Origin of the sequence: Microcoleus sp. POL10_C6 (genome assembly GCF_036701585.1) — a bacterium.
Lineage (GTDB): Bacteria > Cyanobacteriota > Cyanobacteriia > Cyanobacteriales > Microcoleaceae > Microcoleus.
The window spans coordinates 1-101,488 of record NZ_JAUBRB010000024.1 but is presented as its reverse complement, the minus strand read 5'-3'; the positions used below and the strand labels follow the sequence as shown (position 1 = coordinate 101,488).

Here is a 101,488-nt window from a genome sequence, read left to right as displayed (position 1 = left end):
ATTTTAAATCACCCTAACCTTCCTTCAGTCTTGTCTTATGGTACTCTGGCTGCTTAAAAACTGTCCGGAGTATTGATGTATTTGCTGTTATACGCAATTCCTTTCTCTCGGATCTCTTCCTCTGCGCCCTGTGCGCCTCTGCAATTCATAAAAAAAAGCCCGTTTACAAAGGAAATAGCCTTGCTATATCTTTTTAACTTCTTGATAAATCTGTAAATTATAAAAATTGCTCACCCTTTTACCCCGATATTAAACGAACCTCAAAAACTTTAAAACAAAACGAGTCATACCATTTTAGATTTGAGATTTTACAATTGGGAATGACTGAGGACATAAAGCTTTGGATATGGCCTAAATTTGCATTTTTTTTGATAAGCGATATCAGCCATCTGCCGACACAAACTAAAATCAACTTCCGGTATCAATCATTATGACTTCTACCTTGAGAAGTATCTTTTTGGGAACTTGCACAACACATCCTACCACTCGCAGCACATACGCATCAGGTGCACAGTTCACACTCTACGAAAACTCTTGTGTAAATCCTATTTTATATTGCTTAATTCCTTGATCCCCGGAAATTTCCACCTTTATTCACTCGAAATTGTGCGATGTTTAGCCATAAATTAACATTGATTTAAACTTTGATGGAGACATAAACGAGCTAGAATTCAATAGTTGGTGTGGAAGACATGGAGTTTAAATACAAAATGTCACAGATAACCAATTAATATCGATCGCACTTCACGATCGCACTTTAGAAAACAACCACAACTTAGGAGTCAATAGCTGATGATGCTAGGAACAACCGAGATCCCGCAATTAAAGCCGCTTTCCGACTCAGAACTACACAAAATGAACGCCTACTGGCGGGCGGCAAACTACCTATCCGTCGGACAAATCTATCTCCTCGACAACCCCCTACTCAAAGAACCCCTCAAAATCGAACACGTCAAACCGAGACTCCTCGGACATTGGGGCACTACTCCAGGGCTAAACTTCATCTACGTTCACCTCAACCGCATCATCAAAGCCCAAGACATCAACGCCATCTACATCGCAGGCCCTGGACACGGCGGGCCGGGCTTGGTCGCCAACACCTATCTCGAAGGCACTTACAGCGAATATTACTCGAACATTTCCGAAGATGAAGAGGGTATCAAACGGCTGTTCAAACAGTTCTCCTTTCCCGGCGGTATCCCCAGCCACGTCGCCCCGGAAACCCCCGGTTCGATTCACGAAGGCGGCGAACTCGGCTACGCCCTAGTCCACGCTTACGGGGCCGTCTTCGACAATCCCGATTTGATTGTGGCGGCCGTTGTCGGTGACGGGGAAGCCGAAAGCGGCCCGCTAGCTGCTAGCTGGCACTCTAACAAGTTTCTCAACCCGGTTCGCGACGGGGCTGTGTTGCCGATTTTGCACTTGAATGGCTACAAAATTGCCAATCCAACGCTGTTGGCCCGCATTCCGCAGGAGGAATTGGAAAGTTTGATGGTCGGTTATGGCTACAAACCTTATTGGGTGGAAGGTTCAGACCCGGAAACCATGCACCAGTTGATGGCTGCAACTCTCGATACCGCGATCGGCGAAATTAAGGCGATTCAGGAAAAAGCCCGGACGGAGGGCTATTCCGGCCGTCCCCAGTGGCCGATGATTGTAATGAAAACTCCCAAAGGCTGGACGGGGCCGAAGGAAGTAGACGGTAAGAAAACAGAGGATTATTGGCGATCACACCAAGTCCCACTTTCGGAAATGGCTTCTAACCCCGGACACGTCCAACTCCTCGAAGATTGGATGAAAAGCTATAAGCCGGAAGAACTCTTCGACGAAAAGGGCAAGTTAATTCCCGAATTAGCAGAACTCGCACCCAAGGGAGCTCGACGCATGGGGGCAAATCCCCACGCTAACGGCGGCCTGCTGCTGCGAGACTTAAAAATGCCGAAATTTGAAGACTACGCCGTTGATGTGCAAAAACCGGGCACTGTAATGGCAGAAGCAACCCGCGTTTCTGGCCGCTTCCTGCGAGACGTGATGAGACTGAATCAGGAAAACGCCAATTTCCGCATTGTCGGGCCTGACGAGACGGCCTCAAACCGCCTCGATCCGGTGTTTGAAGTGACGAACCGGGTGTGGGCGGGGGAAATTTTGCCCGAAGACGACCACATCTCCCCCGAAGGCCGGGTGATGGAAGTTCTCAGCGAACATTTATGTCAGGGATGGCTGGAAGGCTATTTGCTGACGGGACGCCACGGCTTTTTCTCCTGCTACGAGGCGTTTATTCACATCATCGATTCGATGTTCAATCAACACGCCAAGTGGTTGAAAACTACTCGTCACATTCCTTGGCGCAGACCGATCGCCTCTCTGAATTACTTACTAACTTCTCACGTTTGGCGACAAGATCACAACGGTTTTTCTCACCAAGATCCGGGTTTTATCGACCACGTAATTAACAAGAAAGCCGAGGTTGTGCGGATTTATTTGCCGCCGGATGCGAACACTTTGCTGTCAGTAACGGATCACTGTCTCCGCAGTCGCAACTATGTCAACGTGATTATTGCAGGGAAGCAGCCGGCATTGCAGTATTTGGATATGGATTCTGCGATTAAACACTGTACCGCCGGCATCGGCATTTGGGAGTGGGCTAGCAATGATAAAGGTGGGGAACCAGATGTGGTGATGGCTTGCGCGGGTGATGTCCCGACGCTGGAAACTTTGGCTGCTGTTGACATTCTCCGCCGAGATTATCCCGATTTAAAAGTGCGGGTGGTGAATGTGGTGGATTTGATGACGCTGCAACCTGCTAGCGAACATCCCCACGGTTTGTCTGACAAGGATTTTGATACTTTGTTCACGAAAGATAAGCCGGTGATTTTTGCTTTTCACGGCTATCCTTGGCTGATTCACCGCTTGACTTATCGCCGGACAAATCACCCGAATATTCACGTTCGGGGTTACAAGGAAGAGGGGACGACTACGACGCCGTTTGATATGGTGGTGATTAATGACCTCGATCGATTCCATTTAGTTGGAGATGTACTCGATCGCGTTCCGAAACTGAGTTCTGTAGCAGCTTACGGCAAACAAGCTATCCGTGACAAGCTGATCGAACACAGGCAGTATATCAACGAACACGGCGATGATATGCCGGAAATCCGCGACTGGCAGTGGCCGCACGCGGGCGCTGTTGCGTCGGAAGCGCCGAAGGAAACGAAAGATCCGACAACGACAGGAGATCAAGCCGTGCGATCGGGTGCTCCTGGGTAGGTGCGATCGCTTCTCGACCTCTGCGTGAATCGGCGTTAATCTATTGTCATCTGCGGTTAACAAATTCTCTTTTTTTAACCGCAGATACAGGCAGATTAACACAGATTAACGCAGATGAGTTAGATTAATTCAACAGGATCGGTAATGCTGAAAGAAATAGAAATTCAAAATTTTAGATGCTTTGAGCAAATCAAAATTTCGGGGTTTGAAAGAGTCAATTTAATCGGCGGTAAAAATAATGCTGGCAAGACAGCCTTGCTAGAAGCACTTTTTCTCAATGTTGCTCCACAACCTAGCAGTCTAGTAATCCTAAGAGAACTTAGAAGAGAGCCAGCAAAAGCTATAGAAGCTATGCCCTATCGAACTTGGGATAACTTGTTTTATTCACAAAGAAAGGAGCGATTGATAGTAATTATTGGAACAGATGACAAAAATAAAACTGACCGATTAGAAATTCAAGTACAAGTCAGGAGATATAATATAACTTTTAAGGTTGGGACAAACGAGGGTGAATCTAATTGGTCATCAACAAAAGTTAATACTGGCAATTTATTTAATTCTCGCATTTCCATTGACGAAGTACCAATTATTCCATCCTTTGTCAGGATTTCGGGAAAAGAACTCACAGCAGCCTACGACCGCGCCCGTTTGGATGACAAAGATACCGAAGTTTTGAAAGCTTTTCAAGTTATCGATCCGGCGATCGAATCAGTAGAAAGTTTTTCGATCGGGGAACCCACGCTTTACTTGAGAAGAAAAGGCGAAAAGCGTTTGCCTCTTTCATTATTCGGAGATGCAATTAACCGCGTTGCAGACATTATTCTAAAACTGGTAAATAGCGAACCCAAAATACTGTTAGTCGATGAAATAGAAAATGGCATTCACTATACAAATCAGCGAGATTTTTGGAGAATTTTATTTCGCTTGGCGGTGGAACTGGATACGCAGATTTTTGCGACAACTCACAGTTTAGAGATGCTTCAAGCATTTGCTGATGTCGGCTTAGAACCAAATCAGGAATGCAGCAGCGCATATTTTGAACTAGCAAAGAAACCGAAAACAAATCAAATCATCGGCATCAGACGCGACTTGGAAACTTTGAATTACGCAATAGAGCATCAAAAAGGAGTGAGAGGTGAGTAATCTCGTAATAGTAGAAAGTAAAAATGATGCGATTTTTATGAAAGCAATGGTTGAATTTCTCAACTGCAACATCAAGATAGAACAACCTATTTATATAGAGGAGTATAAAGCTTTGTCAGGCTTGGATGAAAAAAAATTAACTAATGCTTTAAAAGCTTTAAAAGCCGACCTTCAAAAAACAGATATAGAAAAGATTGGAATTATTATTGATATTGATAACTATTCAGATCGAGAACGGCTGGAATTTGTAGATAGATGTATAAAACAGGTGTTTGAAGCTGAAAGCTTGTCAAGCACTAAACAATTTATCGATATTTGTACAGATCATGGAACAAATGCAAAATTGGCTTGTTACTTTACAAATGTTGGAGGTAAAGGCGAACTGGAAACGCTTTTAAAGACAATAAAGGCTAGAGAATCTCCTCATGCTGATTGTTTAGATAGCTGGAGAAGTTGCATAAAAGAAAAGGAGGGAAAGGAAATTAAGCAGAAAGATTTTGATAAATTTTGGATTAACAACTATATTAGGTATGATACTTGCTCAAAGCAGGATCAGAAACAAGCTGGCAGAAAATGCAGTATGTCTGAGTTTGAGTATGTTATGGAACACAAAAAAGATATTTGGAATTGGGCTCATCCTGCACTCGATGATTTGAAGGAGTTTTTTACACTCTTTTGCTAACATAGTAAAATTCACACACAATTAACTAACTCATGAGCTTAAAAATCTACTTTGTACGACACGGTGAAACGACTTACAGCCAAACAGGTGGCTTCTGCGGCGCTATCGATCCAGAATTAACAGCAGAAGGTGTTAAAATGGCAGAACAGTTTGCCGCCAGTTACGCAAAATTGCCTTGGAATGCTATTTATGTCAGTCCCATGAAACGCACAATTGCTACTGCAAAACCTTTGTGCGATGCTGTGGGAATTGAAATGCAGCTTCGCGACGGACTGAGGGAAATTAAGTACGGTGAGTGGGAAGGCAAAACAGTAGAAGAGGTCAAAAAAGAATACGAAGAAGATTATATTAATTGGCTGACTGAACCTGCTTGGAATGCACCAAACGGCGGCGAAACTTCGGTGCAAATTGCCAGTAGAGCTTCCTTAGTTATTGCAGAAATTGAGGAAAAATATAAGAATGGAAATGTGTTGGTTGTCTCGCACAAAGCAACTATTAGAATTATTCTGTGCAGTCTGTTGGGGATTGATTTGGGACGTTATCGCGATCGCATTGCCGCTTTAGCAGCTTCTGTCAGTATTGTTAAGTTTGAGGTGCACGGGCCACTGCTGGAGGTTTTGGGCGATCGATCGTACATGGATGAAACTCTCCAGAATTTACCCGGTACTTGAAATTGCGGGTAGGGTGCGCGCACTGCCTACCCGGAGCGTCTGAAACTAAATCGCGCCTATGTAAGACAATCCTAAAATAGTACCTGCTCCCAAAATATGACCAAAGGCAGTAGTTCCTAAAACTGCACCCAAACTCAAACCGCCGAACATACTCGATGAGGGCATTGCTGGGCCTGTGCTAGGATTCTGGATGGTTGATTTGCCGATCGCAATAGCTAAAATATTGCAAAGAATCATAATCAAACCGATCGTGGGGCTCCACTCTACGGTTCTGGGGGCAACGGCAAGTAAAATTGGTGTAAACATCGATCGGCTCCTTAAACTTTAGTAAATGAAAATCTGCCTAGAAGATATATCAAAAAAATGCAACTGTTCGCTACACATTGCATTAACAGTTAATTTTTCGACATATTTCTTAATATTTTTGCCAGAATCTCAAGATTTCTTAGTCTGTGCAGGCGGGCGAAAGTTTGACAAGATGCGATTGCAATCGCCTAGCGATCGAAAGAACGAATCAACAGGACATAATCAAGCATGAAAATACTGGTGTTAAATGCGGGTTCGAGCAGTCAAAAGAGCTGTCTTTACGAGTTAAACGATGTCCTGCCCGATCGACCTTTGCAACCTCTGTGGGAGGCTCAAATTGATTGGACTCACCAGCAGGGTATAGCAGAGTTGAAAGTCAAAACAGCAAAAGGCGATCGGCTTGAGGAGGAATTTGCATCCGAGTCTCGCCAAGATGCTATTTCTCGAATGCTGGAGACTCTTTGGAGGGGAAAAACTCAAACCATTAATGATTTAAAGGAGATTGATATTGTCGGCCACCGCGTCGTACACGGCGGGGAAGATTATCAGCAAAGTACGTTAATTTCGCCGGATGTTAAACAGGCGATCGCCCGTTTATCTGTTTTCGCCCCTGTCCACAATCCAGTTAACCTCGAAGGTATCGAAGCGATTGAAAAAATCCTCGGAAAAGTGCCGCAAGTAGCAGTATTTGATACAGCTTTTCACGCACAATTGCCGCCCGCAGCCTTTGTTTATCCCGGCCCCTATGAATGGCTGGAAAATGGGATTCGGCGCTACGGCTTTCACGGGATTAGCCATCAATATTGCGCGCGTCGGGCCGCCGACATTCTGGGTCGAGATTTGGCAGATTTGCGGTTGATTAGCTGTCATTTGGGCAACGGATGTTCTCTGGCGGCCATTCGCGGTGGCTGGAGTGTTGACACGACGATGGGATTTACGCCTTTGGAAGGTTTGATGATGGGAAGTCGATCGGGTTCGATCGATCCAGGCATTATCATTCATCTGTTAAAACAATCCGAGTTTACTGCTGAGAAACTTGATGGTATTCTCAATCGAAATTCGGGTTTAAAAGGGATTTCAGGGGTGTCTAGCGATCTGCGGCAGATTGGAGATGCGATCGCCCAAGGTAATCAGAGAGCTCAACTGGCTTTGGAGATTTACATCCACCGTTTGCGTGCCGGAATTGGTGCCATGCTGGCGAGTTTAGGAGGGTTGGATGCTTTAATTTTTACGGCGGGAGTTGGGGAAAATTCTGCTATTGTACGGGCTGCCGCTTGCGAAGCTTTTGGATTTATCGGGTTAAAATTGGATGAGGATAAAAATCAACAGTCACCGATCGATCAAGATATTGCGGCAGTGGATTCAGCAGTGAGAATTTTGGTAATTCACACGCAGGAGGATTGGGAAATTGCGCGAGAATGCTGGAAACTTTATCACTAATTTATTTTAGGAATTCCTTCAACAGCGATGGCCGATCAGCTTCGCCCAAGGTCAACAATCACCAACAGCGCCACCGAAATATATCTAATTCATCTGCGTTAATCTGTGTTTATCTGCCCTCATCTGCGGTAAAAAAAAGAGAATGTATTAACCGCCCCGGACAATGGATTGACGCTGATTCACCCAGATAAAGAGAGGTAGAGACGTTTATTCTTTCATTTTCCCTGAAACATCATTACTCTTTCAGCAATGCTGTTGGTTGATCGCCGGTTACAAAACTTGCCTGGGGGCGATCGGAATTTCAATAATAAACTCGCTGCCCTCTCCTGGTGCAGAAACGCACGTCAATTTTCCGCCGTGAGAACTGACAACAATCGAGTGAGAAATAGACAATCCCAAACCTGTTCCCGAACCCACGGGCTTAGTTGTAAAAAATGGATCGAATATCTTGTGCAGCACCTCAGTGCTCATCCCTGGCCCGCTGTCAGCAATTCTAATTATGGCAGAATTCCTGTCAGTCACCTCTGTAGAAATTGTAATCGTAGGCTGTTGATGAGAGTTTTCCGGGCAATCTCTTGCTACGAGGAGAGCATCGATCGCATTTGTCAAAATATTCATAAATACCTGATTCAACTGAGACGCATAACAAGTAATTAGTGGTAGCGTGCTGTAATTTTTAATCACCTCAATTCCCAAACGCCCGCCCTCTTTTCTCAGGCGCGGTTGCAGCAACATCACCGTACTGTCGATGCCTTGATGGATATCTACCGACTTCATTTGCGCTTCGTCGAGGCGCGAGAAATTCCGCAAGCTTAGCACAATATCCCGGATTCTTTCCGCTCCTACTTTCATGGAATCCAGCAGCTTTTGCAAATCCTCGCTCAAGAATTCCAGCTCAATTGTTTCTATTTCTTCTAGAATTTCATCCGCAGGTTCTGGATAGTGCTGCTGATAAAGCTCAATCAATTTTAGCAAGTCTTTAACGTATTCGCTAGCCGGATTAAGATTGCCATAGATGAAACTTACAGGATTATTAATTTCGTGAGCTACACCAGCGACCATTTGCCCCAAACTAGACATTTTTTCCGTTTGGATTAATTGAGCTTGAGTTAGTTTAAGTTCCCGCAAAGTGTGTTCTAAACGCTCGTTTTTTTCATTTAACTCCTGCGTCCGTTCTTGCACTTTCTGTTCCACCGAATTGTAAAGTAGAGCATTTTCCAAAGAAATAGCAACTTGGGAAGAAAGCAACCTTAAAACTTCCAATCTGTGGGGAGTAAATGCTCCGACAGTCAAATTGTTTTCTAAATAAAGAATGCCGATCAGTTTGCCTTGATTGATGATGGGAGTACACAAAATAGATTGCAGTTGGTGTTTAGCGATGTAAGGATCGGCTGTGAATAGTCCCTCAGCCGCCGCATTGCTCAACACCAAATCCGAGCGAGTCCTTTCCACATAATTAATCACCGTCACAGGTAAATCATGATAGTCTCCAACAGGCGTAAATTGCAGCACAGCTACATCTTCAGCAAATACTGACGCCTTAGCTGAAATCAACAGTTTACCATCTCTAACTAAAATCAGAAAACCTAATTGAGCACCCGCATTTTCCAAAGATATTCTCATCAAAGAAGCCAGCAACTTATCGAGGACAATTTCGCTAGAAATCGCCAGAGATGCTTTCATTACCGTTGCCAAATCCAGCACTCTAGCATCGCTGCCAGTAGAAGTATGAATAGTTGTGGTAGTTTGATTGTTGTTAAAACTGCCGTTGATTGGCGTCATTTCCCGCAACTGCGGATACTTCTGTTCTAAATCTTCTACTTTGCGAACTGCACCCCAGCGCAAGTAGCACGAGTGAGCTTCACGCAAGTGGATTTTGGCATATTGATACTTGCCTTTACTCAACCAAAACTTAGCTGCTAGTTCATTAGCTAGCGCTTCATTTTGGACAAACTCATTGTCTTGGGCTAAATTTATAGAGAAATCGTACAGTTCTACAGCTTCGGAATCTTTCTTGGAAATTCGGGCTATTTCTGCTTGTACTAAAAGGTACTTGTGCAGAAAATTTTCGGCACAGTTGTCTGCCCAAATTTTCATCTGTTTTTGGTTTTCCTCTAATTTTTCCAAGTATTCCTTTTGCTTGTCTTCGGAAACATTTGGGAAAACGGCGGCTAAAGTTAGAGAAAAGAAAAAATTCCATTCAGTAGCGGGTATCGCTCCGGTAATAAAAGATAGCTGTTTTTCTACTTCAAAAGCTAGTTGTAGCGCTTCGTTGAAGTTGCCGTACCAGTACATTACCTGGCATTTGCGAATCTGATAAAGGCAGAGCGAGTACAAATTTTGATGAACTTGACAGTTGTGTACGTATTCAGCTTCGCTGATATCTTCGCTTTCAAATACAAACTTTTCAGGAGTTAGTTTGCTCAAGTTACGCAGGATTAACTCTACTCCTAATAAGATATCGGTTACGAGCTGATTTTTGGTTTTTTGGCTGAACTGCAAATACCTGCTTGTGTCGGCCAGAATTTGCGAGATTTCTTTACCTTGAAAAAATGAGTTAGCTATGCGGTTGGACAGGATATAACCCGCATACTCTAAATCTCCTGATTCTAAAGCTGCTTGATATCCTTCATTGCTAATCGCGTGGGAATCTTTGATGTGATTGAACCAGTAATAAAAAATACTGACCAAGGATGAACAAGCTCTGCACTTCAAGCCGATATTGCCAGATTTTTCGCTGAGATTCAGCGAGAGCAAGCCGAATTGATACGCAGCTTTGTAATCTCCCGAAACTGCGTTTAAGAACATACCGTAGCCAGCATAGCAAAGAGAGGCTTCGGGTACTAAACCGTATTGTAGAGAAAGATTGACTCCTTTTAAAACGCTGACTTTCCACAAGTCGGGATTTTTGAGGTACGCCGATGTCAGCAAGTTGGTAATTAATTTGACTGCAACTTTTTTGTCGGGTACAGTCATTTCGGGGGCATCAATTAGGGAAGCTATTTCTCTACCTGCTAAAATATTTGTGGCTGCTGCAAATTCTTCGGATATGACTTTTTGTAGCCCGTCTAGCGGTAAGTCAATGCCTAGCAAGTCCAAAGCTGTGATTCCGGCTTTAACGGCTTCTTCGTACTTCGCCCGCAGGGTGTACTGCACGATCAGCAGGTTGTAAATTTCTACCTTTTCTAAGGCCGATCGCGCTTTTTCCAGAGTTATATTAATAAATTCTTCAGACTTATCGAAATAACCGTTTAAATACTCAACATTTGCCCGCTCCATGTGCAAGGCAAAAGCTAAATCATAGTGGGCATCCCAAATATCGGCGCTCAAACCGTCCATGCCTGCGGTCAAATACTGCAAGGCAGCAACATAAGCAGTGGCATCTTTGGCTCTGCGGGCCGCGTCTAAATTCAGCGTTGCCAGTTCAATTAATTCTCGATCGTCTTTAATTAGCGATCGAGCTACATTCAAGTGATCGACTAATTCAAAGATTCTGTCAGCGCGATATTCAGCCGGAGTGTTTTCTAGGATTTGCCTGCCTATTTTCAGGTGAACTGCCTTTTTTTGTGAGTCGTCGATCAGAGCGTAAGCTGCTTGTTGTACGCGATCGTGCAAAAATTTATAATTCAGAATTAATAGCGGAAACAGCACGTAATCTAATGACTTGCTTTCCAATTCCGAAGTTGGCAGAATCAGTCCCGACTTAATCGCGGGCAACAGGTGAGAAAAAGTTTCCGAGGCTTCTTTTTCATTAATTAAAGAAAGAGTATTCAAGTCAAATTCGTTACCCAAACAAGCCACTAAGCGCAAAACTTGCTGCGTTGAACTTGGCAGTTTTCTCAACTTTTGTACCATCAAGTCTACTACATTGTCAGTGATAGCGCACTGCTCAATTTGAGTCATATCCCAATGCCAGCCGCCCTTGCTACCCGACTGCGGCGGGTGAAAAACTAGCAGGTTTTCCTGATACAATGTTTGCAGGAATTGATTAACAAAAAAAGGATTTCCGTCGGTTTTACTGATTACTAATTCAGCTAAGGGTTTGACAGATTCTCGATCGCTGTGCAAAGTCTCCGCAATCAAATGAGTTATGTTTTCCACCCCCAGCGGCGACAAAGCAATCTGATTAATGATAGCTTCCTGATTTCGCAGCGTCTCCACAGTCATCATTAAAGGATGAGTAGGACTAACTTCATTATCCCGATAAGCACCAATTAAAAACAGATATTGCGTAGCTTCATCTGTCATCATCAATTCGATCAATTTGAGAGTAGCAGAATCAGCCCACTGCAAATCGTCGAGAAAAATGACCAGCGGATGTTCTGGCTGGCAAAATACACGAATGAAATTTTGAAAGACTAAATTAAAGCGGTTCAGAGATTCCGTCGGCCCCAATTCAGATACAGGAGACTGAGCTCCGACAATTAGTTCAACTTCGGGGATGACATCAATAATAATTTGCCCGTTTTGACCGAAGGAAGTGCGGAGTTTTTCGCGCCAAACTGCTAATTGAGCCTCGCTTTCAGTTAACAGTTGCCGCACCAATTCCGAAAAAGCGCTGACAACGGCAGAGTAAGGAATAGTTCGCTTGTACTGGTCAAACTTTCCCCAAATAAAATATCCACGTCTGCGGGTAATAGGTTTGTCTAAAATCTTCACCATTGCAGATTTGCCAATGCCGGAATAACCGGCAATCAGCATCATCTCGCTGCGGGATTTATGCTGTCCTCTTCCCAGGACTGACAAGGGAATTTCTTTTTTCGATTTGCTCTCTTTTTTGATGACAGAAATTTGAGAATTGTCGGTGCGGTAGCCTCGATTATTTGTTGCTGCCACCCGCTCAAATGCCGCTAAAAGAGTTTCAACTTCTCGCTGTCTGCCGTAAAGTTTTTGAGGTATTTGAAATTTGTCGGAAATATCTTGGCTGCCGAGAGGAAAATCGGAAACAAACCCAGATGTTTGCCACTGAAACAGGCAGGATTCCAAATCTGCTTTTAGTCCCCAAGCACTTTGATAGCGCTCCTCAGCGGTTTTTGCTAACAATTTCATCACAATATCTGAAACAGCTTTAGGAATTTCTGGGGCTATTTCAGCGAGAGGTACTGGCTGTTTGGCTATGTGACAGTGAACTAACTCCATGGGATCTGTAGTGGGAAAAGGAAGTTGTCCTGCCAGGATTTCATAGAAGGTCACGCCGAGGGAATAAAAGTCGGTTCGGTAATCGACTACCCGGTTCATTCTGCCAGTTTGTTCGGGCGACATATAGGCTAAAGTGCCTTCTAAAAAATTGGGATTTTTATTGGGAATATTTTCTAGGTTGGATGCAGTTGAGATGCTGAAATCTATTAGTTTTACTTGTCCTGTAGCAGGATTAAAAACTATATTAGAGGGATTTATATCTTTATGAATTACATTTTTTCCGTGAATTTCGCCCAAAGTTTCAGCAACTTTGATAGCCGTAGTCAGAAATCCTAAAATAGTAAATTTTTGGGAACCCATAAATATTTTTAAAGATTCCCCGCCAAAATCTTCTAAGATCATTGCCAGACTATTTCTAACCTGTTGCAACTTATACACTTTCACAACTCCGTCCAACAGGCTTAAGTTGGCAGTGATCTCATATTCGCGCTTGTATCTATTCAGTTCTTCAGGAGTCGGATAGTCTTCTTTGATAAGTTTGATAATAACAGGTTGGTTGTTCTGCTCGTTGTGGCCGCGGTAAACCAGGGAAGTGCTGCTTTCATAAATGAGAGCGAGAACTGCAACGCCGGGAATTGCCATCATAGTTGGGTTCTCTCAAATTAGGTGTGCTTGGTCAATGTTACAGGAGTTACGCGCGGCGGGCTAGAAACCGGGTTCCTTCGTTGCTAGTCGTTGACAAACCCAAGATTTTTTCGTATAAACCGGGTTTCTTTTCGTAAATCCTCTGTTATTCTTCATTATCGCTCAAGAGCTATCTTTTGGGATGTGTGGGAAAGCAGGCCTTGACAACAAAGAGCTACTGCTGACAAAAGCGCCCTGGGGCTTTCGTCACCTCAGCAGTTAGGTAAACAAAATCACAAATACAGGATTTGTGCAAGGATTTACTCTAATGCTCGATCGCCATTCTGACAACCAAATCATCTCCGATTCTAAGCAATCGCTTGACTTTAGTGGAGCGTCACCACATCTCGTGAAAATACGCAAGTGCTTAAAGATTTATTTTTTCCGGTGATCGGGCCCGAATTTGCGGTGCTTCAAAAAAACCGGGCGGTGCAAATCTTAACTATAATTGGCGACCGAGGCGCTGAGGGAAGTAAGTGTTGCTTCGGAATCTGAAATTTTCTTCAGTTCTATCTATTTTGACCGATCGATTAACAATACTAACTGACAATCAAGCATCCAGGATACAAGCCCCCGGATTCATTCCTTCGCAGACTCAGGACCCAGAAATAAAAAACCTGTATCCGATAAAGAAACCCCCGAATTTATCCGTGGAGTCAATGCTTCCATTCTTTAATCTAAAATCTAAAATCTAAAATCGATTGACCGTTTGAACAGAGTAAATTTGACAAAAAATGCCGAATTATTGCACCTTGTCTGGTGCGCAGCAGCGAACTCTAGGGCGATAGGATTTGCCTAGCTCTGAAGAAAATTGGAGAAAAGATTAAGAATTATTGCCATAAAAGCAAGGTCAATTTGTTGGAATTACGGGCCAAATCCTAAGCAGCCAAGGCTTTTGAGCATTTACCACATCTGGAAATCATCAGAAAGTTACTATTTCTAAAGGATTCATCCGGTGAGAAAATCAGAAACAACCTTAAAATTTAGCAGTAATCGCCCGATCGGGCAATTCTCAACCAGCACCAGGAAAAATACCTATGAAATTGGCTTATTGGATGTACGCAGGCCCAGCCCACATCGGCACTTTGCGTGTGGCCACTTCCTTCAAAAACGTCCATGCGATCATGCACGCACCCATAGGAGACGACTATTTTAACGTCATGCGTTCCATGCTGGAGAGGGAACGGGATTTCACCCCGGTGACTACCAGCGTCGTTGACAGACACGTACTGGCGCGGGGTTCGCAGGAACGGGTGGTGGACAACATCACCCGCAAAGACAGAGAAGAGCACCCAGATTTAATCGTGCTCACCCCGACTTGCACCTCCAGCATTCTGCAAGAAGACTTGGAAAACTTCGTGGAGAGAGCTCAATTGGATGCCAAAGGCGATGTATTGCTGGCGGATGTTAACCATTATCGGGTAAACGAACTGCAAGCTGCCGATCGCACTTTGGATCAAATCGTCCAATTTTACATTAACAAAGCCCGCAAAAAAGGCGATTTAGTAGAAGCCAAAAGCGAAAAACCATCTGTCAACATTATCGGTATGTCTACCCTGGGTTTCCACAACCAGCACGACTGCACTGAGTTGAAGCGTTTGATGGCAGATTTGGGCATTGAAGTCAACGAAGTTATTCCCGAAGGTGCTTCGGTTCATAACTTAAAAAGACTGCCCCGCGCTTGGTTTAACTTGGTTCCTTATCGGGAATTGGGGATGATGGCCGGGGAGTATTTGCAAAAAGAATTCGGCACGCCGATGGTGGATATTACGCCGATGGGCGTGGTGGAAACTGCGCGCTGTATCCGCAAGATTCAGCAAGTTTTGAATGCTCAAGGTGCGGATGTTGATTACGAAAATTTTATTGACCAACAAACGCGGTTTGTGTCGCAGGCTGCTTGGTTTTCGCGATCGATCGACTGCCAAAACTTAACAGGCAAAAAAGCCGTCGTATTTGGCGATAATACGCACGCTGCGGCGATGACGAAGATTTTGGCTCGCGAGATGGGAATCCACGTTGTGTGGGCAGGAACCTACTGCAAACACGACGCTGACTGGTTCCGGGAACAGGTTAGCGAGTATTGCGATGAAGTGCTGGTGACGGACGATCACGGGGCGATCGGAGATGCGATCGCCAAAGCGGAACCTTCGGCAATTTTCGGCACCCAAATGGAACGCCACGTAGGTAAGCGGTTGGATATTCCCTGCGGCGTAATTGCTGCACCGATTCACGTCCAAAATTTCCCGATCGGCTACAAGCCATTTTTGGGTTATGAAGGCACGAATCAGTGCGTAGATTTGGTGTACAATTCCTTCACTTTGGGAATGGAAGACCACTTGCTGGAAATCTTCGGCGGCCACGATACCAAGGAAGTGATTACGAAGGGAATTTCGGCTGACTCTGATATGGGTTGGACGAAGGATGGACAGGCTGAGTTGAATAAAATCCCTGGTTTTGTGCGGGGTAAGGTGAAGCGGAATACTGAGAAGTTCGCGCGCGATCGGGGGATTGATAAGATTACCGTTGAGGTGTTGTACGCAGCGAAGGAATCTGTCGGCGCGTAGTTTGGATTGCGGTAAGGGCATCTCTTGTGGATGCCCTTGCCGATCTATAAAATCTTGGACAGATATCTTTCAACCCTTAATTTTGGAATTACTTCAGTGATGTTGAGAAGGAAGATTATTTCAGCATTAATTGGAACTGGTCTTATTACCGGAACCGTTTATCTTGGCATTCAGTCGGGAAAAGATAATCGTTTTCTGGCGTTGTTGATTCACGGTATGAATCAACTTTTCTCGGAAGTTACAAAACTCACTATACTTGGTTTATAGCCCTTCGGGAATCTTGAATTCATACCTGTATTCAGCAATGCCAAGGTTTGGCGTTGCTGAATACAGGTATGAATCACCTTTTCTCGGAAGTTACAAAACTCACTATACTTCGTTTATAGCCCTTCCGACATCTTGAATTCATACTTGTATGCAGCAACGCCTTAAACTTGATGGCTTGCATGAAAGTTGTTTTTATTTCTTGGTTCTACCTGAACTATAGCGTTTCCTAGAAAAGTGCCTGAAAATTGCTTTTATCTGTGTGCATGGATGTAGTCCACAAAGTAAAATCTAGGACTAAGCCAGAATCTCAGCCAAGCGTAAGCTCCTAGACCTAGCAGTGCTATCACAATTAAGGGTAAACCCAGATTAAGTTGCAATTCATCGGGAAGGAGAGCTACAGCGCCAACAGTAATCACAAAGTAGACTAAAAGCAATGCTTGTAAGCGTTGCACGACCAAAAGTGCTTTTCGACAGCTACTACAATGTTGGGTGTGTTGTTTGTAGCGATCGAGCGTTTGTTGGCGATCGTTATTGATGTTCCGTGTCGGTGGAACATTGATTCCAACTTCGCTCCAGGGTAGTTGTCCGTGACAATAGCGGTCAAACCAATTCCTAAACTCAATTACTAAACGGTCTGCACTTGTAGGTAACTTATAGGCAGTTTTCCAGCTTTGGGTAGATTTTACTTGTTGGAGAAAATACTCTTGCTGCTGTAGAAGAACCATATCTCCATCAAGAAGAACATTGCGATTGCTGATGTGATCCCACCAACGGGGTTTGAGATGATAGAGTGTTTGACCAAAGTTACGGGCAAATTGAGCGACAATTCTAGACTTCCCAGGAGACACAGGTATACAGTAGGTGATTAATCCCAACTGTTTGCTGCCATCGCCAAAACTGACCGCATATTCCAAGCGACAAGGTGGTTCAAAAGTGATTTTTCTTTGAAAAGATCCACCTATTACCGCTTCAATCAAATTGGGTGTTGATTGCACAATTTTGAACGCAATCGAGCTTGCTTGTTTGCGATCGCCCTGCACGCCGTGATGAGCAAAAGGAACATGACTCGGATCTGCCAAATTTTCCACAAGGGTTTCCCAGTCATATTCTAAATCTCGTACAAAAGAAGACCAAACAAAGCCTTTAGTTGCATCTATTTGCGGTGATAAAGGTAAGGGTGTATTTGCAGCTTGTTCGCTTGATTTTGCATCTGGCCAAATCCAGAGTAAATCCTGTTGCTGACGAACTGGTAGTGCTACAGCACACAGATTTTCTTTATTCTTGCTCACAACTTCTGGATTTTCCGCTTGGGGAATATGAGTACAAATTCCCTGTTCATCAAATTGCCAACCGTGATAGCTACACATTAAATTCCCTGTTTCGTCATCAATGCGCCCCTCACTTAGGGGCGCAAGGCGGTGGGGACATCGATCTAAAAACACTTGGAAAGTTTCAGATGATTTGGGTTTCCAGATAACTAAACGCAGTCCCAAAAGTGTTACTGAAGTTGGTTGCTTGGGATCTAAGTCTTCGACTGGTATCATAGGATACCAATGCTCAAAAAAATTGAATTCTGGTTTCATTTGACAAAAAATTAGGGTATCGGGGGTAGGGAAAGAAAAAGACCTCTAAGTTCCCTTCGGGCACGCTGCGCGATCGCACAAGAAATGCAGGTGTCCTTATATTTTACCCGAGACCACCAGGAAATTCATAGCGACTTGCACTCTATTTTGGTGTAGGGTGTGGGGTTCCCACCCCCTCTAGATCAACCTGCTGGGGATTTTGGGGTTCTGCTAAATTAAGCTAAAACCTCAGTCTGTAGTAGCGCTTTGCGTAATGCAGTTACTGCTTCTTCGGTCTCTACCAATCTGTTGAGAGGAAGTGCAATATCATCTTCAACCTTCAGCAGTTTAGCTGCTTTTTTTACAGCTTTTTGCTCTTCAGTTGAGTAATCCTCAGCGGCATCCAATCCGCAAATTAATATTTATACGGCCGCTGACAAATCTTGCGGTTTCGATTGAGAAGGCAGACGCGGTAACACAATCCCAGAATAATCAGAAGGATTGTAGCGGAGGCGATTGCCAAACCCCCTATCCAAAGTCACCAAACATCTATCTTCCCTCCGACATATATCAATTAATAATTCATCCGGTGTGGAAATCAAATTTTTTTCCCGTACAGTCGCAACATCATGGCCACCCAAACGTAACATCGAAACAACGCGGATGCTGCCCAAATTTTCATCAAGTTTTAACTTCACTTTAAAACTACCTTTTTTTTACCCACAGGAATTTCCACATAATAATCTCTTGCCAACTCAGCCCCATAAGCAATACAAGCCAAAACGTCTTCTCGTTCAATTCCCGGATATTCCTCAAGCAATTCTTCCAAAGTCATGCCGCTAGCGAGAAAGTCAAGAATCAGAGAAACCCAGATGCGATGGCCGCGAATACATGGTTTGCCAAAGCAGATATTCGAGTCGATTGAGAGCCGAGACAGTAAATTATTTTGAGTCATGTCTTTTCAATTAGATATTTTCCATCTTCGCGCATATCGGGAATAATTGTATCCCAATTAATCATTTCTTCATTTTTTCTTAATGCTGCTTTGACGACTAAAACTCCACCAACATAATGAACTTCGCACTCTTCATCCATATTTGCTGGTTGGCTGTTGCCAGTTTCATCAGGCGGCGAAGCTACTTCCTGCTTTCTCCGCTGCCATAACAGGAAATCAGCCAAGTTGAGGATTTCTTGCAGTTCGATTTCAGAGAAATTTTTCAGTTTGTCAACAATTTGTTCTTGGATAGGTATCACGGCTATTTTTTCCTTGCTTAAGACGACCGCTAGATTCAGTTTAACACGAGGAAGGAGCGATCGCGCTGCTCAAATCACGCGCGATCGCCCACCTGAAAAATTGCTATAATATCAAATGAGCCAACCTTGCTCTCAGTGAAAAAATATGTCAACCCCTACACAAACTCCCCAAACAAGCACCCTTGAGATAACTATCAATCAGGAACAAAAAGAACTGTTAGAAAAAGCAGCTACCCTGTGGGGTCTTAGTCTGAGCGAATATCTGCTCGAAGTTGCTCTAAATCTAGCCCAAGAACTGCCACTTAAACCAGAAAAGATCGTTCTTTCCGAACCCAATTGGGAAATTGTTACCTCAGCGATTGAAAACCCACCAGAACTTAACTCTAAGCTGAAAGCAGCGATCGAGAGGTATCGGCAAAAATACGATCGCAAATAAATAATGGAATGGATTTTTTGCTCTATAGATGATAGCAGGGTGATTCGGGAGAATTTTGATTGCGGTGTGCCGGAGTTAAATCAGTATCTCAAAAAATACGCCCGACAAAATCAAAGAAAAGGCATTGCTAAAACTTGGGTGGCAATTCCTCAAGACGGTGACGGTCAAGTAGCAGGCTATTATTCAATAAGTATGGCTGAATTACAACTAGAGTTACTGCCTGAAAATTACAGAAAAGGGTTGCCGCGTTACCCCCTTCCAGTTATGCGAATCGGCAAACTGGCGGTAACTCAATCAATGCAGGGTAAAAAACTAGGTGAGACACTGCTAGTCGATGCTTTTAACAGAGTGATTCGTTTGTCGGAAGATATAGCGGTTCTCAAAAAAGTGAGGTATGCCCACGGAGGCCACGGAGGCCTATGCCCACGGAGGCCTATGCCCTATGCCCAGTCGTACCTCATCTTTCTGAGAAAGGCTATATAGGAGTATTGGGAGTGATAGTTGACGCATTGAACGAACAAGCTAAGGGATTTTATTTGCAATACGAGTTCATTGCCTTAGAAGGCGATGAACTTTCACTTTTTATTCCCATGACTAGGATATTAGAAGCTTTTACATAGGTAAAAGACAAAAGTTTGTCTTAGCTTAGAAAAGGCGATCGCCCTTCTCAAACCAAGGGCGATCGCACGCTTATCAACTCACAACCAAAATTAATCGATCGGATCGAAAACTAGAGTCAATAGAGCACCGGGAAGCAGTTGTTTGAGAACTCGCAAATGACCCTCTGCATCAGACCAACTGCGAAAGCGACCGACAACGACCCTTTGTAGATTCGGAAGCAAACGAACCACAATCCAGGGTCTGAGACGTTTCTCATACGGCATAATAGGTGTATCTCCTTTGTTAATTGGAGCCATAGCCAGTCCTGAGCCCTCGGAAAGCATCGGACTGGCTTTTGACTGAGCCTTGATGGGATTAGACGAATTGTAACATAATAAGCCCAAATATGTGTCAGTAGATTTTTAACAATAGGGTAACAACACGATCGGGAGCGTAAGCTTGTACCATTAAGAGCGTTGGCAAACAAACAAACATTTACATTGAGCAAGCGCGTTCACGTTACCTTTCCTGATTACGTATATGAAGCTTTGGATCGATGGGCTGACAAGCAAGGCAGATCCACGGCTAACCTGATAGCCTTTCTCGTGGAAACGGCTTTATTGGAAGCCCAACAAAGGGGAGAAGTACCCTCAGGGCCTGAAGATCCCAAAAGCGACACGTAAAGACTTCCCTCGTGGGTTACGGGGGCGTGTCGCCCGATCGCACTTATCGAAATTGATGAAAACTAGCATCAGCGCCCGCAGTTGGCGCCCAATATTTAAAATAATTCTCTGCTTTGTCCTCGCGATCGCGTATTAGTACATAAGTCCTCTCAGCAATCGAAAGTGCCAGTTTTTTAATTGTCCGTCGGCTAGTCAGGTGCAGGGAAACTCACAGAAAAATATCATTCTCAGTAACGATATTTCGACTATACATTCAATCCTATTGTGGGGCGGGCTTCTAGCCTGCCCCTAAAAGCTTATTGAGAATAGTACCCCATCTCAGGGGAAACGGAAATTGCATCCAAGGATTTCCTCCTTGAGGCCAATTGTGAAAACTGTACTGTTCGATCGCCCTCATCAATCCAACTTACCTAGATTAGACGCATCAACATATTTTAAACGAATGACTTATGAACTTCACAGCAAGACTCACACAAACCAGCTTACTCGGTTTAATGCTATTTGCCAGCAATCCAGCAGCAACCTTGGCTATAGGACAATCGAACACAAGCACTGCACCAACAGCGTCTCGCACTCAGTCTCCGATTGAAACCATACAAATAGCTAATGTATCCACTCCCCAAAAACTGGTGAGGGATTTTTGTGCTCGCAAAAGACAGAAAGTGGAAAACTATTTCGAGACTAGCAACTTTCGGATTTATCTGTGCTACAACCACGCCAATCAACTATATTACTACGGCGTTAAAAAGAGTAACGGCAGCACAATTGCCCTGCGTGCTCGAACTGAAGAGGGGACTGGTTATGTGGCAAAAAATGGCACCTACGATTACATCGTTACAGGAGCCAGCCTTAGTATTTATAACAAAGGCAAACGCATTCTCGAACAACGAGTGATTCGCTCCCTTTAGTATTTAAATGCGATCGCTCTTTCAAGCCCCGACTTCTTCAAAAAGCCGGGGATCTAAGAGAATATCTGGCTTTTCTGCTGAGGCAGACAAAAGTTTGTGTAATTTAACCTCGAACTCAAATGACCGGCGCTTCGCCACATTTGAGTTTGAGGTTAATATCGTTTCCGGTTGCATCGGAATAATAAAATCGACTCAACAGTTAACACTCAACCATTCAGTTTTTCTACTCACAGTCAACAGTCAACAGTCAACAGTCAACAGTCAACGATAATTCCGGTGCAACCGGAATTGATATAACAGGTTTCAAGCGCCGAATAATCTCAAAATAAAAAAACCCTCCCCAACAAGGAGAAGGGAGGGTGAAAAGACAGTGAGAAATTTAATTTTTTGCAGAATTAACAATAAGGAGTTACATCTTCGCCACACTCGTCAGCCAAATAACATAAAGCACGAAAGCGCAGCCCTACCACTTGCTCGTAAAGCGGATTTAACTTGCACAGCGGCGGAATGGATAATAAAGTGCGATCGCCAATTTTGACTTCTCGCTCAAACGGACACTGGCTGGGAATAAACTTACACAGCAACCGAGCCAACTTTTGACTTTTAATTGCAGTGTTATCAAGCCATTGTTTTAGCGGATGCAAGGGGTCAAAGTGTGGCTTTTGACCGTAAGGTTGAGAATTTGTAGCGACATTAACGGCTGTTTCTTGTTTGCCAAATCCTACCCAATTTGGCAGAGTTCGGTAGGAGACTGTATGCTCAAATACGTTCATTTTGCTCTCTTCCTCTTTTATAACGAGGTGCCAATAACTCTTTGTAGAGCTTGTGCCATATTATCTACAATCAGTATCTACAGCATCTCGTTTGGCTTTACCGGATTGAACTTCTTAAATTAATGACTTAGGGCGAGAAAAGTAGTTCCTGATTTTTTTTAAAGACGGTGTTCGCTCTAAAAACTGTCCTCATTTCAAGCCCAACAATTGATTGATAGGGTAAAAATTCTGTCTTCTACGTTCTAGCTTCAACCTTCGGTTGACTCTCCTTTTGTAGTTCAATTACAATTGTGACGCATTCAGGTGAATTATCCTATACGTGAAAATGCGGAACTTTTAATAAAACTTATAATATTTCTAAATAAGCTCTGCTGCAAAAAACCGTGAAACCTCGACCCCACAATCTTTGCTCGCGATCGCCCAGAAACTTCTACAATGAGAAAAAATCGGTATCACCGCCCTCACCACCCATGAGTAACCCAGAAACCAAAGCTATCACCCGCGAATTGCAAAGCCACGCCGCCATTCTCGGTGGCTTCGTCTCCCTCCTCTGGATTATCGAAATTGTCGATGTATTCCTATTCCAAGGCAGGCTGAATGCCTACGGAGTCCGCCCCCGCAGCCTCGACGGACTTGAAGGCATCCTGTTCATGCCTTTTCTGCATGGCAGTTTTGCTCACTTAGCCGCCAATACCCTCCCTTTTGTGACATTGGGTTGGTTGATTATGCTGCGAGAAATTAGCGACTTTTTTATCGTGAGTGCCGTCACTGTGCTAGTCAGTGGATTAGGAGTTTGGCTGACTGGCGCGCCTAACTCCGTTCACATTGGTGCCAGCGGATTAATCTTTGGTTACTTCGGCTTCTTGCTGCTGCGGGGCTATTTTGAACGCAGCTTTACATCTATTTTGTTATCTTTAATTGTCGGTTTCTTCTACGGCAGTTTAATTTGGGGAGTTTTGCCCTCGCAGCCGGGAGTTTCCTGGCAAGCGCATTTCTTTGGCTTTGTCGGTGGCGTATTAACAGCCCAACTTTTGGGGCGGCAAAAACGGGAAATTAGCTAGGATTAGGACTTATGGTGTATCCTATGATCACCTTGGTTTATTGCTCATAAATTATCTAAAAGCGCAGGTTTTTTGTCAATAAACCTGGTTTCTTGTCTAACAATTGCGTCCCGGATAGCAAGACTAACTGCTGACCAATAATTCAACGCAGGCCGGCAAGCACACAGTAAAAACTGAACCGCAACCTAACTCGCTTTCAACGTGCATATCGCCCCCCATCATCACGCAAAAGTGACGACTAATAGTCAATCCCAAACCCGTGCCGCCATACTTGCGCGTAGTTGATGCGTCGCCCTGCATAAATGCTTGAAATAAATGCTGCAATTGTTCGGGGGGAATCCCAATGCCCGTATCAGCTACGCGAAAAATTATTGAGTCGGAAGGTTCGGCTATTTCTTGAGTGGTTAAGCTGTCATGTTTAACTCTTTCAATACAGAGGCTAATAGTGCCATGTTCCGTAAATTTGGCTGCATTGCTCAGCAGGTTGAGCAATATTTGACGAGTTTTGGTAATGTCAGCATACATCATGCCCAAATCGTCAGCACAATCAACTTCAAACTTATTAGAATTTTTATCTACCAAGGGTTTGACAGTAGAAACTACCTCGTCAATTAAATTGACCGGGTTGAAAGTTTCTAGGTAAAGTTCCATCCGCCCCGCTTCAATCTTAGAAATATCTAGAATGTCGCTAATTAAAGATAGCAAGTGTTTGCCCGCTGTTTGAATTTTTTCCAAGTCGGGGATAAAATCTTCGCAGCCTAAATCCTCAGCGTCTTCTTTGAGCATATCGCTGTAACCAATAATCGCGTTGAGGGGAGTTCGCAATTCGTGGCTCATGTTAGCTAAAAAGGCGCTTTTGGCTTGGTTTGCAGCTTGAGCGGTTTGGGCTACTTTTTGGAATTCTTCTGCTAATTTGCGCTGGGTAATATCTTCGGCAATACCCACGATGCGGTAAATTTCTCCGGTTTGGCTGCGGACTGGAAAAGCCCGATCGCGCACCCAGCAAACTGAACCGTCGGATCGCACTACCCGATACTCCTCATCATAATCGCCCCGCACCTGTTTCGCAAAAGCAGCCTTGACGCGATCGAGATCCTCCGGGTGAATAGCATCCCAAAAAGCCTCCGGTTCTGACTGCAAACTCTGACAGCTCAAATTCCATATTTTTTCGCAAGCAGGGCTCACATAAACTAGCTGCTTTTGATTGGGTTCTCTAATCCAAAATACCTCATGAATATTTTCTGCCAACTGGCGAAACCGCTCCTCACTAGCCCGTAACTTCTCCACAGCACTGTGAAATTCAGTCACATCCTGAATCAGCGATGCCACCCCAATGATGCTGCCGTCAGCATCAACCAAAGTCGTATTGTACCACTCGCAAAGAATAATTTTGCCGTCTTTTCTGAGGTTCTCGTTAAGACTGGTAACTCCTCCTTTATTAGTGAGCAAAGTTATAGATAGTTGCCTGACATACTCCTTAGCACTTTCAGGAACTATGAGATCGACTCCGTGGCGTCCCATAGCTTCCAAGCGGTTGTATCCAAAAATTCTTTCCGCTGACAAATTCCATTCCGCTACTTCAAAGTTGAGATCCCATTCAATCGCTCCCAAAGGAGTTTGGTGAAGATGGAGAGCCAGTTTTTGCTGCGAGTTTTTCAGAGAAATAATTAATTGATTTTTGTCGGCGATCGCAGATTCTACCCGATCTTCGAGAGTAGTAAACGACTCTTCCAATTGATCTGCCATCATATTAAAGGAGCGAGCCAGGACACCCACCTCATCCTCCCGCTCTACAGACGCCATCAAGCGGGAATCTACCGCCATCCCGTCCCATTCTCCCCGTGACAAAGCCTCCGCAGCCTTGCTCAAACGCCGAATCGGTACAACAATCCACCTAGAAGTTAGAGCGCCAATCGCCGTTGCCAGCACCAAAGCACCCAGACACATCACCACAGTATACCGAGTGTTGGCATTAATCCTTTCCATAAAATCGGCTTCAGGAACCGTCACCACAATCAACCAGTCGAGACCCCTGCTGTCTGAGAGTGGCGTCACTTGTAGAAATTGCCGTTGACCGTCGATCGTAAAATCTAACTGGCGAGATCTGTCAATTTTGTGCAAATCCCCGAAGCGTTCTGTCAAATAGCGGGCACTCGATCGAATTAGAACATTCTTGCTGCTGGTTGCCACAATCCGTTTCGCAACACCATTGCTAACAATAAATGGCGGTTCCAGAGTAGAATTTGCCACCAATTGCCCAGACCTTTCTACAATAAAAGTCTGTCCTGATTTGCCAATTTTTAGAGTTTCCAAGAATTGATTGAGCTTGGAAAGTGCCAAGTCAGAACCCAGGATGCCAATCAGTTTACCATCCTCGCCATAAACTGGTTGAGCAGCCGTAATCGCTAGTTTGGGAGCGTCAAAATAATTATAGATTTTACTCCAAGTCGGTTGGCCTGCGCGCACCGGAGCTATGTACCAAGGTCGGACACGGGGGTCGTAGTTGAGAGTAGTTTTTAACAGCTTGGTTGGTTCCTCCAACTCTGACAGCCCGTAGCCCTGCAAATTATAGCCAGTAGATTGATTAGAAATCTGAATTTGCAACTTGCCGTCGTCGAGGCGTTCAACTCCAATAAAATCTTTTTCTTCGGATGCGAATTGAATGTAGCTAATTTTATCAAAAATTTGGATTTGTTTGTAGAAGTAGCGTTGCAAACTATCACTATCCCGCACGTTCACAATGCCGAGACGGATGGCATCGAGATTGAGCTGATTGATTTGGTGTGGCGTTTCAATATAACTATTAATATGTTGCTGGATACGCGATGTGACTTCTGTTCGCAGTTGTGCGGCAACATCGTTGACGGCTATGCGCCCGTTCCGCAGCGACAGCCACCCCGTCAACCCTACCGCAGCGAAAGTCTGAAGGGCAAAAGGCACAACAAGGACGATGCGAATTGGCACTTTGCCCGACATTTTTAAAATCGGGTCGGTTAGATATTTGATTGGCATGGTAAAGCAGAACTATTATTAACCCACAACATTCGGGTCAAGTACAAATTGATGAGCGCAGGTTTTGAAGTTGAGATGGTTTTAGTAGGCAAAGTGCTGTTAATAACTCGGAATCTGCCGCTGGCAACTGAATTTTTAACGACTGCCACCGCCATCTTAGCGCGATCGCGAGCTTTGGGAACATTGGCATCGAGATGAATGCAGTATCAATCTTGGACGTACTCTACACGCTCATATTATTATAGATTTTGAGATTAAAGAATTAAATAATTGGGAAAAAGAGATTCTGTAAGGGTTTAGAACTTGCCTGCTGTTCCATTCTTTTTTTAGACTGGTATCTAAAACCTGGTGTTTTTAGCGTGGCGGCGGGCTGCAACGAACTATTTTCGTGAAAAACAACCGATGGATAGCCGCCCGTGCGTCCAGCACTAACTATTTTTCCCATCCTGACGGGGGCTAATCAAACCAATCGAGTTTTTGGTTGACTCATGCCTGAAATGAGGTATTTTGGCGTTTCAACCTGGTTGCTGCGTCAGTTCTATTTGACCGATAGCGCGATCGAAAATTATAAGTTTTCACAGCAACTGCAATTGATATCTCCACAAGCAGCTACTTTTGATAGAGTGCAACTTAATTGCGACTAGGTAAAATAAGCATAGTAGGATGCAACTAGCGGAGGCATGGATGATGAACGCAGTTATTGCTACTCTTGGCACTGCTCTCGGACTGAGCTCAATTTTTATCGGTTTGACCCCGGCGGTTCTCGCCCAACAAAGACTGCAACCAACGCCCCAATATTCGGAAACGACTTTATCTGGGGACTCGTTGAGGACTGTGGAGGACAGAACCTTAGACTCGGACTACCAAAACTTGATTGGTGAACCAGAAACGGCGGCTAATTCTGCTAGAAGGGAAAGAAGCTTGGGCGACAGATTTCGCCTCAAAATCGAGGGCCCATTGGAATTTATTACTACTCCTTCTGACGCCCAGCGTCAAGGAAATCCTTTACCTCCAAAACAAACCGACAGCGGTACAGAAGCGGGAGTTCAGCTTCAACTAGGACTTTAGCAATTTTAAATGAATTCATTTAAAGGAAGCGAGCGATCGCGGAACCGAATTTTTGATTCTCGGAGTTATTGTGACTGCGATCGCTTTTTTATCAGAGTTTTATCACAAGTTTTGTGCGGTTTCGATCACACAAGGTTCTCTATTGTGAACCTAGAATTAGACCAATTAAACTTCCGATACAGACCCATTAGATACATATCTTTACAATAGCGCATAAAACTGGCGGTGAAGGTGATGAGAAAGGCTCAACTGATCGATTATTTGCGGGGAGAGTTGGCAATATCGAATTCTGCGATCGCCGTTGCTCTCCGACACGGTGAACAAGATGCCAGCGAACTGCCGATGGTTCTGTGGCAGTACGGGTTAGTTACACTGGAACAGTTAAACCTAATTTTTGATTGGTTGCAAGCTCAGCCGGCTTAGAAATTTAAAATCCTGAGTTAAAAAATATGGATATCGGATTGCAATTTTTTGACACATAAAGCTTGCACAAACGGTCGTCGAAAAGTATAGGGTTGAGTGTTTAGGTTGAGGGAGTGTCAATTTGTCCCAATTAGAAAAATACAAATATACAGTAGGGACACAGCAGTGCTGTGTCCTCATTTTTGTTGCCGCCTAAAATAAACTGCTTTCAATCTGTCGAAGAGGCGATCGCACTCGGCATCAAATAGAAGCTATAAAACAAACCCCAGCAACTTTTAGGCTGCCGGGGCTTGTCTTGTTTAATTTGGTGGCGGGAAGTGGATTTGAACCACTGACCTTCGGGTTATGAGCCCGACGAGCTACCAGGCTGCTCTATCCCGCGTCGTTTTTTGTCTCTTTACTAATATAAACATATCTTTCTGAAAATTGCAACCCCTAAATCAAAAAAACTTTTTAGATTATGGGAGGGGTTGCTGAAATCGGCGAGCGAGTCTCGATCGCCCTAAAGCATCGAAACTTCCCCAATTACCTCCAAGCGCTTGAACTCGCTGAGAGTTAGGTAAGTCTCCGCCAGAGTTTCGGCGATCGTCGGAGTAATCCACCCCAACTGCTTGAGCAAGTGAATCGCCACAGCAAATTGAGCGCGCTTTCCTCCATCCGTCACCTTAATTGCCAAGCCCATGCCTTCGCCAACGCGGCCAATGCACTGCACCCCTTCGGCGCCGGACTTGCTCACCAATTCCCCTTGAGTCAAGCGCATCAGTTCCGTGTCAAATTTGCCCTCACCGGCAACCATCATCGGGTGATGAGTCATAGCGCGGACAATCCGCTCCATCTCCACATTGTCGCCGGAAGCCAACTTAGCGTACAAAGAGGCCATTTGCCCCAACTGCAACAAATAGGTAGGAGCGCCGCAGTCGTCACGAGCGCTGATAAACTCTTCGGCAGGCATTGCCAGCAACTCAGCCACTTTGCCCAAAATAAGCTGCTGGACAGGATGTTTGCGGCGTAAATAAGTGTCCAAGGGCCAGTGCAGTTGCTGGCAGACAGCCAGCATTCCGGCGTGTTTCCCGGAGCAGTTGTATTGCAGGGCGCTCTTTTTGCCTTCGGGAATGGGGCATTGAAGTTTAGAGGGGTCAATGTCGCAGCGCCACAGGACGTTAAATACCTGGCGCGATTGCTCGATCGTACCTTGATGGGAACTGCAAATAATCGCTAAATCTCGATCGGTCAATTCGTAGCGTTCTAAAGTGCCAGTCGCCGTCACCGCCAAAGCTTGAAAAGGCTTGAGTGAAGAACGGACAAATGTGGCCGTTTCCGAGTTACCGGCAACAGACAGAACGCGCCCGCGCTTGTCGCAGACAGCGGCCTGGGCGCGGTGCCTCGATTCCACAATACCTTCGCGCAGCAGTGTGACTTCCAGTTCGGGAGCTTGGGTTCGTTTTCCCCTTGTCATATCAATTTTAGATTTTAGATTTTAGATTTTAGATTGGGGCCGATGGAAGTTATGAGTTGCGAGCTGCCAGTTAAGAGTTATAAAGTTAATCTTTCTGCGATCGTTTCTCACTCATGCACTCCGTGTGCGTTGTTGGCTGTGGGCGGCAATCTCAAAACTCAAAACTCCCTTCCATTCCCGATTACAAACAACTCCAAGTTAGTCCCCCGGCAACCAGCAACACTGTCAAACCATAAAATGTTTGCCGCAGACGCCTGAGAATTGGTTCTAGTTGGTAGTTGACAATCAACTGATCTTGAAGCAAAACTTCGGGAGTTTTAGGCCAAGATTGACAATCGTACCAGCCAGACTCTTCGTAGACGACCGTGGGATTTGAAAGGCGCGATCGCACGTAGAACCAACCCAAGTAGAGTCGCAGCAAAGCTAATCCTAGAATAAAACCGGCACCTGCGGCACCGCACAGGACAAACTGAGCTGGATACTTGAGGGGAGCAAAGCTAGAAGCAGCTATCGGCCCCGATACCAAGCAACTCCAAGCCCACACCCAAGCTAGTTTGGCCAGGTATCCGGGCCAATTGAGTGTTACCCAGCTAAAAAACCAGGATTCTTTAAGTTCTTGGTATTCATTGATCGGTCGCTGTTCTTGCGGAACGGGACAAATAGAAGCAGAAACGTTTTTCACATTAGCAATCCTCACGGCGTGGGGGAAAAGTCAATGCGTTCGGCGTGTCCCCAGAACGCTTCTAAATTGTAGAACTCCCGCTCTTGAGGCTTCAAAATATGAATGATCGCGTCGCCGTAGTCCATGACGACCCAACTAGCGTCTGATAGGCCTTGTGTACGTAGTGGCAAGCGTTGCCACTCTTCTTCAACTTGGTCTGCTATCGCTTGGGAGATGGCTCGTACCTGCACGTTGGAAAATCCGGTGATGATCGCAAAGTAGTCTGCCAAATAGCATACTTCTGCCACCCGGAGCAATACAATATCTACTGCTTTGCGGTCATCGGCTGCTTGGGCAACGGTCATGATCATGCCACGGGCTTCGTCTGAGGAGGTGCCGCCCGTTGCTGTAGACTGGGCCCTGGAATATTCGAGTTGAGTTAGATCTGACATTCAGTGTTTAATTTCCTAATTGATAGGGTAAGGGGGAATCGGTGAGCTATTCGCTTTCGATTGTTGGCAGTTTGAGACGGGAAATAGGAGTTAGGTTGAAGCCAAAAGTAAGGACAGAATTTCTGGTAAATTTTACTTTTAACTTGTGATTTGTTCGATCGACTGCTTCGTCGAATTTCCTGTTTCCGGCGATCGAGCCATTTGCAGCGCCCAATTGCGGGTAAGTACGGTGCGGGGGTGGATGTAGCAGCGAGTTTCTAGCAAATATTTAACAGAATAATCGCTAGTTTGCCACACGGCTGCATAAAGATTTTGCCAGCTTGCCTCGCGCAGTGCTTCTAGTTGGGCTGTGTTGCCGCGGCTTGGCTCTATGGTATCTGCTATGAATACGGTACAACTGAGCTGGCTCATGTTTGGTCTGCCGAGGGTGTGATGGGCGATGGCGTCCAAAATTTCTCGATCGACCACCCCGAATTCGTCTCTGGCGACGATCGCGCTGGCGTCTGCGTGCAGCAAATGCGGGTGTGCTTCCAACACTGAGTCTAACTCTAAACCTTCCTTCTGGGCCATGTGCAGCAGCAGTTGAGGTTTGAAGTATTTTGCCAAATCGTGCAACAAACCGGCAGTTCGGGCTTTTGCTTCGTCGAGGCCGTAATGGCGAGCCAAGTCACCTGCTGTCTGTTCGACTCCCAGAATATGTTTGATACGGGCAGCAGGAACTCTGTCTGACAGCCAAGCTAGGACGTTTTCGCGCGCGGGTACAAGTGTCAAATATTAACTCCTCCATTGTAGGATCTACTATTTTAGCGTTTTGTTTTGATCGGCTGCTGTGTCGGGCACACAGCGGTGTGGTGATATCTGGGATGGGGAGGAGTGAAGGGGGCGAAGGGGGTGAAGGGGGCGATCGGCTGTTTGGCAGATACGTTATCTTTTCTGGTAACTCCTGGAATCTTCAAAACAGTCCCTACCTGAACAATTAGTCTAATGGGCTTGCTATTTTTGGTAATTATCTCATTTTTTCTATTTTTAGTCCGTGCCATCCAAGGTTATTTTGTCGTTTAGCCGCTGCTTGCTTCTCTGGGAATTTTTATGATTATTTTGTTAATTCAACATAAAAAATTCCCTAAAAACTTTAATCAACATGGTTGTAACGGGAAGTCAAAAGTCTTTTTCAGTAATCTGTATTTTACTTTTAATCGGGGTAGTCAGGGCTTTCTGGATGGCGGAGGAGACAGTTCTCATTCTCGTAGATAGGGGACTTAAATCGCTCAAACATCAGTCTTTAATTTTTTTGGTATTTACGTTAAAGAACGTTATTTTTGTACTGCTAGGAACATTTTGTGAGACTCTAACTAGGCACGGTTCCAATCGCTTATATTATTTGGGCAAAGGCGCCAATATTTTCTCAGCATGACTCGCTGCCACCGCCGCAAATAAAGCTTCATAATGATTCAAAGCTTCCTCAAATCCATAATTCTCCACAGCATAATTTCTGCCTTGCTCGCCCAACGCATCCACCTTAGCAGGGTGCAGGTACAAATCCTCAACCGCCTCAGCCAAAGCCTGCGGATCTTCCGGCGCTACCACCACCCCGCCACCGCTCTGCTGCACTGCTTTCTGGGCCGTACCAGTTTCAGGAACCGAAGCCAAAATTGCCCGACCGCTGGCGAGAATTACTTGAATTTTTGAAGGCATATTGAAGTTAGTAACGCGGCGCTTTTGTACGACTAAACTAACATCAGCAGCAGCTAACAATTCGGGCAATTTTTCTCGCGGTTCAAATGGTAGCAGCATTACATTATTAGCTTTGTAAGTTTCGCAATCTTGTTGCAAGCGCGCCAAGGCTGTTGATTCCCCCACAATTACAAAAGCGATTTCGGTTAGGTGTTTCAAACGAGCGGCTGCTTGGACAACTGTTTGCAAGCCTTGAGTGAGGGCAATATTGCCCGCGTAGAGAACGACAAATTTGCCCTTGAGTTTGTGAGTTTCTCGAAATGAGTTACTTTCCTTGGGTAAGGGGCGAATAAAATTGACATCAACCCAATTGGGCACGCACACTATTTTTTCCGGGGGTACTCCCTGAGAGTGCAATTTGGTGATAAAACCGCTGTCGATGACGCTGACTTGGCTGGCTGTGCTGTAGGCCAATTTTTCCAAAGCGTCAGCAATGCGAACTAGCAGTCCGTTTTTTTTGACCAAGCCGACGCGCACGGCTGCTTCTGAGACGATATCCTGAACGTTGAGGACGATCGGGCAAGCGCGAATCCAGCCGTAAAAGGCGACTGGGACGCAAATCGGTAAAGGGGGCATTGTCGAGAAAATCACGTCGGGACGCCAGCCTCTGAAAGCTTGGACGGCGCTGGAGACAACAAAACTGCCGTCTAGCACAAGTCGGTCTAGGAGGCTGGGGTGGGGGCCGTTGACGCGCAGATAGCTGCGCTGAATTGTGACACCGTTGTGTTCTTCTGTAAGGTAAAATTTGCCCTCATATTGCGGATAAATCCGGCGCTGCGGATAGTTGGGCATTCCTGTGACGACTCGGACTTGGTGGCCGCGCTTGACTAAGCCTTGCGCTAGTTCTGTCATCAGGGGGGCAATGCCGATCGGCTCTGGATAGTAGTTATATGAATAAATTAGAATACGCATAATATTTATTTTGAAGCAAATTGTCCTCCAGCCGCGTGCATCGAGCCTGTACCCGCAGAATTGCCGAGGATGTGGTTGGGTTCCGGGTAGGACAATAGGGGAGCGAGGGGATCTTCCACTCCTTGCGAAAGAAGCCGCCCTGACCGGGCGGGTATCACGCCCTCAGGTAATGTTTTTTCGCATTACCAGGCAGTTTCGGCGATCGTCGGTACGGATATACCGAAGGTCGTCTGTGAGCTTGTACATGAACACCAGTCCCCTTTCTCCCTCTCTGTCCAAAGGATCGCGCTGCTCTTGCATGATTGAGTGCAGCTTTGCTTCTAAGTTGAAGGGTTGACCCCTGTCCCAAATCCTAATTTCTAAGTAATCGGCAAACACTTTTACCTCAATGTCGATGGGTGTCGTGGGGGGCAAGTTCTGGTGAGCGTGTCGGACAGCGTTTGTAAAGCCTTCGTTGATTATCAGCCGGCACTGCCACCAGAAATCCGCTGGTATCATGGGCAAAACGATATTCTCCAACCATTCCAAAACGGATGTTAAAGCATTCAGGTCTGTTTCAACCTGCAGGTGCCACTCGGCCTTTGGTTGCTTGTCTTTCATCTTTCTTCCCCCTGGTCGGCCCCCACCACCGCTGTACTCAGCGCCGGAGGGAGAGAAAAAGGAGGGCAAGGTCTTGGCAACATATTAGTTAAGTCAAGCTTGAGTTGAAGAAGCCCGTTTTGCCTCAAGGTGAGCATTCCTTTCGCACCATTTACTCGCACAGCAAATGAGAGACTTCCGATACTGTAATCCGCCTCGGTAGGGCGTTTAAATAGGGAAAATTCCCGAGTCAGCTTGCGAGGAAGTGATTTAAGCTTCGACCGTGTTAGCAGTCGCTACTTTTCTAAACACAGGTGAGTTCTTCTCGTCCTCGAAAATCATGCTGGGATCATTTGAGTATGACCTCGAACTCGCCAATTGCTAATTATTAATGCTCTGATTGCAGAGCTGGCAACTAGCTGTGCATTTTCTGGGCGTGTGAATTTTAACACTTAATGCTAACGTAGGTACCGCTAGCGATCGTCTGCTTGACTAAGTATCGAGTTCGAGTTCCCGCCCCCCTCGTTGGCAACAGCACCTCAAAGTTCAGTGGTGGGTTGTTGAGGGTTCCTAAACAGCGCCACTATTTTTGTTAAACAGGACTGTTACAGTTTTGACAATTAGTTTGAGGTCATACACCAGGCTCCAGTTTTGTTGGTATTTTAAATCTAAACGGATGACATCTTCAAAATCGCGGACTTGAGAGCGACCGTTGACTTGCCATTCCCCTGTCATCCCGGGTTTGACATCCAAACGCTGCCACTGAGGGACTTCGTAACGCTCAACTTCGTCTGGGGTAGGCGGTCTAGTGCCGACTAGACTCATTTCGCCTTTGAGCACGTTCCAAAACTGCGGCAGTTCGTCGAGGCTGGTTTTGCGTAAGATGCGCCCGACCTTGGTAATCCGCGGGTCGTTGTCATTTTTGAAAAATGCGCCAGAAGCCTGATTTTTGATTTGGGCTTTCATGGCTTCGGCGTTGGTACACATCGATCGAAATTTCCAAATCCGAAATTGTCTGCCCATCCAGCCACAGCGGGTTTGACCGAAAAATATCGGGCCTGGATCGTTGATAGTGATGGCTGCAGCTATGGGTACGAGCAAAATTCCTGTAATTATCAAACCGACTATTGCCCCAACAATGTCTATCAGCCGCTTCACCCACGATTGCACTGAGGGGTGGGTCATCGGTAGCTGATTGTCCGAGGGCTTGGTCTCTGTGGGAGTTGAGGTTGCAGAGGGCTGCTCGATCGTTAGCACTTGATCTAGGCTGGTGAGAGCAAATACTGCCATCACCTGCGGCTTGAGGCTTCGGAGCACCAAGTCGCTACCACGCTGTTTGGCAAATTTCAGATTGCTGACTAAAGCACCGATCCCGCTACTGTCGATGAATGTCGTCTGACTGAAGTCTAGGACAATCTTGCTGGGAACGGTGGTGCTTTCCGAAAAAAGTTGCTGGCAGGTTGTCTTGAAGTTTACAGCTTCAAGTACGCTCAAGCGCACGGGTATGTGAACTGAGGGAATCTCGTCCGAGTACGTTACCCGAAAATCTGCCTCTGGGGTTTGACTGACCATGAAGTCCTGGTTTCAAATTTCAAGCTTATGTCTTTAGCCTATTCTGTCCTAGCAGCTCCACCTTTACCAAATATTATGGTTAACAAAAGGCTAGCTTTATACAAACTTTACAAAAACGCCTGCAAACTCGCCCGCCGAGAATGATATCAAAGGCAAAAATAGACTTAAGTCTACCAGTGCCAGTTTTGGCCCAAAGATTTTTGAACGCAGTCGCGGCCAAACTTTAACATCGGAATCAAGATTTTTGTGGATTCAGGCCGATTAATCTTGTCGTTAATCATTTTGGTGCCTGTCTTGCACCGGATAGCCATCGCAGTTAACAGTTAACAGCTAACCCACAAGTCAACAGTTAACGGTTAACTGGAAAACCCCCGTAACCAGCGTCGGGGGATGAGGTTAAGAATTGTAGACGTTTTCTGACTGGGAGGTTTCGCGGGTGATGGGTTTGACTTTGGCTTTGGCTTTGGCTGCGTTGCGTTTGAGGGCCTGGAGACGAGCTTCGTATTTAGCCCGCTGCTGTTTTTTGGAGGTTTGCTCAATTAAGGTTTTTAAGGCGCTGCCGAGGCTTTTGTAGGCGTTTGGGAGAGTGTAGCCGAAGCGGGTGGCCAGGGCCAGGGCTTTTTCGTCGGCGTCTATTGCTTCTTTTAAACTTTTCTCTCCGTTGTTTTTTTGGAAAAGTCTCCAGCCGGAGACGCCACACAGGGATAGGGCCAGTAGCAGCAGCAAGCCGTCTTGCACCCAAAGTTCGCCGACGGCGCCGCCTAAACCAATGGCGAGGGCTGCCATTTCCCAACCGTCTCTGGGGATGGTGTCGTTTTGGATTCTGGCGACTTCGTGCCAAAATAGGAGGTTGCGCTGATCCATTGCTAGCTGTTCCCAGCGGATCAGGTCTATTTGGATTTCTACCTGGTCTTTGCCTATTTCTTCGCTGCGGATCAGGGTAGGATTAACTTCTATTGTTTTTTCTACTGTTACCCAACTTTGGAGTTCTGGGGGCAGTATGTTTTTCAAGCGCCGGATCTCACTCATCTCGGCTCTTGCTGTAGAGGTTGCATAGGATGTCATAGCTCCGGCCTATTGATTTTCCAAAGGTTAATATGTGTCTGTTTCTGGAGTATAGCAAACCTTGAATCCAAATATAGTCGAGTAACGGGGGTCGATCGACCAATACTTGCACTTTTACTTGATTTTAGTCTCAGGGGGCGATCGCAACAGCCGACTCGATCCCTGACTTTCGACTATTTCATCAACGGTTCGATTCCTTGCCCCAATTTCGACCAAGCCGACCAAGCTTCCTGCTTAGAAGTTAGGCCTTTTTGAACTAAAACAACTCCGTCAAATAATTCAGCAATTCCGTACAAGACTCGCCGTAGATCTTCATCGCTAAAACGCACTCCCGCCCGAAATCTACCCTGTCAATCGGAGCTTTTAAATTCTTCTGCTGTAAATGCCACAAGTCATAATCGACCGCTAATTTTTTAAAAATGGCGACAACTAAATCCCTGTAATATGAGTCTAAAGCCTTGTTTTATCGTCGCTTACGGGATATCTTTTTAGGGTAAATAAAGTTGTGCAATTCTTCTTTTTGTCCCAACATCCTCTCTTTTTTTCCCTTGCTTAAAATTCATTTTTCTCTATTTTTTTGCTACATGAGTGCGATCGCCCACAGTCGGGTGTTCGATCGCGCACAGTAGCGATTTGGAGTACCCGCTGCTAGCCCTAACTACTTGTCTACCCCCTTTTATTCTTGCAGTAAAATTACCACATTTCGGGGATTTACACACATCATTCAGACGAGATTTTAATGATTAAAGTGACTTGAGAAGACCACTTTCTAACTGATAAATTGCTGCCATGATTCCGCTTTCAGGATTTGTGAGCAGGGACTTTTTGACATCTTTCAAGTATTCTACAATGTGTTCCCGCAAAATCGGTCTTTCTACTTTGACTGTGTGATTGTAATCCCACAAATCCCAAATGATAATCCCGATGCCGACAATCGGGTCGATTAAACTCACTCCCAACTGACTAGCAACTGTACCGCCTGTTTTTGTGGCTACCTTGGCGGCGGCTTTGCTAGCAACTTTTGCGGTAACTTTACTACCAACTTTAGCTGCTACTCCCAAAATTAAGGGTTTAGCAACTAAGTAGCCGCTGCCGCCAACTAATACTTTTAATGATAAATTCGAGACGTTTCCTTTGTCGCTAATTGTGGTGGCAATATCGTTCAGATATTTGTCCCACTGTACTTGCGGTATATTATAATTATTTTGAACTACTTTCACATTCTTGCTAACTTCTGATATGTACAAATTAGCAGTATCTTGAGTTATTAATTGAAATCGCAGTTGAGCGTTTTTGGGAACCAGCACGCGGTTAGCAAATTCTCTTTGAAAGTCTTCGGTTAATTTTTCGGAAACAGCACGAGATGCTGCTGTCATATCAAATCTGTTGAGTACGGCAGATTTCACGAAGTTAAAAGGTACGGTAAACTCCATCTTTTTTTGAGTAAAGTAATCAAAGTACCAATCGAGGAAACTATTGTCAACCCGCGCGATTACTTCGGTTTCCCATTTGTCCAATTCTTTGGATGCGAAAGTTTCGGCTGTTATATGGGATTGTTGGATGGCGTTTTTAACGTCTTGGTTGACTTTGCTAAAATCGTGTGGTGGCGAGACTACAACTGCTGTGGTTCCGGTATTTGTTAGTGACTGGGAAATTAGAAAGTTACCTAATAGGGGAATGATGACTACTAAAATTACGATCGTCCAAATCATCGGTGTCACAGTTTTGATAAACTGACCGATAACTCTGAGACGTTCTGTTTTCTCTGAATAGCTAATTTCTTCCTTCTCTTGACTCATGGCGGTTTCTCAACTGATGAGAGTTGGGCTAGTTTCGATTATAGGCGATGGTACCTGCGATCGTGTTACAGGGGTGTAGCCTGGGATTTTGGAGGGGTTGGGGAAAAAGTGCGATCGACCCACTCTCTTATCATAGCAAGCAGTTTTTATGAGCGTACTCAAATACCAAGTCCTGTATTATTTTGTTAATTCTCCTTTGTGAAAGGAGGCTGTTAAGTTTCATTTCTGAAGTGGTGTGGTTTTGTAATTTTATGTTATATTACAAAAATTACGAGTAATACACACTCCTCACAATTAAACTAAAAATCCCTATGAAACAAACCATTCAAGAAATTTACTGCGATGAATCAGGTTGCAATGGTAATAATCTTATGGACCGAGATTCACCGATTTTTGCTTATGCAAGTGTAGCAATTAACCATGAAGAAGCTACAGAATATGTAAATAATATAATTCAAAATTATAAGCTACAAGGTGGCGAATTAAAAGGTCGAAACCTTCTTAAATCTTCCAAGGGTCAAAAGGTAATAGCTGAGATATTGATAAATTTTAAGGATCGCATAAAAGTAGCTGTATATCATAAAAAATTCAACTTAGCTTGCAAATTGTATGAATATATATTTGAGCCAGTTTTATCAGAAAAAAACTCTCTATTTTACCAGATAAAATTTCACCGATTTATCAGCAACATTTTATATGTAGAGTTTGTATCTCAGAGCGCGGATGCTGAAAAAATATTTAGCGATTTTCAGAAGCTTATGAGAAGTTTGGAGGACACAGAACTTAACTATCTTTTTAGTTCTTCAAAAACACCTGATATTTCGCCTATACTCGACGGCATAAAGACTTTCTGTATTCATCATAGAGATACTATTAATCAAGAATTAAACTCTTTACAAGGAACTGATATAGGCAAGTGGATTTTAGAGCTTTCGTACCCGGCTTTGTTGTCTATTCTCTGTGACTGGGGAAAAGAGTTTAACCAACTTAAAGTTTTTTGTGATGTTAGTAAACCACTAAAAGAAAACAAGGGACTGTTGGATACTATGATTGGGAGAGAGGATAAGATTTATACTGACTTTTTTCAAGGAGTAGAAGAACCCATTACATTTAATCTATCCCAAGAAGTTCAATTTGTGGAATCCGATAAATTTCCTGGCATACAAATAGCTGATGTTGCTGCGGCTGCTTGTGCCTATGCTGCTAGAGAAGGTGTCAACCAAAATACAGAGAGCTGGATAGAGCATATACCCGGTATTATAGGTGGCCACTCAGTGATTCCTGATTTGAGTTACACCGACCCACATACATTTGATGCGACCAGAAATTATATGTTGTTAATATATTTGGTGGAGAAAAGTATAAACGAACAGCCATTGCTTGATGGAATAGAAGAGTTTTTATCGGCGGTTACTCATGATTTAAATCTCAATCCGAGCAATCGGATAGCTACTATTGCCGAGAATTGTCGAAGCGACGCACCCTACTTTAACTTTTAGCAGGTAAAGGAATCTCATCGCCGCACTCATAAGCAGTCTCTATCCACAATTCCCTAGCTTCCTGAATATTCTCCATCGCTTCCCACAAAGTTTCCCCCACAGACATACAACCCGGAAGGTCTTTTATTATGGCTGTATAACCTTCAGATTCTGGATAAAAATTGATAGGATATTTCAGACTCAAGTAATAATCTAGAGATTTAAGGTTGACTTTCATCTTCTAACTAAAAGTACGATCGCACTCTTCATCCGCGTTCATCTGCGTCAATCTGCCTTCATCAGCGGTTCCAAAAAAAATAAGGTGAGCAAAGCCCACCCTACTATCTTACTAAAAATGATTAAACCTTCGCTTCATTCTTCACCAGATTACCCCAACCCAAATCCTTCAGCGAATTATTCCGGCGCAGCGGACGAGTCACCAACTCCAAAATATCCCGCGCATTACCAAAGCCGTGAATTTGAGCAAAAGTAAACTCAACAGACCACTTAGTATTAATTCCCCGCGCTTCCAAAGGATTAGCGTGAGCCATACCAGTAATCACCAAATCAATATTCTGCTCGTAAATCCGCTGAAGCTGATTGTAATTGTCTGGTTTTTCCACAATCCGAGGAGTAGGAACTCCCATCTCGTGACAAGTCTTTTCTAACAAAGCCAATTCGGCTGCTTGATAGCGCTTGTCCATGTAAGGAATGCCGATTTCCGGGCAAGTCATGCCGCAGCGAATCAAGAAACGTGCTAAAGAAATCTCTAGCAAATTGTCGCCCATAAAGAAGACAGATTTACCGCGAATTATTTGCAGGTAATCTTCCAAACCTGCCCAGATTTGCGCTTCTCTTTCGTCCAAACCTTTTGGTTCAATTCCCAACACTGAGCAAATCTTTTCAATCCAAGCGCGAGTTCCGTCAGGGCCGATCGGGAATGGCGCACCAATTAGCTTACACTTGCGGCGGCGCATCAACGTAGAAGCAGTACGCGACAAGAACGGATTCATGCCCGATACATAATAACCTTCTTCCAAGACTGGCAATTCAGTGTAGCGCTTGGAAGGAAGCCAACCGGAAACTTTGATTCCTTGCTTCTTCAATTCTAGAGTTAGCTGAGTAACAACCGGATCGGGCAAAGAACCGAAAAGTACCAGCGGTGTGTGCTTGACATATTCCGATTCATCTGCTGCAACTTCCTCTTTTTTCTTACCGAAATTCAGCAGTTGAGAGATAGCATTGCGTTCTTGTTTCTGAGATTCCATCACGGGCGCTTTCTCAGGGCATTTAGCAGCCATCGCTGCTAAAACGGTATCTTCCCCTTGAGTAAAAGCGTAATCCAAGCCGTTAGCGCGGGCTGTGACGATGGGAATGCCAATTTCTGCTTCGAGTTTCGGCGCTAACCCTTCCAAATCCATTTTGATGATTTCGGTGGTGCAAGTGCCGATCCAGACAATTACGCTGGGGTTACGATCGCGCTTAATTTGCAAGCACAGCCGCTTCAACTCATCATAATCGTTTAATTGAGCGGAAATATCGCCCTCTTCCAACTCAGCCATCGCATAGCGAGGCTCAGCAAAAATCATCACGCCCATTGCATTTTGCAAGAAATAGCCGCAAGTCTTGGTACCGATGACCAAGAAAAAACTATCTTCAATTTTTTGATAAAGCCAAGCTACGCAGCTAATCGGACAAAAAGTGTGATAATTGCCTGTTTCGCATTCAAAGTTTAAAGCTTCCGGTTCATTAGTAGTAATAGCAGTCATATCTCAAATCTTCTCCCTTTAAATTGTTTTTAGTCTGAAACAGGACAGGCTCGCTAAGCGAGGAAATACCTGATTTTTTGCGATCGCCTCGTTGCTCTCGCGGACGAGAGAAATAGGTTTTTTTCCTCTCGAACGCGAACAGGCGCAGCGGCGAGAAAACACCTGTGAAAGTGCGATCGCGACGCACAGCGAACAATAAATAGAAATACCTATTTTTGGGCTAATTCCTGTGAAAAATAGATGCAACCACTCAATATTTCCGCAGCAGCCGCAGCATCCCAAATTCTGGCTAAAAAATTCTGCGCGAGGGCATACAATCCCTCACAGCAGGGATTTAGTTTACTTCACATCGCTAAGGCAAAAAGCCTTTTGGCAGTTGTGAGTTTGAGCTAATTAAAAATTAACAACTCGCAACTCACAACTCACAAATAGAGCGGGAAACTTCAAGACTAGAAGAGATGCGGGCGATCGCAACAACCTCACTTAAAATCAGATAAAAAGCCGGAAATTTCTTCATCCTCATCGTCGGAATCCAAATCGCCGAGACCTAGAGCATCTAAATCATCTTCGTCAGGATCTCCGGTAGTTGCTTCCCCCAGATCGTCAAGTCCGAGATCGTCGAGGTCATCGTCATCAGATACAGAGAAATCGTCAATACCGTCATCGTCCAAGTCGCCCAGATCCATATCTAGGTCATCTGAGGTCGCTGTCCCAAAAGGATCGGGTATTTCTTCGGCGACAAACTCTGCATCTTCTTCCCCAAACGGATCGGAAATCCCCGCTTCGAGATCTCCAGAGGTCAAAGTCCCAAATTGTGAGGCTTCATCTTCCTCGTCATCGCCGAGGTCGAGACCGCCCAAAGCCAAGGCTTCATCTTCCTCGTCATCGCCGAGGTCGAGGCCGCCCAAAGCCGAGGCTTCATCTTCCTCGTCATCGCCGAGGTCGAGACCGCCCAAAGCCAAAGCTTCTTCTTCCTCATCGTCGCCCATATCAAAGTCAGATACGGCGTCTTCCTCATCGTCGCCCATATCAAAGTCAGATACGGCGTCTTCCTCATCGTCGCCCATATCAAAGTCAGATACGGCGTCTTCCTCATCGTCTTCGAGACCGAGACCGTCCAAAGCCGAGGCTTCTTCCTCGTCATCGCCCATGTCGAAGTCGGAGACCGCTTCTTCCTCGTCATCGTCCATGTCGAAGTCGGAGACCGCTTCTTCCTCGTCATCGCCCATGTCGAAGTCGGAGACCGCTTCTTCCTCGTCATCGCCCATGTCGAAGTCGGAGACCGCTTCTTCCTCAAACTCATCGAAGGATTCCTCCTCTGAGCTCAGTGCTGACGCTGCTGCTGCCAGACCTGCTGCTCCGGCGACTCCGGCGACTACTCCGGCTGTTGCCAAGGCAGCACCGCCCAATTTATTAGATTTGGCTGCGGCGGGTGCTGCAGTTGCAGTTTGAGCTGCGGCGGGTGCTGCAGTGGCAGTTCGAGCTGCGGCGGGTGCTGCAGTTGCAGTTTGAGCTGCTGTGGGTGTTGGAGATTTACCGGCCGTCTGCGGCGCGATATTTGAGGGCATACCCAGCGCGATGTCCGGGTCAAAATTGAGTCCCAACACTTCGATCAGGCTGTCTGCATCCGGCTTGAGTTTTGAGAAGGGCAGCATTAATTGCTGGAGTTCCGGCTCCAGGGCAGCCGCAATTCCCAGGATGAGGTAAGAAACAGGCCTTTTCCCGCCGTCGGGTGTGGCGACCGTGTTCTCAGCCGTCATGTGCAGGAGCAGCCAAGCCCGATTTACCTGGTAGTAGTCCAACCACTTCTGTTTGAGAGCAACTGAAAAAGTATCAAAAAAAGCCATAACCTCTTTATCCTCATCCTGATCGCTAGACCTATTAAACCATCATCAGGTCTAGCTCATCTTCCTCCTTCTTGACCACCGGTTGCACTGGATTTAGATAAAAATCTGAAAGTAAGGCAAATAATTCGCGATCTGGCGTGTCGTTGGGTACTACTCCTTCGGGCATTGCCAAAATCTGGTCAGCGATGTTGAGGTAGTAATCGCAGACGTAGTTGAGGGAAGGATCGCTTTCGGCCATCTCAAACAATGTTTTGCCTTTGACGCGAGAAACGCGAATATCTTCAATCAGGGGCAGCACTTCCAGCACCGGCATCGGTACAGAGTCAATGTACTTGTCGATCAAGTCGCGCTTTGAGGTGCGGTTGCCAATTAAACCGGCGAGCCGCAACGGGTGAGTGCGGGCTTTTTCGCGGACTGAGGCGGCGATGCGGTTGGCTGCAAATAAAGCGTCGAACCCGTTGTCGGTAACAATCATGCAGTAGTCGGCGTAGTTCAAGGGGGCTGCAAAACCGCCACACACTACGTCACCGAGCACGTCGAACAGGATGATGTCGTATTCGTCGAAGGCATTGAGTTCTTTGAGCAGTTTGACGGTTTCGCCGACTACATAGCCGCCGCAGCCAGCTCCTGCGGGAGGGCCGCCTGCTTCTACGCAGTCAACGCCGCCGTAGCCTTTGTAGATGACATCTTCGGGCCAAACGTCTTCGTAGTGATAGTCCTTTTGCTGAAGGGTGTCAATAATTGTGGGGATCAAGAAGCCAGTGAGGGTAAATGTGCTGTCGTGCTTTGGATCGCAACCGATTTGCAAAACTTTTTTGCCGCGCTTGGCTAGGGCAACGGAGATGTTGCAGCTTGTTGTCGATTTACCAATTCCACCTTTTCCGTAAACTGCGAGTTTCACTCTTTGTTCTCCTATAGGTTTCTATCAAAACGATGAGGGCTGGGTTCTCATGCTTTTTTTCGATCGCCCAATTGCCATAGCCCAATTGCAATAGCCCAATTGCAATTCCCTTACTGTCAGTCGATTTGAGATTTCAAATTTGAGATTAAAGAATGGACTCCACAGATGAATCTGGGGCTTCTCTCTAACTAAAATTTTCTCTCTCGACTACTTTTGTTTGGGGCTTGTATCCGTCTTTGGGTTAGACCAATTTTGGACTCAGCCCTTAGTCACCTCGTTGAAAGCATTATTAGCTAACTTGCGATGAAAAGAAAGGGGGCGTCTAAATGAAAATGCTAGTAAATTTGTTTATTTTGCATCTTTAGCAATCTTAACTGGTTTTTTGATATAAAAATCTATTTTTAGATTATTTTTAGATTTTAAATTGATTTTAGAATACTTTCTTAATATAAAGAGGTACAAAAACAAAACAAAAATTAACTTCTCAAACAATCTGGGCTTTTGGCTTTGGGGCTAGGATGCAGGCAGTTGATGGCTTGTGTGGGTAAGTGGAACGGTCATAAAGGCGCTAGTGGATGAGGCAAACTCGAAGTGAGTTCGGATCAGTTGGGTCACGGGAGAGCAAAGTGATGGGATTTTAGATTTTAGATTTTAGATTTTAGATTGGCAAACATTCACTTTGCTGGGGTTTCGGGTGTTTTGTAAAAAATTGTGAATTTTTAGGAAATGGTGGGGAGTCGGAGAGTGGGGGAGTGAGTGGGGAAGAGGGAGAAAGTTATGGGATTTTAGATTCTAGATTGGGAAATATTGACTTTGCTGGGGTTTCGGGTGTTTTGTAAAAAATTGTGAATTTTTAGGAAATGGTGGGGAGTTGGAGAGTGGGGGAGTGAGTCGGGAAGAGGGAGAGTGGATGGGGAGAGTGGGGGATTGGGAGAATATCATGTCTTCCCCATGACTACTGATACCAGTTGAAAAAAAGAATGCAACTGTAGGCCCGTGATCCAAACCACGAGCTTCCTCAGTCATTTCCAATTCTTCAATTCTTCAATTCTTCAATTTTTAAATCTAAAATCTAAAATCCTATGACTGCTGACTAATGACCACTGACGATCGGAATCTCGATCGCAAATTCAGTGCCCCGTCCAGCTTCCGAAACGCAATCGAGTCGCCCCCCGTGCTGTTCGACAACTAAATGGTAAGAAATCGACAGTCCCAACCCAGTGCCCTTGCCGACTGGTTTGGTAGTAAAAAACGGGTCAAATAATTGGTGGCGAATCTCATCCGGTATGCCCCGCCCGTTGTCGGAAATGCGGATCGCGACAAAATCGCCGCCAACAACTTCAGTACGAATTTTAATTGTGGGAACAGTCAATGGAGAATTAGGATTTGACGGGGGTGAATTTTTCGCATTTCTCGCCGCCCATTCCCCTTTCTGGATTTCTTCATCCAAAGCATCAATAGCATTGCCGATAATATTCATGAACACCTGATTGATCTGACCGGCACAGCACTCGATGTTGGGCAAATTACCGTATTCTTTAATAATGTGAATAGTTGGATGTGCGCCGTGGGCTTTGAGCCGGTGCTGCAAAATCAACAAAGTGGTTTCAAGTCCCTCGTGAATGTCAACGAGCTTGATGTTAGATTGATCGGATCGCGAAAAATTACGCATCGACACAACTATTTGGCGGATGCGCTCGGTTCCTACTTGCATAGAAGACAGGATCTTAGATAAGTCTTCTACCAAAAAATCGACTTCCATATCTGCTGCTGCTTTCCGAATTTCCGAGACTGGTTCGGGATAGTGCTGCTGGTAAAGTTGCAACAGTTGGAGCAATTCTTTGATGTAGTGGCTGGCGTGGGAAAGGTTGCCGTAGATAAAATTAACAGGGTTGTTAATTTCGTGAGCGATACCGGCAATCATTTGTCCCAAAGAAGACATTTTTTCGGTTTGCACCAATTGAGTTTGAGTTTGCTGCAACTTTCGCACAGTTTCCTCTAATTGCTGCGCTTGATTTTTCAAGCAAGTTTGCTTTCGCCGCAGGACTTCTTCAACTCGCTGGCGCTTGATAATATCCCGTCTCAACAATTCATTTGATTCTAAAAGTTGAGCGGTGCGTTCTTCAACTTGTTGTTTTAAGTCGTCGTGAGCTTGGCGCAGGGCTTCTTGGGCCCGCTGCCGCTCTAAAATTTCTTGCTGCAAAAGTTCGTTGGCTTTCTGCAATTGGGTGGCTCGATCGTCCACTGCTTGTTGCAACAGTTCGATCGTCCCATACATTTCAGATTGGTTAAAAACTTGGGGCAAATTTGTCTGAGACACAACGCCCAAAAGTTCTCCCTGGTTGCCAACTACTACCAAACGGCGGACGCAGTGGCGCTGCATGGACTGGTGGACACTCCAGAGGGAATCGGCGGGAGATATGCAAAATAAAGGCGCACTCATGGCCCTGGCTGCTGGGATTTCGGAGAGGTTGAGTTCGAGGGCGTGAAACTGCACGATGTCGCGCTCGGTGACAATGCCGATCGGAATTTGATAATTTTGTGTTGGTGCGATCGCCCGATCAGGATGCTGAGTTTGCTCTTGGACAATGACGACGGAACTAACTCGATGCTTGACCATGAGCTGGGCTAAATCGAGGGCTGAGGCAGTTGTTGGGGCAGAAATGACTTCTTTAGTCATGACATCTGCTGCACAGCGCAAATTGGTTAGCAAGTTAATCGGTTGCAGGGCTTCGTGAATGGCTTCGCGGGTGATGATGCCGATAAGTCGCGAGTCCTCGTCCACTACGGGCAAATGCCGGATGGAGTGCTGGCGCAACGTGAACATAGCTGTGAAAATATCTTGAGACTCGGATTTTTTGAGGGTAATGGGCGATCGAGTCATTACGTCAGCAATTGTCAGTCCGACTGTACAAGCAGCGACGGTAGTTAGCTTGACGATATCCCGTTCTGTAAAAATGCCGATCGGCCGATTATCTTCGACGACTAACACGCAACTGCGCTTGGCTGCGCTAGCAACAGCGTTTTGTTTTTCGCCACAAAGGTGACAGGAGACGCGCATCGGGTTCATGAGAGCCAACACCTGGGCGATCGGGGTTTCTGGAGCCACGGTGAGGGGGTGGCGGTCGATCGCCCGATCTAAAGGTGACGAGTAGAGCTGCCTGCTGTTGGGGCGTCCAGCGGGTTCTGATGATTTAATTACCGACAACTGCGGGGCTGAATCTCGGAAATGGTGTAATTGTTCTTCTTGTAGCATGATTATTAATTTTAGTTAATGAATTGTTACAATTTTGGAGACTTGGGTTGGCAGACTTAGCATTAATTAACCGGGTCACAGATGCTCGATCGCCTAAAATCTGATTGCTAGAACACTCTTATTTAATTTTTATTTTTTAAATCCTATGTCGTGGACTCCCTTAAGTCATCGAATTCATCACTTGCCGCTGATCCTTGCGGGCCCGATTTTGCGCCGGACTGAAAGTCGGGCCGTGACAGTTTGGCTGGCTCTGAAAGCACCCCGCCAAGTCGAACTCAAGGTTTATTCGACAGAGGGCGGAACCGGCGAAATTGTCGATCGGCCATTGCTGCAAGGTGCGAACTCTACCGTAAAGCTCGGCAAATACTTGCACGTAGTCGCGGTGACTGCTAAACCAATTAATAGCAATGTCTTGACATCTGGGGAAATTTATGCTTATGACATCAAGTTTGCGGGGAGTAGCGAGTCGAACGTCGGGGGTGCAGTCCCAGAAAATGAGAAAGAAAATCTCATTTCTTGCCTGTGGCCTGCCACCCCTGATTTATCGGCTTTGGGGCCGGAGACGATTAGTTATTTCGCTCACCAGTTGCCCACTTTTGCCCTGCCGCCACAGGATTTAAACTATTTGCGTATCGTTCACGGTTCTTGTCGCAAGCCCCACGGAGACGGCAGAGATGCGCTGCCAATCTTGGATAATTCGATCGAACAGTTTGCAGGTACGGCAAATAGCAGGCCCCACCAACTGTTTTTAACCGGCGACCAAATTTACGGCGACGACGTGGCCGATGCGATGCTGTGGGCTTTGACGGATGCTGGCGATACCCTGTTGGGCTGGGAAGAGAGTCTACCCCTGATGGATGATGCCCAAATTAAAAAGAATTTGTGTATCAGTATACCTAAAAATTCGGCAAACGAAAATGCAGGTGGCCAAGAGAGGGAAATTTTTAGAGAGTCCCCTATTCAGAAACCGTCTGATGCTGAATATGAGTCCAAAAAACCAATTGAGTTAAAACCGGGGACTCGCAGCGATATTGCCAGAGATTTTGGCGGCTTTACGGCGATGTTGGTAAATAAACCCGCCAATGCTAAAAGTCACTTATTTAGCTTGGGGGAATATTGTGCGATGTATTTGTTCGTTTGGTCGCCGGTACTTTGGTGCACGGGTTTTCCGAAGGGTAAGGATATTTGTCCAAATTCTAAGCAGGCAAAAGTCTGGGATAGAGAAGTTGTTGAACTTAACGGTTTTGCTCGCAATTTGTGGAGGGTGAGGAGGGCGCTAGCGAATATTTCTACTTATATGATTTGCGATGATCATGATGTTAGCGACGATTTGTATTTGAATCGAGAGTGGTGTTACCGGGTGCTGGGGAAGCCGCTGGGACGACGGGTGGTGCAGAATGCTTTGCTGGCTTACGCTGTGTTTCAGGCTTGGGGAAATACGCCTGCACAGTTTGAGCGCGAAAAACCGGGAGATAAATTATTAAAGGCTGCTGAAAAATGGTCGGATTCGGCGGGGACTGATGTTTCTGTTTGGGAGGAGGTGGCTTCGTATTTGGGAATTCCAGGACTCGATCCGAAAACTCATTTGCCTAAGTTGAAATTAGATGAAGATGTTTTTATTTTGGATCGGGATGGCGAGGGTGTAAGTGAGGTTTTGAATTGGCATTTTACTGTGAGAAGTTTTAAGCATGAGGTGATTGTGCTGGATACGCGGAGTTGGCGGGGGTATCCGGTGAAAAGCGCGATCGATCCGCCGATGCTTTTGACTCACAAAGGTTTTGAGGAGCAAATTCAGCAGCCTTTGCATGAAACTAATTTGCTGAATAAAACTGGGGAGTTTGAGATTGAGGCGACGCTAGTAGTTGTGCCGACAAATTTAGTGGGTTTGTGGATTATTGATGCGGTGCAAAAGCGGGATGTGGAACAGGGGAAGGTTTTTAATAGCGATGCGGGGGATGCTTGGAATTTTCACGAGTTGGCTTTTGTGAAGCTGTTGTCGGAGTTTTTTAAGCAGCGCGATCGGGTGATTGTGTTGAGCGGGGATATTCACTATGCTGCTGCTGTGCGGCTGAGTTATTGGTCTGATTGTCATTTTGGCGATTCTCGATCGAATATTGAGCCTTTGAATATGGCGAATTATCAATCAAATTGTCACTATTCTGTGTTGGCGCAGTTGACTGCTAGTGCTTTTATCAATGAGGAGTGGAAAACGCATTTAATTCATACTAAGATTAAGTCGCTGCTTCCTGAGCGATCGCACGAATGTTTGGGATGGAATGAGCCGCTGGAATTAATGAAAATTCCCAGGAGTAGCAGAAAGAAAGCTATGGCTGCTGCTTTCAGGAATAGACAATCTCTGCCTGATTGGGGTTATCGGATTGACTGGATTAAACGGCAAAGAGCTCGGGTGTTTTTGCTGCTAGAAAAGGGAACTCCGTCAGATAGAACACATAAAAATAAACAATTGTCATTCCTGCGTAGGTTGTGGAATTTTATATCGCTGTTGTGGCGCAATCGCTGGCTGCAAGAGGGTGATGAGATTGTGGGATATAGCAATATTGCGATCGTCAGTTTTCAGTGGCCTGCGGATAGTGATGGGGAGAAAGCGGTGATCCAAAATGTTTATTGGCGGCCGCTTTGGGAGCCGAATAGTGTGGTTTACAGTCAATATTTTGTGCCGCTGGGATTGGATGAGGATGATTAGATTCCCGATTTCTTGAACAAGTCGGGGATTTCGATACGGGTACAATATTCTGATGAGTTTGTGGCACTGTCCGCCGGGAGCATCTCAAGGAAAGCAGCCAAGCTAGAAACTGGAGTTGGGAGCCAGGAGCCAGGAGCCAGGAGGACAGAGGAAGAAGGAAGGAGTGTTCTTACAAATATGATATGCTCCCGTGTCCGCCGGGGGTTGAAATCCTGACTATGCAGGACTACGGGGATTTTCTTCTGATTTATAGCGTTTCCTTAGCTGATCAGGTACAACCAATCCTTATCCATTAAGGATTTTAGCTCTAAAAATGTACCTCATTTGACTGAGAAACGCTATATTGAAGCTGAAGCCCTTGGTGGATATACTATAAATTAGGAAGCCCGTGACGAGATTTGAACTCGTGACTTCCTCCTTACCAAGGAGGTACTCTACCACTGAGTTACACGGGCATAAAAAATTAAGAACCTCCAATTAAAAAATTAATTTTTAATTCTTAAATTTTAACTTTTTATTAAATTGAGGTGGGCCGAGCTAGATTTGAACTAGCGTAGGCGTAGCCAGCGGATTTACAGTCCGCCCCCATTAACCGCTCGGGCATCGACCCATTTCCATCACAGTTATATATCCTAGCACCACAATCTTTATTTGCAACATTATATTTGAAACTCTAATCATTCAGTGGAGAAACCATAAGTGAGTTAGCGGTAGACGGGAAAATTGAACACTGTTTAAGGTGTGCATTGCTACGTCTAGGCTGGGTGCCCGCCCGGAGCACCCTAAGTCTAGACTAAGAGGAAATTCCTAATTCACTAATTCCCCGGTTTCTTGCAGGGAGTGCAGGCGACGGTAAATACCTTGTTGGCTTAAGAGTTCTTCGTGGCTGCCAACTTCGACGATTCTACCGCCGTCGAGTACGACGATCGTATCGGCTTCGCGAATTGTACTCAGTCTGTGGGCAATAATTATGGTGGTGCGCGTACCGAGGATATTCTGCATGGCTATCTGGATCGATCGCTCGCTTTCATAGTCCAAACTAGAAGTAGCCTCATCAAAAATTAACACATCCGGCTCCACCAAAAGCGCCCTCGCAATCCCCAACCGCTGCCGCTGACCGCCGGACAACCGCATTCCTCTCTCCCCGACCACGGTATAGTAACCTTGGGGCAACAGCCGCACAAAATCGTCTACTTTGGCAATGCGACAAGCATCCTCAACTTGCTCGAAAGTTGCATTTCTGTTTCCGTAAGTCAAATTTTCCAGCAAAGTACCGTTAAAAACGTCTACTTCTTGGTGAACAATGGCTAAACGCTGGCGGTAGCGAGTCACGTCTAAGCTGCAAATGTCTTCGCCGTCGATCAGAATGCGGCCGGAGTTGGGTTCAAAGTAGCGAAACAGAAGTTTAACTAAAGTCGATTTCCCAGAACCTGATCGCCCGACTAACGCTACTGTCTGACGGGGATGAATCAATAAATTCACATCTTGCAAAACGGGTTTTTGACTGTCGTACCCGAAGGTCAAACCGCTGATCTCAACTTTGCCGGTAAATTTATAAGGCGACGCCGATCGAGCATTTTCTGCTAAATTAACCGCATCAACACCGTCTGGTAACTGCATAAACTCGTGGAACCGGATCATTGAAGAATAACGCCGTGCCAATAATTCGGCGATAACGCTAATCGGACGCAGTTGGGAATATGCCATGCTTGCCAGGGTGTAGACGGTAACAAAATATCCGAGGGAAATTTTGCCTGCAACCGTGGCTGCTAGGCTAAAACCGAGGACTGAAAACAAACACAACTGGACGATCGTCTGCTGGTATGTCCCCAGGATGACGTATCCTTTGTGAATGCGGTGGATCACGACTTTTGATTCGCGATCGAGTCTGGTTGTTTGCCTTTTGAGTTCATGGCTTTCTGTCGCAAAAGCTTTGACTGTTTTGATGTTGGTGATAATTTCCGAGTTGCGGCTTTCGGTATCTTCGATGTATTCATCCAGACTTTCTTCCTGCGCCGTCACCTGTTGCAGGCCTTTTAAGGTGAAACTGAGGATAAATAGAAATGAAACCAAAATTAATAAGCCAATCCGCCACTCAATTAAGCAGATAACGGCAAAAATGCCGATTAAGCGAACGACTTCGGGGATGAATTCGCCGGCAATTTCTGGGTAAGTCCAAGTATGGTTGGCGATGCCTTTGGCGATGCGGCTGGCAATCCGTCCGGCGTTGTTTTCGTCGTAGAATTCTAGGGGTAAGGTAAGGATTTTGCCGATCGCACTTCTCATTTGATCGCGCCTTGCCCTCAATGGTATCGCCCAGTGGAACCAATTTGCCACCCAAGGCTGTACCGGTGCTTTGGCGACTGTTACCAGAAAAATTAGGCCCAGCAAGACTGATAGCGATAATATTTTGTTGGGTGAGTGCTGGGTAACAGAGGCGATGGCTGTTATCAGTTTTTGGGTTACTGTATCTGTAGGTTGACCCGACAATACGTTTAATATTTGACCGATCGCGTAAGGAACAAGCAAATCGGCTAGTGCCAAAACGCTGGAGCTAGCTATGCTGTAAAGTGATATTTTCCAGTAGCGACTGTAGTATTTGAAGATGTCCTGAAAGCTTGCCATAAATTTGTGTTGAGATACAACCCTTGCAAACACTTGCATTTAGAACTGCGCTCTCGGCGCGCCGTGTTGACAAGTGTACTACAAAAGTATTCGATCCGGGAGTCATCTCGGCTCATGCTAGCGACTCGCCCGATCGGGTGATTTATGGCAATTATTCGATCGTCAGCGATCGATCCGCATTCCTGGGCAATAAATTCAAGACTAAGGGCAAAAAAATGCAAAAGACAGAATTTTTCTTAAATTCTGCCTTCTGAGCAAGACCTTATAAGTTTTACGTTTGAGTAGTCTGTTAGCTGAAGGTGTAGGCTGATTGCAACGCCCACCAGATCAAGAAGCCGATTCCGCCGGCAATGACAATCGCCGAAATGGCGATCGCTATAGGACTGTCAGCTCCCTTGAACTTCATGATTCCGCGATTTAAATCTGACATGACAGTGTTCTCCCACAATTCCAGCTTGATTGTAGCTTTGCCGTCGGCCGATGGCGGTCAATTTTCACGGCAATTACTGATTTGGTTAATGATCTGGCTGCTGAAATTTCCGGTGGGGATAGGCTTTGGGGGTTTTTACAGGGTGTCTGAAAAAAAACTTACTAAAAAGACTTGACAAATTTCGAGAATTGAGACAATATTGTTAATACCGCAGGAAATGCGGGTGTAGCTCAGTGGTAGAGCGTCACCTTGCCAAGGTGAATGTCGCGCGTTCGAATCGCGTCACCCGCTTTAGAAAATAAAAAAAATCAAGGAAACCGGAAAGTAGATGAAGAAAGTTTTCGGTATACTCCTAATGATGGTTGATAATACCTAAGTTAGTGGTAAGATTGAATGCAGAACTTGCAACTCAAAATTGCCGATCGGGTCATATCTCGGAACAGGCAGTTGAAAGCCTAGGTATGGCGGAATTGACAAGTTTGATTAAGTGGATATGTTAACGATTATTTTTGCAAAAACGCTTTTTTTATCCGATCGCTAGTGCCCTCTCAAAAAGCTCCCAAGATTGACTTAAACGATGAGTACCCCTGTCCTTGCCGACGCCGGGGTCGTCTAGTTCCCATAACGTTGACAGAAGCCTTGGGCTGTAACCGCTGTCAACAAATATTTGTATTGGACGAAAGTGGATACGTGATCGAGCAACTATCAACGAACTATCCTTACAAGCAGGCTTGGCGGTGGACGGGCAACCAGTGGAACAGAGCGCATCCGGGTTTGAAGGCTTATTACTTGCCACTGGCTTTGGGTATGATATTGGTGCCGCTAGTGATTTGGTTGCCCTTGGCGCTACACTCGCCGGGCCCGAATATTATTCTGTGGGCAATGGTCGCGGTGCTGCTAGCAATGCTGCCGGCGCTGATGGTATGGCTGGCTTATAGGCGTTAGCTAGATGATAATAGAGGATTTTACCCATTCATCAGATGCCGCAAATGTCGCGCGTCGCGCTTATCAAGCTTCTTTGGAGTTGGCTGCGACAAAGAGTGCTGATCGCGCTGCAGGTTTGCAGGCGATGGCGGGCTCGCTGAAACGCCGGCAAAATGACATTTTAGAAGCAAATACTCTGGATCTAGAAGCGAGTCGGGACATGGCGATTCCCGAGTTGATTGTGGAGTGGCTGAAGCTGACGCCGGAACGGATCAAGACAACTGTGCAAATTCTGGAACGGTTGGGGGAAATGCCAGATCCGATCGGCAGGGTGATCAATGCTTCTTATCAGGTCGATCGCTGTCAGGTTTACTGTCAGTCGCTACCACTGGGGGCGATCGCTCTAATTTATGAGGCATTTCCAGAGTTGGGGGCGATCGCAGCCGGTCTGTCTCTCAAAAGCGCTAACAGTTTGATTCTTAAAGGCGGGAGCGAAAGCTGGCACACTAATACAGTAATTGGAGAAGCTTTGGTTTCGGCGATCGATGAGGTCGGTTTGCCATCGGGATGTTTGCAGATACTGCCGCCGGATCGGGGCGCTTCGATCAGAGAATTGGTCACTCAAGACCAATATCTCAATTTAATTATTCCCTACGGCAGGCCAAGTTTGGTGCAGCAGGTGGTTAGGCTGTGTACAGCACCAGTTTTGAGGTCGGCAATGGGAAATTGTTACCTTTATTGGTCGCCGACTGGTAGTTTGGAGATGGCAAGGTGGATGATTTTGGACAGCCATCAAAGCGTTCCCGATCCTGTTAATGCGATCGAGAAAGTGCTGATTGATCGCAACCAAAAGCCTTCTTCCTTAGTTAGGCTGTGGAACAGTTTAAAAGAAAAAGGCTTTCAAATTAGCGGCGATGCGGATCTTGTTGCAGATTTCCCAGACTTGAAGCTGGCGGAACCATACGAGTGGACTCAACCGTATTTAAACAAAACCATCGCGTTTAAAGTTGTCGATAGTTTAGAGATTGCGATCGGCTGGATCAACCGCTACAGCAGCGGCCACGCTGACTGCATCGCCACTGAATCTTACTTAGAAAGTCGCCAATTTGCTCTGGATGTTAACAGCGCCTCAACTTTTATTAATGCCTCACCTCGGTTTTGGCGCTATCAAAATCGGGGAGATGCGATATTTTTGGGAATGTCCAACCAAAAAGGTTATCGTCGAGGATTGATCGGGTTAGATACGCTGACGACAATCAAAGAAATTGTTCAGGGAAACGGACTTTTTTAATCTTATAGGTTATTTAGGATTGGTTATTGAGATTAAACCAAACTGAAAAGTGGGAGAGTATTATCGATAGGTAAGCCTTTAAGAGGTGTTCCAAAATTATTTTTATAGGATACAATAATATCTGGGTAGAACAATCAGGCAGCCTTGATATAAAGCAATTTGATCACAAGCTCCCGGATAGCCGCAGTGGAGACCGATAAAATCTCCGCATCCTAACAATAAGCCGCCGGATTTATGTGTGGGTTCAATCTCAAATCGGGTACGGGATCTAATTAAATTTAGAAACTTATTAAGTCACATGAAAATACTCTTAGCGATCACATGCAATCAGAAAAATTACTCAATACTTTAGACAAGACGGCAACGCCGACTTTAGGCAAAGAAACGCTAATTAACCACTCGCTCTATATAAAAAAATTGCGTCCGTTGCTGCCGTCAAATGCCTTTGAACCAGATCCTAGCAAGTTAGCAATACTACTCATCAACGCTGCTATTTTATTGCTGGGATGGGGAATTGCTGCTAATCTCGATCGCTGGCCTGTCTATCTTTTAGGGCTTTACTTACCTTTAGCCGTCATCATGGGCAATAGTATCATAGTTTTGCTATTTAGCTCCCACGATTTGATGCACGGTAGCGTTCAGAAAAAGTCTCGCCTGACTTATCCGATCGCCTTTTTGGGACTAAGTATGCTGTTTATGCCGCCTACTCAGTGGAAAAATCTGCACAACCTCGTACATCACAATAACACGAATTCTTTGGCAGACCCCGATCGCAACTATCTGTACCAGCAACCAGACACTTGGGGAAAATGGATTCAAAATCTGTTTGTACCGTCGGTGGAAGTCAACCCGGTGTGGTTAATTGTAGGGATGGCCGGTTCGTGGTTAGTGCATAATTTCCGCAATCTCACCTCGGTACTGTTATTTAACGATAAATCTGTTGATTACGTACCGGCTGCCTTTACAGTGAGTCCTAAAGATAGATTGACAATTGCATTTGAATGTCTGGGAATTTTAGGAATTCATGCGAGCATTTTATTCTACCTAAATTTTCATCCGCTTAAAATCGCTCTTGCCTACTTTTTGCCGATCGCAATTGGTCATGCAGGCGCCATGTTTTACATCTATACCAACCACATGGGTTGCCGGATGACCGTCATTAATGACCCGCTGATCAACAGTATGTCAGTGCGGGTTCCTAAAATATTTGACCTGCTGCACTTAAATTTTGCTTACCACACAGAGCATCATATTTTCCCCAGCATCAACTCAGACTATTATCCGATGGTCCAAGAGTTGTTGCAAACTCACTATCCCGGACGCATGAATTTAATAGATGCTGGAGAAGCTTGGCGGTTGCTGATGCAAACACCACGGCATTATCAAGATGAAGTCACCTTCTCTGATTCCTCTGGTACAATGTGCGTGAATTGCTCGATTGTTGAAGACTATAAAAGCTGAGAATTCGTATTGCAACTCACATCTTGAACCATGCTGAAGAACAGGCTTTTGGGCCTGTTCCACAAAGAATGAATTTTCTTGTGGGGTGGGCGTCTCGCCCGCCCCAAAAAATACAATTCTACATACTGATGCTATTGAGTACCAACGAAGGCTTGAGAGCAAAATAAGGGATTACTCGTTTTTGATTGTTGGCATCAATCCTTTGTTCTGCCATATTCAAATTTTGCTGGAACTGTCTGGCTAAAAATGCGATCGGCGTTCCCTCAAAAACTTCATCAAAGCTCATCCGGTAGAGTTCTTGGAAAGATTTATCGTAATAACCTAAACGGTCATATCGATAAGCTGACAAAATAAACAGAATTTTCAGTTGTTCAGCCGCTCGCTTGTACGGAGGAAGCAACCGTAAAATGTCCTTTTCCGTAATCACTTCGAGAGTCCCAGAAGCATTAATTTTGGGAATGTCCCGGTATGCTGCCAAGGGCATATTGGGAGCAAAACTCATGTATTCATACTGGGGAAAATTGACTGCTGAATGCTGCGGGCCGCAGGTAAAAATTATGGTTGTGACAATTTTAATTAATTGTTCAACTGTGTCGATTTTACTGGGCATTCCTTTGACTTTACCGCCCTCATTCGAGGCTAATTCTTGGGCCCAAGTTTGCAGTTCCACATCTTGGACGAGTGCTTCATTTGTCGGGTAAAAGAATTTGAGATAGCCACATACAAAGGTTTCGATCGCATTCCACAGCAGCAATCCATCATCTCGGTAAGGATAGTGAGGCAGTTGATTTGGATCGTCCATGCCCCGATTTTTCAGTTCGGTTGGGAAGGCAAATTGATCCAGACTCCAGTTACTGCAAGCCTCTCTAGCTATTTCCATTGTCTCTGGCAAGCTACCGCTTAGCAAGTCATCGACTGGCCCGCCCGGAGCGATCAAATAAGAACGTGCCAGCTCGTTGTTAGTCAACATAAACCGAAAGTGCGGTTTCAGCAGCAGGCTAAGGGGGTGATTTTTAGCCAACTGTCGGGCGGTGACGATCGCGATTGGTTCCATCACCAGATGAGTTCGACCTAAATGCGAGTTCATTTCATGGTGATTGGCATCTGCTACTTGCACGCAGAGTTTCGCAAACAGCCAATCGACAGGAGGATCGAATGGGGTGTAGACATGGCTACCTGGCGTGGGATCTAGTTGAATGGCAATCGGTGTCATTTCACCACGATCGCGGATTCCCGTCCACCGCCAAGCGAAAAAAGCTCGCGGTTTTGGCAAGAATTTTCTGCCTTTTTCATAGCTGCCGCCTCCAATTTTTGAAGGCGCGCGATAGTGTTGGTCGCTACCCGTATAATCGGCAATGTAAATGTTTTTTTGTTGCAACTCTTGACCCAGATCGAATAATGGGTGAAAGCTGGAAATTTGTGCCAGTGTTTGCGCCCGAGGATCGCCGGCATCTAACAAACGAAGCACCATCGGATTTACTCCAGACAGGCGCTGTTCTGCAAAAGAGCGATCGGTTTGGTAGATTTTGGCAACAGCAGGTAGCGGCAGCAGAGTAAAGAAATCTTCATAGTCTTGGAGCTCGTCGAGAGGATCGAGAAAACTTCTCGAATCGGCCGCCAACATATTTCCGGGAAGTTCCGATGTTGCTAGTATCCGCTCTCCAATATACTTGCTCGAAAAGTTCTCGACTGCGGGCACATCTTTCAATAATGCCAAAGGTGATAAACTCTCATAGTCAAACTGATAAGCTTGTTGCTGACGATTCAAGGAATCTTGGCGCTGTTCTTGGTTGGGGTCGTCTTGAGGAAGAGAAGGTTTCATATTGTCTACCATTGTATAAATCAACTCTCTTTTTGTAGTAAAATATCGGACATCATCACTACTGATCGACGATGGAATTTAAAAAGTATTGTGCGGGTTCATGCTTGATATAGGTCTTATTCACCGATCGATCATCTGATTCCGGACTTTTTTAAACTCAGACAAATTTCTCAAAAGAATGCAACACTTCTAGATCGCCCTCAATCCACATAGGGCGGTTTCATTATCTAGATAAGTAGGTCGCACTTGAGAACCCCGGCTTCTCAAAGAAGTCGGGGTTCGGGGTGTTCGGTTTTTTGAGCTTGGTCTAGTGATGAGCGATTAGGCATGAGTCATTAAATATTGACCGTTGCCGTTATATTCGCCGTCGCAACTCGCGAAATTAGACACAAACCAAATCAAGTAAAACCGCCAGATGCGACGAAATTTGGCATAGTCGATGCCGTAGTCCAAATCTTTGACTATTGCCTGAGAATCGTCAAAGTTTTTCAGCCACTTAGCAAAGGTTGTGGAGTAATTGTATCCGTTGAGATACCATCTTTGAATTGTTTTGAGGTCTTTGTTGTGACTGGGAACTGCATCGTATTTCCAGTAACGGCCGTGGGGGAAAATATATTTGTGGGTGAAAACGCTGGATATATTGTTGGGAGTGCGAACTGTGATGATGTGAATGAAAACTTTGCCGTTATCCTTCAGGAAAGATGCCAGCTTTTGGAAAGCTTTCGTTAAATTGCCTACATGCTCAAAAACTCCGATGGAGAGAATTTTGTCAAATTTTGTCTCGAAGTTGGCGTCGTTCAAATCGCCTTCATATAGGGTAAATCGACCTGAACTAAGGTAGCTTTCGGGGTCTTGCATCTTCTGACGCATATACTCGCATTGGTGGTGGCTGAGGTTAATGCCAGTAGACTGGACATTGGGGAATTTGGAAAGAATGTAATTGGGAACGCAACCCCAACCGCAGCCCAAGTCTAAAATATTGTCGCCATCCTGAATCTCTAGCTTTTCAATCACATCATCAATCATCTGCATTTGCGATTGTTCTAGGTTGGCGGCTCCTTTTTCCCACAATCCCATGCTGTATTTAGGATAAATGAGTTTTCCATCGCCTAACATCGGATTCAGCATTGCTTGAGGTAAGTCGTACTGAATCTTCATTAAATCCCGCGACCCTTCGGCTGTATGGTCTGTTTCTGTTAGTACCCATTCGTAGGGTGCAAGCAGGGACGGGAAATGCTTAAAAAAGACGGGCATACAGGTATCAAAAAGCGATCGCAATACTGAATCTGGGACTTCTAATCCGTTGATGTAAGACTCTGCTACTGCCATTTGCACGGCGTTAACTGCACTGACTGCGAGGCGGGTTGCTCCGTAGGCGATCGGACTTTTGCTATGTACATCTCCCACGATGGGAATGTGGTTTTCGATGTTTTGTAGGGCTGTTGATGAAGTCATGGTTATACAGGTTTTAAAGATGATGCTATTCTATCTCACGAAAATTGGCTGGTGGTTAGAGAGCCAAAAAGCTGAAACTATTGCCAAGTAAGGTTTGCACAGCAAAACTTCGCAAAATCATAAAAATATATGGCGGTTGAAGGGGATTTGATAACGGATTTATAGGGCTTTGGGCGATCTTAATTTTATTAAGAATTATGTCAGTCCCTTTTAGATCTTAGATTTTAAATTTTAGATTAACTCCACAGCTTGAAAGGGGGTACTTTCACGGTGCGATGGCGGTTTTAGTGCTCAGTTATACCATTTTAGATTTGAGAATAGAGAATGAATGATCGGCTAAGAGTTGGACTATTGCCTAGAGTGGTATTCTTTTTTTAAAGTGGTGTCAGTTTAGCGGCTGAGCTGACGAAACGAGAAGCAAATGCCGATCGCGCCTTATAGTTAAGGAATCAGGGGATGCAAAAAAGATGCTGAGAAACCGGGTTTGCATACAGGTTCGCTGCAATAACAGATGTCCGCGAGATTCCTCGCTAATTAGCTAGACGCGCCACATATGCCACAGATTCACTATCTGCCGGACGATCGCACGATCGAGATAGACGACGACGATATAATTCTCGAAGCTTCCCTGCGTGCCGACATTCCCCACACTCACATCTGCGGCGGTAGCGCCCGGTGTTCGACTTGCCGGGTATTGATTGTCGAAGGTTTGGAATTTTGCTCTCCGCGCACTTCGCCGGAAGAGGAACTTGCCAAAAAATTGCGTTTAGAACCGGAAATTAGGCTGGCTTGTCAGACACAGGTTGCGGGCGGCAAGGTGATTTTGCGGCGATTGGCGATCGATTCTGAAGACTTGGAATCATTTAACGACGAAATGGCCGGAAAGTCAATTTCTACTCCTGTGGGTCAAGAGAAAAAAATTGCAATTTTGTTTGCCGATATTCGAGGGTTTACTGCGTTTGCAGAATCCCTGTTGCCCTATGATGTAATCTATGTTTTAAACCGCTATTTTCAAAAAATGGGTTATGTAATCAACCGCAATGGCGGCATGATTAATAATTATATGGGAGATGGTTTTATGGCGCTGTTTGGGTTGGAAAATCCCGACAAGGCGGCGGAACAAGCGGTAAGGGCTGGGGTGGAGATGCTGGAGGAACTAGAGAAACTCAATCCCTATTTTGAGACTTTATACCGTCACCAGTTGCGGATTGGGATTGGCATTCACTGCGGTTTGGTGGTTGTTGGGAATTTGGGCGCGTCGAAGAGTCAGACAGTTACGGCGATCGGGGATGCAGTAAATTTGGCCAGCCGGATCGAGGCTGCTAACAAGCAAGTAGGAACGAGTTTATTGATTTCCGAGGAGACTTATCAGGAAGTTAAGGAATTGGCGATCGTCGATCGGTGCCTATTAGTTGAAATTCCGGGAAAAAGCGGCGAATATCCGCTCTATGAAATAGTGGCGATGCCACCGCTGCCCGTGGAAATCCAGGAGATTTCCCAGGTAAGGACACGTTCTCTTGGGCAAAGTTTTGTCAATAAGTTGCGGGCTTTGTATGCTGCGCTGTACAATTGGATTAGGAAAATTTGGCGTCAAATCAAAAAACTATAGAGCAACTCCTTTTAATTTTGTTATTCCATCGATAACATGAATATTCCTCAGTCAATAGTTCGCATTTTTCTCATGCTCCCCAACGGTCAGATTGGGGCACAACTGCGAGATAATATTCCAGGTATTGCCAGTCAAGGAATGCTTTCTACTTTTGGTGGTGGCGTGGACATTGGAGAAAGTCCACAGCAGGCAGCAGTGCGAGAATTGGAGGAAGAAACTAGCCTAAAAACCAATTATTACAAAATGGAGTTTATCACAACTTTTACTCACCAAAAAACTCAAAATGATAGAAAAATATTACAAAATAACCACCTTTTTTTGGCTAGAGTTAGCGATTGTGATCAAATAGAAATCAAAGAAGGTGTGGGTTTGGTAGTTTTGAGAAAAGATGTAGATTTTGAAAAAGTCAACGCAGGGGAAGGTACTCAAATGGCTTGGAAGTTGTTGCAGAAATATTTAAAATAAAAACTCCCACACTACGTTTTCCCCGCGAGGGTACTGAAACTTTAATAGAGAACTTCTGTACTATGTTGTTAAATACGAATTCCAAGTACGAATTATTATTACAGCGGGCGATCGCGATCGCCGCTAAAGCTCATGAGGGGCAGGTTGATAAGGCAGGCAATCCCTATCTCGATCATCCGCTATTTGTGATGGAAAATGTAAATTCTCTAGAGCAAAAAATCGTAGCGGTTCTACACGATGCGGTCGAAGATTCTGAACTTACACTTGAGCAACTTAAAAGCGAAGGTTTTCCTGAAGTTATCGTATCGGCGATCGAGGCGATTACCAAAATAGAAGGAGAAGCTTATGCAGCTTATTTAGAACGTGTGATTGCCAACCCGATCGCACTGCGAGTTAAAATCGCTGATGTTACTCATAACCTCGATCTTCGTCGCATCGCCAATCCGACAGACGCAGATTTTCAACGCCTTGCCAAATACAAAAAAGTCCTCAGTCAGTTGCGTGCTGCCTTAAAGTAATTATTAACCGCAAATATCCGCTTTCATCGTGGCACAGGCATCTTGCCTGTGCGATATCTGCGGTTAAAAAAATCCCCAAATCCTAAGCCATCACCATCCCCCCATCCACATTAAAAACCTGCCCGGTAATATAAGCCGCCGCCGCATCTGCCGCCAAAAACTTCACCATCCCCGCAACTTCCTCAACTTCCCCGTATCTCCCCAGCGGAATATACTTCAAAATCTCCTCAGACTTGACATCCTTAGTCATATCTGTAGTGATAAAACCCGGTGCAACCGCATTCACAGTAATCCCGCGACTCGCCAACTCTTTCGCCACAGTTTTAGTAAACCCAATTACCCCAGCCTTCGCCGCACTGTAATTAGCTTGTCCCGGATTGCCCATTTGCCCAGCAACTGAAGCAATATTAATAATTCGGCCGCTTCGCTGTTTCAGCATAATTTTACTGGCAGCTTTCGCACACAAAAACACGCCTGTTAGATTCAAATCAATTACCGCTTGCCAATCTTCCACCTTCATCCGCAGCAGCAAAGTATCGCGAGTAATGCCGGCATTGTTCACCAAAATGTCAATCCGTCCCCATTTTTCCATGACATTACTGGTGAGTAAATCTACTTGGTCAGTTTTCGAGACATCTGCTGCAAGTGCGACAGCTTCTCCTCCTGCTGCGACTATTTCTGCTACGACCTCATCAGCAGCAGCACTCGAACTCGCATAGTTGACGGCGACTTTAGCGCCCTCTGCTGCTAGTGTTAAAGCAACGGCGCGGCCGATTCCCCGCGACGCACCGGTCACGACAGCAACTTGACCCTGCAATCTCTGAAAAGTCTCTGGCAATAGTTCCATAATTGTATCCTCGCAATCTACCAGAGAATTTTGCACTAAAATCGAGCCAGAACCAAAAAAATTATTTTGTCTTATGGCAGTTCAAAAACAGTTCAGCAGTTTTGATGAGTTAGTATCGGGCTCTGACTTGCCGGTGTTAGTAGATTTTTATGCTACTTGGTGCGGGCCTTGTCAGATGATGGCAGGGATTTTGGAGCAAGTGAGCGGTCAGATGAAAGACAAGCTCATGGTTGTCAAAATTGACACCGATAAGTACGAACAGTTGGCGTCGCAGTATCACATTTATGCTTTGCCGACTTTGGTGTTGTTCAAAAATGGCGCTGAGGTCGATCGCATTGAGGGAGTGCTGCAAGCGGCGCAGTTGATTGATCGACTGCAACCTCACTTGTAGCAGGAGCCAATTATCTCACACGTAGGGTGCGTCAGCTCATATCTGATTAATTATGAATAAGATAATCGTAGTTGACGCACCCTACCTATGAAGACTCCCAGCCACGCTATTATCAATCTCGCTATTCTCGGCAAACCGCAACTGCCACAAGCTAATCTCATTATTGCGATCGGCGGAATTTTGCCGGATATTCCGATATTTTTATTTTACTTTTGGGCGAAATACATTGCTCGCTTGCCCGCAGCTACAATTTGGTCAGAAGCATATTATGAGCCTTTTGTGCAAAATATTGTGGCTCTGTTTCATTCAATTCCCCTGGCGGTTATTGGTTTGCTAATTGCTTATTACTTTGGCTGGCCAAGTGTGCAAATTCTGTTTATCAGCATGATACTACACTCTCTGGGAGATTTGCCTGTCCACAATGACGACGCTCACCGGCACTTTTTTCCGTTCAGCAATTACCGTTTTATCAGTCCGTTTTCTTATTGGGATAGGAAGCACTATGGGTCTATTGTTTCTCTAGTGGAAATGTTGTTAGTGCTGATCTCAACTTACCGCGTTTTTGGTTTTGTTAATTCTTATACTGGAAAAACGTTGTTGATTTTGGTGAATGGTTTTTACTGGGCTGGCGCGGTTTATTTTCAGGTGCGAGATTTATTTAAATTCACTTCCCAAAGATGAAACATGAACTCAAAATTACCAATTAGCAATTAGGAATTAGCAATTACCATATTGTTAACTCCGCCGAATATTAAAACAACACCAATCTTGGCGCTTCCACAGAGTAGCCACAATCCAGCCGTGCTGTTCTAGAGTGTCAGCAATTGGCTTAGCTTGTTCGAGCAAAATGCCGCTGAGCACGGCCCAAGTAGTGGGTTTGCTAATTGCAGTGAACTGCGGGATTAAATCAATGATTACTTCTGCTAAAATGTTGCAGATCAAACCGTCGATCGGCTCATCGACCATTTCTTTCAAGCGATCGATACTGCCGAGCTCTGCAACCAACTGCTGAGAATTAACGCGGTTGAGTAGTCTGTTGCTAATGGTCGATCGCACTGCCAAAGGATCAGTATCCAAAGCGTAAACTTTTGTAGCGCCCAACAACACCGCGCCGATCGACAAAATACCCGATCCGCAGCCGATATCAGCAACGATGCACTCTTTGTCATCAAAACCGAGACGCATTTCCAGCGACTCCAGACACAGTTGAGTAGTGGCGTGAGCACCTGTACCGAAAGCCACACCGGGATCTAAACGCAAAATAATGCGATCAGTATCAGTCGGTAAGGGCAGCCAGGCCGGGTTAATTAAAAAGCGATCGCCCACTTCTTGAGGCTGCCAGTGCTCCTTCCAAGTGCTGCCCCAGTCTTCGTCTTCAATCAAATCCCACTGCATCGCAGGTAGGGGCAAACCTGCACACAGAGCATCTTGGCGCAGCCACAGAGACAGAGCGGCCAAATCCAGCAATCCTGCCTGTTCTTCGGGCAAATAAGCCGACATCAGGCAGGAATTGCTTTTGATCTCAGTAGCAGTTCCCTGACAGTTAAATCGTTCCAGACGCCAAAAGATGATATCTTCCAGCGCCGGATCGCAAAGAATTCTAATTTCCCACCAGCTATGTGCCATACAATTTTAGATTTTAGATTTTAGATTTTAGATTGGCCCAGGGGAACTGGAGACTGGGAACTGGAGAGTGAGGAAGGAGGATTGGCTAATAGAAAAATTCCCGCTTTCAGGCCAATGACCAATGACCAATTACCCATTACCAATTATCAGCCCTGGCATCCAAAATCTAAACTCCTAAATCCGTCAAAGATTTACCGTGTAAGCATCCCGAATTCCCGGAACTTTTAGGATCTCGGCCAGTATCCCCTCTGGTAGAGGGTCATCGAGGCTCAAAACCATCACCGCATCGCCTCGCACGATTTTACGGCCTACTTGCATACTGGCAATATTGACATTAAAACTGCCCAATTGGGAACCAATTTTGCCAATAATCCCCGGCATATCGCGGTGCAAGGTAAACAGCATATGGTGAGTGGGGGAAACGTTGACGGGGAAATCGTCAACGCTGGTAATCCGAATTTCGCTTTCGCCGAGGACTGCACCTGTCACGGTGTGTTCGCCGAGAGTTCCCTTAGCCGAGAGGTGCAGGGAGCCTGTGTAGTCGCGAATCGAGGCGTCTCTGGTTTCGACGACGCGAATTCCGCGTTCTTTGGCTTCAATGCTGGCGTTGACGTAGTTAACGCGCTCTCGCAGGGCTTGGGAGAGCAGGCCTTTGAGGGCGGCGACGACTACGGGCTGGCTTTGGTTGCTGGCTAATTCGCCTTGCAGTTGGACGTTGAGGTAATCGACTCTGCCTCCGGCTAGCTGGCTGACGAGGTTGCCGAGGGTTTCGGCGAGTTGCAGGTAGGGTCTGAGTTTTTCGATCGAGTCTGGGTAAATTCCTGGTATGTTAACAGCCGATCGCGCGGGCAGCCCCAACAGTACATCGCGGATTTGTTCAGCAACATCGATCGCCACATTCACCTGAGCTTCCGCTGTGGATGCTCCCAAGTGGGGCGTCAGCACGATGTTCTGGCCGACAGTCCGCAACGGGGAATCAGCTTCGAGGGGTTCATGTTCGTAAACGTCCAAAGCTGCGCCGGCGATCTGACCTGATTTGATGGCTTCTGCGAGGGCTGCTTCGTCGATGATGCCGCCTCTGGCGCAGTTTATGATGCGGGCCGTGGGCTTCATTTTCGACAGCACTTCAGCGTTAATTAAGTGCAGGGTTTCCGGCGTTTTGGGGATGTGCAGGGTGATGTAGTCGGATTCGCGCATCAGCAGTTCGAGTTCTACCAAGCGGCAGCCCAACTGGTCGGCTCTTTCGGTCGAAATGAAGGGATCGTAGGCCAGCAGTTTCATGCCCATTGCTTTGGCTGCGGCGGCGAGGTGGGAGCCGATTTTGCCCAAACCGACGATGCCGAGGGTTTTTTTGTAAACTTCTACGCCGAGAAAGCGGTTGCGTTCCCATTTACCACCTTTGACGGATTCGTTAGCTTCCGGGATGTGGCGGGACATCGAGAGCATCATGGCAAGCGCGTGTTCGGCGGCGGCGATCGTGTTGCCTTCGGGGGAATTGACGACTACAATTCCTTTGCGGGTAGCGGCGGGTACATCGACATTATCTACGCCGACGCCGGCTCTGCCGATAATTTTAAGTGAATTCCCGGCTTCTATGATTTCTTTGGTAACTTGGGTGCCAGAACGGATCATCAAAGCGTCGTAATCTGGAATAATTTTTACCAGTTGTTCGGCTGAGAGTCCTGTGTTTACGTCAACTTGCGCGACTTGGGAGAGGATGTCAATTCCGGCTTGGTCGATCGGATCGGATACTAGAACTTTAGGCATAGCAAGCAATTGAGTGCAATAGTAAAAATAGACCGAGCGTTGGCGAGCTCAAAGTTGAGACTTACACTTAGAGCAGTATCTAACAGCTCAGCTCAAGCTTGCCTTTGTGCAGTTTGAATTGTATCTGTATTCGGTCAAGGTCGGCCGTTTTTTGCATGAAATATTTTAGCTTTGCGGGCGATCGGACTCTCTGACCGTCTGAAAATCCCCCAAGTGCTTAGCTAGTATGTCTTTTCGGTCTATAATAGACTTTGGCTATTCAAGCCTAACTATCAGGAATTGTTTTCTAATGAATTATCTTATCGCCGTACTGCCCGATCGAATTCAAGCCGAAGCTGCCTACTGTGCTCTGGAAAAAGAAGGCTTGCCTATGAAGCAAGTGAGTATTTTGGGCCGCGGCTACAAAACTGCTGATGAATTTGGCTTGATCGACCCGAACCAGCAAGCGAAGAAACAAGCTAAACTCATGGCTATTTGGCTGATTCCCTTTGGCTTTATTGCTGGGGTTACTTTCAGCTTGATTACTGAGTTGAAGACTTTTGCCTGGGCGGGGGAAATTGGCGATCACGCGATCGGCGGCGTACTCGGTGCGATCGCCGCTGCAATGGGCAGTGTGTTTGTTGGAGGCGCCGGCGGTATGGCTTTTGGTAGCGGCGATGCTTTGCCCTACCGCAACCGTTTGAATGCGGGTAAATTTTTGATTGCGGTTAAGGGTACTGATGATTTGACTGGGAAAGCTGCGAAGATTTTGCAGCAGTTTAAACCGGAAAATATCCAAGGTTATACAGAGACTTAGTTATTTGTTTGTTAACAGTTGAATGTCAACTGTTAACAGTTAACAGTTGACATTCAACTCGTGTAATATTTGGACGCAGTTATCTTTTCCCACTCATTCATGATATGATAGGCTGCCAAAGGTTGCGTTTGGTATGACCTATGAAAATCCTCCACGGGACTTGGATTCCTCAAGCAGAAGAGAATTTTATTCAACCTGGAACGTTTTATATTTGGGTTGAAACCACTGAAAAGAAAAAACAGCCTGCTAAGGTTCATCCCCGACAATTGGAGACGGCACAGTTAAGAGAGTTTCTAACGAAAGAAGCCGGGATTCAACTGCAACCAGTCAGCAATACAAGTGCGATGGGGCGAGAATACGCGATCGCCCCTCGGTATTTTTTACTGCCCACTGCCGACAGCCAGCCGTTGCCATCTTTAGAACTAGCACGATATTTAGAGACAGAGTTACCCGAAACATTTGAGTTGGAGTATTGGGAAGTTGATTGTGTGTCCATCGCCACCCACACTTTGACTAAAGTATTGAACGATCTGCATTTTTTGGCACTCTACGATTTAGCAGAAGTTCAGTTTGGTTCAGACTTACTATTTTGGTATCACTACACCCAAAATTTTAAGCAAATTGTTCTGAAAGATCATTATATTCCGGCGTTGCGCTATCGAGAAACTGCTCCGATCGCGATCGCACCCATCGAAACATCCGAACCCGCTGAGAAAGCCACGCGCGGGCGTAAGAAAGCGGGCGAGACAAAAACCAAAACAACTGCAAAAACTCCAAAAACACCTGCCAAAATTGCACCCAGCTTTGAGATTTATCCGGGATGGGAAATTGTTTCAACACAGTACGAAACTGATTTACAACGCTATGTTGAATGGATGCCTTTAGTTTGTGTGTCCGGTTTTCGGAAGATCCAGCTACAAGATACACCAAAATTCTACGATCGCGAACGGTTGCTGCGGCATTTTTCCGAGTGTGCGATCGCGGAAATTGTCACTCAAACCCCCATCCCAGCATCGTTTGAAAATAAGATTGCGGATTCTTTACTGCAAATCTGCCTCAACCAAACACAAAAAATCGCGCGAGTAAGCCTTGAACAATACCGGCAATGGCAAACCTGGCGCGATCGTATTACGCGCAATCAATCTGCTGACTCATTCTCCCTCTGCTTTCAACTACAATCCCCCGAAAACCCCGAACAGCCTTGGGTTTTAGAGTTTCAGGTGGCTGCGAAAAAAGACCCATCTCTGCGGCTGCCGTTGCAGGATTATTGGCGATCGCGATCGACTCAACAAAAACAGTTGCAAACACAATTCGGAGACAACTTTGAGCAACATTTGCTGACAAATCTCGGCTACGCTGCCCGCATTTATCCCCAACTTTGGCAAGGGCTAGAAACCGACAAACCCGTTAACATTACCCTCAGCTTAGATGATGCTTTCACCTTTCTCAGCGAGTCCGCTTGGGTATTAGAAGATGCCGGATACAAAGTGATTGTCCCCGCTTGGTGGACGCCGAAGGGACGGCAGCGGGCGAAGATTCGCCTGCAAGTCAAAGGGAAGGGCAGCAAGAGTGCTGCAATCAAGGGCAAAGGATTGTTTTCGGCGGATTCCTTGGTGGAATATCAGTATGAATTGGCGATCGGGGGCGAACGAGTTAGCGAACAAGAATGGCAGGCGTTAGTTAATAGCAAAACACCGCTGGTGCAGTTCCGAGGACAATGGATGGAACTGGACAAAGATAAAATGCAGGAGATGCTGAGTTTTTGGCAAAAACATCGCGAAGAGAATCCCGATGTCAGCTTGATTGACTTTATGAAGTTGACGGCAGAAGGAGAAGCTAGTGAAGAGTTAGAGGTGGAGCGCGATCGGGCTTTATCGGATATGTTGGAGAAGCTGCACGATAAGAGTCGGTTAGAGTTAATTGCAGATCCAGCAAAGTTTCAGGGCAAGTTACGGGATTACCAAAAGCGCGGCGTTTCTTGGTTGAGTTATTTAGAAAGCTTGGGATTAAATGGCTGTCTTGCCGATGATATGGGTTTGGGTAAATCGGCGCAGGTAATTGCTCGATTATTGCAAGAGCGGGAAGTTTTATCTACTACAAAAGAGATAGAAAAAAAGACAGAAAAAGCGATCGCACCTTCGGTTCTACCCACGCTGCTAATTGCGCCAACTTCCGTAGTTGGTAACTGGCAAAAGGAAATGGAAAAGTTTGCTCCAGAATTGCGATCGCTGATTCACCACGGCCCTCAACGTTTGCAAGATGCCAAAGCATTTAAAGCCGCCGTCCAAGATTGCGATATGTTGATTACTTCCTTTACCTTGGTGCGAAAAGATGAGAAGCTGTTGAGCAGCGTAGCGTGGCATCGCGTGGTAATTGATGAAGCCCAGAATATTAAAAATCCGAAAGCGGCGCAAACCAAGGCGATTTTAAAGTTACCCGCTACCCATAGACTGGCATTGACTGGAACACCCGTAGAAAATCGATTGCTGGATTTATGGTCAATTTTTAATTTCCTCAATCCGGGCTATCTGGGCAAAGAGGCACAGTTTCGGAAGTTGTTTGAGATCCCGATTCAAAAAAATGGGAGTCGCACACAATCAGCCGCGCTCAAAAAATTAGTGGAACCCTTTATTCTCCGGCGCCTGAAAACCGATAAGTCGATTATTCAGGATCTCCCCGACAAAGTTGAGCAAAAACTCTACTGCAATCTCACCCGCGAGCAAGCTTCGCTTTATGAAGCGATTGTGAAAGAGGTAGAAGAAGAAATTGACGCGGCGGAAGGGATGAAGCGCAAGGGGATGATTTTGGCGACACTGCTGAAGCTGAAGCAAATTTGCAACCATCCGCGCCAGTTTTTGCAAGATGAAAGTGAGTTTACACCAGAGCGATCGCACAAACTGGAACGGCTGATCGAGATGATTGAGGAAGTCAAAGCAGAAGGCGAAAGTTTATTGGTATTTACGCAGTTTACAGAACTGGGAAGCGCGTTGGAAAAATATATTAAACAAACGCTACATTACAACACTTACTACATCCACGGGGGAACCAGTCGCGAAAAACGGGAACGGATGATTTCAGAGTTTCAAGATCCAGAGTCTGAACCTTCGGTATTTATTTTGTCACTGAAGGCGGGCGGCGTGGGAATTACGCTGACAAAAGCCAATCACGTGTTCCATTTCGATCGCTGGTGGAATCCGGCGGTGGAAGATCAGGCGACGGATCGGGCGTTTCGGATTGGACAGGAAAAAAATGTGTTTGTGCATAAGTTTGTGGCAATTGGCACTTTGGAAGAAAAGATTGACCAAATGATTGAGGACAAAAAGAAATTGGCAGGGTCAATTATTGGTGCGGATGAGTCGTGGTTGACTGAGTTGGATAATGAGGCATTTAAGAAATTAATTAGGCTCAATAAAAATGCGGTTCTAGATTAGGAGAAACCAAAAAATATGTCACAATTTACTCGAACTTGGTGGGGCAATAAATTTATCGATGCGTTAGAAAGATTGACAGATTATGGACGACTCGGAAGGGGACGTTCCTATGCACGAAACGGCAAGGTAAAAAGCTTTGGCATGAATGATGGGTTAGTGATGGCACAGGTGAGAGGCTCGGTTAATCCTTATTTTGGGGTTTATAAGGAGCCTCTGTACACAACTCAAATTGAGTTTGAGCCAATTAGTCAGGAAAAGTGGCAAATGGCGATCGCCCAAATGGCATCAAAAGCCAGCTTCATTTCTCGGCTGCTGCTCAACGAAATGCCCGACAACATTGAAAATGCTTTCTCACCCCTAGGATTGCACCTTTTACCCAGCAGCCGCGAGGACTTTAAGACTACTTGCTCTTGCCCAGACTATAGCAATCCCTGCAAACATATTGCCGGAGTTTATTATTTGGTGGCGGCCGAATTGGACAAAGATCCATTTTTACTGTTTGAATTACGGGGGCTTTCTAAGGAAGTGCTGCACCGCGAATTGGCAAAAACGCCTTTGGGAATGGCGCTTTCTGCCGAGTTAACGGCGGATGCAGCGGCCCCTGTGGCGGTGGATTCCTATTACACGCGGGCGATCGCCAGTGAGGCGCAAACGGTCAGCCTGAAAGAGTTTTGGCATGGTGCGAAGCGATTACCGCAGACGATTGAGGTGGCAGCGCCAAGTGGGGTAAGTGCGATCGTGGTGAAGAAACAGGGAGATTTTCCACAGTTTTGGCACAAGGATGGTTCGTTTATTGAGGCGATGGAAGAACTGTATTTGCGGGTGAAGAAAAATAAGTAGTTGAGTGGACAATTTTGCTGCCATACTCGATCGAACTCTTGCAAAAACTTTAACTCGAAGACTTCATCGATTTGGTACAATAATAGTGCTCATCCTATCAGCTTTACCAGCAACTAAAATCATAAAATCGTTATTTGATGATTTTAGACTATAATTAAGTTAGTGCGACTGTCAAAAAAGTAGACTTTTTAGTTACAGCAAGCTTTTGCAATTTCAAATTAGACTCTAAAATTGACTAATGTTACCAAGAGAAGAACTGTTAAAAGGCATTGAAAACCGCGACTGTGTGGCGCGGGCGATCGACCAAGCGGAACAAGCAATTAAAACTTGGGAAGTTACTCTGACTGATTTTCTGTCGCCTCCAGAATTGGCGGACACTCTGACGGTATTTAAGCGCTTAACAGACGTGGAATTAGTGGCTTGGGGCGGCTACCCGCAAGCTGAAAGACAAAGAATTGCGATCGCGCGATCGGATATCCCGATCGACTCTGGTAGCGTTAACGTTGCTGCGGTAGAAATCGCTGGCAATTTCTTGTTCGATACAGCTTCTCACCGCGACTTTTTGGGGGCGATGTTGGGTACGGGAATTGTCCGCGAGAAAACTGGCGATGTGATTGTTTTGGGAGAACGCGGCGCGCAAGCCATTGTCATGCCGGAGATGGTAGAGTATTTGGAGATGAGTTTGCAGCAAGTGCGATCGGTTCCTGTACAAACGCGCCGCATTGAGTTGAGTGAACTCAAAATTAGAGAACCCAAAAAGAAAGAAATGACAACCGTGGAAGCATCCATGAGATTGGATGCTGTCGCTTCGGCTGGATTCGCAATGTCTCGCAGCAAAATGGCCGATTTAATTGGCAGCGGTGACGTGCGAGTTAACTGGAAAGACGTTACTCAAGCTAGTTATAATGTCAAGTCGGGAGATTTAATTGCTGTTACGGGCAAGGGAAGATTGGAAATTGGGGAAGTTGCTGTTACTAAAAAAGAACGCTATCGAGTCCAGTTAACTCGGTATTTGTAATTCTCGGAATTAGTAATTGGGAATTGGGAATTGGGAATTTTTTTCCCTGTTCCTTTTTCCCTATCTCGGCTAAATGGGTTAAATCTCGTATACAATCTGTTGCCGAACTTTCCTAGAACCCACCTCGGTTAAATCCGTTAAATCCCGTAGACGACTTCCTTCGTAATTACGCTTTCGCCCGAAACACCTTTTCTACCGACTTCACCAAAAGTTCTCGCGGCATCAATCGAGGCATATTTGCAATAATTTGATTGGGAATTCCCCCTGTCACAACATTAGACTCATTTTTGTCTAAAGCTTTCAAAGCATCTCGCACTACTTCCGCTGCGGGAACGAGTTTTTGCCCGCTGCTGGATGCCATTGATTTCGGAAATTCAGCTACTGCGAAAAAGTCCGATTCGGTCGGCCCTGGACAAAGGCACAAAACGCGAATTCCTAAATCTTTGTTTTCCGCCCAAAGTGCGTCGCTGAAACTTAAAACAAAAGCTTTAGTCGCTGCATACATCGACAAGTAGGGCATCGGTTGAAAAGCTGCGATGGAGGCAACATTGATGATACTTCCTGATTTTCGCTGCCGCATTCCCTGCAAAAATAAGTGCGAGAGTTCCACTAATGCTACAATATTTAGTTGCACCATTGGTAGTTGTTTCGCAAGCGGGCGATCGGCAAAAACACCGTAATCCCCAAAACCCGCATTGTTCACCAACAAATCAACCGTCCAACCTTTTTTAAGAACCGTCTCAAATACAGCAGTTCCAGCGCCCGGTGCGCTCAAATCTTGCACGATTACTTCTACCTGAACTTTGAATTCCTGTTGCAGTTGAGCAGCTAGCTGTTGCAATTTGTCTTCGGATCGAGCTACCAAGATTAGATTGTGCTGGCGTTTCGCTAATTCGGCGGCAAAGGCTGCACCAATTCCGCCAGAAGCACCGGTGATTAAAGCAGTCGGCATGAAATTAATTCGGATATTTGATGTGGGCTTTATATATTTTAACAATTATTTACACGGGAACCTGTAAAATAATTAAAAGGGAATAGGTGAGTTTTATGGCGCGTCTTACCGATCGAGCTTTTGAAATTTTGCGGGCCGAAGTTGACAAGTGTGCGGCGGCTGATAGTCTAGCGGGTGATGTCTACCGACGGATGGTAATCAAGCGGTTGGAGAAGTTACGCTTGCAAAACGGCACTTTCGCCTCAACAGAAGAAATCCGCGATACCTTCAAAGACGAATTTCCCAACTTCAGCGAACAAGCTCTCAAAGCAGCCGTCAAAGCCAACCGCCCGCCCGGATTGTTTGGTAAAATCATCTTTGCTGGGAGTTTGCTGGGAAGTGCTGCGGGGATAATTTGGCTGATTAACCTACCTTTTCCCATGATTCGCTGGCCCGTGGCGAAAACAATGCCGATATTATTGCTGCCGAGTTTTATGAGTATGGATCACAATTACCGCCAGGCGATCGCGCTTGTGGAACAATCCGATCAACTGGTGAATAAAGCCACGGCTGTCGCTGATTTTGACTTGGGCGAAATTAAAGCAAAAGAGGCGCAAAAACACCTCGACGCCTTGCCAGTTTGGTTTTTAGGTTATTATCCACAAACCTACTGCTCTTTTTTCGGCTGCCGTTGGCGGTTTACAGTCGATGAATTTCAAGCCGCCCGCAAAAATGTCGGGCGGATGGAGGCTCAAATTTTCCAGCAAAAAAATGCTTTTACTCAGTTAAATCAAGTCGAACAAACGCTAAAGGCCGCGAAACAGGAGTATCAGCAAGCCAAAACTGCTGCGGATAGACAAAAAGCGACGGTAAATTGGCAAAGTGCGATCGACCAACTCAATCAAATTCCCGCCGAAACCCTCGCAGGAGAAACGGCTAAGAAAACACTCAAAGCAGCAGAAAGAGACTTTCAAGCAATGGGCGGCGTCGCCACCGGTTCTGTGCAGGCTGACAACTTAATTGAAGCTGCTAAAGAATTTGCTCTCTCCGCCGCCGTCGCCTCCCAAAAGCCTCCCCATCCCGCCGCACAGTGGGAGCAAATAGCAGAATTGTGGCAAGAAGGAATTAACCGACTAAAATTGATTTCTGTCGATAACCCTGGTTATCTCGACGCTCAAACTAAACTCGCTGAATATCAAAAAAATTTAGGAATTACCCAGATTAGACTGGAAGCAGAAAAAGATTCTGCCAAAGCCTTGCAAGAAGCTAAAAGCTTGTTGGCCAACTTGCAAAAAGATGTGAATTCTCAAAATCCCGGTTCCTCCCTCAGCCAGTTGCAACAAATTATCAATCAATTAGAATCTGTCAAACCCGGCACAACGGTTTATCCCGAATCCCAAAAATGGCTGCAATCTGCTCGCAAGAAACAGCAAGAATGGCAAAAGAATTAGCTGTTGACTGTTGACTGTTAACTAATGACTAATGCCAACAACTAACTGCCAACCGTCAACCGTCAACTGACAAATTACCAAGTCGGGTCAACATACAGATTGATTGTCACTTGCTTTTTCCCCGCAGGGATGCCGGAAATACAAGCACAGATTGTATCTCCCTGATCAATTTCTACTTCGCAAGCGTGACAAGAACCCATGAGACAGCCAGTAGGAATAGAAACCCCTGCACGTTTGGCTACATCTAATAAAAGCTCTCCTGGTTCAGCTTCAACTGTCACGTTATCTGGTAAAAAACAAACTTTTGTCATTGAATTTGAACCTCAACTCTAATAAAAAATAATCAACAGTCAACAGTCAACAATCAACAGTCAATAGTTAACTAATTAACCTAAAATATGCTTGATATCTAAATGCTTTTCCACTGTATCTGCTAGAGAGTCTAACAGAGCTTCTCGGTGTTCTCTGTAATTAGGAATACCTGTAGGCAATGCGCGGAGTCCCCGCTGCTGCCGCAAGTGATTTAACCAAGCTCGCCGCCAAGCTCCGTTGTCAAAGATGCCGTGCAGGTATGTACCCCAAATTGATTGAGAAGTATTGACAATGCCTAAACTAGCATCGTCAAATAGCGGTTGAGTCAAATCTGACTCTAGGATTTGCGTTTTTCCTTGATGAATTTCGTAACCGGAAACTGGCAAACCAGGTTGAGGATAGTTAGATGTTACGATTCGTTGGCGGGCAATTTTGTTCGGTGCCATCGCAGTTTTCAAAGGCAGCAATCCCAATCCTGGAAATTCTCCCTTTTCTCCCTCAATGCCTTCTTTATCGGTGATACTTTGTCCCAGCATCTGAAAGCCGCCGCAAACTCCCATGACTGTACCGCCAGCTACTAAATAATTTTGAATAGCTTTTGCCATACCTGTTTGGCGCAGCACGTGCAAATCGGAAATTGTAGTTTTAGAGCCTGGTAAAATCACGGCGTCTGGATGGCCTAACTGGTCTTTTGGGCTGACATATTTGACGGTGACGGAAGTTTCCGACTCTAAGGGGTCAAAGTCGGTAAAATTGGAAATTCGGGGCAGGCGAATGACCGAAATATTTATGTCGGTTTGAGAATTGGGAGAACGCCGATCGAGCAAATCGAGAGAATCTTCTGAGGGAAACACTTCGTCTATCCAAGGAATCACCCCAACTACCGGGATTCCCGTCCTTTCTTCTAGCCAAGTCAGGCCCGGATCTAAGATAGATTTTTGTCCTCGGAACTTATTAATAATGAATCCTTTAATTAAAGCTCGTTCGTCTGGATCGAGCAATTCCAAAGTACCGATGATGTGAGCAAAAGCACCACCGCGATCGATATCAACTACTAGCAAAGTCCGAGCTTTTAAATATTTAGCTACCCGCATATTTGTTAAATCGCGGTGTTTGAGATTAATCTCTGCAGGGCTACCGGCTCCCTCACACACAATCATGTCAAATTCTTGCTTGAGAAATTCTAAAGATTCCCGAATAGCTTGCCAGCCGAGATCGAAATACTGCTCGTAATATTGAGATGCTCGCACATTGGCGATCGCCCGGCCCTTGACAATCAATTGAGAAGTCATGTCTCCTTGTGGCTTGAGCAAAATCGGATTCATCTCTACCCAAGGTGCGACGCCCGCAGCCCAAGCTTGCACTGCTTGAGCGTAACCAATCTCTCCGCCGGCCGCTGTGACATAGGAATTCAGCGCCATATTCTGACCTTTAAACGGAGTTACCCGCCAGCCTCGCCGAGAAAAGATTCGACACAAAGCTGCCACGAGTAAAGATTTCCCTGCGTGAGATGTTGTTCCCACGACCATAATTGCTTTCATAATATTAAAAGAGAAGGAAGAAGGCAGAAGGCAGAAGGCAGAAGGCAGAAGGCAGAAGGCAGAAGGCAGGAGGAAGAAGGCAGAGGGAAGAAGGAAGAAGGAAGAGGGAAGAAGGAAGAAGGAAGAGGGAAGAAGGAAGAGGGAAGAGGGAAGAAGGAAGAAGGAAGAGGGAAGAAGGAAGAGGGAAGAAGGAAGAAGTAAAAAGTAAAAAGTAAGAAGGAAGAAGGAAGAAGGCAGAAGGCAGAAGGCAGAAGGCAGAAGGCAGAAGGCAGAATCAAAAAAAATTCTGGTTTCTACCTTTTGTTTTCTGCCTTAAGATGACGGCTTATCTTCGTCGGATAGTTTCTCAGACTTGGATTCAGTGGTTGGTTTAGCAGTTTCGACTAGATTCTGATCGGGGGGATTCGGGGGACTCAATTCAGTTTGTTCTGCCTCAGAAGAGAGTTCTTCACCTGTAGATTCGATCGAGATCACTGATACTGAAACCGTTTCCACCTGCACGCTCAACCCAGGTTCTCCCGGTATTTCTATCTCTACAGGCGCTGCCATTTCCACCACAGTCATTTCTATAGATAAAGCAGGGGCTTCTGCTTCCGGTATGCCGGCTGCTGCTTCCGGTTCACCAACTGCAGCCAGAGGTGTCTGGGTTTCCAGAGATAAAGCAGGGGCTGCTGCTTCCGGTTCACCAACTGCAGCCAGAGGTGTCTGGGTGTCAGCAGACGATCGATCTTCGATCGGAGTTTCCCCTATTTTGTCAAAACTCGCGATGTCTGCCGCCATCAACTCGGCCATTGCTTCAACATCGGTGGGAAACGGCACTCCAAGGCTTGTTTCCACAACAGTGTTGCTGCTTTCTGCGGCCACTTCCGCAGCCGCCTGGGCTAATTCGGATTCGAGAATTTGGTCGATAGCCGGTGCAGGAGTTGCCGTTATTGGAGATTCAGGTGCGATCGATTCTGGAGTCACTGAAGGTTTTGGCGTCTGCGGAGTTGCATCAGACTTGTTTTTACCCGCACCTCTTCCCAACATACCGCCGAGACTATTTTTGATATTGCCGAACAGACTTGCGAAACCGCCGGATTTTTTAGCTGGTTTAGGAGGAGTTGGGGCCGCCGCTGCCGCTGCAGCCTGCGACTCTTTAACGGCTGTCCTCCATTCTGTTTCCTCGTCAAAATCATCGGCTTCTGGCTGCTGTGGAGGTTCTGGCTGAGCCTCTGCTGGCTCCACACTTGGTGCAACGGCTATTTCTGAAATTTCTAGAGGTAGAGGTGGAGGAGTGAAGCTGCTGGCTGCTGATTCTGTTGGGGGTTGTGAAGTCTCAGCAGCAGGAGTTTCGACTGAAAACACTGGTATTTCTGCAATTGCAGGTGGTTTCGAGTCGGGGATTTTCAAGTCAGGAGCGATCGCACTTTCAGCAATACTTTCAGCTATGGGGGGAATCGCTGGCTGTTCCTCTAGCTTTACCTCGCCCTTATCCAGAGTGGGTGCTGGAACCACATCAGTTTTCGGTTTGGGCGATCGAACAAACTTAGGTTTTTTCGCTGCTGCGGGTTCTTTTTTCTTGGCAAACAAGCCAGCAAACGGCACGCCTGCTGCTGCCAAATTCGCCGACTGAGGAATCGGCGTTTGCTCAGCAACCGGCGTCACCTGCCGGCGCAAAGTCAGAGTTTCCCAGGCAAACCAGCCCAACATCGCCACGCCCGCCATTTGACCAAGCAGGAGAGCACCAGTAATTCGTCCCGCACAAGCCCATAAAATTAACGCATAAAAAAGCCCTACCCCGCTCCACGTAAAATCACTTTTGCGGTGCACTTCTGGAAAAAAGAAGGCCGCCATGTAAATACTGAAGCTGCCTAGACCGACCGCCAACGCCAGAATGTATGCAAGCATATTGTCGGTACCTCCGCTGTGTCAAATAACTTCTACGCGCTAATTCTACCTTTGAGAGAGACTCAACGGCTTCTTTCTCTAGGACAATTCTTGATTTTTAGGGAAGTTTGGCAATGCGCCGTGTATAGGATTTAACACGTTCAACGGATGTTGACGCCAGAAGTGCGAGTCAAGATTTCCCAATCTTCCCCACACCCCCTATTCTCATCACCCCCTATTCTCATCACCCCCTATTCCCATCACCCCCTGCTCAGTGGTGATAGATGTCACTTAAACTATGCCCGTGCGATCGCACCAAGGGACTGAGGATGTTTATATGTTGTAGGTGTAAGAGGAATTATGCCCTAGGGCGTATGTATGGGAGACAATGCCATGTTAGAAAAACTATTATTAGCTGCCGGCTTAACCTTATCGCTTCAAATATTTCCCGGACTAAGCACTTCCGCGCCGTTACCGAAAAATTTGGTATTGCGATCGAGCGATCGGCCGGCTCAAACCCAGAAACTTCCGATCGTTGCAGTACCTGCAGGCATCCAGCCGAATGTCCAATCCTAATGATACGTGCCAGCTCATACGTGCAAATGCGATCGGACTTAGGCAGAGCCTTTCTAATATTTTTTTCGAGTTCTTCTCTTTATGTGAGTGTTCACAACTCATCAGTTTGTACTCAGGGCTTTAGTCCTCATTAATATCACCTAATAAGGACTAAAGCCCTTACTACAAACCGTAGGCCAATAATTAGTAGTATATAGAACATTAATCCCCATAAAATACTAAACAAATCTCAACATCAGGCTGTCTTATAGAGACATTCAAACCTTAAAAAACTTGGGAAACCTTGAGTAAAGGCTCAAAATAGATATATGATGTCAAATTAAGCTTAAAGCTAATAAGCACATTGACTATTAAATCAAGGAAAGTGAAAATGGGACTTAGCGATATTCTCTTGAATGAAAACCACAGAGAAACTTTTGTTGATGACTGTGTAAAGTTGATAGACCAACAAGTTGCAGCAGCGCCGGGATTGGGTGGTTTGGCTCTTAAAGCTGCCTACTCTACTGTCAAGGGGATACGGGCTGACTATTGCGCCCAAGTCCTCGATCAACTTCTGCCAGAAATCTCGGTCGCACTCGATCCGATGTGGACTGAAGCCGTAAACAATGGCAACCCAGTAGAATATCTAGCCCAAAGAAAAGGTGAAGTAGCAGACGAATTGCTCCAGATAAGTGACAAAAGGGTCGAGAAAAGCACAAGATCGATGGTTAAAGGCGCCTATGCCAAACTCCGCCCCTCAGCTAAGACTTACGTGGAAAACGGAGTACCGGATTTAGCCGAAATTATTAATAAACATAGTGCGGCCTGATAAGTGAGCAACGGCTAAAAAACAGAATACCCAGATACCCGGCTTCTTCAAGAAATCGGGTATCTAAAATCAGACTTATTCGTAAGTTTGCCGTTAGGAGGGAGAGTCCTAATTTTATGCTTATCCATTGCCAACTACCCATTGATTGGCAGCCAATATTTTCAACATCGCCTGTCCGGTAATTCCCAACCCCAATAACATTACAAACATCGCGCTAATCGCAGGCAGAAATTTGACTGCTGTGATCTGTTTGGGCAGTTTATCAAAATTTCGTTTGGCATAAACTAAGATTAATCCGATCGCACTCAGCACTAAAGCCAATCCCAAACTAAACGCCACCACTAACGTCATTCCCAAACCAACATTGCCCAAAGCCGACGCGCTCAACAGCATCACCAAAGCGGAAGGACAAGGCAACAAACCGCCGGAAATTCCCAATGCTAATAAGCTTTTCCAAGTAATAGGATCACCGTCAGCACCGGGCGGCAAATGCGAGTGAATCCGGCCGTCTCCGTGATGGTGGTAGTGGTGAGATATATCGGGTTTTACAGGCTTAAATTCTCGCTCCCAACTTCCTCTACTCAAAAGATTTACTGGTTCTTCACATTCCGCATTAAGGACTTTAGTCCTTAGAAACCAGTTTTTATTAAAAACTTTACTTTTAATTTTTTTGAAAACTTCAGTCCTAACTACCAACCTCGTCTTAATTTTTGATAATAAGTTAAGCCCGATCAAGGCTACTAATAAACCTGAGATTAAACTCAGCCAAGGATCTAATTTTTCTGGGTCAATTAAGTTAGAAGCAAACAAAGTAATTCCGCCCACCGCAAACACGCCGGCAGTGTGAGTAATTGTAGTCGTCGCTGCTAGAAATAAAGCGTGTATCGGAGTAGCCCGCGAACCCACTAAATAAGCGCCGACTATGGTTTTTCCGTGTCCCGGCGACATCGCGTGCACGCATCCCCAAGCAAATGCTCCCGCTATTGCTAGCAGCAAACTCCAACCTGAATCCCAGATTGATTCATTTCCCGCTAACAAAAAGTCGCGGTTTTGTGGCGTAAATACAAAGCTTTTTACAGCACCCGCTTGCACAATCGTGGCTTGGCAGCTAGCTGTCGGAACTTCGGGCAAAAACAGATTGTAATTAATCCGCAATTTCTCTGGTTTGGAGATGGAAATTGAGTCAGGTAAACCGGGGGTTTTATCTTGAGAAGGTGCGGGCCAGGTGTAGTCTAAAATTAAGGTGCTGTGGGTATTGGGCTGCTGGATAACACTGGTGCTTTTAGGTGCTATTTCTAGCGGGTTTACTGCTACGGAGCCTTGAATGTTGCTACTGTTGGTGAGGCGGATTTGTTGGCTAAAAAACTTTTCTAGCTGTGTTTGGTGGTTGCGAACTTCCGCAGGTTGTAGCTGGCTGTCTCGATTGTCGTCGGCGAAGTTTGTTAAGCCGGTTGGGAAAGTTAATGTTATTTCGGTTTGCAAATCGTTGACTACTATTTCTGCTACGGATAAGTCTGACCAGTGCGAGTAAACTGGTCGGGTTGAGGTTGTTAGGAACAAGGAAAGTGTCATAGAAAATAGGATAAATAATTTTGAAATTCGGTTCAGTTTGTACTGCATAAATCCCTGTTTATTTAGTGATTTTAGGATGAATTATTTGTGTTTGTTGTGATTTTTCCAGCGCGCTTACCTGCAAGGCCGCCGGGGATTGAAATCCCCGTCTCATAGCGAAAGTCGGTTAAAACCGACTAAAAGATTTTCTACTTTTTAGTGAAATCTTTTAGTCCTATGCAAGAGGACTTAAGCTTTTAGGCAGGGGTTTCAACCCCTGGTGGGCTGGGGGAGTTGCAGCTATTAGCTAATCTCAAAATTCATAACTTCCCAAACCCAAGGCTTGGCGAGCTCGATCGTCAAAAGTCGGGTCAATTTCCTTGGACTTTTGAAAATAAGCGCGAGATTCAGCATCCTTACCTAAAGTCCGGGCGATCGCACCAGCCCGGTAAAACATACCCGCATCGCGAATCCCCGATCGCACTATTTCGGCCATCACTCGATCGGCTTTTTGCCATTCCCCAGCGGCGGAAAGCGCCCAAGCCAAAGTATCAAGCGTCACAGCATCCCGCCGAATTTTCACCTCCTCCTGCATTAACGCCAGCGCTTCCGCGACATCCTGCGATCGACCTTTTTCCAGCAGCAAACTCGCCAAATCCCTGCGGTGGCCAAAACCGCCAGATCCAGAAACCTGTTCCTGTCGCAGCCCCGCTTCTGCTTTGTCCCGAAGTCGCCGGGATTCGATCGCATCTCCCTGCAAATCCTTCACCCTCGCCATACCGCGATCGACAATGCGATCGAACACAGTCTCAACCCCGCCAGAATACGCATAAACCTTGCTGTAATAACCTTCCGCCTCCCGATAATTGCCTTGCCGCGTCTCCAAATCCGCCAAATAAATCAGTGTCAGCGGGTATCGCGGCATCAACCGCAGCGCCTCCAAAAACAGCGCTTTCGCCTGCACAAACTGCCCGCGACGCGCGTAAAATCGACCCAAGAGCGAGCGGGCCCGCGCCGAACCAGCAACCTCTCCCGGTTCCTCCGCCGCCATTGCTTGGCGGTAATCCTGCAAAACCTCAGCATCTCGGCCCTGAGACTCTCTCACTAAAGCTCTCAAAGTGAAAGAACCCAAGTTGGGAACCCGCTTAACTAAGGCTTCTGCGGCTGCATTTGCCTCGCTCACTTTTCCCATTGCTAAGTGAGATGTAACTGAAAGGGCGATCGCATCTTCATTGTCAGACCCCGCCTGTTTAGCAAAGCGCAAAGCAGTAGCAAAATCGTGTCTGGCCTCGGCAATTCGAGCTAAAACTAACAGCGCACCTTTGTTCTCAAAAGGCAAATCGGCGATCGACCTTTGAGCCGCCTGTTCTGCCAATAAAAACCAACCTCCCTCCCCAGTAGCGCGAGCCATTTTTAAATAAGATCCCGCCAGTGACGCCCGGTTCAAACCGCTGCGGGAATCAACGGCCAACCGCTGCTGGTAAAAAGCAATCTCTTGCTGAATTGCTTCCTTTTGATTGGGATTATTTCTCAAGCTTTCCGAGAAATGATATCGATAATTAGTATCGAGATTTTTGGAACTTTTGTTAGAAAAATTATCGGAAATAAAACGCAAATTAGGAGATAAATTTACTACTACCATCCCAACTAAAGGAACTACTATCAGCATCCCCCATGAGAAAATATCCGATTTTATTTCATGTTTAGTTTTAGTTTTCATACATCCGCGTTAATCAGCGTTCATCTGCGGTTAAAAAAAGCATCTCCGATCAGTCATTAGCCAATAAGCAATGACTAATGACTAATGACTAATGACTAATGACTAATGACTAATTAGGCAAAGCCAAATAAGGAAAAGTCGGTTCTAAAGGTTTGTGTCCCTGAGCCGGATTTCCTGGAGTTCCGTTATATGAAACGTTATCGCTAACCGGAGAACCCACCAAAGCTCCCAGAGTGATATCAATAACGTCGTCCATCAGCATACGACCTCCGATCAAGCTTCCTTGAGCATTTGTAGCGCTAGCGTAGCCGCTGGTTTTTGTGGTATCGATCCGCATGACATCGGGTAAGAAAGCTCCGGCGATCGCATTTGGATCGACATTATCCCGACCGTCCAAAAGATCCACAGCATTCAGAGTAGCAACAGCTTCCTGACGCACCGGAGCAGCAGCAGCGCTCAAATCCAATCTCGGAGGAATATTATTGAATGCTTCCAGATAAGCGGGAGAAACTATCAAACCCTCATTAATTGCAGGTCTCGCCAAACGCTCGAATTGTTTGAAACCGCCGGCTCCATCCCGAATCGAAACTGTTGACCAAACATCAAAAGTATTCGCCCCAGTTCCTGCTTGCAAAAACGCTTTCGGAACGCGCACAGCAATTGTATTGACGTTGTAACCTTTAGTAAAGTCCACCGCTTGATTCGGTTGTTTAAAAGCAGTGCGCGGCCCCGTTCCCAAAGCTGCGGCGCGAACTCGGAAAAATTGTTCCACATCAAAGAAAAACGGGTCTTCGCGTAAACCCGCAAATACAGTCAAGTTAGAACCGCCCACAGGTACTGTATTCAAAACAGCATTAGAATTCAGCGGAGTTGTGGCAATTAGCCCGCCGTTAACTGTAGTCTTAGCAACAGTCTCCGAGCCGTTGCGAACAACAGTTACAGCTACCGCTTGCATACCTTGATTGTTAGGCGGACTGAAGGCAAACCGCAAGATAATATCCGAGCGTCCAGTAGGTGTAGAATTCACGTCACCTACCTGCGTGATATGAAATTGGTAGAGGGCTGTAGTGCTGAAATAATATTGATAACGGGCGACAGACCTGGGATTTGAATTCATAGTAAATACTAAATCCCCGTCCGCAGCACCGGAGTTTTGGTCTTTTTCGCGATATACATACAGGTCAGTTAAATTGACCGCGCGACCTTTGATATCTACTTCGCCGTCGTCGTGGTCGGAAGCGACAATTATCCCTGGAGTTAATAGAGCAATTAAAGCTACTTCAATAGCTAGTATGGTTCGGCGAATTTTTTTTGTGAGCTTCACAGTTAGCACCTTTATTTCAATGAAATTTTTGCACAAATCAATGGTAAATAACCCGCATTCGCGGGTTTTACTTTTGTAGCAACAGGTTGAAATCTGTCAACCTGTCGGGCTTTTGCGCTATTGCTGAGCCTTCTCCTATTGGTGGTATACGAAGGTTTGGCAATTTTGGATCTGTGCTTCAAGATAAATTTATGGAAAAAAGTGTGTTATTGAGGATTTACTCGTTCCCGGACTATGCTTGGGAATGCCTGCTCCCAGACACGGCTTCTCTCGATCGAGTGGAGCCACAGCCTCGCTTATACGGGTTCCCAGGCTCTTCTTGGGAGCGATCGAACAAAGCTTGGGAACGAGTGAATGGCGCTGTTTTGACTCTTCACGCTCAGGGATTTTTTCGTTCTGCATAAAGCGGATTGCTAAGTCTAAAAAAAATTACTAATTAGGTGGTAAAATTCCAGATGACTTGGGATTTTTACAATTCAAAGCACGACAAAGTTAGCCTAAAAAGGCATACTCCAGTTTGTACCCCAACTTCAAACTTACAATTATGTTCTGTAGTGATATACGCCGAATTTTTAATTTTGGATCTGTGCAGTCAAAACAAAAATTTTAGGTACACTGAGATGACAGGCCAGAAGTCAGGCGATGAATCGCTGCTTTTAGTGCAGATTGCCCGGAAAGACCAAACGGCATTAGCTAAACTTTACGATCGCTACGGTCGCCCAAGTTACGCTCTCGCTTACAAAATCCTGGGTTCGGTAGAAGAAGCTGAAGAAGTTGTACTCGATGTTTTTTCCCAAATTTGGCAAAAAGCAGCAACTTACGATCCTTCTCGCAGTCGAGCAGATACGTGGTTGTTCATGCTTACCCGCAGTCGTTCCCTCGATCGGCTCCGAGCGATGCAGCGAACAGTCCGGGCTGCTGAAGCTTGTCTGGAAGATGCGAAGGTACCCATCTCTAGCGTTGCAGAACCGATGGAAGATGCCATGTTTAAAGAACGCAGGGAACAAGTCAAAGCGGCCTTAGAAAAGCTGCCAAAGGAACAGCAACAGGCGATCGAACTCGCCTACTACCAAGGGCTGACTTGCGCGGCGATATCAGCTAAAACTGGTATCCCGACAGGTACAATCAAAACCAGAATTCGGTTGGGTATTTCCAAATTGCGTCAAGCTTTGAGCGAACAAATTTTTTAGATTGTCAAAAAACAAAATTTAAGTTGTTTAACATCAATCTAAAATTATGACCTCTCCAATCATCCATCTTGAGTGCGAGGGCAGCAGACCAATTTCCAGTTTAAAATCAACCTAGGCTGAATTACAATTAATGGCGGAAAACAGATGGAAATGATGCCAGACGAGGAATATAAAATCCTTGCAGCCCTTCAAGCTCTCGATATCCTCGACGAGTCAGAACGCGGCGTATTTGCAGAGAAATTGAAAGAGTCCCCAGAACTTACAAGTGAATTAGCTGCTTTGGAATCAACAATTGCCGCGATCGCCTACACAGTCCCCCCAGTTCCCGTCGCACCCGACCTCAAAAACCGCCTGTTTCAGCGCATAGCCCAACTGCCACCAACCCCTGCCGCATCAGTCAATTTAAAGCCCATTGTTACCTCCCCAACGGAGGACAATACTCCATCTTTAATCGTGCGATCGCACGATGTCAAATGGAAATCTTATGGAGTTCCGGGAGTTTCGTTCGGCAAGCTTTACATTGACAAAAAAAAGCGCGAAATTACCTGCTTGATGCGACTAGAACCTGGAGTAACATTTCCCATCCACCGACACGCTGCCTCGGAGGAAGTGCTTGTATTAGAAGGAGACTTAATTGTAGAAGGGGAAATTTGCCATCAAGGCGACTACATTCGATCGCTTCCCGGTTCCACACATTCGCCCGTCACACAAGGGGGATGTTTGCTGTTAATGAAAACTTCCCTAGACAACGAAATGTTCGTCTGATATTATTTTTGTGGAATTGCCGACTGCTTGGAGGGCGGGGTTATGTAGATTTTTATTAGAAGTATAGATTGTTGGTGAAACCAGCCCTACAATTATTTCGGTTAATTTACCGGACACGCTCTAATTCAAAAACACCCGCATTGCTCAGCATTCGGCGGTTAGAAATGCTAAATATATCACGTAATTCCATGCTAAATTACTCGCGTTTAACTGCTGTTATGTCCGCCGTTATTATACAATTTGTACCCAGCAACCAAAGCGCGATCGCCCAAGAACGCGAAGGATGTTTTCTGGTTAATTCAGTGGGAGAAGTAATTAACTTAAGTTTGTTGTGTTCGCCTCAAGAATCCGACATTAAGCTGACAGGAAACGATGGGAAATTTCTCGAAGACTATAAACGCTTAGCAAAAAGCTACTCTCCCGAAGCAACGGATAATTTACTGCAAGCAATCCAAAGGGCCCCTGGTCAAAAAATTGCGGCCGCTAAAAGAATGTGTGCGGAAGCAAAATCGGGAGTTTCTCTGCCGGAAGTTAAATTAAGAGCGATCGGGCAAGCTGTCAGTATCGAAAATCCAACTGCCAAAGAAAGTTTTCTCGCCGAGGCCGATATTATTACCACTCTTGCCGCCAATCATTATTGCCCGGAATTAGCCAGTAAGTAATATCATGAAATCTGTAGGGACACGGTAAGGCAGCATCTCAGTTTTGATTTTACAGGATTGCAAGGGGGACATTCGCACTTCTAAAAAACCCTTTTTACAAAACTGAGATTCTCCCACGGTAATACGGCGTCTTTACTGGCAGTTACAATATTAATTGTTATTTTGTCGGGCAACGATCCATGAAATTACCGGACATGAGATGAAACATTTAAAATCAAGTTCCGCCGACTTGCGGGATTTATTCAAAGACAGCATTACAGTTAAATATCTCGCGGAACCGCTGAAAGCTGTCCCAGCTTGCGAAGACGCAGCCAAATTGCGATCGTGGATGGAGGCCCGGGATTTTGACGTGCTCGGTATCGAAGAAAATGGCACGGTTTGCGGGTATGTAGAACGATCGCACTTAAAGACAGGCAAGTGCAGCGACTACCAGCAAATTTTTCACCCCTCCCAATTAATTGCCGCTGCCACTCCTTTAATGGAATTGCTGCCGCTGCTGCGAGAAAAACCGAGATTATTTGTATTGGAAAGCAACAGGATCAACGGGATCGTTACCTGCGGCGATTTACAAAAAGCACCAGTGCGGATGCTGCTGTTTGGATTGGTGACGCTTCTGGAAATGAATTTATTGCGGATCGTGCGGATTTACTTTCCCCAAGATTCTTGGCAGAAATTGCTTAAGGGCGATCGCATTTTAGCAGCAAAACACCTTTGGGAATTGGGGCGATCCAGAAATGAAGCAATTGACTTAATTGATTACCTGCAATTCTGCGACAAGCGAGATTTAATCCTGACTTCTGCTGAAATAGTCGATCGGCTGGGGCTCAAATCCAAACGCTACGGGGAGCGTTTTTTAAAGTCAGCAGAAGCATTGAGAAACAAATTAGCTCACGCTCAAGATTTAATCAACGGTTCTTCGTGGCCGGAAGTAATTTTTTTAGCTCAAGAAATAGAAGCGCTTTTGCAGCGTTGCGAAGAAATTGAAATGGCCGCACCTAATGAAGTAGAGAGCATTTAATTCTCGTCTTTTAGAGAGATACTTTGTTTGTATTGTTGCCATTTCACTCGCCTATTTTGATAGAGAAAGGTGCGCCGAAGCGCACCCTAGATTTAGTTTTTAATTTTTAGTTTCCTGTTAGTATACTGAGGAACCCAGCCTTGAGCGGTGGTGTAATACTGCAAGGCTTTCAAGTACAACGACGGAGTGAGATAAAACCAATGTTCGGTATTGGCAGGTACTTTAATGTATTCTTCAGCTTGCAGCATTAATTGTACCTGAGAGCCGTTAGAATACACAAACCCAAAAACGCATTCCCCAGCTAAAATGTGAAGAACTTCTGCATCTGTGTGGGTGTGAGTGCGATCGCTTTGAGTCATCAGCGCGTAAATCTGCTGCGAACCTGGATGCAGCACTTTCAAGTCGCACCACTTATATCCGCTGGCGCGCTTAAACTCTTCAAACTCGCTATTAAATGCTCCGAGAATCTGCTGTTTTTCTGTAACATTGAGAATGTCTTGAACTAGCAGTTCCTGAAAGGCCGGATTTTTGTTTGTGGGCAGGGAATCGATCTCAATATTTAAAACGGCCAGTTGACTCGCGATCGCCCGGATATCCGTATATGTTCTACCGTCTTCTAGTTGCAGAACAGCCATATTACCACCTAATGTTTTGAGCTTTGAGGGAAATTTAGTTTCCATTTTTAAGCTGCTGTTTTAAGCTTTCGTCAAAAACTAAACTCCTGCTTTTTTTCAATAATAGCCGATCGCTAAAATCCTATATCTACCTTCATAATCATCAAAGAATTACCACAGATGAGATGATTTGTTGAGTTATTTAAGTTTTATTTCTAATTCTCAGAGTGGGGCTGGGAATGCAGATCCATAGGCTGTGGCTATTTTTTAGGGTTCGATGTTTAAACAGGCGATCGGTAAAACACCGCCTACAGCATGAAAAGAGAGAAACACAGCCTCAATCTATAAAAATCTCGTCAGATTAGCTTACAATACAAGACTAAAGCTCAAAATTACGGCGCAGCCTCATTGCTGCTACTTTTATGTCTCTACCTATAGTTGCTATTATTGGACGCCCCAATGTAGGCAAATCGACGATCGTCAACCGTTTAGCCAACACCCAAGACGCGATCGTCCACGACGAACCAGGAATCACGCGCGATCGCACTTACAGACCAGCATACTGGGGCGATCGGGAATATCAAGTCGTAGACACCGGCGGGCTAGTATTCGACGACGAGACAGAATTTCTGCCTTTAATTCGCGAACAAGCCATGGCGGCCCTCGCAGAAGCCAGCGCAGCCATTTTCGTAGTAGACGGAAAAACTGGACTCACCGGCGGCGACGAAGCGATCGCATCTTGGCTGAGACTGCAAAAAGTCCCAGTCATTCTCGCCGTCAACAAATGCGAATCGGAAAATACAGGACTCACCCAAGCAGCCGACTTTTGGCAATTGGGAATGGGAGAACCTTACCCAATTTCCGGCATTCACGGCAACGGCACCGGCGAATTGCTTGACAAATTAATTACTTACCTTCCCACGGAAGTATTACCAGAAGTTGAGGAAATTAAAGTAGCAATTATCGGTCGTCCCAACGTCGGAAAATCGAGTTTGTTAAACGCATTTCTAGGAGAAAATCGCGCCATAGTCAGCCCGATTTCCGGCACAACCCGCGACGCGATCGACACCTTAGTAGAACGCAACGGTAAAACCTACCGCCTGATTGACACAGCCGGAATTCGCAAAAAGAAAAACGTCGAATACGGCGCAGAATTTTTTGGTATCAACCGCGCTTTCAAAGCCATCCGCCGCGCCAATGTCATACTGTTAGTAATTGACGCAATTGACGGCGTTACGGATCAAGACCAAAAATTAGCCGATCGCATCAGCCAAGAAGGTCGCGCCTGCATCATAGTCGTCAACAAATGGGATGCCGTAGAAAAAGACTCCGACACCATCTACGAGTACGAAAGAGAAGTCAGAACCCGACTTTATTTCCTCGACTGGGCAGAAATGATTTTTGTTAGCGCCATGAGTGGACAGCGAGTTGAAAAAATCATTGAATTAGTAGACAAAGCCTCCGACGAGCACAAACGTCGCGTCCCTACCGCCGTCATTAACGAAGTCATAGAAGAAGCCACAACCTGGCACTCAGCCCCAGTTACCCGCCAAGGAAAACAAGGCAAAATCTACTACGGTACTCAAGTGCGATCGCAGCCACCGACAATCGCCCTATTCGTCAACGATCCCAAACGCTTCACCGAAAACTACCGCCGCTACATGGAAAGCCAATTCCGCAAACACCTAGGCTTTACCGGTACACCAATGCGGCTACTTTGGAGAGGCAAAAAAGTTCGTGCCACAGAAATGAGCACAACAAACAGAGCACTGCGCGTCAAGTAATTTTCGATTTTAGATTCAATAAAAAACGCAATTTAACGACCAAAGCAAATTGCGTTTTTTTCTCTGCTCTTCCTTCTCTGCTCTTCCTTCGCTTCTTCGCGGTTCAATAAATTATTATTAATAATCGACAATCTAAAATCTAAAATCTAAAATCTAAAATCCCCAAATGGACTTACTTAGATCGCTCCCCATAGGACTTTACCTAGAACAGCCCGTAACCTGGCTTCACCGACTAGACTCCCGCGTAAAACTAGCCTGGCTGATGACATTTCTGATTGCGCCAATACTCGCCAATCCCATCTGGCGGTTGATGCTAGTAGGAATGTTAATCGTACTGACACTAACAGCAGCAATTCCCTTGCGCGTGTGGAAACAGCAAATGGGAATGCTGCTGCTATTCTGCCTATTAGTATTTTGCCTCAGCGCGATCGCCCCCGACGGACTCCCCGCAGAACACCAGCCCCGCATCCCCGCCGACGAATTAACCTTTTCCCAACAGCCCGCAACTCTTCGGGCCCCTCAAAAGCCCAAACCCTGGTACCAATCTTTTAACTTAGGCTCAAACTCCCCAATCCTCAATTCCAAAGCCCAAAGCCCAAATCAACTCCCCCAACCCACAAACTACCGTTACGTTGTATTCAAACAAGGCCCGATTAAAATCACCCGCAAATCCCTAGATTTAGCTATCAACGTCAGCACCCTATTTTTCACAGTAATTTACAGCACCAACCTCTACCTTCTCACCACAGCCAGCGAAGAAATTACCGCCGCCCTTGAAAACTTAATGCAGCCCTTGCGCCGCTTGAATTGGCCTATTACCGAAATAGCCTTAACATTAACTTTATCTTTGCGATTCATTCCCCTAGTATTGGAAGAAATACAAAATTTAGTGCGATCGGTCAGAACCAGAGCGATAAACTGGAAAAAACTCGGATTTCGCAGCGCCGCTCAAGTTTGGTTGATGATAGCAGAGCGGCTGTTAGAAAACTTGCTCCTACGAGCTGAACAAATTGCTAGCGCCATGAAAGTTCGCGGCTTCACCAGTCCCGATCGACACCGGGTAGAATGGCACCAGTTGCAATTGAAAATCCGAGACTGGATAGCCCTCGGCTGCTTGCTCGTCCTCTGGAGCGCCCGCTTCGTTTGGGGTTGGGACAGTTGAGATTTTAGATTTTAGATTTTAGATTTTAGATAGAATAATTTTGAAGAATTGGGAATGAGTGATGAAGCTCGTCGTTTGGAGCACGGGCCTAGAGTTGAGTAAGTTTTGTCTGCTACGCGACAGTCCTGCTAAAGTAATGGAGACAAATATTTAGAGAACCAAGACCTTGAACATCTATCTTGGGACAGATATCGTATATGTTCCGCGCATTCAAGCCGTATTAGACCGGTTTGGCGATCGCTTCCTCGAAAAAGTTTACACACCCGCCGAACAAAGGGATTGCGGGCAACTAAATTCTCAACACAGCAGCATTAAAGGTAAAATGAATCGAGTTTCCTGCAACCAACTAGCGGGGCGCTGGGCAGCAAAAGAAGCCGTTGTCAAAGCTCTAGGCACGGGATGGCGGGGAATACGGTATGCAGATGTGGAAATTCGGCGCTCCGAAAACGGTGCTCCCAATGTGCAACTGCACGGAACCGCAGCAGCACAAGCCTCTGTTTGGGGAGATTGCCAGTGGCAGTTGAGCCTCAGCCATGACGGAGACTATTGCACGGCTACGGCGATCGCCCTTTGTAGCCCGCCGTCAAACAACGCCGTCGGGCGATCGAGCGAAACTAAAATCTAAAATCTAAATCTTTAATCTAAAATTGATCGATTGTGAGCGTGAATGACTACCGAAACTTACCTGAATCATCCAAACTTTGGCCTCCTCTTCAGGGTATCCCAGGTTGAAGACAGCCAAGAATTATTTACCACCCTATACGCCCAGCGCCTGTTTTTTTTGGTGACAAACGGCCCTGGCGGGCTGAGATTTGAACCAATCAGCCGCTCCGACGCTCGCCTCATGGTTGAAATTCGCCTGCGAACCCTGCGTCGCAGCGGTCAATATCACGAGTACGACCAATTGCAGACCATTCACCAGCGCACATTTCAATAACGAAAATCAGTAATTTGGTAATTGGTAACTGTCTTAATTTTCCTTCCCTCCCGTCAAGAGCGTTGAGTACCCATGACCATAGCCTCTCGAATTAACAGCATTCGCCAACACTTGCCGGACTCAGTGCGGTTAATTGCCGTTACCAAACAGGTACCGACTGATGCTATCCGCGAAGCATACGACGGCGGTATCCGGGATTTTGGCGAGAGTAAGGTTCAAGAGGCTGCCGAAAAACAAAGCCAACTGCAAGATTTGCCGGATATCAACTGGCACTTAATCGGGCACTTGCAAGCCAACAAAGCTGCCAAGGCCCTAGAGCATTTCCAGTGGATTCACTCTCTCGACAATTTAAAACTCGCTCAGCGACTTTCGCGCTTGGCGGGGGAAATGTCCTCCTCTCCACAAGTCTGCCTGCAAGTCAAAATGTTGCCCGACCCGGACAAATACGGCTGGAGCGTTCCAGAACTGCTAGCCGACCTTCCAGAACTCAACAAATGTCAGCATATCAAAATTCAAGGTTTGATGACAATTCCTCCGCTGGGATTAGATGACTCGCAAATCCTCGAATTATTTAACAGCACTCGCGAACTTGCACAGAAAATCCAGCAGCAAAATTTGCCCTGCATTCAAATGCAGCAGCTCTCGATGGGGATGTCGGGAGATTATCATTTGGCAATTCAAGCAGGTGCTACTATGGTACGGCTAGGACAAACCTTATTTGGCTCTAGGAGGGGATAAGTAATTGAAATCTTCTGATAAAGACAATTTGGGTTAAATATAGAATAGTCAGCCACCCGCGACTAACGCGCAACGCGAGTATAGTCGGGGCAGCAAAGTCGTGAAGGAGCGTAAATCATGAATATTTTTTCTAAACTGCGAGATTTTGTAGGCATCAACAATGAGCCTGAGTACGATGACGTTTACGACGAAACGGAAGGGGAGCGCTATCAGAACTTCTACCAAGCGCCTGAACCCAACCCCGCTGCCGTCGCAGCAGCCGAAGAAGAACGTCGTCAAAATCGTAGAATGCGAGAGCGGTCAGTAGTAGGATCGACAGGTATGGATGTCGTTGCACCAACCGGGGGAGTAGGGTCAGTAATGAATAACGTGATTGGAATGCCTGGAGCTATGAACGGGATTTCGGAAGTAGTAGTAATGGAGCCGCGCACTTTTGAAGAGATGCCGGCAGCAATTCGAGCCCTTAAGGAACGCAAGTCTGTGGTTTTGAACCTGACGGTGATGGACCCAGACCAAGCGCAAAGAGCTGTGGACTTTGTGGCGGGCGGTACTTATGCCCTTGACGGTCATCAAGAGCGAATTGGCGAAAGTATTTTCTTGTTTACGCCTAGCTGCGTGCAGGTGAGAACTCAGTCTGGTGTGGTTCACGAAGTGCCTCCTGCTCAAGGACGGCCTCGTGCTGCTGCTCCTGCACCGACAGTCTGGCCGGCAGAACAAGCTCCAGTAGCTCAGTAGTCTGTTGACTGTTGACTGTTGACTGTTGACTGTTGACTGTTGACTGTTGGCAGTTGACGGTTGGCAGTTGGCAGTTGGCTATTGAAAAATAACTAATAACAAATAACTAATAATAACTAACTAATAACAACTAACTAATAACTGACTAATGACAAACATAAAATTTGGTACGATCGGCGGCGGGGTAATGGGAGAAGCCCTCTTATCCCGCTTAATAGCAGAAAAAGTTTATTTGCCTTCAGAAATAGTGGTGAGCGACCCACAACTTGAACGCCGCCAATTTTTGACGGAAACCTACGGGATTGGAACAACAGCCAGCAATCTAGAAGTTGCTGCTGCTACAGAAGTGCTGTTTTTGGCAATTAAACCGCAAGTTTTTGATACGGTAGCTTTGGAGTTGGCGGTGGCGGCCGATCGCAAACAGGGAAATAATGGAGAAACGGCTAATTCCCAGCCAGAAGCGCTGGTAGTGTCGATTTTGGCAGGAGTGCCACTCAGCAAGCTCGAACCAGCCTTTCCGGGGCGGGGAGTGCTGCGGGTGATGCCGAATACTCCAGCCACAGTAGGAGCGGGAATGAGCGCGATCGCTCCGGGAAAACTTGTTCAACCGGCTGATTTAGAATTGGTAAAGCGCATCTTTCAGGCCGTAGGAGAAGTGGTAGAAGTACCTGAGAGTATGCTGGATGCGGTGACAGGGCTTTCGGGTTCCGGGCCTGGTTATGTAGCAATTTTGATAGAGGCCTTGACAGATGGCGGAGTTTGTGCTGGACTGCCACGGGCGATCGCCTCTCAATTAGCTTTGCAAACTGTATTCGGTACGGCGAAGCTCATGCAAGAAACGGGAATGCACCCGGCACAATTGAAAGATCAAGTTACGAGTCCCGGCGGTACAACTATTGCGGGAATTGCTAAATTAGAGAGTAGCGGCTTTCGTTCTGCGCTAATCGAAGCAGTAAAAGCAGCTTCTTTGCGTTCTCAAGAATTAGGTAAATAGGTGTTAGTGCCATGCTGACTTTAAAATTAGATTTAAGTCCGTGGATCAAGTTGACAGACGATCAGTTTTACGAACTGTGCCAACATCACCCCGATTATAAATTTGAACGGAATGCAAAAGGAGAACTGCTGATGGTTCCACCAACGGGAGGAGAAACTGGAAACCGTAATATGGATTTATCCTATCAATTGCAAGCTTGGAGTCGCCAAAATCCGAATCTAGGAATTGCTTTTGACTCTTCCACCTGTTTTAGACTCCCAAACGGTGCAACTCGTTCTCCCGATGCTTCTTGGATAAAACGCGAAAGATGGGAAGCTTTAACTCCCGAACAAAAAAGGAAATTTCCGCCACTGTGTCCTGATTTTGTAGTGGAATTGCGCTCGCCCACTGATTCTATCAGAGAAACTCGAGATAAAATGCAGGAATATCGGGAAAATGGCGTTTGTTTGGGGTGGTTGATTGACCCGCAAACGCGGAGTGTGGAAATTTATAGGATCGATCAAGAAATAGAAATATTGCAGTCCCCTGTTACGCTGTCAGGGGAAAATGTTTTGCCCGGATTTGTGTTGGAACTAGGGCCAGTTATGGGAAATAATTGAAAAGGTGTCAGGCCGTTTCAGATTAATCGCTACTTGCTGTTTCCAATTTCTCTCCAATCCTCGGTTCCGTACCATTTAACAGCCGCTGAATATTGCTCCGGTGCCGCACAATTACAAACACACCGCCCGCAATTCCAAACAATACATAAGCCAGCGGCTGATGTAAAGCAAACATCAATCCAGCAACGCTAATTGCCCCGATAATCGAACTTAAAGAGACAATTCGCGATACCGCAAATACTATCCCGAAAATTCCGAAAGTTCCCAAACCTACTGGCCAGTACAAACCAAGCAAAACTCCCAAACTCGTAGCCACTGATTTACCGCCGGTAAACCCCAGCCAAATAGATTTGCTGTGGCCCAAAACAGCAGAGAAACCAGCCAAAGTTGCCATCCAAGGGATGACACTTGCAGTATTTTCTAAACCCGCGGCGGTTGCTAGCTGCTGGGTAAAAGTGAGAGAGTAAATGTAGCGGATTAGGACGATCGCACTTACCCCCTTCAACACATCAACCAGCAACACCCCCAACCCCGGCCACTTCCCCAAAGTCCTCAGTACGTTAGTCGCACCAGTCGAACCCGAACCAACCTCTCGAATATCAATTCCCAGCATCCATTTCCCCAAGGCATACCCAGTCGGAATCGATCCCAGCAGATAAGCTGCTATTAGCAATGCGCCATTTAAAATTATCCAGCTAGCCATTTTTTAATTTGATATTTCGTGTACTTTTCAAATTTGCAACCTTTCCCCTAGCATAATTAGCAATTAGCAATTACTAATTAGCAATTACCAATTACCAATTACTAATTACCAATCAAAAATCCTTAGCAGCCATCAAAGTTTGCGGATCGGCAGCAAAGGCCAGCCATAACGGAAATTGCAGGATTGACAAACTAATTAAATCCTCAGTTTCATCAATGACAATTAGTGGCAATTTGCCATCTTTCACAAGTCGATCGGCTTTTTGAGCCAAAGCCTCCGCCGACTCAAACATAATAATCCCCCTTTCCGGGCCAAAATCGCTGCGAGTAATGCCCAAACAGTCCTGCAAACCCCGGCGCCACTCTCCCAAACGTTCGGGACTGTTGGCGAGCACCAAAGTCCGCACACGCCCACCGTAGACGCTTCTGAGCACAGAAATAATTGTCGAAGTAATCAAGATATTTTGCAAGCGCGAACCCATAGTCCGCAAAGCACCCCTTCCACCTTGGGTGAAAAACCAGTTAGAAACTCGTTCCGCATGGATGGGTTCAAAAGTACGGCGGAGTTGCCAAGGCGGGCCGTAGTAGTCGGGGACAGTGCGGTATTGATCGAGGGTGCGGCGAATTTGTTTGGCTTGTTCTTGAAATCCCTGTTCGGCAAATTTGGGATTTACCGGTGCTGAGGATTGAGACTCCTCAGCAGCAATTTGCTTGGGTGTCTCTTGCACCGGCGGCGTCAAATCTAAGAGTTCGGCGGTGGCGGCCAAATCCTGCAAACTGCCTACTAGATAGTCTTTGAAACCCTGAACTCGAATTGCTAAATCTTGGGAAACGCCGGCAAAAGTGGTTCGCATTTCCTTTTGAATTCGATCGCGCCGGCGTTCTAGTTTTTCTACTTCGATTTGTAGCGCTTGTTTGCGCTGATCTAGTTGAATCAAGCCGTCTTGTACCAAACGCCCGATCGATGCTTGAGCCTGGCCCAACGCTTCTATAGCATTGGCTTTGTCGGCTTCCAAGGCGGCAATTTTTTCAGTCAAAGCTTGTTCTTGCTGCTGCAATTCTTTGACTCTCTCTGCCAACTGTTCGGTAACATTTTCTGGGATGTACGTTACCGTTTCTGCGGTTGCTGTTGGCTGGGAGGCTGTGGGAGGATCGATTTGAGCGATCGGACTTTCTGATTCGGCATCGTCGTTGTTGGGCCCAATTTGGGCGATTGCGCCTGCTTCGTCCACGAATTGGGCGATTTCGGCATCTTCCTCGTCCAACGGCGGGTTTGTTTCTGCCGGAACTTGGGCTGGCAGCTCATTTTCGTCGATCCACAAATCTTGTGTTTGAGATAGAACTTGGTACTCCGTCTCATTCACGGGTAAATTTGGTTCGCCGTCACCGCTTGGGGCGGCTGGTTGTGGTTGCGGTTCTTGGGTTGGAGATTCGTCTGAATTCATGGGAAATTTTGTTCGGCGTAGGGCACGGAAAAGTTAAAAATTAAAAATTAACAACTTTTTTAGTCTTGACGGGGACAGCGCTGTTCTAAGCAGGTCTGTAGCATTTTACGATCGAACAGAACCGGCAGAAAGTGAATGCTGTTAATTTCTTTGAAATAGAACAAAATCGGCACCGCAGGCCAAAATATCCGCCAATTTTGCCATTCTCGGTAAGGAAAGCGGCGGATTAACTTGGACGATCGATAAATGTCCAAATCTGTTGGGGTAAATTGTAGCCGGAGGGTGGCGGTTTGGTACATCAGAAACAAGCCGAACACAGAAAGTGGCAAACTCACCCACTTCTGCACGAACAGCAGCGGTACAGCCGCCAGTACCAGGACTAGGGGAATCGCATAACTCGGAGCGAGTTCGATCGTATTTGTCGGCGCAGTCGAAGAGGCAGTTGTAGTCACGGGTTTAAATCAAGGGTAGTAAACGAATGTTGCCAATTATTCATATTTTATCTGTTTCCTAGCTTACAAGCCCTTGAGTACGCTAGAACCCGTTCCCTGAAACATCAGCCAAGTCAGGAAAAAGTTCACAATAAAAATAGCCAGCAAAGCCGTCACCACCGCCGTAGTAGTCGATTGGCCGACGCCTTTTGCCCCGCCGGTGGTGGTCAAACCCCAGCTAGTGCCGATTACAGCAATCAAGCCACCGAATACAAAAGCCTTAATTGCCGCGCTGCAAATATCCCACAAACTCAGGAAATTGCGGACTGATTCTAAAAACACGCTTTGAGAGATGCCGTACATCGTCGTAGCAATCAGCAGTCCGCCGAGGATGCCGGTGACGAGACACATGATGGTTAAAATTGGCAGCATCAAGCAGCAAGCAATGACGCGGGGAATTACTAAATAGTCGATCGGGTCTGTTCTGAGCATCAGCAGGGCATCTATCTGTTCTGTTACCTGCATCGTGCCGATTTCCGCCGCAAAAGCCGAACCTACTCGCCCCGTCACGATTACGGCTGTTAAGACGGGGCCGAGTTCGCGCGTCAAAGACAAAGCCAAAACGCCACCGACGACATTGCCGGCACCGAGGTTAATAAATTCCCTCGCTACCTGAATAGTAAATACCATGCCGACAAAACCCGCAGTCAGCAAAGCAATCAGCAGAGATTCAGGGCCGACTGCTGCCATTTGATCGAGGGTGTTGCGGCGATGAATTTTGCCCTTCAGCAAGTGCAGCATGACTTGGCCGCCCAATAAAGCTGCTGCCAGCAACCGCTGACTCCACAAACTGAGGCTCGAAGATGTACTGGTGCTCAAGGGGATTTCGAGTATAGAACAACTGCCAAAAATGAAATCTATCTACAAATCTTAAACAAGTTTTTTCTATAACATTTAAGATTTCTGACAGAACTGACCACGGAGGGCGATCGCTGCCTATCGTAGAAAAGGACAAGTTTTGTTTGCTTGCACCTTTCGGCAGTTTAGCTGAATTTACTGACTCTTATGAGCATTTTTCCCAATTTTCTTCGCTCTGTACTGCTCACCAGCCTGTTGAGCTTTGTCGCCCCCTTATTGTTAATCGGTGCGGGATTGACTAGCTTTTCGCTGATCCGCTTCGTGCCTGCTCTCCAAGGATTAGGCCGTTCTGGAGAAGACCTGATTTTGCAGTTCTTAGCTACTTTCGGCAGCGGCTGTCCCCTCCAGGGTTTTTTCGTCATCGGTCTAACTTTTGGTTTGGTGGGTGCTTTGTTTGATACCTACGCTTCTTATCAGCATTCGCGGTGGAGTTAATCGAACCTTCGATTTTAGATTTTAGATGGGAATTCCTGGCTCGAATCTAAAATCTAAAATTGCTTTGTTCGGGTTGGATCGGATATCCGCACCCGCAATTATTTAGCAGTATCGATCGCGAATGTTCGGAAATGCGATCGGCTTTTTTGCGGAAAACCGAATCCCCCTATTTCGGAAGCTGGAATATATTAAATACAGGTTGAGTCAAGTGTTTCTCAACCCTAAAAACTTCAGATAGTCGAGGTATTAGTTATGGCACTTATTCGTTGGGAACCTTTGCGGGAAATGGACTCCTTGCAACGAGAAATGAATCGGTTGTTTGATAGCTTGACACCGGCAACCGATCGCGCATCTAACGGTGTTGCTTTTGTACCCCCCGCCGAACTCGATGAAACTCCCGAAGCCATCCACCTTAAATTAGAAGTTCCGGGCATGGAAGCTAAGGATTTGGATGTACAAGTAACGGCAGAAGCCGTTGCTATTAGCGGCGAACGCCGTCTGGAAACTAAGAGTGAAGATAAAGGCATGACTCGCTCTGAGTTCCGTTACGGTTCGTTCCGCCGGGTGATTCCCCTACCCGCACGGGTACAAAATGACAGTGTAGAAGCTGAGTACAAAAATGGAGTTTTGCACCTGAATTTGCCCAAAGCGGAAGCAGAAAAGAACCGCGTGGTTAAAGTTCAAATCGGTGGCTAATAATTGTTGGCTAATTGCTGATAGATAGGGCGTGCGGTGCGCGCCCTATTTGTTTTAGGTAGGGCTTGCTGAATATATCGATGGCACTTGACGTAGCCTGGGTTATGCGCTCGCGAGAGCGAGGGTAAAGTGCAAA

95 protein-coding genes and 4 tRNA genes are annotated in these 101,488 nt (G+C 45.9%); 51 read left to right on the top strand and 48 right to left on the bottom strand.

Annotated elements, in window-relative coordinates; all coding sequences use genetic code 11:
* The first annotated feature begins 792 nt into the window (after positions 1 to 792).
* The 4 genes from QUA34_RS15785 to QUA34_RS15770 all read left to right on the top strand — a co-directional run bounded on the left by QUA34_RS15785 (position 793) and on the right by QUA34_RS15770 (position 5,763).
* The gene (locus QUA34_RS15785) at positions 793 to 3,267 is read left to right on the top strand and encodes a phosphoketolase family protein (RefSeq protein ID WP_333388070.1); all 2,475 of its coding nucleotides are present in this window, start codon (positions 793 to 795) and stop codon (positions 3,265 to 3,267) included.
* Positions 3,268 to 3,411: 144 nt separating this feature from the next.
* Positions 3,412 to 4,410, top strand: coding sequence for an ATP-binding protein (locus QUA34_RS15780; protein ID WP_333388067.1), 999 nt, complete (start codon positions 3,412 to 3,414; stop codon positions 4,408 to 4,410).
* Positions 4,403 to 5,092 (top strand): DUF3226 domain-containing protein, encoded by a 690-nt coding sequence (locus QUA34_RS15775; RefSeq protein ID WP_333374943.1) that lies wholly within the window; start codon positions 4,403 to 4,405, stop codon positions 5,090 to 5,092. Before QUA34_RS15780 ends, QUA34_RS15775 begins: the two co-directional genes overlap by 8 nt.
* A 32-nt stretch (positions 5,093 to 5,124) precedes the next feature.
* Complete coding sequence (locus QUA34_RS15770; RefSeq protein WP_333388064.1) at positions 5,125 to 5,763, top strand: histidine phosphatase family protein; 639 nt, start codon at positions 5,125 to 5,127, stop codon at positions 5,761 to 5,763.
* A gap of 45 nt (positions 5,764 to 5,808) precedes the next feature.
* On the opposite strand, the gene psaK is transcribed toward QUA34_RS15770, so the two are convergent.
* Positions 5,809 to 6,069: a photosystem I reaction center subunit PsaK gene (gene psaK / locus QUA34_RS15765; RefSeq protein ID WP_333388061.1), complete on the bottom strand. Its 261-nt coding sequence runs from the start codon at positions 6,067 to 6,069 to the stop codon at positions 5,809 to 5,811.
* A 228-nt stretch (positions 6,070 to 6,297) separates the two neighbouring features.
* On the opposite strand from psaK, the gene QUA34_RS15760 reads away from it, so the two are divergent.
* Complete coding sequence (locus QUA34_RS15760; RefSeq protein ID WP_333388059.1) at positions 6,298 to 7,509, top strand: acetate kinase; 1,212 nt, start codon at positions 6,298 to 6,300, stop codon at positions 7,507 to 7,509.
* A 270-nt stretch (positions 7,510 to 7,779) separates the two neighbouring features.
* Here QUA34_RS15760 and QUA34_RS15755 read toward each other — a convergent pair whose 3' ends face one another.
* Positions 7,780 to 13,293, bottom strand: coding sequence for an AAA family ATPase (locus tag QUA34_RS15755; RefSeq protein WP_333388056.1), 5,514 nt, complete (start codon positions 13,291 to 13,293; stop codon positions 7,780 to 7,782).
* A gap of 1,076 nt (positions 13,294 to 14,369) precedes the next feature.
* On the opposite strand from QUA34_RS15755, the gene bchB reads away from it, so the two are divergent.
* Positions 14,370 to 15,896: a ferredoxin:protochlorophyllide reductase (ATP-dependent) subunit B gene (gene bchB / locus QUA34_RS15750; protein WP_190659189.1), complete on the top strand. Its 1,527-nt coding sequence runs from the start codon at positions 14,370 to 14,372 to the stop codon at positions 15,894 to 15,896.
* A 518-nt stretch (positions 15,897 to 16,414) separates the two neighbouring features.
* Here bchB and QUA34_RS15745 read toward each other — a convergent pair.
* From QUA34_RS15745 to QUA34_RS15725, 5 genes are all read right to left on the bottom strand, one after another.
* The gene (locus tag QUA34_RS15745) at positions 16,415 to 17,707 is read right to left on the bottom strand and encodes a Rieske 2Fe-2S domain-containing protein (protein WP_333388053.1); all 1,293 of its coding nucleotides are present in this window, start codon (positions 17,705 to 17,707) and stop codon (positions 16,415 to 16,417) included.
* 254 nt (positions 17,708 to 17,961) lie between these two features.
* Positions 17,962 to 18,132, bottom strand: coding sequence for a hypothetical protein (locus QUA34_RS15740; protein ID WP_333388050.1), 171 nt, complete (start codon positions 18,130 to 18,132; stop codon positions 17,962 to 17,964).
* A gap of 15 nt (positions 18,133 to 18,147) precedes the next feature.
* On the bottom strand, positions 18,148 to 18,423 hold the full coding sequence (locus tag QUA34_RS15735) for a DUF5615 family PIN-like protein (RefSeq protein WP_333388048.1): 276 nt from the start codon (positions 18,421 to 18,423) through the stop codon (positions 18,148 to 18,150).
* A complete protein-coding gene (locus tag QUA34_RS15730; RefSeq protein ID WP_333388046.1) occupies positions 18,420 to 18,680 on the bottom strand; it encodes a DUF433 domain-containing protein in 261 nt (86 codons plus the stop codon). The genes QUA34_RS15735 and QUA34_RS15730 overlap by 4 nt, the downstream gene beginning before the upstream one ends.
* Complete coding sequence (locus QUA34_RS15725) at positions 18,677 to 18,979, bottom strand: hypothetical protein (RefSeq protein WP_333388044.1); 303 nt, start codon at positions 18,977 to 18,979, stop codon at positions 18,677 to 18,679. Before QUA34_RS15725 ends, QUA34_RS15730 begins: the two co-directional genes overlap by 4 nt.
* Positions 18,980 to 19,124: 145 nt before the next feature.
* Between QUA34_RS15725 and QUA34_RS15720 the strand changes: the two genes are divergently transcribed.
* The 3 genes from QUA34_RS15720 to QUA34_RS15710 are packed head-to-tail and all read left to right on the top strand — an operon-like array spanning position 19,125 to position 20,035.
* Positions 19,125 to 19,415 (top strand): DUF1778 domain-containing protein, encoded by a 291-nt coding sequence (locus QUA34_RS15720; RefSeq protein WP_333388041.1) that lies wholly within the window; start codon positions 19,125 to 19,127, stop codon positions 19,413 to 19,415.
* 3 nt (positions 19,416 to 19,418) lie between these two features.
* A complete protein-coding gene (locus tag QUA34_RS15715; protein ID WP_333388040.1) occupies positions 19,419 to 19,898 on the top strand; it encodes a GNAT family N-acetyltransferase in 480 nt (159 codons plus the stop codon).
* A gap of 11 nt (positions 19,899 to 19,909) precedes the next feature.
* On the top strand, positions 19,910 to 20,035 hold the full coding sequence (locus QUA34_RS15710) for a hypothetical protein (RefSeq protein ID WP_333388037.1): 126 nt from the start codon (positions 19,910 to 19,912) through the stop codon (positions 20,033 to 20,035).
* A gap of 90 nt (positions 20,036 to 20,125) precedes the next feature.
* Here the strand turns inward: QUA34_RS15710 and QUA34_RS15705 are convergent, their stop codons facing one another.
* Positions 20,126 to 20,332, bottom strand: a complete 207-nt coding sequence (locus tag QUA34_RS15705; protein ID WP_333388073.1) for a hypothetical protein — start codon at positions 20,330 to 20,332, stop codon at positions 20,126 to 20,128.
* 159 nt (positions 20,333 to 20,491) lie between these two features.
* Between QUA34_RS15705 and QUA34_RS15700 the strand changes: the two genes are divergently transcribed.
* Both QUA34_RS15700 and QUA34_RS15695 read left to right on the top strand, forming a co-directional pair.
* Entirely contained in the window at positions 20,492 to 20,698 is a 207-nt protein-coding gene (locus tag QUA34_RS15700; RefSeq protein WP_333108327.1) for a ribbon-helix-helix domain-containing protein, read from the top strand.
* A gap of 449 nt (positions 20,699 to 21,147) precedes the next feature.
* A complete protein-coding gene (locus QUA34_RS15695; RefSeq protein WP_333331843.1) occupies positions 21,148 to 21,606 on the top strand; it encodes a hypothetical protein in 459 nt (152 codons plus the stop codon).
* A 395-nt stretch (positions 21,607 to 22,001) separates the two neighbouring features.
* Here the strand turns inward: QUA34_RS15695 and QUA34_RS15690 are convergent, their stop codons facing one another.
* Positions 22,002 to 22,379, bottom strand: coding sequence for a Mo-dependent nitrogenase C-terminal domain-containing protein (locus tag QUA34_RS15690; protein WP_333048531.1), 378 nt, complete (start codon positions 22,377 to 22,379; stop codon positions 22,002 to 22,004).
* 470 nt (positions 22,380 to 22,849) lie between these two features.
* Between QUA34_RS15690 and QUA34_RS15685 the strand changes: the two genes are divergently transcribed.
* A complete protein-coding gene (locus tag QUA34_RS15685) occupies positions 22,850 to 23,440 on the top strand; it encodes a rhomboid family intramembrane serine protease (RefSeq protein ID WP_333388035.1) in 591 nt (196 codons plus the stop codon).
* A gap of 123 nt (positions 23,441 to 23,563) precedes the next feature.
* On the opposite strand, the gene QUA34_RS15680 is transcribed toward QUA34_RS15685, so the two are convergent.
* Positions 23,564 to 26,452: a PAS domain S-box protein gene (locus QUA34_RS15680; protein ID WP_333388032.1), complete on the bottom strand. Its 2,889-nt coding sequence runs from the start codon at positions 26,450 to 26,452 to the stop codon at positions 23,564 to 23,566.
* 51 nt (positions 26,453 to 26,503) lie between these two features.
* On the opposite strand from QUA34_RS15680, the gene QUA34_RS15675 reads away from it, so the two are divergent.
* The 3 genes from QUA34_RS15675 to QUA34_RS15665 all read left to right on the top strand — a co-directional run bounded on the left by QUA34_RS15675 (position 26,504) and on the right by QUA34_RS15665 (position 27,943).
* Entirely contained in the window at positions 26,504 to 26,650 is a 147-nt protein-coding gene (locus tag QUA34_RS15675) for a hypothetical protein (RefSeq protein ID WP_333233336.1), read from the top strand.
* A 486-nt stretch (positions 26,651 to 27,136) separates the two neighbouring features.
* On the top strand, positions 27,137 to 27,520 hold the full coding sequence (locus QUA34_RS15670) for a hypothetical protein (RefSeq protein ID WP_333331834.1): 384 nt from the start codon (positions 27,137 to 27,139) through the stop codon (positions 27,518 to 27,520).
* A gap of 234 nt (positions 27,521 to 27,754) precedes the next feature.
* Positions 27,755 to 27,943 (top strand): DUF2949 domain-containing protein, encoded by a 189-nt coding sequence (locus tag QUA34_RS15665; protein WP_333085816.1) that lies wholly within the window; start codon positions 27,755 to 27,757, stop codon positions 27,941 to 27,943.
* Between the two features lie 305 nt (positions 27,944 to 28,248).
* On the opposite strand, the gene QUA34_RS15660 is transcribed toward QUA34_RS15665, so the two are convergent.
* From QUA34_RS15660 to QUA34_RS15605, 12 genes are all read right to left on the bottom strand, one after another.
* Positions 28,249 to 28,325, bottom strand: a tRNA-Met gene (locus tag QUA34_RS15660).
* 120 nt (positions 28,326 to 28,445) lie between these two features.
* Complete coding sequence (locus QUA34_RS15655; RefSeq protein WP_333084640.1) at positions 28,446 to 29,399, bottom strand: asparaginase; 954 nt, start codon at positions 29,397 to 29,399, stop codon at positions 28,446 to 28,448.
* Positions 29,400 to 29,580: 181 nt separating this feature from the next.
* Positions 29,581 to 30,081 (bottom strand): CGLD27 family protein, encoded by a 501-nt coding sequence (locus tag QUA34_RS15650; protein WP_333331831.1) that lies wholly within the window; start codon positions 30,079 to 30,081, stop codon positions 29,581 to 29,583.
* 11 nt (positions 30,082 to 30,092) lie between these two features.
* Complete coding sequence (rsfS, locus tag QUA34_RS15645; protein ID WP_333331828.1) at positions 30,093 to 30,512, bottom strand: ribosome silencing factor; 420 nt, start codon at positions 30,510 to 30,512, stop codon at positions 30,093 to 30,095.
* Positions 30,513 to 30,650: 138 nt separating this feature from the next.
* A complete protein-coding gene (yqeK, locus tag QUA34_RS15640; protein ID WP_333331825.1) occupies positions 30,651 to 31,283 on the bottom strand; it encodes a bis(5'-nucleosyl)-tetraphosphatase (symmetrical) YqeK in 633 nt (210 codons plus the stop codon).
* Positions 31,284 to 31,315: 32 nt separating this feature from the next.
* Positions 31,316 to 31,552: a hypothetical protein gene (locus QUA34_RS15635; RefSeq protein WP_333084647.1), complete on the bottom strand. Its 237-nt coding sequence runs from the start codon at positions 31,550 to 31,552 to the stop codon at positions 31,316 to 31,318.
* A gap of 337 nt (positions 31,553 to 31,889) precedes the next feature.
* Positions 31,890 to 33,158 carry a WcaI family glycosyltransferase gene (locus QUA34_RS15630; RefSeq protein WP_333331822.1) on the bottom strand — a complete coding sequence of 423 codons (1,269 nt, stop codon included), beginning with the start codon at positions 33,156 to 33,158 and terminating at the stop codon, positions 31,890 to 31,892.
* Positions 33,159 to 33,320: 162 nt separating this feature from the next.
* The gene (locus tag QUA34_RS15625; protein ID WP_015178537.1) at positions 33,321 to 33,758 is read right to left on the bottom strand and encodes an ATP-binding protein; all 438 of its coding nucleotides are present in this window, start codon (positions 33,756 to 33,758) and stop codon (positions 33,321 to 33,323) included.
* Positions 33,759 to 34,307: 549 nt separating this feature from the next.
* Positions 34,308 to 35,309 carry a sugar transferase gene (locus QUA34_RS15620; RefSeq protein ID WP_333084651.1) on the bottom strand — a complete coding sequence of 334 codons (1,002 nt, stop codon included), beginning with the start codon at positions 35,307 to 35,309 and terminating at the stop codon, positions 34,308 to 34,310.
* A 396-nt stretch (positions 35,310 to 35,705) separates the two neighbouring features.
* Positions 35,706 to 36,374: a DUF3318 domain-containing protein gene (locus QUA34_RS15615; protein WP_333109239.1), complete on the bottom strand. Its 669-nt coding sequence runs from the start codon at positions 36,372 to 36,374 to the stop codon at positions 35,706 to 35,708.
* A gap of 173 nt (positions 36,375 to 36,547) precedes the next feature.
* Complete coding sequence (locus tag QUA34_RS15610) at positions 36,548 to 36,703, bottom strand: hypothetical protein (RefSeq protein WP_333331818.1); 156 nt, start codon at positions 36,701 to 36,703, stop codon at positions 36,548 to 36,550.
* 414 nt (positions 36,704 to 37,117) lie between these two features.
* On the bottom strand, positions 37,118 to 38,173 hold the full coding sequence (locus tag QUA34_RS15605) for a hypothetical protein (RefSeq protein WP_333388023.1): 1,056 nt from the start codon (positions 38,171 to 38,173) through the stop codon (positions 37,118 to 37,120).
* Positions 38,174 to 38,484: 311 nt separating this feature from the next.
* On the opposite strand from QUA34_RS15605, the gene QUA34_RS15600 reads away from it, so the two are divergent.
* Positions 38,485 to 39,672: a DUF3800 domain-containing protein gene (locus tag QUA34_RS15600; protein ID WP_333388022.1), complete on the top strand. Its 1,188-nt coding sequence runs from the start codon at positions 38,485 to 38,487 to the stop codon at positions 39,670 to 39,672.
* Here the strand turns inward: QUA34_RS15600 and QUA34_RS15595 are convergent.
* Positions 39,662 to 39,889, bottom strand: coding sequence for a type II toxin-antitoxin system HicB family antitoxin (locus QUA34_RS15595; protein WP_333331809.1), 228 nt, complete (start codon positions 39,887 to 39,889; stop codon positions 39,662 to 39,664). The two genes, QUA34_RS15600 and QUA34_RS15595, sit on opposite strands and share 11 nt — an antisense overlap.
* Positions 39,890 to 40,010: 121 nt before the next feature.
* Positions 40,011 to 41,420 carry a ferredoxin:protochlorophyllide reductase (ATP-dependent) subunit N gene (locus QUA34_RS15590; protein ID WP_199292772.1) on the bottom strand — a complete coding sequence of 470 codons (1,410 nt, stop codon included), beginning with the start codon at positions 41,418 to 41,420 and terminating at the stop codon, positions 40,011 to 40,013.
* Between the two features lie 240 nt (positions 41,421 to 41,660).
* On the opposite strand from QUA34_RS15590, the gene QUA34_RS15585 reads away from it, so the two are divergent.
* Entirely contained in the window at positions 41,661 to 41,813 is a 153-nt protein-coding gene (locus QUA34_RS15585; RefSeq protein WP_333321367.1) for a hypothetical protein, read from the top strand.
* Positions 41,814 to 41,899: 86 nt separating this feature from the next.
* On the opposite strand, the gene QUA34_RS15580 is transcribed toward QUA34_RS15585, so the two are convergent.
* From QUA34_RS15580 to QUA34_RS15570, 3 genes are all read right to left on the bottom strand, one after another.
* Positions 41,900 to 43,267 (bottom strand): DUF5331 domain-containing protein, encoded by a 1,368-nt coding sequence (locus QUA34_RS15580; RefSeq protein ID WP_333388020.1) that lies wholly within the window; start codon positions 43,265 to 43,267, stop codon positions 41,900 to 41,902.
* 34 nt (positions 43,268 to 43,301) lie between these two features.
* Entirely contained in the window at positions 43,302 to 44,168 is an 867-nt protein-coding gene (gene bchL, locus QUA34_RS15575) for a ferredoxin:protochlorophyllide reductase (ATP-dependent) iron-sulfur ATP-binding protein (protein ID WP_006634709.1), read from the bottom strand.
* A 1,093-nt stretch (positions 44,169 to 45,261) separates the two neighbouring features.
* The gene (locus QUA34_RS15570) at positions 45,262 to 47,424 is read right to left on the bottom strand and encodes a CBS domain-containing protein (RefSeq protein ID WP_333388018.1); all 2,163 of its coding nucleotides are present in this window, start codon (positions 47,422 to 47,424) and stop codon (positions 45,262 to 45,264) included.
* 145 nt (positions 47,425 to 47,569) lie between these two features.
* Here QUA34_RS15570 and QUA34_RS15565 point away from each other — a divergent pair, with 145 nt between their 5' ends.
* Entirely contained in the window at positions 47,570 to 50,128 is a 2,559-nt protein-coding gene (locus QUA34_RS15565; protein WP_333388013.1) for a PhoD-like phosphatase, read from the top strand.
* A gap of 383 nt (positions 50,129 to 50,511) precedes the next feature.
* Here the strand turns inward: QUA34_RS15565 and QUA34_RS15560 are convergent.
* From QUA34_RS15560 to QUA34_RS15550, 3 genes are all read right to left on the bottom strand, one after another.
* A tRNA-Thr gene (locus tag QUA34_RS15560) sits at positions 50,512 to 50,583 on the bottom strand.
* Between the two features lie 73 nt (positions 50,584 to 50,656).
* Positions 50,657 to 50,738, bottom strand: a tRNA-Tyr gene (locus tag QUA34_RS15555).
* 197 nt (positions 50,739 to 50,935) lie between these two features.
* Positions 50,936 to 52,753 carry an ABC transporter ATP-binding protein gene (locus tag QUA34_RS15550; protein WP_333388010.1) on the bottom strand — a complete coding sequence of 606 codons (1,818 nt, stop codon included), beginning with the start codon at positions 52,751 to 52,753 and terminating at the stop codon, positions 50,936 to 50,938.
* 23 nt (positions 52,754 to 52,776) lie between these two features.
* Between QUA34_RS15550 and QUA34_RS15545 the strand changes: the two genes are divergently transcribed.
* Positions 52,777 to 53,007, top strand: a complete 231-nt coding sequence (locus QUA34_RS15545; protein WP_333388009.1) for a hypothetical protein — start codon at positions 52,777 to 52,779, stop codon at positions 53,005 to 53,007.
* Between the two features lie 35 nt (positions 53,008 to 53,042).
* On the opposite strand, the gene QUA34_RS15540 is transcribed toward QUA34_RS15545, so the two are convergent.
* The gene (locus QUA34_RS15540; RefSeq protein ID WP_172188980.1) at positions 53,043 to 53,183 is read right to left on the bottom strand and encodes a hypothetical protein; all 141 of its coding nucleotides are present in this window, start codon (positions 53,181 to 53,183) and stop codon (positions 53,043 to 53,045) included.
* A gap of 219 nt (positions 53,184 to 53,402) precedes the next feature.
* On the opposite strand from QUA34_RS15540, the gene QUA34_RS15535 reads away from it, so the two are divergent.
* From QUA34_RS15535 to QUA34_RS15520, 4 genes are all read left to right on the top strand, one after another.
* A tRNA-Gly gene (locus QUA34_RS15535) sits at positions 53,403 to 53,474 on the top strand.
* A gap of 249 nt (positions 53,475 to 53,723) precedes the next feature.
* Positions 53,724 to 54,128, top strand: coding sequence for a hypothetical protein (locus tag QUA34_RS15530; protein WP_333084666.1), 405 nt, complete (start codon positions 53,724 to 53,726; stop codon positions 54,126 to 54,128).
* Between the two features lie 4 nt (positions 54,129 to 54,132).
* Entirely contained in the window at positions 54,133 to 55,398 is a 1,266-nt protein-coding gene (locus tag QUA34_RS15525) for a glutamate-5-semialdehyde dehydrogenase (protein WP_333321382.1), read from the top strand.
* 321 nt (positions 55,399 to 55,719) lie between these two features.
* Positions 55,720 to 56,859 carry a fatty acid desaturase gene (locus QUA34_RS15520; RefSeq protein ID WP_333321384.1) on the top strand — a complete coding sequence of 380 codons (1,140 nt, stop codon included), beginning with the start codon at positions 55,720 to 55,722 and terminating at the stop codon, positions 56,857 to 56,859.
* Between the two features lie 118 nt (positions 56,860 to 56,977).
* Here QUA34_RS15520 and QUA34_RS15515 read toward each other — a convergent pair whose 3' ends face one another.
* Complete coding sequence (locus QUA34_RS15515; RefSeq protein WP_333388006.1) at positions 56,978 to 58,681, bottom strand: lipoxygenase family protein; 1,704 nt, start codon at positions 58,679 to 58,681, stop codon at positions 56,978 to 56,980.
* A 321-nt stretch (positions 58,682 to 59,002) separates the two neighbouring features.
* Complete coding sequence (locus tag QUA34_RS15510) at positions 59,003 to 60,136, bottom strand: class I SAM-dependent methyltransferase (protein WP_333321388.1); 1,134 nt, start codon at positions 60,134 to 60,136, stop codon at positions 59,003 to 59,005.
* Positions 60,137 to 60,689: 553 nt separating this feature from the next.
* Here QUA34_RS15510 and QUA34_RS15505 point away from each other — a divergent pair.
* The 3 genes from QUA34_RS15505 to QUA34_RS15495 all read left to right on the top strand — a co-directional run bounded on the left by QUA34_RS15505 (position 60,690) and on the right by QUA34_RS15495 (position 62,728).
* Complete coding sequence (locus tag QUA34_RS15505) at positions 60,690 to 61,745, top strand: adenylate/guanylate cyclase domain-containing protein (RefSeq protein WP_333388002.1); 1,056 nt, start codon at positions 60,690 to 60,692, stop codon at positions 61,743 to 61,745.
* 36 nt (positions 61,746 to 61,781) lie between these two features.
* Entirely contained in the window at positions 61,782 to 62,210 is a 429-nt protein-coding gene (locus QUA34_RS15500; protein ID WP_333387999.1) for an NUDIX domain-containing protein, read from the top strand.
* 62 nt (positions 62,211 to 62,272) lie between these two features.
* Positions 62,273 to 62,728: an HD domain-containing protein gene (locus QUA34_RS15495; protein ID WP_333387996.1), complete on the top strand. Its 456-nt coding sequence runs from the start codon at positions 62,273 to 62,275 to the stop codon at positions 62,726 to 62,728.
* An 82-nt stretch (positions 62,729 to 62,810) separates the two neighbouring features.
* Here the strand turns inward: QUA34_RS15495 and fabG are convergent, their stop codons facing one another.
* Positions 62,811 to 63,575, bottom strand: coding sequence for a 3-oxoacyl-[acyl-carrier-protein] reductase (fabG, locus tag QUA34_RS15490; protein WP_333387993.1), 765 nt, complete (start codon positions 63,573 to 63,575; stop codon positions 62,811 to 62,813).
* 73 nt (positions 63,576 to 63,648) lie between these two features.
* On the opposite strand from fabG, the gene trxA reads away from it, so the two are divergent.
* Complete coding sequence (gene trxA, locus QUA34_RS15485; protein ID WP_333321399.1) at positions 63,649 to 63,966, top strand: thioredoxin; 318 nt, start codon at positions 63,649 to 63,651, stop codon at positions 63,964 to 63,966.
* Between the two features lie 87 nt (positions 63,967 to 64,053).
* Complete coding sequence (locus QUA34_RS15480; protein WP_333387990.1) at positions 64,054 to 64,647, top strand: hypothetical protein; 594 nt, start codon at positions 64,054 to 64,056, stop codon at positions 64,645 to 64,647.
* A 54-nt stretch (positions 64,648 to 64,701) separates the two neighbouring features.
* Here QUA34_RS15480 and prmA read toward each other — a convergent pair whose 3' ends face one another.
* Complete coding sequence (prmA, locus tag QUA34_RS15475) at positions 64,702 to 65,592, bottom strand: 50S ribosomal protein L11 methyltransferase (protein WP_333084681.1); 891 nt, start codon at positions 65,590 to 65,592, stop codon at positions 64,702 to 64,704.
* 183 nt (positions 65,593 to 65,775) lie between these two features.
* On the bottom strand, positions 65,776 to 67,359 hold the full coding sequence (gene serA, locus QUA34_RS15470) for a phosphoglycerate dehydrogenase (RefSeq protein WP_333321403.1): 1,584 nt from the start codon (positions 67,357 to 67,359) through the stop codon (positions 65,776 to 65,778).
* 289 nt (positions 67,360 to 67,648) lie between these two features.
* On the opposite strand from serA, the gene QUA34_RS15465 reads away from it, so the two are divergent.
* The 4 genes from QUA34_RS15465 (at position 67,649) to QUA34_RS15450 (ending at position 73,444) form a co-directional block, all read left to right on the top strand.
* Entirely contained in the window at positions 67,649 to 68,155 is a 507-nt protein-coding gene (locus tag QUA34_RS15465) for a hypothetical protein (RefSeq protein ID WP_333084683.1), read from the top strand.
* 140 nt (positions 68,156 to 68,295) lie between these two features.
* The gene (locus QUA34_RS15460) at positions 68,296 to 71,586 is read left to right on the top strand and encodes a DEAD/DEAH box helicase (protein WP_333387985.1); all 3,291 of its coding nucleotides are present in this window, start codon (positions 68,296 to 68,298) and stop codon (positions 71,584 to 71,586) included.
* Between the two features lie 15 nt (positions 71,587 to 71,601).
* A complete protein-coding gene (locus QUA34_RS15455; RefSeq protein WP_333321409.1) occupies positions 71,602 to 72,426 on the top strand; it encodes an SWIM zinc finger family protein in 825 nt (274 codons plus the stop codon).
* A gap of 238 nt (positions 72,427 to 72,664) precedes the next feature.
* Positions 72,665 to 73,444, top strand: a complete 780-nt coding sequence (locus tag QUA34_RS15450; RefSeq protein ID WP_333387982.1) for a photosystem II S4 domain protein — start codon at positions 72,665 to 72,667, stop codon at positions 73,442 to 73,444.
* A gap of 166 nt (positions 73,445 to 73,610) precedes the next feature.
* On the opposite strand, the gene QUA34_RS15445 is transcribed toward QUA34_RS15450, so the two are convergent.
* Positions 73,611 to 74,396, bottom strand: a complete 786-nt coding sequence (locus QUA34_RS15445) for an SDR family oxidoreductase (protein ID WP_333387978.1) — start codon at positions 74,394 to 74,396, stop codon at positions 73,611 to 73,613.
* Between the two features lie 95 nt (positions 74,397 to 74,491).
* On the opposite strand from QUA34_RS15445, the gene QUA34_RS15440 reads away from it, so the two are divergent.
* Complete coding sequence (locus QUA34_RS15440; RefSeq protein ID WP_333387975.1) at positions 74,492 to 75,826, top strand: hypothetical protein; 1,335 nt, start codon at positions 74,492 to 74,494, stop codon at positions 75,824 to 75,826.
* Between the two features lie 74 nt (positions 75,827 to 75,900).
* Here the strand turns inward: QUA34_RS15440 and QUA34_RS15435 are convergent, their stop codons facing one another.
* Together QUA34_RS15435 and cobQ are read right to left on the bottom strand one after the other, a co-directional pair.
* Positions 75,901 to 76,137 (bottom strand): 2Fe-2S iron-sulfur cluster binding domain-containing protein, encoded by a 237-nt coding sequence (locus QUA34_RS15435; protein ID WP_333387972.1) that lies wholly within the window; start codon positions 76,135 to 76,137, stop codon positions 75,901 to 75,903.
* Positions 76,138 to 76,212: 75 nt separating this feature from the next.
* Entirely contained in the window at positions 76,213 to 77,679 is a 1,467-nt protein-coding gene (cobQ, locus tag QUA34_RS15430; RefSeq protein WP_333387969.1) for a cobyric acid synthase CobQ, read from the bottom strand.
* Between cobQ and QUA34_RS15425 the strand changes: the two genes are divergently transcribed.
* Positions 77,644 to 77,880 (top strand): hypothetical protein, encoded by a 237-nt coding sequence (locus QUA34_RS15425; protein ID WP_333387966.1) that lies wholly within the window; start codon positions 77,644 to 77,646, stop codon positions 77,878 to 77,880. The two genes, cobQ and QUA34_RS15425, sit on opposite strands and share 36 nt — an antisense overlap.
* A 111-nt stretch (positions 77,881 to 77,991) precedes the next feature.
* On the opposite strand, the gene QUA34_RS15420 is transcribed toward QUA34_RS15425, so the two are convergent.
* Positions 77,992 to 79,569: a Ycf66 family protein gene (locus tag QUA34_RS15420; RefSeq protein ID WP_333387964.1), complete on the bottom strand. Its 1,578-nt coding sequence runs from the start codon at positions 79,567 to 79,569 to the stop codon at positions 77,992 to 77,994.
* 372 nt (positions 79,570 to 79,941) lie between these two features.
* On the opposite strand from QUA34_RS15420, the gene QUA34_RS15415 reads away from it, so the two are divergent.
* Both QUA34_RS15415 and QUA34_RS15410 read left to right on the top strand, forming a co-directional pair.
* Complete coding sequence (locus QUA34_RS15415) at positions 79,942 to 80,124, top strand: hypothetical protein (protein ID WP_333080764.1); 183 nt, start codon at positions 79,942 to 79,944, stop codon at positions 80,122 to 80,124.
* A 370-nt stretch (positions 80,125 to 80,494) separates the two neighbouring features.
* Positions 80,495 to 80,932 carry a DUF6918 family protein gene (locus QUA34_RS15410; RefSeq protein ID WP_333387961.1) on the top strand — a complete coding sequence of 146 codons (438 nt, stop codon included), beginning with the start codon at positions 80,495 to 80,497 and terminating at the stop codon, positions 80,930 to 80,932.
* 120 nt (positions 80,933 to 81,052) lie between these two features.
* Here the strand turns inward: QUA34_RS15410 and QUA34_RS15405 are convergent, their stop codons facing one another.
* From QUA34_RS15405 to QUA34_RS15395, 3 genes are all read right to left on the bottom strand, one after another.
* Positions 81,053 to 82,504 (bottom strand): HoxN/HupN/NixA family nickel/cobalt transporter, encoded by a 1,452-nt coding sequence (locus tag QUA34_RS15405; protein WP_333387957.1) that lies wholly within the window; start codon positions 82,502 to 82,504, stop codon positions 81,053 to 81,055.
* 292 nt (positions 82,505 to 82,796) lie between these two features.
* Positions 82,797 to 84,203: a hypothetical protein gene (locus QUA34_RS15400; protein WP_333387954.1), complete on the bottom strand. Its 1,407-nt coding sequence runs from the start codon at positions 84,201 to 84,203 to the stop codon at positions 82,797 to 82,799.
* Between the two features lie 109 nt (positions 84,204 to 84,312).
* Positions 84,313 to 85,527 carry a DUF4331 domain-containing protein gene (locus tag QUA34_RS15395; protein WP_333387951.1) on the bottom strand — a complete coding sequence of 405 codons (1,215 nt, stop codon included), beginning with the start codon at positions 85,525 to 85,527 and terminating at the stop codon, positions 84,313 to 84,315.
* 191 nt (positions 85,528 to 85,718) lie between these two features.
* Between QUA34_RS15395 and QUA34_RS15390 the strand changes: the two genes are divergently transcribed.
* The 5 genes from QUA34_RS15390 to QUA34_RS15370 all read left to right on the top strand — a co-directional run bounded on the left by QUA34_RS15390 (position 85,719) and on the right by QUA34_RS15370 (position 89,162).
* The gene (locus QUA34_RS15390) at positions 85,719 to 85,931 is read left to right on the top strand and encodes a hypothetical protein (protein ID WP_333387949.1); all 213 of its coding nucleotides are present in this window, start codon (positions 85,719 to 85,721) and stop codon (positions 85,929 to 85,931) included.
* 216 nt (positions 85,932 to 86,147) lie between these two features.
* On the top strand, positions 86,148 to 86,717 hold the full coding sequence (locus tag QUA34_RS15385; RefSeq protein WP_333387947.1) for a sigma-70 family RNA polymerase sigma factor: 570 nt from the start codon (positions 86,148 to 86,150) through the stop codon (positions 86,715 to 86,717).
* 150 nt (positions 86,718 to 86,867) lie between these two features.
* Complete coding sequence (locus QUA34_RS15380; protein ID WP_333387944.1) at positions 86,868 to 87,482, top strand: cupin domain-containing protein; 615 nt, start codon at positions 86,868 to 86,870, stop codon at positions 87,480 to 87,482.
* A 164-nt stretch (positions 87,483 to 87,646) separates the two neighbouring features.
* Positions 87,647 to 88,144 (top strand): DUF732 domain-containing protein, encoded by a 498-nt coding sequence (locus QUA34_RS15375; RefSeq protein ID WP_333387941.1) that lies wholly within the window; start codon positions 87,647 to 87,649, stop codon positions 88,142 to 88,144.
* Positions 88,145 to 88,343: 199 nt separating this feature from the next.
* On the top strand, positions 88,344 to 89,162 hold the full coding sequence (locus QUA34_RS15370; protein WP_333387939.1) for a hypothetical protein: 819 nt from the start codon (positions 88,344 to 88,346) through the stop codon (positions 89,160 to 89,162).
* A gap of 92 nt (positions 89,163 to 89,254) precedes the next feature.
* Here QUA34_RS15370 and QUA34_RS15365 read toward each other — a convergent pair whose 3' ends face one another.
* On the bottom strand, positions 89,255 to 89,842 hold the full coding sequence (locus QUA34_RS15365) for an acireductone dioxygenase (protein ID WP_333080773.1): 588 nt from the start codon (positions 89,840 to 89,842) through the stop codon (positions 89,255 to 89,257).
* Between the two features lie 356 nt (positions 89,843 to 90,198).
* Here QUA34_RS15365 and der point away from each other — a divergent pair, with 356 nt between their 5' ends.
* The 8 genes from der (at position 90,199) to QUA34_RS15325 (ending at position 96,725) form a co-directional block, all read left to right on the top strand.
* Positions 90,199 to 91,560, top strand: coding sequence for a ribosome biogenesis GTPase Der (gene der, locus QUA34_RS15360; RefSeq protein WP_333387937.1), 1,362 nt, complete (start codon positions 90,199 to 90,201; stop codon positions 91,558 to 91,560).
* A gap of 166 nt (positions 91,561 to 91,726) precedes the next feature.
* Positions 91,727 to 92,722 carry an energy-coupling factor transporter transmembrane protein EcfT gene (locus QUA34_RS15355; protein ID WP_333387935.1) on the top strand — a complete coding sequence of 332 codons (996 nt, stop codon included), beginning with the start codon at positions 91,727 to 91,729 and terminating at the stop codon, positions 92,720 to 92,722.
* Positions 92,723 to 92,888: 166 nt separating this feature from the next.
* Positions 92,889 to 93,347 (top strand): holo-ACP synthase, encoded by a 459-nt coding sequence (gene acpS / locus QUA34_RS15350; RefSeq protein WP_333321451.1) that lies wholly within the window; start codon positions 92,889 to 92,891, stop codon positions 93,345 to 93,347.
* Between the two features lie 42 nt (positions 93,348 to 93,389).
* Positions 93,390 to 93,659, top strand: a complete 270-nt coding sequence (pipX, locus tag QUA34_RS15345; protein ID WP_333058020.1) for a transcriptional coactivator PipX — start codon at positions 93,390 to 93,392, stop codon at positions 93,657 to 93,659.
* Between the two features lie 72 nt (positions 93,660 to 93,731).
* Complete coding sequence (locus QUA34_RS15340) at positions 93,732 to 94,397, top strand: YggS family pyridoxal phosphate-dependent enzyme (RefSeq protein ID WP_333387932.1); 666 nt, start codon at positions 93,732 to 93,734, stop codon at positions 94,395 to 94,397.
* 117 nt (positions 94,398 to 94,514) lie between these two features.
* Positions 94,515 to 95,132 (top strand): cell division protein SepF, encoded by a 618-nt coding sequence (locus tag QUA34_RS15335; RefSeq protein WP_333080778.1) that lies wholly within the window; start codon positions 94,515 to 94,517, stop codon positions 95,130 to 95,132.
* A gap of 148 nt (positions 95,133 to 95,280) precedes the next feature.
* The gene (gene proC, locus QUA34_RS15330; RefSeq protein ID WP_333387929.1) at positions 95,281 to 96,126 is read left to right on the top strand and encodes a pyrroline-5-carboxylate reductase; all 846 of its coding nucleotides are present in this window, start codon (positions 95,281 to 95,283) and stop codon (positions 96,124 to 96,126) included.
* 11 nt (positions 96,127 to 96,137) lie between these two features.
* Complete coding sequence (locus tag QUA34_RS15325; protein WP_333321457.1) at positions 96,138 to 96,725, top strand: Uma2 family endonuclease; 588 nt, start codon at positions 96,138 to 96,140, stop codon at positions 96,723 to 96,725.
* A gap of 22 nt (positions 96,726 to 96,747) precedes the next feature.
* Here the strand turns inward: QUA34_RS15325 and plsY are convergent, their stop codons facing one another.
* The 4 genes from plsY to QUA34_RS15305 all read right to left on the bottom strand — a co-directional run bounded on the left by plsY (position 96,748) and on the right by QUA34_RS15305 (position 100,182).
* On the bottom strand, positions 96,748 to 97,428 hold the full coding sequence (gene plsY / locus QUA34_RS15320; RefSeq protein WP_333387926.1) for a glycerol-3-phosphate 1-O-acyltransferase PlsY: 681 nt from the start codon (positions 97,426 to 97,428) through the stop codon (positions 96,748 to 96,750).
* A gap of 112 nt (positions 97,429 to 97,540) precedes the next feature.
* Positions 97,541 to 98,872: a DUF3086 domain-containing protein gene (locus tag QUA34_RS15315; protein ID WP_333387923.1), complete on the bottom strand. Its 1,332-nt coding sequence runs from the start codon at positions 98,870 to 98,872 to the stop codon at positions 97,541 to 97,543.
* Between the two features lie 59 nt (positions 98,873 to 98,931).
* Positions 98,932 to 99,324: a DUF3119 family protein gene (locus tag QUA34_RS15310; RefSeq protein ID WP_333387921.1), complete on the bottom strand. Its 393-nt coding sequence runs from the start codon at positions 99,322 to 99,324 to the stop codon at positions 98,932 to 98,934.
* Positions 99,325 to 99,387: 63 nt separating this feature from the next.
* The gene (locus tag QUA34_RS15305) at positions 99,388 to 100,182 is read right to left on the bottom strand and encodes an MlaE family lipid ABC transporter permease subunit (RefSeq protein ID WP_333321466.1); all 795 of its coding nucleotides are present in this window, start codon (positions 100,180 to 100,182) and stop codon (positions 99,388 to 99,390) included.
* 186 nt (positions 100,183 to 100,368) lie between these two features.
* Here QUA34_RS15305 and QUA34_RS15300 point away from each other — a divergent pair, with 186 nt between their 5' ends.
* Both QUA34_RS15300 and QUA34_RS15295 read left to right on the top strand, forming a co-directional pair.
* Complete coding sequence (locus QUA34_RS15300) at positions 100,369 to 100,656, top strand: hypothetical protein (protein WP_333321468.1); 288 nt, start codon at positions 100,369 to 100,371, stop codon at positions 100,654 to 100,656.
* 252 nt (positions 100,657 to 100,908) lie between these two features.
* Entirely contained in the window at positions 100,909 to 101,352 is a 444-nt protein-coding gene (locus QUA34_RS15295) for an Hsp20/alpha crystallin family protein (protein WP_333036736.1), read from the top strand.
* Positions 101,353 to 101,488: the final 136 nt, after the last annotated feature.

What these genes read in the sequence shown, in the direction of transcription:
- QUA34_RS15415 (WP_333080764.1), top strand. Translation starts at nt 79,942, where the DNA reads ATGTTAGAAAAACTATTATTAGCTGCCGGCTTAACCTTATCGCTTCAA.
- bchB (WP_190659189.1), top strand. Translation starts at nt 14,370, where the DNA reads ATGAAATTGGCTTATTGGATGTACGCAGGCCCAGCCCACATCGGCACT.
- QUA34_RS15755 (WP_333388056.1), bottom strand. Translation starts at nt 13,293, where the DNA reads ATGATGGCAATTCCCGGCGTTGCAGTTCTCGCTCTCATTTATGAAAGC.
- QUA34_RS15675 (WP_333233336.1), top strand. Translation starts at nt 26,504, where the DNA reads ATGAGCGCAGGTTTTGAAGTTGAGATGGTTTTAGTAGGCAAAGTGCTG.
- trxA (WP_333321399.1), top strand. Translation starts at nt 63,649, where the DNA reads ATGGCAGTTCAAAAACAGTTCAGCAGTTTTGATGAGTTAGTATCGGGC.
- QUA34_RS15450 (WP_333387982.1), top strand. Translation starts at nt 72,665, where the DNA reads ATGTTACCAAGAGAAGAACTGTTAAAAGGCATTGAAAACCGCGACTGT.
- QUA34_RS15420 (WP_333387964.1), bottom strand. Translation starts at nt 79,569, where the DNA reads ATGCTTGCATACATTCTGGCGTTGGCGGTCGGTCTAGGCAGCTTCAGT.
- QUA34_RS15550 (WP_333388010.1), bottom strand. Translation starts at nt 52,753, where the DNA reads ATGGCAAGCTTTCAGGACATCTTCAAATACTACAGTCGCTACTGGAAA.
- QUA34_RS15300 (WP_333321468.1), top strand. Translation starts at nt 100,369, where the DNA reads ATGAGCATTTTTCCCAATTTTCTTCGCTCTGTACTGCTCACCAGCCTG.
- fabG (WP_333387993.1), bottom strand. Translation starts at nt 63,575, where the DNA reads ATGGAACTATTGCCAGAGACTTTTCAGAGATTGCAGGGTCAAGTTGCT.
- QUA34_RS15400 (WP_333387954.1), bottom strand. Translation starts at nt 84,203, where the DNA reads ATGAAAACTAAAACTAAACATGAAATAAAATCGGATATTTTCTCATGG.
- QUA34_RS15460 (WP_333387985.1), top strand. Translation starts at nt 68,296, where the DNA reads ATGAAAATCCTCCACGGGACTTGGATTCCTCAAGCAGAAGAGAATTTT.
- QUA34_RS15705 (WP_333388073.1), bottom strand. Translation starts at nt 20,332, where the DNA reads ATGGCTCCAATTAACAAAGGAGATACACCTATTATGCCGTATGAGAAA.
- cobQ (WP_333387969.1), bottom strand. Translation starts at nt 77,679, where the DNA reads ATGAAAGCAATTATGGTCGTGGGAACAACATCTCACGCAGGGAAATCT.
- QUA34_RS15380 (WP_333387944.1), top strand. Translation starts at nt 86,868, where the DNA reads ATGATGCCAGACGAGGAATATAAAATCCTTGCAGCCCTTCAAGCTCTC.
- QUA34_RS15690 (WP_333048531.1), bottom strand. Translation starts at nt 22,379, where the DNA reads ATGAACGTATTTGAGCATACAGTCTCCTACCGAACTCTGCCAAATTGG.
- QUA34_RS15540 (WP_172188980.1), bottom strand. Translation starts at nt 53,183, where the DNA reads ATGTCAGATTTAAATCGCGGAATCATGAAGTTCAAGGGAGCTGACAGT.
- QUA34_RS15335 (WP_333080778.1), top strand. Translation starts at nt 94,515, where the DNA reads ATGAATATTTTTTCTAAACTGCGAGATTTTGTAGGCATCAACAATGAG.
- QUA34_RS15410 (WP_333387961.1), top strand. Translation starts at nt 80,495, where the DNA reads ATGGGACTTAGCGATATTCTCTTGAATGAAAACCACAGAGAAACTTTT.
- QUA34_RS15595 (WP_333331809.1), bottom strand. Translation starts at nt 39,889, where the DNA reads ATGAAAGTCAACCTTAAATCTCTAGATTATTACTTGAGTCTGAAATAT.
- QUA34_RS15780 (WP_333388067.1), top strand. Translation starts at nt 3,412, where the DNA reads ATGCTGAAAGAAATAGAAATTCAAAATTTTAGATGCTTTGAGCAAATC.
- QUA34_RS15315 (WP_333387923.1), bottom strand. Translation starts at nt 98,872, where the DNA reads ATGAATTCAGACGAATCTCCAACCCAAGAACCGCAACCACAACCAGCC.
- QUA34_RS15510 (WP_333321388.1), bottom strand. Translation starts at nt 60,136, where the DNA reads ATGACTTCATCAACAGCCCTACAAAACATCGAAAACCACATTCCCATC.
- QUA34_RS15480 (WP_333387990.1), top strand. Translation starts at nt 64,054, where the DNA reads ATGAAGACTCCCAGCCACGCTATTATCAATCTCGCTATTCTCGGCAAA.
- QUA34_RS15570 (WP_333388018.1), bottom strand. Translation starts at nt 47,424, where the DNA reads ATGCTACAAGAAGAACAATTACACCATTTCCGAGATTCAGCCCCGCAG.
- pipX (WP_333058020.1), top strand. Translation starts at nt 93,390, where the DNA reads ATGACTACCGAAACTTACCTGAATCATCCAAACTTTGGCCTCCTCTTC.
- rsfS (WP_333331828.1), bottom strand. Translation starts at nt 30,512, where the DNA reads ATGTCAGATCTAACTCAACTCGAATATTCCAGGGCCCAGTCTACAGCA.
- QUA34_RS15365 (WP_333080773.1), bottom strand. Translation starts at nt 89,842, where the DNA reads ATGGAAACTAAATTTCCCTCAAAGCTCAAAACATTAGGTGGTAATATG.
- QUA34_RS15720 (WP_333388041.1), top strand. Translation starts at nt 19,125, where the DNA reads ATGTCAACCCCTACACAAACTCCCCAAACAAGCACCCTTGAGATAACT.
- psaK (WP_333388061.1), bottom strand. Translation starts at nt 6,069, where the DNA reads ATGTTTACACCAATTTTACTTGCCGTTGCCCCCAGAACCGTAGAGTGG.
- QUA34_RS15505 (WP_333388002.1), top strand. Translation starts at nt 60,690, where the DNA reads ATGCCACAGATTCACTATCTGCCGGACGATCGCACGATCGAGATAGAC.
- QUA34_RS15325 (WP_333321457.1), top strand. Translation starts at nt 96,138, where the DNA reads ATGCTGACTTTAAAATTAGATTTAAGTCCGTGGATCAAGTTGACAGAC.
- der (WP_333387937.1), top strand. Translation starts at nt 90,199, where the DNA reads ATGTCTCTACCTATAGTTGCTATTATTGGACGCCCCAATGTAGGCAAA.
- QUA34_RS15515 (WP_333388006.1), bottom strand. Translation starts at nt 58,681, where the DNA reads ATGAAACCTTCTCTTCCTCAAGACGACCCCAACCAAGAACAGCGCCAA.
- QUA34_RS15665 (WP_333085816.1), top strand. Translation starts at nt 27,755, where the DNA reads ATGAGAAAGGCTCAACTGATCGATTATTTGCGGGGAGAGTTGGCAATA.
- QUA34_RS15440 (WP_333387975.1), top strand. Translation starts at nt 74,492, where the DNA reads ATGGCGCGTCTTACCGATCGAGCTTTTGAAATTTTGCGGGCCGAAGTT.
- QUA34_RS15670 (WP_333331834.1), top strand. Translation starts at nt 27,137, where the DNA reads ATGATGAACGCAGTTATTGCTACTCTTGGCACTGCTCTCGGACTGAGC.
- QUA34_RS15500 (WP_333387999.1), top strand. Translation starts at nt 61,782, where the DNA reads ATGAATATTCCTCAGTCAATAGTTCGCATTTTTCTCATGCTCCCCAAC.
- QUA34_RS15455 (WP_333321409.1), top strand. Translation starts at nt 71,602, where the DNA reads ATGTCACAATTTACTCGAACTTGGTGGGGCAATAAATTTATCGATGCG.
- plsY (WP_333387926.1), bottom strand. Translation starts at nt 97,428, where the DNA reads ATGGCTAGCTGGATAATTTTAAATGGCGCATTGCTAATAGCAGCTTAT.
- QUA34_RS15520 (WP_333321384.1), top strand. Translation starts at nt 55,720, where the DNA reads ATGCAATCAGAAAAATTACTCAATACTTTAGACAAGACGGCAACGCCG.
- QUA34_RS15760 (WP_333388059.1), top strand. Translation starts at nt 6,298, where the DNA reads ATGAAAATACTGGTGTTAAATGCGGGTTCGAGCAGTCAAAAGAGCTGT.
- QUA34_RS15405 (WP_333387957.1), bottom strand. Translation starts at nt 82,504, where the DNA reads ATGACACTTTCCTTGTTCCTAACAACCTCAACCCGACCAGTTTACTCG.
- QUA34_RS15295 (WP_333036736.1), top strand. Translation starts at nt 100,909, where the DNA reads ATGGCACTTATTCGTTGGGAACCTTTGCGGGAAATGGACTCCTTGCAA.
- QUA34_RS15580 (WP_333388020.1), bottom strand. Translation starts at nt 43,267, where the DNA reads ATGGCTTTTTTTGATACTTTTTCAGTTGCTCTCAAACAGAAGTGGTTG.
- QUA34_RS15525 (WP_333321382.1), top strand. Translation starts at nt 54,133, where the DNA reads ATGATAATAGAGGATTTTACCCATTCATCAGATGCCGCAAATGTCGCG.
- QUA34_RS15625 (WP_015178537.1), bottom strand. Translation starts at nt 33,758, where the DNA reads ATGAAAGACAAGCAACCAAAGGCCGAGTGGCACCTGCAGGTTGAAACA.
- QUA34_RS15340 (WP_333387932.1), top strand. Translation starts at nt 93,732, where the DNA reads ATGACCATAGCCTCTCGAATTAACAGCATTCGCCAACACTTGCCGGAC.
- serA (WP_333321403.1), bottom strand. Translation starts at nt 67,359, where the DNA reads ATGCCTAAAGTTCTAGTATCCGATCCGATCGACCAAGCCGGAATTGAC.
- QUA34_RS15685 (WP_333388035.1), top strand. Translation starts at nt 22,850, where the DNA reads ATGAGTAACCCAGAAACCAAAGCTATCACCCGCGAATTGCAAAGCCAC.
- prmA (WP_333084681.1), bottom strand. Translation starts at nt 65,592, where the DNA reads ATGGCACATAGCTGGTGGGAAATTAGAATTCTTTGCGATCCGGCGCTG.
- QUA34_RS15630 (WP_333331822.1), bottom strand. Translation starts at nt 33,158, where the DNA reads ATGCGTATTCTAATTTATTCATATAACTACTATCCAGAGCCGATCGGC.
- QUA34_RS15445 (WP_333387978.1), bottom strand. Translation starts at nt 74,396, where the DNA reads ATGCCGACTGCTTTAATCACCGGTGCTTCTGGCGGAATTGGTGCAGCC.
- QUA34_RS15600 (WP_333388022.1), top strand. Translation starts at nt 38,485, where the DNA reads ATGAAACAAACCATTCAAGAAATTTACTGCGATGAATCAGGTTGCAAT.
- QUA34_RS15495 (WP_333387996.1), top strand. Translation starts at nt 62,273, where the DNA reads ATGTTGTTAAATACGAATTCCAAGTACGAATTATTATTACAGCGGGCG.
- QUA34_RS15680 (WP_333388032.1), bottom strand. Translation starts at nt 26,452, where the DNA reads ATGCCAATCAAATATCTAACCGACCCGATTTTAAAAATGTCGGGCAAA.
- QUA34_RS15590 (WP_199292772.1), bottom strand. Translation starts at nt 41,420, where the DNA reads ATGACTGCTATTACTACTAATGAACCGGAAGCTTTAAACTTTGAATGC.
- QUA34_RS15615 (WP_333109239.1), bottom strand. Translation starts at nt 36,374, where the DNA reads ATGACATCCTATGCAACCTCTACAGCAAGAGCCGAGATGAGTGAGATC.
- QUA34_RS15375 (WP_333387941.1), top strand. Translation starts at nt 87,647, where the DNA reads ATGCTAAATATATCACGTAATTCCATGCTAAATTACTCGCGTTTAACT.
- QUA34_RS15385 (WP_333387947.1), top strand. Translation starts at nt 86,148, where the DNA reads ATGACAGGCCAGAAGTCAGGCGATGAATCGCTGCTTTTAGTGCAGATT.
- QUA34_RS15370 (WP_333387939.1), top strand. Translation starts at nt 88,344, where the DNA reads ATGAAACATTTAAAATCAAGTTCCGCCGACTTGCGGGATTTATTCAAA.
- QUA34_RS15585 (WP_333321367.1), top strand. Translation starts at nt 41,661, where the DNA reads ATGCAACCACTCAATATTTCCGCAGCAGCCGCAGCATCCCAAATTCTG.
- QUA34_RS15715 (WP_333388040.1), top strand. Translation starts at nt 19,419, where the DNA reads ATGGAATGGATTTTTTGCTCTATAGATGATAGCAGGGTGATTCGGGAG.
- QUA34_RS15655 (WP_333084640.1), bottom strand. Translation starts at nt 29,399, where the DNA reads ATGACAAGGGGAAAACGAACCCAAGCTCCCGAACTGGAAGTCACACTG.
- QUA34_RS15730 (WP_333388046.1), bottom strand. Translation starts at nt 18,680, where the DNA reads ATGACTCAAAATAATTTACTGTCTCGGCTCTCAATCGACTCGAATATC.
- QUA34_RS15565 (WP_333388013.1), top strand. Translation starts at nt 47,570, where the DNA reads ATGTCGTGGACTCCCTTAAGTCATCGAATTCATCACTTGCCGCTGATC.
- proC (WP_333387929.1), top strand. Translation starts at nt 95,281, where the DNA reads ATGACAAACATAAAATTTGGTACGATCGGCGGCGGGGTAATGGGAGAA.
- QUA34_RS15770 (WP_333388064.1), top strand. Translation starts at nt 5,125, where the DNA reads ATGAGCTTAAAAATCTACTTTGTACGACACGGTGAAACGACTTACAGC.
- QUA34_RS15390 (WP_333387949.1), top strand. Translation starts at nt 85,719, where the DNA reads ATGGAAAAAAGTGTGTTATTGAGGATTTACTCGTTCCCGGACTATGCT.
- QUA34_RS15785 (WP_333388070.1), top strand. Translation starts at nt 793, where the DNA reads ATGATGCTAGGAACAACCGAGATCCCGCAATTAAAGCCGCTTTCCGAC.
- QUA34_RS15745 (WP_333388053.1), bottom strand. Translation starts at nt 17,707, where the DNA reads ATGATACCAGTCGAAGACTTAGATCCCAAGCAACCAACTTCAGTAACA.
- QUA34_RS15635 (WP_333084647.1), bottom strand. Translation starts at nt 31,552, where the DNA reads ATGGCACGGACTAAAAATAGAAAAAATGAGATAATTACCAAAAATAGC.
- QUA34_RS15435 (WP_333387972.1), bottom strand. Translation starts at nt 76,137, where the DNA reads ATGACAAAAGTTTGTTTTTTACCAGATAACGTGACAGTTGAAGCTGAA.
- QUA34_RS15465 (WP_333084683.1), top strand. Translation starts at nt 67,649, where the DNA reads ATGAATTATCTTATCGCCGTACTGCCCGATCGAATTCAAGCCGAAGCT.
- QUA34_RS15605 (WP_333388023.1), bottom strand. Translation starts at nt 38,173, where the DNA reads ATGAGTCAAGAGAAGGAAGAAATTAGCTATTCAGAGAAAACAGAACGT.
- QUA34_RS15620 (WP_333084651.1), bottom strand. Translation starts at nt 35,309, where the DNA reads ATGGTCAGTCAAACCCCAGAGGCAGATTTTCGGGTAACGTACTCGGAC.
- QUA34_RS15695 (WP_333331843.1), top strand. Translation starts at nt 21,148, where the DNA reads ATGAACTTCACAGCAAGACTCACACAAACCAGCTTACTCGGTTTAATG.
- QUA34_RS15355 (WP_333387935.1), top strand. Translation starts at nt 91,727, where the DNA reads ATGGACTTACTTAGATCGCTCCCCATAGGACTTTACCTAGAACAGCCC.